Source organism: Caulobacter sp. UC70_42, assembly GCF_044056025.1.
Taxonomy (GTDB): domain Bacteria; phylum Pseudomonadota; class Alphaproteobacteria; order Caulobacterales; family Caulobacteraceae; genus Caulobacter.
In genome coordinates this window covers 5,455,476-5,544,056 of record NZ_CP171994.1, presented here as the reverse complement: position 1 = coordinate 5,544,056, position 88,581 = coordinate 5,455,476, and the positions used below count along the sequence as shown (strand labels likewise).

The window sequence follows — 88,581 nt, the reverse complement described above, 5'->3', positions numbered from 1 at the left end:
CGCACCCAAGGCCTAGACCGTAACGTCCACCCTGTCCGCGCGCGGTCAGGGCTTTTTTGTACCTTTACGTGCAATCCAGAGTGGCATTCGGGCAACGCTCGCAGCCCGAAGCGCAAATCTTTATGGCCTTGGCCGCCTTTACAGCCGATTTTCTCCGTTCAAAGCCCATAGCGCATGGCGCGGTTTTGCGTCATGACTTCCGTCGGAAGGACGCAGGCCGACTATCAGCCCGTCGATTGAGGTGTTTGAGGATAATATGGCGAACGGTGTCGTTAAGTGGTTCAACCCGGCCAAGGGCTTTGGTTTCATTCAGCCCGAGGACGGCGGCCAGGGACGTGTTCGTCCACATCGCCGCGGTTGAACGTTCGGGCCTGGCCGGTCTGAACGAAGGTGATCAAGTCGCGTACGGCTGGAAGAAGATCGTCGCTCGGGCGGGACCTCGGCCGGCAATCTGCGCGTCACGGGCCAAGGCGCCGTGCCGGCTGGCGGCGCCCGCAGCGGCGCCCGTCCGCCGCGCAGCTTCGACGCCCCGCGCGGCGGCGGCTATGGCGGCGGCGGCGGCACCGGCAAGTCCGGCACCGGCGTGGTGAAGTGGTTCAACACCACCAAGGGCTTCGGCTTCATCCAGCCGGACAATGGCGGTGGCGATGTCTTCGTGCACATCTCGGCCGTGGAACGCGCCGGCCTGCGCGGCCTGAACGAAGGCCAGCAAGTGGGTTACGAGCTTGAACAGGACCGCCGCTCGGGCAAGACCTCGGCCGGCAACCTGCGCATCCTCTAGGATCGCGAATTCGAAAAGGCCGCCCGGACGGACGGCCTTTTCAGAGACTTTGAGGGGCCCCGCCGACGCGCAAACGTCGGGACGGGGCCTTTTCCGCGTTTTGGCCAAGCTTCAGCAGGAGCCGTTGGCCGGCCCCGAGAGCCGGCCTGGACGGCCTTCTAAGCTTCCTGACGCGCCCGTTCCGAGGCGGCCTGATTCACGCTGAGCGCTGTCAGATTGACGATGCCGCGCGCCGTGACGCTGGGCGCCAGCACGTGCAACGGCTTGCTCATGCCCAGCAGGATCGGGCCGACCAGCAGGGATTCGGTGGCGGCGCTGAGCAGGGTCAGGGCGATATTGGCCGCGTCGAGCGTCGGCATGACCAGCAGGTTGGCCGAGCCCTTCAGCGGGCTGTCGGCGACCATGCGCTCGCGCAGGTGCTGGCTGAGCGCGGCGTCGGCGTGCATTTCGCCGTCGACCTCGAGCTCCGGCGCCTGCTCGCGCAGGATGGCCAGGGCCTCGCGCATCTTGCGGGCGGTCGGCGAGTTGCTGGCCCCGAACGAGGAATGCGAGAGCAGGGCGGCCTTGGGCGTCAGACCGAAACGCCGCACGGCCTCGGCGGCCAACTGGGTGCACTCGGCGACCTGCTCGGCCGTCGGATCTACATTGACGTGGGTGTCGCAGAAGAACAGCGTGCCGTTGTCGAGGATCAAGGTCGACAGGGCGTAGACCCGGCTGACGTTCTCGTGGCGCGGGATGATCGGCAGGGCGTAGGTCATGTGCTGCCACCAGTCGCCGCTGCCGCCGACCAGGGCGGCCTCGACATAGCCCGACGACAGCAGCATCGAGGCGGCCACGGTGCGGCGTCCCTGAACGCGGCGCTCGGCGGCCGTCGGCGGCACGCCGCGACGTCCGACCAGTTTCTGGTAGTCGGCGACCAGCGGGCCGAACAGGTCCTTGTCGGTATAGGGGTCGACGATCTCGACCTTGCCGCCCAGGTCCAGCCGCAGGCCCATTTCGGCGACCTTGGCCTTGATGACCTCGCGGCGGCCGACCAGCACCGGATGGGCCAGGCCTTCGTCGACGACGGTCTGGACGGCGCGCAGCACGCGTTCATCCTCGCCCTCGGCATAGGCGACCTTGACCGGCGCCTTGCGGGCCCGTTCGAACACCGGCCGCATCAGCTGGCCCGAGCGATAGACGAACAGCTCAAGCTCGGCCTGGTAGGCGTCGAAGTCGGTGATCGGCCGGGTGGCCACGCCGCTGTCCATGGCCGCCTTGGCGACGGCTGGCGCGATCTGCAGGATCAGGCGAGGGTCGAACGGCTTGGGAATGATGTATTGCGCGCCGAACACCGGGGCGACGCCGCCGTAGGCCGAGGCCACGACTTCCGAGGCTTCGGCGCGGGCCAGTTCGGCGATCGCCTCGAACGGCCGCGACCTTCATCGCCTCGTTGATCTCGCTGGCCCCGACGTCCAGGGCGCCGCGGAAGATGAACGGGAAGCACAGGACGTTGTTGACCTGGTTGGCGTAGTCGCTGCGGCCGGTGGCCATGATGGCGTCGGGGCGGGCGGCGTAGACCAGTTCGGGCAGGATCTCCGGCTCGGGATTGGCCATGGCCAGGATCAGCGGGTTCGGCGCCAGCAGCGGCAGCCACTCGGCCTTGAACACGCGCGGGGCCGACAGACCCAGGAAGATGTCGGCGCCGGCGATCACCTCGCCCAGGGTGCGAGCGTCGGTCTGGCGCGCGTAGCGGGCCATGTTGTCGAGCATGTCGTCGTCGCGACCCGCGTACACGACGCCCTTGATGTCGGTCAGGGTGACGTTCTCGACGGGCAGGCCCATCGAAACCAGCAGGTCGACGCAGGCCAGGGCGGCCGCGCCGGCGCCCCGAGGTGACCAGCTTGACGTCCTTGAGGCTCTTGCCCTGGACCAGCAGGGCGTTGCGGACGGCCGCGGCGCAGACGATGGCGGTGCCGTGCTGGTCGTCGTGGAAGACCGGGATGTTCATCCGCTCGCGCAGGGTGCGCTCGATGATGAAGCACTCGGGGGCCTTGATGTCCTCGAGATTGATGCCGCCGAAGGTGGGCTCCAGCGCCGCCACCACCTCGATGAAGCGGTCGGGGTCGTTGGCGTCGACCTCGATATCGAAGACGTCGATGCCGGCGAACTTCTTGAACAGGACGGCCTTGCCCTCCATCACCGGCTTGCTGGCCAGCGGGCCGATATTGCCCAGGCCCAGCACGGCGGTGCCGTTGGAGATCACGGCCACCAGGTTGCCGCGCGCGGTGTAGTCGCGGGCCTTGTCGGGATCGGCGGCGATGGCTTCGCAAGGCGCGGCGACGCCCGGGGAGTAGGCCAGGCCCAGGTCGCGCTGGGTGGCCATCCGCTTGGTGGCCTCGATGGCCAGTTTCCCGGCCACGGCAGACGGTGGTAATCCAGCGCCGCCTTACGGAAATCCTCGTCCATCGGTGTCCCTCTTGAACATCTGCGCGCACGCGGCGCGGCCCGTCTCTGTCGCGAGCCGTCACGGGTCGAGCTCTGGGGGTCTAGCTACCGGGGGATGGCCCGGTTTTCCAACCCTGCGCGCAGCTTTGGCGTCGCGTCCGATGATGGCGCCGGCGAAAAGGGGCGCGCCAAATTCCTGCGATAAGTAATAATTCTATTATATAGTGCCTCTGCTTCGGGCGCCCGCCGCCCCGTTCCTCGGCGCTCTTCCTTCCCGCGCCGCCTTGAGGGGCATGGCGCTGGACGGGCGCCCGGAGCGACCGAGCATCGGCGCGGCGATGAAATCCGAGGGCGGAGCATCGAGCGGACTGACGACACACATCCTCGAACCAGGCGGCCGGAAGGCCGGCGGCCGACGTGGCGGTGCGGGTGTCGCGGCGCGAGGGCTCGAACGCCTCATTGCTGGCGGAACTCCGCACGGACAGCGACGGCCGTGCGCGGCTTGTCGCCGGCGAGGATTTGCAGGTCGGCGCCTATCGCCTCGAGTTCGCGATCGGCGCGTATTTCGCGACGTCCGACCTGCCGGTCACCGACCCGCCGTTCCTGGACGTCGTGGTCATCGATTTCGCCGTCTCGAACGTGGAGCAGCACTGGCACGTGCCGCTGCTGGTCTCGCCGTACGGCTATTCCACCTACCGGGGCAGCTGATGGGCGAGACGATCCGCTTTCTGCTGGACGGCGAGGCGCACGAGGTTCGCGGGAGCGAACCCGACGACGACCCTGCTGGAGCATCTGCGCGGGCCGATGCGCCGCACGGGGACCAAGGAGGGCTGCGCCGAGGGCGACTGCGGGCTCCTGCACGGTGCTGGTCGGCGAGGCCGATGGCGAGGGCCCCGAGGGGAGCATCTCCTGGCGGGCGGTCAACGGCTGCATCCAGTTCCTGCCCATGCTGCACGGTAAGGCGCTGCTAACGGTCGAGAGCCTGGCCAAAGGCGGCGCGCTGCATCCGGTGCAGCAGGCCATGGTCGACAAGCACGGCTCGCAGTGCGGCTTCTGTACGCCGGGCATCGTCATGTCGCTGTACGGTCGCGCGATCGCGGCCGAGGGCGCGGCCGCGCCGGTCGGCGAGGTGTTGGCCGGGAACCTGTGCCGCTGCACCGGTTACGGTCCGATCCTCGAGGTGGCCAAGGGCGTGGCGGCCGAGGCGGGCGCCGGCGGTCGATCTGTCGGCCGTGCGCGACGAGACCATGCTGAGCCTCAGCTACGAGGACGAGATCCATGGCGTCACCCGCACGTGGCTGTCGCCGCGCACGGTGGACGAGTTGGCCAAGGCCTATCTGGACCATCCCGAGGCGACGATCGTGGCCGGGGCGACCGATGTCGGCCTGTGGGTCACCAAGCAGCGGCGGGCGTTGCCGGTCCTGATCAGCGTTTCCGAGGTGGCCGCACTGAAGCGCCTGGAGGAAACGGCGGAGGGCCTGCGCATCGGCGCGGGCGTCCGTTATGTCGACGCGATGGAGGCGGTGGCGAAGCTCTATCCGGACCTTGGCGCGATGATGCGACGGCTGGGCTCCACCCAGGTGCGCAACAGCGGCACCATCGGTGGCAACATCGCCAACGGCTCGCCGATCGGCGACATGCCGCCGGCGCTGATCGCGGCGGGGGCGACCCTGGTGCTGCGCCGGGGTGGCGAGCGGCGCGAGCTGGCGCTGGAAGATTTCTTCCTCGACTACGGCAAGCAGGACCGCCGACCCGGCGAATTCGTCGAGGCGGTGATCACGCCGAAACTGGACGCCGGCCGGATCTTCAAGGTCTTCAAGCTGTCGAAGCGCTTCGATCAGGACATCTCGGCGGTGTGCGGAGCCTTCTCGCTGGCGGTCGAGGGCGGCGTGGTCGTCGACGCCCGCATCGCCTTCGGTGGCATGGCCGGCACGCCGAAGCGGGCCAAGGCCTGCGAAGCGGCGCTGATCGGCCAGCCCTGGATCGAGGCGACGGTCGAGGCGGCGATGGCCGCGCTGGACGCCGACTACGCGCCGATGAGCGACATGCGCGCCTCCGCCGCCTACCGGTCGCTGACCGCCAGGAACATGCTGCGCAAGGTGTTCCTGGAGAGCCAGGACAGGGACGTTGAGACCCGCGTGGTTCCGGAGAGCGCCCATGGCTGACTCCGCCGCGACCGCTCCCGTTCCGAGCGCCGCCTTGCAGGGCGTGGCCGCGCCGCTGCCGCATGACAGCGCCGCCCGCCACGTGGCGGGCTCGGCGATCTATATCGACGACATGCCCGAGCCAGCCGGCCTGCTGCATGTGGCTTTCGGCGTGAGCGCCAAGGCGCACGCCAGGATCGTCCGGATGGACCTGTCGGCCGTCCGCGCCGCCCCGGGCGTGGTGCTGGTTCTCAGCGCCGAGGACATCCCCGGCGAGAACGACGTCAGTCCCGTGATCCACGACGACAAGCTGTTCGCTGATGGCGAAGTCTATTGCGTTGGCCAGAGCCTGTTCGCCGTCGCCGCCACCTCGATCGCCGCCGCCCGCGCCGCCGTCGGCAAGGCTGTCGTCGAATACGAGGACCTGCCGGCCGCCATTGACATCGCCGCCGCGCGCGGGATGGACCTGAAGATCGAGGCCAGCCAGCGCATGGCGCGGGGCGACGCCCAGGCTGCGCTGGCGACCGCGCCGCGCCGCGTCCAGGGCCGGTTCGCGATCGGTGGGCAGGACCACTTCTATCTCGAAGGCCAGGTGGCCTTGGCGACGCCGGGCGAAGACGGCGATGTCCACATCTGGTCCTCCACCCAGCACCCCAGCGAGGTGCAGCATCTGGTGGCGCGCGTGCTGGATCGCCCGCATACCGCCGTCACGGTCGAGGTGCGCCGCATGGGCGGCGGCTTCGGCGGCAAGGAGACGCAAGCCTCGCTGTTCGCCGCCGCCGCCGCCCTGGTCGCGGTGAAGACCGGCCGAGCCGCCAAGTGCCGGCCGGATCGCGACGAGGACATGGTCATGACCGGCAAGCGGCATGACTTCGAATGCGCCTACGACGTCGGCTTCGATGAAGAAGGACGGCTGACCGGTCTGGCGCTGGAGCTGGCTTCGCGCTGTGGCGCGACGACCGACCTGTCCATGGCGATCAACGACCGGGCGATGTTTCACGCCGACAACGCCTATTTCCTGCCGGCGATCGAGATCCTGTCGCATCGGTTCAAGACGCATACGGTCTCCAACACCGCCTTCCGGGGCTTTGGCGGACCGCAAGGGATGTTGGCCATCGAGCGGGTCATGGACGCCGTCGCCGCCGAGCTCGGGATCGACCCGCTGGAGGTGCGCCGCCGCAACCTCTATGGCGGCGAAGGCCGCAATCTCACGCCCTACCATCAGGTGGTGGAAGACAATGTCGCGCCGCAGCTGATCGACGAGCTGGTCGCCTCCTGCGCCTATGACGCCCGTCGTCGCGAGATCGAGGCGTTTAATCGGACCAGCCCGGTGCTGAAAAAGGGGATCGCCCTGACGCCGGTGAAGTTCGGCATCTCTTTCACGACCACCCACCTGAACCAGGCCGGGGCGCTGATCCACCTCTATGCCGACGGCTCGATCATGCTGAACCACGGCGGGACCGAGATGGGGCAGGGGCTGAACATCAAGGTCGCGCAGATCGTCGCCAACGCCTTCCAGGTCGAGATCGGCCGCGTGAAGATCACCTCGAACCGTCACCGACAAGGTGCCCAACACCTCGGCTACCGCCGCCTCGTCGGGCGCGGACCTGAACGGCATGGCCGCCCTCAACGCGGCCGAGACCATCAAGGCGCGCCTCGTGGCGTTCGCCGCGGAGAAGTCGGGGCGTGGACCCCGCCGAGGTGGCGTTCACGCCGGACGGCGTCCGAGTCGGCGCCGAGACCTTTGAGTTCGGCTGGTTCGCGCGCCAGGCCTATCTGGCGCGGGTGTCGCTGTCGGCGACCGGCTACTACGCCACGCCCAAGATCCACTACGACCGCGCCACCCACACGGGCCGGCCGTTCTACTACTTCGCCTATGGCGCGGCCTGCAGCGAGGTGCTGATCGACACCCTGACGGGAGAGATGAAGGTCACCCGGGCCGACATTCTGCACGACGTCGGCAAGTCGCTGAACCCGGCCATCGACCTGGGCCAGATCGAGGGCGGCTTCATCCAGGGCATGGGCTGGCTGACGACCGAGGAGCTAGTCTACGACGCGCAAGGTCGCCTGCGGACCCATGCGCCCTCAACCTACAAGATCCCGACCATCGGCGACCGCCCGGCGCATCTGGATGTCCGCCTGTGGAAGGCCGGCCGCAATGTCGAGGCCACGGTGCACCGCTCCAAGGCCGTGGGCGAGCCGCCGCTGATGCTGGCGATCTCGGTCTACAGCGCGATCAACCACGCGGTGGCCAGCGTCGGCGACTACAAGGTCCTGCCGCAACTGGACGCGCCGGCGACGCCGGAGGCCATCCTGATGGCCTGCGAAGACGTCCGGAGACGCGCCCGTGCGTAACTGGGCGCGCGCCGCGCTTGCTCGCCTCGAACGCCGACGACGAGGCCGCCCTGGTCACCGTGCTGGCCACCGAGGGCTCGGTCCCGCGCGAGGCCGGGACCAAGATGGTCGTCTGGCGCGGCGGCCAATCCGGCACGATCGGCGGCGGCAATCTGGAATACCGTGTCGCCGACCAGGCCCGGCGGATGCTGGACGGCGGACAGGCTCATTTCGCGATCCAGGACTACCCGTTCGGGCCCGCTGCTGGCCCAGTGCTGCGGCGGTCGGGTGCGCCTGTTCCTGGAGCGCTTGAACGACAACAGCCGCGACTGGCTGACCGAGGCCGCCAGGCGCATGGACGCGGCCCAGCCGTTCGAGGTCCGCACCCGCTTCGATCCCGGCCTGCTGACCAAGGTGGTCGCGCCGATCATGGCCACCGATGGCGCAGGCCCGGCGGTCTCGTTCGGCGAGGTCCCGGCGACCGCGCGCGGCGCGCGACCCGAACTGGGCGACGTGATGATCGAGCGGGCCGATGCGCCGCGTCCGCCGCTGCTGCTGTTCGGCGCCGGCCATGTCGGGCAGGCGATCGCCAAGGCCTTCGAGCCGCTGCCGTTTCGTCTGGCCTGGTACGACACCCGCCCCGAGACTGCCGACATCCCCGGCGTCACCGTGCTGACGCCCGCCGAGGTCGCCGCCAAGGCCATGGGGGCAAGTCCCCGACGCCTACGGCCTGGTCCTGACCCACGACCACGCGCTCGACTACGCGCTGGTCTCGGCCGGCCTGGCCGGCGGCGGATTTTGTTTCTTCGGCGTCATAGGTTCGAAGACCAAGCGCGCTAGGTTCATGAGCCGGCTGCGCGACGACGGGTTCTCGGAGGCGGTGCTGACCCGCCTGACCTGTCCAATCGGCCTGCCGCAGCTGAAGAGCAAGGCGCCGGAGGTGATCGCGGTCTCGGTGGCGGCCGACCTCCTGATGCGCCAGGAAGCGGCGCGCATTCGAAACGACGAGAGCGCCAGTGCAAGCTTATAGGGCGTCGATCCTCCACCTGCTGGACGATCCGACGAAGAACGCGGAGGCCGTGGCCTTCCACGAGGACGGCCTGTTGCTGGTCGAGGACGGCCGGGTGGCCGGCTGCGGCGCCTATGCCGAACTGTCGCCGTGGTTGGGCGACGCCGAGCTGCACGACCTGACCGGCCATCTGATCACGCCGGGCTTCATCGACACCCATATCCACTTCCCCCAGGTCGACGTCATCGCCGCCCACGGCAAGCAACTCCTGGACTGGCTGGAGCAGCATACCTTCCCGGCCGAGGCGGCCTTCGCCGATCCCGAGCACGCGGCCGACACGGCGGCGTTCTTCATCGACGAGCTGCTGCGCAACGGTACGACCACGGCGCTGGTGTTCGGCTCGGTGCACAAGGTCTCGGTCGACGCCCTGTTCGCCGAGGCCTATGAGCGCGACATGCGGCTGATCGCCGGCAAGGCGCTGATGGACCGCAATGCGCCGGACGGCCTGACCGACACGGTCGAGAGCAGTCGCGCAGACATGGAGCAGTTGATCGCCGACTGGCACGGCAAGGGCCGCCTTGGCTACGCCGTCACCCCGCGCTTCGCGATCAGCTGCAGCGACGCACAGCTGGCCATGGCCGGCGAAGTTCTCGCCGCGCATCCCGACGTCTGGATGCAGACCCACCTCTCGGAGAATATCCACGAGATCAAGGAAACCGCGCGCCTGTTCCCGGCGGCCAAGGACTATCTCGACGTCTATGACCGCTTCGGCCTGCTGCGCGAGCGCTCGGTCTTCGCCCATTGCGTCCACCTGAAGGGCGATGCGTTCCGGCGGCTGGCGGCCAAGGGCGGGGCGGTCGCCTTCTGTCCGACCTCGAACCTCTTCCTCGGCTCGGGCCTGTTTCCGCTGGAAGAGGCCTGTTCTCACGGGGTTAAGGTCGGCATGGGCACCGACGTCGGGGCCGGCACGACCTTCTCCATCCTCAATACGCTGGGCGAAGCCTACAAGGTCGGCCAGCTGCGCGGTGACGCGCTGGACCCGTTCCAGGCGCTTTACCTGGCCACGCTGGGCGGGGCGCGAGCGCTGGATCTCGGCGACAAGATCGGCAACCTAGCCCCTGGCAAGGAGGCCGACTTCGTGGTGCTTGACCTGGCCGCGACACCGCTGCTGAAGCGGCGTCTGGCCGGGGCGAGGAGCCTGGAGAACAAGCTCTTCGCGCTGACCGTGCTTGGGGATGACCGGGTCGTGGCCCGGACCTATCTGGCGGGCGTTGAGCGGTATCGGCGGAACTAGTTCCGGAACTCGCCCGCTCCGCGCTGCGCGCGCCTCCCCCGGAGGGGAAGAAGGTCGCCGCGTTCTTTCCGCCCGCCTTTTGGGGGCGGACGGCCCGTGAAGCGGGTCAGGTGAGGGGAGCTAGCCGTGCGCCGCCTTCATCGTCTCGGCATAGAGCTTCAGCAACCGATCTCCATCCACGGCCACGGTCGCCGCCTGGATCGGCTGGTCGTCCCAGGCTGAGGGACCGAACAGTTCGCCCTCTGGGCTCTGGCAGGTCTGGCCGAGCGTGATGCCCTCGGTCACCACGCGTACCGAGCCTCGGCGCACGGTGAACAGCGTCGGATCGATCACGAAGGCCACCGCCGCGGCGTCGTGCACGCAGCAGCCGACGATGCCGTCGCGGCCGCCGTAGAACGCGGCATAGGGCTTGGAGATCGCGTTCAGGAACTGGCCCGCGTCACTGCCCGTGGCCGCGAGGGTTTCCATATATTTCGGGCGACATCACCACCTGGGTCGTCACGTCCAGGCTGACGGCGGTCAGGTTCCAAGGGGCGGTGAACACCTGGTCGGCGGCTTCGGGGTCGTTCCAGATGTTGGCTTCGGCGACCGGCGTGACGTTACCGGGTTTGCCGGCCACGCCGAACGCGCCCCCCATGATCACCACGGACTTCAGCAAGGTCGCGACTTCCGGATCGGCCTTCAGCGCCAGGGCCAGGTTGGTCAGCGGGCCGACGGCGCACAGGACGACCTCGCCCGGATATTGGCGGGCCAGGTCGATGATCGCCTGGTGCGCCGGCTTGGCCTCGGGCTCGGCGGGAACCAGGCCGGTCAGTTCGATATCGCCGAGGCCATTCTCTCCATGCACGAAGGTCGGCGAGGGGTTGCGCGGCCGGGTCAGCGGCTTGTCGGTCCCCTTGTAGACCGGCGCCGCCAGGCCGAAGCGGTCCTTCAGGTACAGCGCGTTGCGCGTCGTGGTCTCGATGTCGGCGTTGCCGAAGACGGTCGTCACCGCGATCAGGTCGAGGGCGGGGCTCGCCTCGATGAACAGCAGCGCCATGGCGTCGTCGATGCCGGGATCGGTGTCGAAGATGATCTTGGTCGGGGTCGTCATTCGCGGGCTCTAGCGCTTTTCTTCGTTCGAGGCGAGGCGCTGGTCAGCCCCGCCCTGAATCAGGGACACGTGGGCCGAGGCGACCTTCCAGCCGTCGTCGGTGCGGATCCAGGTCTGGCTCTGGCGGCCGATCTTGCCGCTGTCGTCGCGGCGGAATTCGACGTGGGCGATCGCGAAGTCCGCGCCGAAGGTGGTGATCTCGGTGCGCAGCCGGGTGCGCGGCGGCGAACCGCCGGACCGGCCGACGCGGAAGGCGGCGATCTCGTCGAAGCTCCACAGGTTCTCGGCCACGCCCAGCCGCACCGTGTGGGGCGAGTTCCAGAACGCGCCGTCCAGGGCCTCCACGTCGTTACTCATCAGCGCCGCCTCGTAGGCGTCGACCAGGGCCGTCACCTCGGCCAGCGTGGTGGGATCGTTGACGATCATAGGGCGCCCTTCGGGGGATGGGCGGCCACGACACCTTCGCGCTGCAGCCTTACGGCGGCGGCGAAGGCTAGGTCCTCGCGCCAGGCCGGGGCGATGATCTGCACGCCGATCGGCAGCTGCCCGGGCCGGTTCACCGGCGCTGCCACCACCGGCAGGCCGATATAGCTGATCGGCTGGGTGAAGGCGCCGAGGTTCTTGCGCACCGAGACGGGGACGCCGTCCATCTCCATGGTCGCCTGGCCGATCGGCGGGGCGGGGCAGACCGACGATGGAGCCAGGAGGATGTCGTAACGCTGGAAGGCCTCGCGCACCTCGTCGCGGAAGATCGTGCGGAAGCGCCGGGCGGCTTCGTGGACGCCTTCCGGCAAAAGGGCGCCGGCCAGCAGGCGGTCGCGGACGGCCGGGTCGTAGTCCATGGCGCGCTTGGCTAGGTCGGCGTGATGCAACTCGCCGCCGTCGAAGGCGGTCAGGCAGAAGGCCGCGGCGCGGGCGGCGACCGCGTTCGGCAAGGTGACGAGGTCGTCGGCCTTCAGCGCCGAGGCGACGCGGCCGAGGGCTTCCAACACTTCGGGAAAGGCCCCTTGCTGAAACCAGCCGCCCAGCACGCCGACGCGCAAGGGACGCTCGGCCAGGGTGTCGAGGCGATCGGCCAAAGGCTCGGCGTCGCGCACGCAGATCGCGTCGCCTTGGGGATCGGGACCCTGCAGGACGTCGTACGCAAGGGCCAGGTCTTCGATCGACCGCGCGAACGGGCCGACATGGTCCAGGCTCTCGACGAACGGGAAAACGCCCTGGCGCGAGAGACGGCCATAGGTGGGCTTAAGGCCGAACACACCGCACAGGCTGGCCGGGATGCGGATCGAGCCATTGGTGTCCGAGCCCAGGGTCAGAGGAACCAGCCCCGCCGCCACGGCCGCCGCCGAGCCGCCCGACGAGCCGCCGGCGATCCGGCTGGGGGTCGTGCGGATTGTGGACCGGCCCGTCATGGGCGTTCTCGGTGACGAAGCCGTAGGCGAACTCGTCCATGTTCAACGCTCCGACCAGGATCGCCCCGGCGGCGGTCAGGCGCCTTACCAGCGTCGCGTCTTGGCCGGGCGGGGCGGCGGCGCGGCGGATCTTCGAGCCGGCCAGGGTGGGCAAGCCTTCCAGATCGAACAGGTTCTTCACCGCCACCGGCACGCCGGCCAGCGGCCCGACCGGACGGCCGGCGGCGAGGTCGGCGTCCACCGCGTCGGCGGCGGCCAGGGCGCGCTCGCCGGTGACGGCCGTGAAGGCGTTGATCCCGCCATCCAGGCGCTGGATTCGCGAGAGGGTCGCCTCGGTGACGGCCCGGGCGGTGACGCGGCCCGCGCGGACCTCGCTGGCGATCTCGACAACGCTGCAGAAGCTCACGGCTGGAACGTCTCCGGCGCTCCGTCCGCGTGATCGCCCCCAATCCGCTCTTGGAGCGCCGAGACGAACAGCGAGGCCTGGGCGCGCAGCAGGGCGACATTTTCGATCACGGTCGGCAGAACCTCCGGCGGCAAGGGCAGGTCGCGCGCGGCGGCCCGCGCGGCCGTCCACGGCGCGATCTCTTGGTCTTTCAGATCCAGAAAGACCTTCGTCTCCGCGTCCAGCGCCATGCGGTCTCCCCGAAACCCAGCAAGTAAGAAAAAACTTCATACACCTGTGTTCGCGGGAAATCGCCAGCCCCGCCGCCGCCGGAAGCGCCTAGCGCCCAAGCCCGCGCCATCCGCGGCCAGGATCGCCCGCGTCGCGGGCAGGCAAGGGCGATCGCGCCTCCCTCCGTTCGTCAGCCCTAGCGGCCCAGCCGCCACCTGCGCGAAGTGCTCTTGTAATAAGGGACTTACTTGATGGCGCATCACCGGCTGGCTTCCACACCCGACACCATCCGCTTCGGCATGTTCGACGCGGCCTTTGATCCCGTGCTGACGGTGAACTCGGGCGACAGCGTCACCTTCGAGTGCGTCTCGGGCGGTGTCGAGGTCATGCCGCCGCCGGGGTCGCCACTCGTCGTTCCACCCGCGCTTCAGGCGATCCACGACAGCAATCCGCCGAGGATCGGTCCGCACATTCTCACCGGCCCCGTCGCCATCGCCGGCGCCGAACCGGGCGACACCCTGGAGGTCCGGATCGAGGCGATCGAGCCGAACAACGACTGGGGTTACTGCGCCGTACGCCCCCTGGCCGGCACGCTGCCCGAGGACTTCCCCGAGCGCTATGTGAGCCACATCGCCGTCGACCGCGCGGCGGGGATCTGCAAGCCGGATTGGGGCCCCGAGCTGCCGCTGGCCCCGTTCTTCGGCACCATGGGCGTCGCCCCGCCGCCCCAGTACGGCCGCCTCTCCAGCCGCGAGCCCCGCGAGCATGGCGGCAACATGGACAACAGGGAACTGGTCGCCGGCGCGACCCTCTACCTGCCGGTCTGGGTCCCGGGCGCGAACTTCTCGGTCGGCGACGGCCATGGCCGCCAAGGCGACGGCGAGGTCTGCGTCAACGCGCTGGAGATGGGCCTGACCGGGACCTTCACCTTCGTGCTGCACAAGGGGGGCGAGCCCTTCAAGTGGCCCCGCGCCGAGACGCCGACCCACTACATCCTGATGGGTTTCAACGAGGATCTGGACTTGGCCATGAAGCAGGCCCTGCGCCAAACCATCGACTTCATCACCGCCCGTTCCAGCCTGACCCGCGTCCAGGCTTATCAATTCTGCTCCCTGGCCGTGGACTTCCGCGTGACCCAGACCGTCAACGGCGAGAAAGGCGTTCACGCGCTGCTGCAAAAGGGCTTGCTGTTCTGACGCGGTGCTGGGTTAACCTGGGGTTGCGTTTTCTCCTTATCTCGCATTAAGGGAAAAATTCACTTGAACTCGATCTTGGGTTGATCGCCCACTGCCGCCACCCCGATCCTGGGGCTGGAGGCTAGCGCATGTATCTGACGGGAACCGAAGGCGACGACATCCTGGTCGGCACGGCCGATGCGGACACCATCCTGGGCCTGGGCGGCGATGACACCCTGCAGGGCGGTGACGGCGATGACCTGCTGATGGGCGGGGCGGGACACAACACCCTGAACGGCGGGGCTGGCGACGACACGGTCAGCTATGCCGACCAGGCCCCGGTGCTGCCGTTGTTCAGCTTCCTGATGATCAACCTGCAAAGCCAGTCCACGTCGATCATCGGACCGAGCGGCTCGGCGGTGGACACCCTGGTCTCGATCGAGAACGCGACAGGCTCGGCGAGTGCGGACTGGCTGGTCGGCACGACCGGCGACAACGTGCTGATCGGCGGTGCGGGCGACGATCATATCGACAGTTGGGGCGGTACGGACGTGCTGGACGGCGGCGACGGCAATGACTCGCTCAACACCGTGTCCATGCTCCTTCCGACCCCCGTCGGTCCGGCGACCACCGGTTCGTTGATGATCGGCGGCGACGGCAATGACTCTCTCCAGAGCGGCTACTCCAACGACACCATGCTGGGCGGGGCAGGGGACGACGCTCTGACCCTCGGCGATTTCGCCACGACCCGTATCGTCGATGGCGGCGACGGGAATGACCTTCTGGCGTTCGGCGGCTCGCCCGACGGCTTCGCGAATGGCGTGTTCGTCGATCTCAACAAGACGAGCCAGACGGTCGCGGCTGGCGTTTTCATCACCCTGACGAACGTGGAGAACGTCAACGGCACACAGGCCGGAGACACCCTGATCGGAACTGCCGGCGCCAACGTCATGTACGGGCAAGACGGCGACGACTGGCTGTATGGTCGCGACGGGAACGACGCGATCAACGGCGGCGACGGCGCCGACCATATCAGTGGCGGCGCGGGTGTGGACAGCATGTACGGCGGGGCCGGGGCGGACACCTTCAGTTTCGCCGCGGGCGACACCGCCGCCGGTTCCGACACGATCCAGGACCTTACGGCAGAGGACCATATCCTGTTCGTGGACGGCCCAGCAGGCAGCAGCGCCAACTATGTCGAGCTGGAGAGTAGCGACTTCGCCGCTGTCAGCGCCGCCTTCGCCGGCGACGGCGTGCGTTACGTGGCTATGCAGTGGGGCGGCAACGTCCTCTTCTTCGCCGACGATGGCGACGAGGGCACATTCTACGATCAGGTGATCGTGCTGACCGGGACCAGCCTTTCCAGCCTCGACGCGGGCTCGATCCTGGGACTCTAGGACTACCTCCGCGCGTAGCGGATTTCGCGGGAAGCTCCGGGAACGTTGGGACCCGGAGCAACTCTCGGCCGCGCGGGCCGAAACGCCAGATCCCTTGTGAATAAGGCGTTTGTGTCTCGAAACGACACGCCCGCCCCGTTCCGGCACAGGATTTATCCTTAATATTCTCGCAAAAGCTGAAAGCCGTTCGGTCCACGTCTTGCACTCGCTAGGTCACGCTGAGGTTGCAGCATGTTGCGAGGGGTTGAGGCGATGGACATTCGGGGCACGGAAGCCGCTGACATATTGAACGGGACCAGCGGCGATGACGTCATCTATGGGTTCGGGGGCAACGACACCCTGAAGGGCGGCGCGGGCGACGACGTCCTGGCCGGCAACGACGGCGCCGACAATCTGCAAGGCGGCGCCGGTGACGACTACATCCTGGGCGGAGCCGGCAACGACACCATCGACGGTGGCGCGGGCAATGACTGGGCGGCCTACGAGGACGCCACGGCCGGCGTGAAGGTCGACCTGAACCTCGCCGGCGCGCAGAACACCGGCGGCTCCGGGACCGACAAGCTGACCGGGATCGAGAACGTTTACGGCTCGGCCTTCAACGACACCCTTACGGGTGACGCCAAGGACAACATGCTGGTGGGCGACGCCGGCAACGACACCGTCAACGGCGGCAAGGGCAACGACACCCTGTGGGGTGACGCAGGCAATGATGTCCTCGATGGCGGCGACGGCGACGACTACATCGTTGGCGGCGCGGGCGACGACATCATCAAGGGCGGCGCCGGCGACGACTGGAGCTCGTACGAGAACGCCACGGCCGGCGTGACGGTCGACCTGACCAAGACCACGGCTCAGGACACCGGCGGCGCCGGCAAGGACACCCTGACCGGCATCGAGCTGCTGTATGGCAGCAAGTTCGACGACGTCCTGACCGGCGACGCCAAGGACAACTACCTGTGGGGCAGCGACGGCGACGACAAGCTCTACGGCGGCGCGGGCGACGACCATCTGTCGGGCGGCAAGGGCGTCAACGTCCTCGACGGCGGCGACGGCTTCGACACCGTCGACTACGCGTTCAGCGACCGTGGGGTGGTGATCGAGCTGGACCTGAACCGCGCCTACAGCCGAGATGGGACGAACGCGATCAAAGACACGCTGGTCTCGATCGAAGCCGTCATGGGCTCGGCCTATGACGACATCATCTACGGCAACGCGGCCGAGAACTACCTGTTCGGCGACGCCGGCAACGACGTGCTGGTCGCCAGCGGCGGCAACGACACGCTGGACGGTGGCGACGGTGACGACCGGGTCGTCAGCAGCTTCAGCAGCAACGGCGAGATCCTGCTCGGCGGCGCTGGTAACGACCGTGTGGTTATGAACGGCTCCGGTACGGCCACCCTGAATGGCGACGACGGCGACGACCTCATCCTCGTGTCGGGCATGTTCAGCGACACCACGGTGCATGGCGGAGCAGGCTCCGACACGCTCGAACTGCTGAACGGCTACAACGAGAGCAACGGCCGGGGGGCGGAGATCGACCTGTCGATCACCACCCGCCAGCAGACCGGCTATCAGAACTACGTCACGGTCGGCGGCGTCGAGAACGTGATCGGCACCTTCCTCAACGACAAGATCAAGGGCGACGCCGGCAACAATGTCCTTGACGGCAATCTGGGCGACGACCTGATCGATGGCGGCGCGGGCTTCGATGTCGCCTCCTATGACTCGAACTTCGCGGCGGTGCGGGTCGATCTGTCGAAGGTTGGCGTGGCCCAGGACACGCTGGGCGCGGGCGTCGACACCCTGGTGAGCATCGAGGGCCTGAAGGGCTCTGCCTATGGCGACATCCTCATCGGGGCGCGCCAAGGACGACAGCTTCGAAGGCGGCAAGGGCGACGATATCATCGACGGCGGCGCTGGCGCGGACACGGCGATCTATCGCGGTGCGTCCAAAGACTACAGCTGGACCAAGAACGCTAACGGAACCTGGACCGTGCGCGGGGCCGAGGGCGTGGATACCTTGTTGAACGTCGAGAAGCTGCAGTTCACCGACAAGACGGTGGCGCTGGCGTCCTCGACGACGACCGTTACGGTCGACGACCTCGCCAAGACCAAGGTCATCGCGACGTCCGCGACCGGAGACTTCCGCGACACCGTGATCTCGGCCGACGGCGCCACCGTCTACGTCTCGGACAAGGATGGCTATGTCAGCGCGATCAACGTCCAGAGCGGCGAGGTGACGGCCCATATCAAGGTCGGTACGCAGCTGGGGGGGATCGACGTCTCGGCCGACGGCCAGTTCCTGGTGGCGGCCGAACGTCAGGTCACCAATGGAACGGGCGAACAGTGGGACTACTCGGCCACGGCGACGGTCCACGTCCTGAACCTGAAGACTGGCGTCGTGACAGACTACAAGACTACCGTGACGGGCTATGACCGCGGCTTCTCGGACGCGGCCTTCATGGCGGGCAATACGATCGTCCTGACCCAAGACTTCGCCGGTTCGGGGTGGACGTCTTTTACGTCCTTCAACCCGTATGTGGGCGTCTTCAGCCGCAGCACCGTAAACTACTATCAAAGCGGAACCTTGACGACGAGCCACGACGGCCTGTTCGCCCTCCTGGGTCCGGCGGGTCTCTCGGACGCGGAGCTGGCGTTGCTGAACGCCATGCCGCAGGAGATCGCTGAGCGTCAGACCTATGTAGGCGACGTGGTCGGGAGCAATACCGGCGTGTTCGCGGTCTCGAACAACGCGTTGGCGACCGCGCAGCTGGTGAACGGCGGCATCCAGATCTACGACAACAAGCTGAACTACATGTTCAATCTCACGTCGACGCACCCTGAGATCGCCAACATCTACGGCCTGGATTTCAGCGCCGACGGCCAGCATCTGTTCGTGGTCGACGGCGTCACGGACCGCATCTACGAGTTTTCGACCAAGACCTGGACCGTGGAGCAGGTCTACGCCGTCGGGGCTGATGTCGATCTGAGCGCTTCGGCTGGCGACTACTATAGCGGTGCTTTTGGCAATCGCGTCACGATCAGCGACGACGGTGGCCGGATGGTAATCTTCAGCAACGCCAGCGTTATCTCGGTCAACATGATGGACTTGAAGCCCATCGCGGGCGGCGTGGTCGACACGAGCGGCGCGGACACCCTGGTCGGTTGGGATACCTGGGACGTGCTGAACGGAGGCGCGGGCAACGACGTGCTGAACGGCGGTAAGGGCAATGACACCCTGATCGGCGGCTCGGGCGCGGACGTCTTCAAGTTTTGTGGCGGGCGACGGTTCGTTTAACACCCACCTGCAGAACTTCGACACAGTCCTGGACCTTGGCGCCGGCGACAAGCTGGCCTTCTCTGGCGCGCCGGCGGTGGTCAAGGAAAGCGACATCCTTCGCTTCACCGCAGACCTGAACAGCGCGGGCAAGATCAGCGACGCCTCGGCTTTGCAGATCGAAGCCTATAACAATCAGATCCAGATCGGCGCGCTCGCCCAGAAGTACCTGATCGTCGGCGCTGGCGCGGACACCTATGTCGTCGCCGACACCGACGGGGTCGCGGGCTACGACCAGGTCGTCCTGCTCAAGAACGTGTCCTCGTCCCTGGTGACGGCCGACATGTTCATGGCTGCCTAACCCCGTCCGCAACCTCTGTCGGGTTCCCTACGTTGACGTTTCGTCGGCGTAGGGGCCTGTCGCCTCGGCCTGACGCCCGGCGTGAAGATCGGGTCCTTGGAGGGAAGCGTATGAGATCGATCCTGCCCGTCATGGCGCTGCTCGCGCTGGCCGCCTGTTCGCCTCAGCCTGCGGCCGACAAGAAGGCCGACGCGCCGGTTGTCGCCGCGCCGCCGGCCGCCGCGCTGAAGCCGCCGAAAGCCGATATCCCGGCCGGCGACTATACGCTGGACAAGCATCACGCGACGCTGGTGTTCAGCGTCAGCCACCTGGGCTTCTCGAACTACACGGCCGCGTTCGCCGACTTCGATGCCAAGCTGCATTTCGACCAGAACAACCCCGCGGCCAGCACGCTGGAGGCGACGATCAATCCGATGTCGCTGACCATTCCCGCGCCGCCCGAGGGCTTCCTGGCCGAGCTGACCGGGGCGCAGTGGCTGAACACGGCCACCTATCCGACGATCACGTTCAAGTCGACCAAGGTCGAGACCACCGGTCCCGACACCGGCAAGGTCACCGGCGACCTGACCCTGCACGGCGTCACCAAGCCGGTCGTGCTGGATGTGACCTATAACGGCGGCTATCCGGGCCATCCGATGGACCCGCACGCCCGCGTCGGCTTCTCGGCCAAGGGCGCGTTCAACCGCTCGGACTTCGGCATCGCCTACGGCGTTCCGGCCCCGGGCACGACCATGGGCGTCGGCGACGAGGTCCAGGTGATGATCGAGGCCGAGTTCAGCGGGCCGCCGCTGGCGACCGCGCCGGCCGGCGCCGCCGCGCCCAAGCCCTAGGCGCCGGAAGCCTGCACGAAGCCCTGATGCGCGCGGGCGGTGGCGAGGCACGTTTCCAGGTCCGCGCGATCACGGACCAGCCGCTCGGCGCGCTCGTGGAAGTCCACCGCGTGTTCAAGGCGGCTGAAGGTGATCCGTAGGGGGCTCTGGTCGTCAAACTCAAGGCGCACGGTCACGTAGAGGCTCCGGGACGGCTCCAGCAGTGCGGCGACCAGGATCACCGCGCGCCGCGCGTCAGATAGCCTTCGAGCAGAGCCAGGGCGTGGTCCAGCCGCGCCTTGCGCCACTCGGGAGCGGTCATGTCGGTGTCCAGCGTCGCCGATAGCGAATAGCCGTTGGCCAGATGGAAGCGGCTCATGGCCGCGATGGTCACATAGATCTGCACCGGGTCGAGGTCTGGACCAAAGATCCCCTGGCGCTGGCCGCTCTCGATCAGTTTCTCGATCGTGCGGCGCAGCGGGAAGGCGGTCTCGGTGACAACGCGCGACTGGGCGGCGAACTTGCCGTGCTGCAGGTTCTCGTTGCGCAGCAGGCCCTCGAAGCGGGGGTTCTTCTCGAAATAGTCGAAGGTGAAGCGCTGCAGTTCGAGGAAGCCGTCGAGCGGCTTGTCGAAGTCGATCTTCAGCTCGGCCTCGCGGGTCCGCAGGTCCATATAGGCGCTTTCGAGGACGGCCATGTACAGGCCCTTCTTGTCCCCGAAGTAGTGGTACAGCATCCGGATGTTGCACTTGGCGGCCTTGACGATCCGCTCGATGCGCGCGCCGGCGAAGCCCGCCTGGGCGAATTCCTTCAAGGCCGCGGCGAGGATCGCCTTGCGCGTGCGCTCGGCGTTGCGCTTGCGCGGGGTGTTCTCGGTCTCGGTCTTGGTGGTCGCGTCCAGGACGGCGTCGGTCACGGGATCTTGGCTCCCTGATTGATCCAGGCGCCCAGCTGGGCGCGCTCCTCTACAGTCATGCTTGTCTCGTTGCCAAGGGGCATGCTGGTCGAGAGCACGGCGCGCTCGCGGATTTTCGGGGCGTAGGTCCGGATATGCTCAGGCGTGTCGAAGGTCGCGCCCAAAGGCGGCGCCGAGAAGCCTGCGTGCGTCGGCGTGGCGCTGTGGCACATGACGCAGTGCTTCTGGACGATCGCCTGGGCGGTGGCGAACGGGACCGGGGTTGAGATCTCGACCTTGTCCTTGGGCTTCATGCTGGCGACGACCGTGGCGGCGAAGATCAGCATCGCGCCGTAGAACAGGAAGTCGTGGCGGATCTTGCCGTGGTGCTTGAGCAGGAAGAACTGCCGGATCGAGATCCCGCCGGCGCTGATCATGGCCAGCAGCAGCCAGCTTAGCGGATGGCCGGTGACCATCGGATAGTGGTTGCTGATCATGATGAAGATGACCGGCAGGGTCATGTAGGTGTTGTGCACCGACCGCTGCTTACCCATCGCGCCCAGGCGGGGATCGACCGGACGGCCGGCCAGCATGTCGGCGACGATCTTGCGCTGGTTGGGGATGATCACCAGGAAGACGTTGGCGACCATGGCCGTGCCGATGATCGCGCCGACGTGGATGAAGGCGCCGCGGTCGCTGAACAGCTTGGACAGGAAGTAGGCCGCCGCCGTCAGCGCGCCGAACCACACAAGGCCGAACCACAGGCCGCGCTGGCCCAATGGCGAGCGGCACAGCGCCTCGTAGACGGCCAGTCCGCCGAAGATGAAGGCCAGGCCCGCGCCGATCGCGGCCGGCTGGCTGAAGGCGTGCTTGGCGGTGTCGATCAGATAGACCGGCGCCTGCCAGTAGTAGAGCACGATCAGCAGCGCGAAGCCCGACAGCCAGGTGGTGTAGGCCTCCCATTTGAACCAGTGCAGGTGGTCGGGCATGTGCGCCGGAGCCACCATGTATTTCTGCGAATGGTAGAAGCCACCGCCGTGCACGGCCCACAGCTCGCCCTTGACGCCGTCCTTGGGCGGATCGGGGTCACGCAGATTGTTGTCCAGCCAGACGAAGTAGAACGAGGCCCCGATCCAGGCCACGCCGGCGATCACGTGCAGCCAGCGGAGACCCAGGTTCAGCCATCCGGGAAGGTCGTAGTCCATCTTATGGCGCCACCGCGTCGAGCAGTCGGAGTTTGGAGATCAGGCCGATCTGCAGAATCGCCTCGGCGATCTCTTCGGCCTCGTCGTTGGCCAGGCGCGCCTGCATGGCGGCCAGGATCGAGCTCTTGTCGTTCAGCCGCACGGCGATGATGAACGGGAAGCCGAAGCGCTCGCCGTAGGCGGTGTTCAGCGCATGGAAGCGCGCGAACTCGTCCGGCGTCAGCCTGTCCAGTCCGGCGCTGGCCTGTTCGGCGTTGCTCTCGGCGGTCAGCTGCTTGGCGATGGCGGCCTTGCCGGCCAGTTCGGGGTGGGCGCGGATCAAGGCGAGTTTGTCGGCGGTGGTCGCGGCGTCGAGCACGGCCATCATCGCGCCGTGCAGCGCCTCGACGCTGGCGAACGGCCGCTCGTCGAAGGCGCGCTCGACCACCCAGGGGGAGAGCTCGAAAGCGAAGCCCAGGGCGGTGGTGAAACCGGTCCGGTTCATGCTGTTCAGCCGAGCCAGGGTCAGGGGCGGGGCGCCGCTCATGCCTTCACCTCATACGGATGCGTCGCGATCCAGTGGCGGGCGATGTCGATGCGCCTGGCCACCCAGACGCGGTCGTGCCGGGTGATATGCTCCAGGAAGCGCCGCAGGGCGCCGATGCGACCGGGCTTGCCGACCACCCGGCAATGCAGGCCGACGCTCATCATCTTCGGCGCGGCTTCGCCTTCCAGATAGAGGGCGTCGAAAGCGTCGCGCAGATAGGTGAAGAACTGCTCGCCGGTGTTGAAGCCCTGGGCCGCGGTGAAGCGCATGTCGTTGGCTTCCAGGGTGTACGGCACGATCAGCTGGGCGCGGCCGTGCTGATCGTCCCAGTAGGGCAGGTCGTCGGCATAGCTGTCGGCGTCGTAGACGAAGCCGCCTTCCTCGGCGACCAGACGGGCGGTGTTGGGACTGGTGCGGCCCTGGTACCATCCAAGGGGCCGCTCTCCAGTCAGCCGCTTCTGGATCTCGATGGCCCGATGAATGTGCTCGAGCTCCTGCTCGGGCGTGAAGTGCTGGTAGTCGATCCAGCGATAGCCGTGGCTGGCGATCTCCCAGCCGGACTTCATCATCGCCTCGACGGCGTCCGGGTGGCGCTCCATGGCCTGGGCGACGCCGAACACAGTGAGCGGCAGGCCGTACTCCTCGAACAGACGCCGGATGCGCCAGAAGCCGGCGCGCGAGCCGTATTCGTAGAGGCTCTCCATCGACATGTTGCGCATGCCTTCGATGGGCTGGGCGCCGATCATTTCGGACAGGAAGAACTCGCTGACCGGGTCGCCGTGCAGGATGGAGCGCTCGGCGCCTTCCTCGTAGTTCAGCACGAACTGCACGGCCACGCGGGCGCCATTGGGCCACTTCGCGTGCGGCGGATGCTCGCCGTAGCCGATCAGGTCGCGGGGGTAGGTCTTTGTCATGACTTCTGCCCCCTCCGGGGGCGGACGACCGCGCAAGGCGCGGTCAGGTGGGGGCAGGTAAAGGGCATGCGCTCTGACTCGCCCCCTCCGCGCTTCGCGCTCCTCCCCCGGAGGGGAAGACGGTGAAGACCGGCCAGCTCATCCGAACACCTTCGCCGCCGCGTCGACGCCGGCGCCGGCGGGAGCCTTGAAGCCTTCCCAGCGCAGCACCGCTTCCAGCGCCGCGAGCGTCTGCAGCACCGCGTGCTTCCGTGCGTTCACGCCCATGGTTCCGATGCGCCAGATCTGGCCAGCCAGAGGTCCGAAGGCCGCGCCGATCTCGATCTCGAACTCGGTGCGCATGCGAGTCTTCACCCGATCGTAGTCGACGCCGTCGGGCGCGATCACGCCGGTGACGTTGGTCATCTTGTGAGCCTGGTCGCCGTAGACCGTCAGGCCCAGCGCCTCGATCCCCGCGACCATCGCCGCGCCGGCCTGCTTGTGGCGGGCGAAGCGCGCGTTCGAGGCCTTCCTCCAGCACGATCCGCGCGCACTCCCGCGAGGCGAACAGCATGTTGGCCGCCTCGGTGTGGTGGTTCAGGCGCTTGTCAGACCAGTAGTCCATGATCATCGCCAGGTCGAAGTAGTTGGAGGCGATCCGGCGGCCCTGGCCCGAGGCGGCGCCCGCCGTGGCGATGCCGCGCTCGACATGTTTGCGACTGGCGATGTGCTCGGCGGCGCGGTCGCTGATGGTGATCGGGGCCGAGCCCGAGGGGCCGCCCAGGCACTTTTGCAGACCGGCGGTGACGATGTCGGCCTGCCAGACGTCCACCGGAACGTTCATGCCCGCGAGGGTCGCGGTCGCGTCGACATAGAGCAGGGCGTCGTGGCGGCGGCAGATCTCGCCGATGGCCTCGATCGGCTGGGCGATGGTCGTGGAAGTGTCGCCGTGGACGCAGGCGACCAGGCGCGGCTTGACGCGGGCCACGGCGTCCTCGACCGCCTGCGGGTCGACGATCGCGCCCCACGCGCCCTCGACGAAAGTGACCTTGGCGTCGCAGCGTTCGGCGATCTCGGCCAACAGCAGGCCGAAGCGTCCGGCGTTGACCACCACGACGTCGTCGCCGGGGCTGAGCGTCGAGACCAGGGCCGCCTCGATGCCGGCGCGAGAGGTGCCGTCGATCAGGAAGGTCCACTGGTTCGTGGTCTGGAAGACGCCGCGATACAGCGCCATGACCTCGTTCATATAGCCGGTGAACTCGGGGTCGAACTGGCCCAGAAGCTGTACCGACATGGCCCGCAGCACGCGCGGGTGCACGTTGATCGGGCCGGGCCCCATCAGCAGGCGGGCGGGGTGGTCGAGCTCTTTATAGGTATCGGTCATGCGCGTTCGCGTCGTTCTAGCTTGTCGATGAAGAGGAGCATGGCCTGGGCCGCCAGGGCGCAATCGGCCTCGGTGACGGCTTCGGCCGGGTTATGACTGACGCCGCCCTCGCAGCGGATGAACAGCATGGCGACCGGGCACAGGTCGGCCATCACCATGGCGTCGTGACCCGCGCCCGAGGGCAGCCGCCGCGCGGGCAGGGAAAGATCCGCCAGCGCTTCGTCCAGCAGGTTCATCAGCGACGGATCGCAGGGGCTTTCGGCGAGGGCCTGCATCAGGGTGACGGTCGCCGAAAGGCCGCGCTTGGCGGCGACGGCGTGGATCTCGGCGCCGATGGTCATCACCGCCTCGTCGCGCGTCGCCGAGGTCTCGGCGCGGATGTCCATCGAGAACTCGATCGCGCCGGGAATGACGTTGAAGGCGCCGGGCAGGGCGGTCATCCGGCCGACCGTGCCGACCAGACCGTCCGTTCCCGAGCGGCAGATCCGCTCCAGGGCCAGGATCGCCTCGGCGGCGGCCGGACCGGGATCCTTGCGCAGGTTCATCGGTGTCGTGCCGGCGTGGCCGGCGGTCCCCTCGATGCGCACCATCAGCCGCTTCTGGGCGGCGATGGCGGTGACGACGCCCAGGGCCAGGCCCTCGGCCTCCAGCACCGGACCCTGTTCAATGTGCGCTTCGAGGAAGGCCAGCACCTGCTCGGGCTTGCGCGCCGCGCTGGCGATGGCGTCCGGATCGCCGCCGAACGCCTTCAGCGCCTGCGCGACCGACACGCCGTCGGCGTCCTTCATGTCCAGCGCCGAGGCGTCCAGCGTCCCGGCGATGGCCCGGCTGCAGCTCATCGAGGCGGGGAAGCGTGAGCCTTCCTCGTCGCCGAACGCGACGACCTCGATCGCGAACGGTAAACGGCGGCCGGCGCGGTTCAGGGCCTCGACCACGTCGATCCCGAGCATGATCCCCAGCGGTCCGTCATAGCGCCCGCCATTGCGGACGCTGTCGATGTGCGAGCCGATGATCAGCGCCTTCGCGTCGGGAAGCTGGCCATCGTAGCGGCCGATCAGGTTGGCGGCGGCGTCGCGGCGCACGCTCATGCCGGCCTCCAGCATCCAGCCACCCACGGCGGCCAGGGCGGCCTCGTGCGCGGCGGTGAGGAACCGTCGCGTCAACTGGCCGTCGACCTCGCTGTAGGGCGCGACGCCCAACTGGTCGCAACGCGCCTTGGCCCTGGCCCCGATGTCGAACGCTTCCGCCACTCCCGATTCGACCCCGCTCTACTCGCCGTCGAGAGCCAGCGGTAGCAGGAGAGAGCCCGGAAGCCCCGCTCCGCGACCGCCCCGGCGTGCTCATCACGCGCGGGCGCCTCGAACACGCGCCATCCGCGGAGCGGCGGCGCCTGTTGCTAAGTCATAAACGACTTACTTAGCGGCGGCGAGAGGCGGCTATTCCGTCTGGGCCACGAACTTGCCCGCCGCGCGCACCTGACCGGTCGCGACGCCGGTGGGCGCGCCCCCGGGCGGTTCGTCCGTGATGGCCAGCAGGGCGGTATAGGTCCCCGCGCCGGTCAGGCCGGCGGGGAGGGCGATGGCCTTGGGCGCGTCGCCAGGGACGATGCCCAGCGAGATGGCCTTCTGCCCCTCGGGGATGATCCACAGTTCGGCCTCGCGGCCGGCCGGCATCTTCATCGAGACGGGCGTCAGGATCAGCTTGCCGGCGGCATGGTCGAGGGTCGCGACCAGGGCGGGCTGCTTGGTGGCCGGGTCGGTGATCAGCGCCACCTCGGCGACCGCCGGCGGCGGCTTGGCCGGGGCGACGGCCGGCGGCGGAGCCGGACGCGGTGTCACGACGAGGGCGACGATGCTGGCCGCAGCCAGCGCGAGGGCGCCGGCCGAAGCGCCTTGCCACAGGCGGACATTGTTCCAGGTCGAAGGCTTCTGCGTCGCGGCGCCGATCAGGTTGGCGATGCGCGGCCAGACCGCGGCCGGCGGCTCGATCGGGGGAATGCGCTCGGCGAGATGGGCCAGGCGACCTTCCCACCATTCGACGGCGCGGGCGAAAGCCGGTTCGGCGGCGATGCGGGCTTGCGCCTCGGCGCGCTCGTGAGCGTCCAAAACGCCCAGAACGTATTCGCCGGCCAGGGGGCGGTCTTCGCCGTCATGCGGGGGCAGGGTGTCGGTCATGCTTCGAGGCACGCGCGCAGGCTGATCAGGCTGCGCCGGATCCAGCTCTTCATCGTGCCCAGGGGCACGCTCAGCATGTTGGCCAGGGCCTCGTAGGTGACGCCGTCGAAGAAGGCGGTGCGCACCGCGCCGGCGTGCTTCGGGTCCAGTTGATCCAGGCAGCCTTCGAGGCGGCGGCGGTCGTCCTCGTCCTCGATCAGGGTCGAGGCCAGGGGGCGCGCCGTCGGGCAAGGCCTCGGCCTCCTCGACGCCGGCGGTCGCGGCGCTTCCGCCCCTGGCGCCGCGGGCGCGCAGGCGGTCGATCGCGCGGTTGCGGGCCAGACTGACCAGCCAGGTGATCGGGCTGGCCTTCTCGGCGTCGAACCTGTCGGCCTTGTTCCAGACGGTGAGGTACACATCCTGAAGCACGTCTTCCGCCTCCTCGCGGTCGTTCAAGATACGGAGGCAAACGCCGAACAGTTTCGCGGATGTGTGACGATAGACGTATTTCAACGCGTCTGAGTCGCGGTTGGCCACGCGCGCGATGGCGCGTGACAGCAAGGCGCGGCTGGTGTCGGCGTCCATCAAGCGTCCCCGCGAGCTCCCAAGAGCGGGGACGCTCGCACGGTCAATTCGGTCTGGCAACGTGACTATTTCCCAATCCAACGCATCACCGCGTAGCCTGCCGAGGCGGCGGCGGTGGTCACCAGGGTTCCCCAGGCCATGTCGACGAGCGTGATGGTGGTCGACCAGGTCTTCAGCGTCGCCTGGTTGGTCAGGTCATAGGTGGCGTAGGCGACGAGGCCGAAGACGACCGCGTGGGTCAGCAGGCGTCGCCAGCCGCCCTCGCGCAAGGCCGGCTGGATGGCCAGCACGACGATGGCCGCGACGTACAGAAAGTAGAAGACGACGGCCGGCGGCAGCGACGGCTTGTCGGCCAGCAACTCGCCGATGCGCGGCTTGTAGAGGCGAGGCGTGGCCACGGTCAGCCACACTCCATCCAGGACCAGCATGGTCAGGGCGGCGGTCGCGTAGCCGGCTGCGAGGCGGATCATCGGGCGGTCTCCTGAACCGGACGCATACGGTAATGGCTGACGCCCCATTCCTCGCCGCCGCGATGGCCGAAGAGGCCGGCGGTGGCCAGGAAGAACAGTCGCCAGCGCCGCCGCCAGACGGCCGCGTCCTTGCCATAGACCTCGGTCAGCACCGGATCGAGCTTGGCGCGGTTGGCGTCCATGTTGGCCAGCCACTGGCGGGCGGTGCGGGCATAGTGCTCGCCGCTCCAGCGCCAGTCGGCCTCGACGGTGAACAGGTCCGGGAACTGCCGCGCCAGGTCGTGGCTGGGCATGACGCCGCCGGCGAAGAAATACTGGGCGATCCAGTCGGCCGGGTCGTCGGTCTCGAACCGGTACGGCGTCGTGCGGTGGGTGAAGACGTGCAGGAACAGCAGGCCCTCGGGCTTGAGCCAGCCGCGCACCCGAGCCAGCAGCGCGCGCCAGTTGGACATGTGCTCGAACATCTCCACCGAGACCACGCGGTCGAAGCGGAGGTCCGTGCGGAAGTCGTTCATGTCGGCGGTGACGACGGTCAGGTTGGTCAGGCCGCGCGCGGCGGCGCGGCTTTCGATGAAGGTCCGCTGAGAGGTCGAGTTGGAGACGCTTACGATCCGGGAGTTCGGATAGCGCCGGGCCATCCACAGCGACAGCGAACCCCAGCCGCAGCCCAGCTCCAGCACGTCCTGGCCGTCGCGCAGATCGGCGTGGGCGGCGGTCTCGCGGAGAGCCTCGGCCTCGGCGTGTTCCAGCTTGGTCGCGCCGGGCGGATAGAGGCCGCTGGAATATTTCAGGTTCGGACCCAGCACGGTCTCGAAGAAGGCGGCGGGCAGTTCGTAGTGCTGGGCGTTGGCGTCGTCGGTGTGGGTGGCGATCGGATGGTGGTCCATGTCGCGGGCGAAGAGGGCGGTCGCGTCGTCCGGGGCGTAGGACAGGCGCCGGCGCACGTCTCCGACCAGCATGTCGATCGCCGCGCGCGACACCAGGTCGGGCATCGGCGCGTCCTCGAACGCGTGGATCGCCGCCTTCATCAAACTCATGGGCCGCTCCTTTCCCTATTCCGGGGACAGCTACGCGCGGAACGACGAATTGGATGCGTCCGTTTGCCGCGATAGTCCGTAGCTGCTCCCGAAGCGTCGCTCGGACGCCGTTGGGAGATCGCCTTGGCCACCGTCGTTCCTCGTCTGTCCGTCGCCGTGATCGGCGCCGGAATCTCGGGACTTTCCGCCGCCTGGCTGCTGTCGCGCGGCCATGACGTGACGCTGTACGAGGCCGACGACCGGCTCGGCGGTCACGCCCATACGGTTCGCGTGGACGGCACGGCGATCGACACCGGCTTTATCGTCTACAACGAGCCGAACTATCCGAACCTGACGGCGCTGTTCCAGCATCTGGGCGTCGAGACCGTGGCGACCGACATGTCGTTCGGCGTGTCGCTGGACGGCGGGGCGCTGGAATATTCCAGCACCAACCTCCTGGCCCAGAAGCGCAACGCGCTGAACCCGCGCTTCCTGAAGATGCTGCTGGACGTCATGCGGTTCTATCGCGAGGGGCGCGCCATCCCGCCGGAGCTCGAGACCGGGGGGCTCTGCCGGCTCGACGAATATCTGCGCCAGCAGGGTTTCGGGCGGGCGTTCCAGGAAGATCACCTGCTGCCGCAGGCGGCGGCGATCTGGTCGACCTCGATGAGCGATATCCGCGAGTTTCCGGCGGCCGCCCTCCTGCGGTTCTTCGACAATCACGGGCTGATGCTGCCGGTCGACAAGCGGCCGATCTGGCGCACGGTGGCGGGCGGCAGCGCCCGCTATGTCGAGAAGCTGGCCGCCGGGATCTCCGGCGACATCCTCACGGGGCGCTCGGTGAGGGCCATCCATCGGCAGCCGGACGGCGTCTCGATCGAGGACGCCGCCGGCCAGATGCGTACCTACGACCAGGTCGTCATCGCCGCCCACGCCGACCAGGCGCTGCGGATGCTGGCCTCGCCGACGGCGGAGGAGCGCGCGCTGCTGGGCGCCTTCCGTTACAGCCGCAACCGGGCGGTGCTGCACCGCGACGCCCGGCAGATGCCCCGCCGGCGGGCGGCCTGGGCCAGCTGGAACCATGTGGGGCGGCGCGGCGAGGACGGCGGCGTGACCTACTGGATGAATCGCCTGCAGCCGATCGGCGAGGCGCCGGTCTTCCTGTCCCTGAACCCGGACCAGACGCCGGGCGAGCTGCTTCACGATCAGGTCTATGAGCACCCGCTGTTCGACAGCCCGGCCATGCTGGCCCAACGCCGGCTGTGGTCGTTGCAAGGGCGTCGCCGGACCTGGTTCTGCGGAGCCTATTTCGGCTCGGGCTTCCACGAGGACGGCCTGCAGGCTGGCCTGGCCGTCGCCGAGCAGCTGGGCGGCGTTCATCGTCCGTGGCTGACGCCCGAGCCGTCGGGCAGGATCTTTCTTGAACCCCCCGCCGTCGAGGCCCAGCGGGAGCTGGTCGCGTGACCCTCCGCTCGGCGCTCTACAGCGGTCGTGTCGTTCACGAGAGGATGCGGCCCAAGCGCCATCGGCTGAGCTACCGCGTGTTCATGCTGCTGCTGGATCTCGACGAGATCGATACGCTCGACCGGTCGCTGAAGCGGTTTTCGCGCGGGCGCCTGAACCTGATCGGCTTCCATGATCGCGACCATCTGGACGACCCCGGGGCGTCGCTGAAGGACGTCGTGCTGGCTAAGCTGCGGGCGGAAGGGCTGGATGCCGCGCGGATCAGCGTGCTGGCCATGCCGCGCATCCTGGGCAAGGGCTTCAATCCGCTGAGCGTGTTCTTCTGCCATGATGCGGACGGCAGGCTGGTCGCCACGATCCACGCCGTTCGCAACACGTTCGGCCAGCGCCACGACTACGTGCTTCCGGCCACGCGGACGGTGGGCGGCTGGGTCGAGCAGAACGCGCGCAAGGCGTTCTATGTCTCGCCTTTCCTGCCGATGCACCTGCGTTATGGATTCGAGATCGCGCCGCCGGGCGAGGCCGTCCATATCGGCGTCGACGTGCTGGGCGAGGAGGGGCTGGTGCTGGCCGCGACCTTTTCGGGCGAGCGGCGAGACCTTACCGATCTCGCCATCTGGAAGGCGCTGGCGGGCCATCCCTGGCAGGTCGCCGGCATCCTGGCGGCGATCCATTGGGAAGCGCTGAAGCTGGTCGCGAAGGGCTTCAGGATCTTCCCGCAGGATCGCGCCACGCGCGGCCTCAGGCGGCCGGCGTCGCCGCTTGCGTCCACGCCTCCAGGTCCTTCAGCGCGCGCAGGCTCATCAGCCGCTTCTTGGCCCGGCCGCGCTCCTTGAGCGGGATCTTCTTGCCGTCCTCGTCGACCTTAGGGGCCTCCAGCGGCGGCAGCAGACCGTAATTGATGTTCATCGGCTGGAAACTGCTGGGGCCGTTGCCCGCTTCCAGGTGGCCGCCGGTGATGTGCTCGACCAGAGCCCCCAGGGCGGTGGTCGGCGGCGGGGCGTCGATCGGCGCGCCCTTGCGGTCGGCCGCGGCGAAGCGGCCTGTCAGCAAGCCCATGGCGGCGCTCTCGACATAGCCCTCGACACCGGTGACCTGGCCGGCGAAGCGCAGGTGCGGCCGAGCCTTCAGGCGCAGCGACTTGTCCAGAAGCTTGGGCGAGTTGATGAAGGTGTTGCGGTGCAGGCCGCCCAGCCGGGCGAACTGGGCGTTCTCCAGACCCGGGATCATCCGGAAGGTTTCGGCCTGGACGCTGTGTTTCAGCTTGGTCTGGAAACCGACCATGTTCCACAGCGTGCCCAGGGCGTTGTCCTGGCGCAGCTGGACGATCGCGTAGGACTTCACCGTCGGGTCGCGGGGATTGGTCAGGCCGACGGGCTTCATCGGGCCGTGTCGCAGGGTCTCGCGGCCGCGCTCGGCCATCACTTCGATCGGCAGGCAGCCGTCGAAATAGGGGACGTTCTCCCACTCCTTGAACTCGGACTTCGGACCCGCCAGCAGGGCGTCGATGAAGGCCTCGTACTGCGCCTTGTCCATGGGGCAGTTGATGTAGGCTGCCGCGTCGCCGCCGGGGCCTTCCTTGTCGTAGCGCGACTGGCGCCAGGCCTTGTCCATGTCGATCGAGTCGAAATGGATGATCGGGGCGATGGCGTCGAAGAAGCTGAGCTGGCCCTCTCCCGTCGCGTCCAGGATCGCCTGGGCCAGGGCGGGGGAGGTGAGGGGGGCCGGTGGCGACGATGACGTTGTCCCATTCCTCCGGCGGCAGGCCGGCGATCTCCTCGCGGACGATGTTGACGAGCGGGTGCTCGGACAGGCGCTTGGTGACCTCGGCCGAGAAGCCGTCGCGGTCGACGGCCAGAGCGCCGCCGGCCGGCACCTGGTGCTGGTCGGCGCAGGCCATGATCAGGCTGTCCAGCTTGCGCATCTCGGCGTGCAGCAGGCCGACGGCGTTGAACTGCCAGTCGTCCGAGCGGAACGAGTTTGAGCAGACCATCTCCGCCAGGCCGTCGGTATTGTGGGCGTCGGTCGTGACTTTGCCGGTGGCGTCGTCCTTGCGCATCTCGTGCAGGATGACCGGCACGCCGCTCTGGGCGATCTGCCAGGCGGCTTCGGAACCGGCGAGGCCGCCGCCGACGACGTGGACGGGTTTATAGGTCGAGTTCGTGGTCATGGGGCGGCCCTATACCCCCGGCTGTCGCTTGGCGAAACCTGCTGGTAGTGTCGCGTGACTGGGCGGGGCCCTTCGCGCCTGGCGAGCATGGGTGGGAACATGGCGAGCTTTTCCGTGGGCGAGGCCGCGACGGCCGGCTTTGGCTTGGTCGGTCGCAGGCCCCTGGCGGTGGTGGGATGGGCGGTCGCCTTGGTGGCGGCGCTGATCGTTCCGGCCATCCTGTGCGTGCTGGCGATGGGGCCGGCGTTCGCTCAGATCATTCAGTTGGCCATGAGCCAGAAGGGCGGCGAGCCCAGTCCCGAGATGATGCAGGGGATGCTCCAGGCGCAGTCGGGCATGACGGCCTTCAACCTGCTCTACTGGCTGTGGTCTTCGTTCGTCAGGGCGGTGTTCTGCGCGGCCGTGTTCCGCGCGGTGCTGACGCCTGAGCGCTCGGCCTGGGCCTATCTTCGGGTCGGCTCGCGCGAGCTGTGGCTGACCCTGCTGCTGCTGGTCGAGCAGGTGCTGGCGATGATCGCCATCTTTGTGATCGCCTTGGTCGTGGCGCTGATCGTGGCGATCGTCGCGGTTGGCGGCGGCGAGAGCGGCCATTTGGCGGCGATCGCTACCGCCGTCGGTGGCTGCGTCGTGGCGGGGGGCGTGATCCTCTGGGTGGCGCTGCGCCTGTCGATGGCCGCGCCGATGACCTTCGTCGACGATCAATTCCGACTGTTCGAGTCGTGGAGCCTGACCAAGGGCCAGGGTTGGCGGCTGCTGGGCGTGGCCCTGTTGCTGGTGATCTTCGTGCTGGGCCTTGAGATCCTGGTCGGCGGGGTGGTGGTGGGCCTGCTGCTCGCCGGCGGCGGCTCGCTGACGGCTTTGCATGGAACGGGCGCGATCGAGACCTTCATGGCTCGCCCGCCGCTGGAGATCCTGCGCGACGTCTGGCCGTGGCTGACGGCGTTAGGCGTCGTCGGCGCCCTGTTCAGCGCGATCGTCCAGGCGGTGTTCTTCGCCCCCTGGGCGGTCATCCACCGGGCGTTGACGCGCGAGACGTAGCGGCGATCGCGGCGAGGCCATAGATTGCGCGGATCGCTGCGACTCGGCGCGCAAGAGGGACTTGATCGGATGACGGACGGATCGGCGGCGATCGGCGCGACCCTGCGCGCGGGCCTTTCCGATGTGGCCAGCGCCGTGCGCGACTGCTGGGCGGCCCTGGCCGCCGCGGCGGTGGTCAGCGTCGCGGCCGATTTCCTGCCTCCAGGCCTGAAGATCATCGGCGCCCTGCTGCCCATCGTCATCGCCCAAGGCGCGCTGTTCCGGCGCGCTTTCGGTCGCGACATGGGCCTGAAGGGCCTGCGGTGGGGCCGCGACGAGTGGCGGCTGCTGGCCGCTCAGCTGATGATCCTGGCCCTGCTCTGCCTGATCGGCGCGATCCTGATGGTCATCGTCGGCGGCGTCGCCCTGGGCGTGGCTCGCACCGCCGCGCCTAACTTCGATCCCGGCACGATCGACGGGTGGAAGGGCGCCTTCGCCAGCGCCGGCCCCGCCGGCTTCGTGCTCAGCCTGGTCCCGTTGGCCAGCCTGGCGATCCTGATCTGGCTGAGCCTGCGCCTGTCGCTGTCGGCCCCCGCCACGGTCGAACAGTCTGGCGTTCGGGTGCTGAGCGCCTTTCCGCTGACCAAGGGCCGCGTGCCCACCCTGTTCGTCGTCGGCCTGGCCATCGCCGTCCCGCTGTTCGCGCTCAGCGCGCTGCTGGCCCTCGCGCCGGGCCAGGGGCTGGCGGCGGCGGCGATCCTGGCGGCGGGTTCCTATTTCTACGCCATGCCGGCCTGGGCCGGCGCGCTGGCCCATTTCTACCGCGCGAGCGCGGTCACGCAGGAAGCCTAGATGTCCGTCCGCCCCGTCGACGCCGCGCTTGAAGGCCTCCAGACCATGCGACGCAAGCCTCTGGCGGTGCTGGCCTGGGCGACCTTCTCGCTGGTCATGCTCCCGATCCTGGGCCTGTTCGCCAAGATCGTGCTGGGCGACGAAGGCCGGGCGGCCCTGGCCGGACGCGCCGGTTCGGCCGACCCGCGCGAGATCCTCGACCTGGTCACGCATCTGGGCGGGGTGATGGTGGTGCTGATCGCCGTGGCCCTGTTCCTGGCCTCGGTGCTGCAGGCGGCGGTCATCCGCTCGGTGGTGGACCCCGCCAACGATCGCTTCGCCTATCTGCGCCTGGGCAAGGAGGAGCTGCAGTTGTTGATCGTGTCGCTGATCACCTGGGCCGCGGCCCTGGGGGGGACGGTGATCCCGTCCGGGGCGGTGGTGCTGGGCGCGTCGCTGCTGTCGGGCGCGGCGGCGGGCTGGTTCGCGACCCTGGGCGCCCTGGCGGTGATCGGCCTGTCGCTATGGGTGGCCGTGCGCCTGTCGCTGCTGGGCCCGCACGCCTTTTCGCATCACCACATCGACATCCGCGAGGCCTGGGTCCAGACCCACGGCCAGTTCCTGCGCCTGCTGGGCATGTACGTCCTGGCCATCGTCCTGGCGGCCCTGGTCTCGATCGTCGGCACGACGGTGTCGTCGATCATCGGCAACGTGCTGAGCGGCGGGGTCGACACCGGCGCGGGCGACGTGGTGGCCAGCCACCCGCGCCTGATCCTGATGCTGCTGGCCAACCTGCTGCTGGCGCCGATCTTCCTGACCCTGCAGACCGTGATCCTGGTCGCCGCGCCGGCCCGGGCCTTCGCCCAGCTGAACCAGGACGAGATCGACGCGGGCCTGCACGACTAGAACCTTTCGCGGGGCTGAAACCTCGTCGAAGGACGCGGATCAAGCGCCCGCGCTGGGCCTTGCCGCCATCCGCTCGCGCCAGGCCAGGACGTGCTTGGCCTCGGCCGGCGTCGACAGGCCCGTGAAGTCGGCGAAATCCAAGGTCGTCTGCGCCGCGATGTCGGCGATCGTGTAGGTGTCGCCGGTCAGGTAGGGACGGCCATCGGCGATCTCGCGGTCCAGCCACAGCTGGATGTTCTCGACGACCTCGCGGTTCGACTCGCCGAACTCCCTGTTCTGTTTCAACAGATGCGCCGTGAACGGATGGGCGTGGCGCCAGAACATGCCGACCGGCACGGTCAGGCGCAGCTCGATGCGCCGGGTCCACATCTCGACCATCGCCTGCTCCAGCGCCGAGACGCCGAACAGCGGCGGGTCCGGGTGCAGCACCTCGAAATAGCGGCAGATGGCGACGGTCTCGCTGATCGTCGTTCCGTCGTCGAGCTCCAGAACCGGCACCTGGCCCAGGCTGTTGCGCGCCAGGTGCTCGGGGCTGCGGTGGCCGCCCTGGCGCAGGCCGATCTGGATTTCCGGGACCTCGACGCCCTTCTCGGCCAGGAAGATCCGCACGCGCCGCGGATTGGGCGCGGGCATGGCCTCGCCGTAGAGCTTCATGGTGTCCTCCCATATTTAAACGGATGCTAGAGCCGCCTGTCGACGAGCCGCAAGCCCGCGCGAATAAAGCCGGCCTCGGCCCTGTCGAAGCGGCGCGAACCTGTTTAGCCTTGGGGCGTCCATCCTTCGAAGAGCACGACATGTCCAAGTTCTCCGCCTCCGACGCGGCCTTCTCCGGTTTCCGGCTCGTGCGGGAGAACCTGAAGACCGTGGCCATCTGGGCCGTGGGCATGACGGTGCTGTCGTTGATCTCCAACGTGCTCGCGATCCGGTTCTTCGGCGTGCAGATGCAGGCCTTCGCGGACTACCTGGCCGACACGAGCACGCCGGACCCGGAAACCTTCGCACGCCACCTGTCGAGCCTGGCGCCGCTGACGCTATGGTCGCTGCCTTACAGCCTGATCCTGAACGGAGTGATCTTCGCGGCCCTGAACCGGCTGGTGCTGCGCCACAACGACAGCGCAGCGGCCTATATTCGCCTGGGCGCACAGGAACTGCGCCAGAGCGCCGTGTGGCTGCTGCTGAGCCTGGTCCTTATGGGCGTGATGTTCTTCGGCTCGCTGCTGGCCGGCTTCCTCGGCGCGATGGGCGGGCCCACGGGCGCGTTCCTGGGCGTGCTGAGCTTCGTCGGCGCGTTCTGCGCCATGGTCTATCTGGCGGTGCGCCTGTCGTTCGCCTCGTCGGTCACCTTCGACACCGGCAAGATCACCCTGTTCCGGTCGCTGCCCGAGACCAAGGGTCTCTTCTGGCCGCTGCTGGGCGCCTATCTGCTGGCGGCGGTTATGAGCGTGATCGTGGTGCTGTTGATCTGGACCATAGTCTCGGCCGTTGGCCTGATCGCCTCTGGCGACCTGGCCGCCACCGGCAAGATGCTGCGCGCCGACACCACCTCGCTGAAGGCCTATTTCACCCCGGCCGGGATCGTCCAGACGCTGTTCGCTGGCCTGATCACCGTCCTGACCACCCTGATCGTCTTCGGCCCAGCGCCGAGCATCTATCGCGAACTCAAGGATCGCCGGACCGGCGCCGACACCAACGGCGGCTGGTAAAAAAGAAAGGCCCCGGAGAGCGATCTCCGGGGCCTTCTGTCTTCTTACGCCCGCTTGGCCTTCTTCAATTCGGCCACCCGAGCCTTGCGGCGCTCCTCGTGGCGGTCCAGCAGCTCTTTGAGGTAGCGGCCGGTCCAGCTGGCCTCGACCTTGGCCACGTCCTGGGGCGAGCCGGTGGCGACGATCTCGCCGCCGCCGTCGCCGCCCTCGGGACCGAAGTCGATCAGCCAGTCGGCGGTCTTCACCACGTCCAGATTATGCTCGATGACCACCACGGTGTTGCCCTGGTCGGCCAGCTCATGAAGCACCTCGAGCAGCTTCTTGGTGTCCTCGAAGTGCAGGCCGGTGGTCGGCTCGTCGAGAATGTACAGCGTCCGACCGGTGGCCCGGCGCGACAGCTCCTTGGACAGCTTCACCCGCTGGGCCTCGCCGCCCGACAGGGTCGTGGCCTGCTGGCCGACCTTGATGTAGCTGAGACCGACGCGCTTCAGGGTCTCCATCTTGTCGCGGATCGGCGGCACGGCCTTGAAGAAGTCGGCGGCCTCCTCGACGGTCATGTCCAGCACGTCGGCGATGGTCTTGCCCTTGAACAGCACGTCCAGGGTCTCGCGGTTGTAGCGCTTGCCCTTGCAGATATCGCAGGTGACGTAGACGTCCGGCAGGAAGTGCATCTCGATCTTGATGACGCCGTCGCCTTGGCAGGCCTCGCAGCGGCCGCCCTTGACGTTGAAGCTGAAGCGACCGGGGCCATACCCACGGGCCTTGCTCTCGGGCAGGCCGGCGAACCAGTCGCGGATCGGACCGAAGGCGCCGGTATAGGTCGCCGGGTTCGAACGCGGGGTGCGGCCGATCGGGCTCTGGTCGATGTCGATGACCTTGTCGAACTGCTCCAGGCCCTCGATCCGTTCGTGCGGAGCGGGGGCGTCCGACGCATTGTTCAGGCGGCGCGCGGCGGCCTTGTAGAGCGTCTCGATCGTGAAGGTCGACTTGCCGCCGCCCGACACGCCGGTGATGCAGGTGAAGGTCCCGACCGGGATCTCCGCCGTGACGTTCTTCAGGTTGTTGCCGGTGGCGCCGACGACCTTCAGCACCTTCTTCTTGCTGATCGGCCGGCGCTGTTCGGGCACCTCGATCTCGCGCGCGCCGGTCAGGTACATGCCGGTGACGCTCTTGGGATTGTCCATGATCTGCTGGGGCGTGCCCTCGGCGACAATCTCGCCCCCATGGACGCCCGCCGCCGGACCCATGTCGATCACGTAGTCGGCGGTGAGGATGGCCTCCTCGTCGTGCTCGACGACCAGCACGGAGTTGCCCAGGTCCCGCAGACCCTGCAGCGAGGTCAGCAGACGGGTATTGTCGCGCTGGTGCAGGCCGATCGACGGCTCGTCCAGCACATACAGCACGCCGGTCAGGCCCGAGCCGATCTGGCTGGCCAGACGGATGCGCTGGCTCTCGCCGCCCGACAGGGTGCCCGAGCCGCGCGAGAGATTCAGATAGTCCAGGCCGACATCGACCAGGAACCGCAGGCGGTCGTTGATCTCCTTCAGGATCCGCCGGGCGATCTCCATCTGCTTGTCGGTCAGCTTGCCGTCCAGGCTGGCGAACCAGTCGCGGGCCGGACGGATGGCCAGCATCGACACCTCGGCGATGTCCATGGCGTCGATCTTGACGGCCAGGGCCTCGGGCTTCAGGCGCTTGCCGTGGCAGGTCTCGCACGGGGTGTCGGACTGGTAGCGGCCCAGCTCCTCGCGCACCCAGCTGCTGTCGGTCTCACGCCAGCGGCGCTCCAGGTTCGGCAGGACGCCCTCGAAGGGCTTCTCGACCTCGTACTTGCGGGCGTTGTCGTCGTAGACGAACTTGATCTTGGTCCCCTTGGACCCGTTCAGCACCACGTCGCGCGCGTCGGGCGACAGCTTATGCCACGGCTCGTCCATCGAGAACCCGTAGTGGCGCGCCAGAGCCTGGAGGGTCTGGGTGTAGAGCGGGGAAGGGCCCTTGGCCCAAGGCGCGACGGCGCCCTTGTGCAGGCTCTTGTCCTTGTCGGGGATGACGAGGTCGGCGTCGAAGGCCAGCTTGGCGCCCAGGCCGTCGCAGACCGGGCAGGCGCCCGCCGGGTTGTTGAACGAGAACAGGCGCGGCTCGATCTCGGCGATCGTGAAGCCGCTGACCGGACAGGCGAAGCGTTCCGAGAACAGGATACGCCGCGGCTCCTTCTCGCCTTCCTCGATATTGGCGAACTCGGCGACGGCCAGGCCGTCGGCGAGGCGCAGGGCCTGCTCGATGGAATCGGCCAGGCGCTGCTCCATGTCGGGCTTGGTGACCACGCGGTCCACGACCACGTCGATGTCGTGCTTGAACTTCTTGTCGAGGACCGGGGCGTCCTCGATCGGGGTAGTATTCGCCGTCGATCTTCAGCCGCTGGAAGCCGGCCTTCTGCCACTCGGCGATCTCCTTGCGGTATTCGCCCTTGCGGTCGCGGACGACGGGGGCCAGCAGGTAGAGGCGCGTGCCTTCGGGCAGGTCGGTGATCTTGTCGACCATCTGGCTGATGGTCTGGCTCTCGATCGGCAGGCCGGTGGCGGGCGAGTAGGGCACCCCAACCCGCGCCCACAGCAGGCGCATGTAGTCGTGGATCTCGGTCACGGTGCCGACGGTCGAGCGCGGGTTGCGGCTGGTGGTCTTCTGCTCGATCGAGATCGCGGGCGACAGGCCCTCGATCAGGTCGACGTCGGGCTTGCTCATCAGTTCCAGGAACTGACGCGCATAGGCCGAAAGGCTCTCCACATAGCGGCGCTGGCCCTCGGCATAGATCGTGTCGAAGGCCAGGGACGACTTGCCCGAGCCGGACAGGCCGGTCAGCACGACCAGCTCGCCGCGCGGGATGTCGACGCTGACGTCCTTGAGATTGTGCTCACGGGCGCCGCGAACGCGGATGAAGTTCAGTTGCTCAGCCATGTTTTCCGGAACGTTGGACCGCGACATTGGTCGCGGCGCAGCGGCTATATGTAGGGCTCGACGCGCGAATTAACACAAGAACAACATGCGAACAAATGTCGCGCACGCGCCGCGGCGCTGCTGCTGACAATGAATGTCAGCAGGCTGACACGGGAAGCGCGCTGAAGCGGCAACCTCTCCTCAACCCTGTTTGGAAGCGGGTTCTTCAGTCCACGCATGATTAAAAGCGCAGGTTCGGGCCGAAGCTCGACCATGTGAAGGAAAGAGCGATGGCCAAGAAAGAGGCCGGGAACGCCAAGCTGGACGCCAAGCAGGAGGCGTTCGACGCCCTTAAGGCGCCCAAGCCGCGCTCGATCATCATCGACATGATGGTGTTCTGCGCCGGGATCGGCTCGCTGGTCTGGGTCCTGCGCGAGATGGCGCCAACCTAGAACCTGGCCTCAGGCGCGGTCTATCCGCGCCGCGTAGCAACCCCACTTGGCGTAGTGGGCGTGCAGATAGGCGATCCGCGGATCCTCGAAAAGCCTTTCGATCGGCGATCGAGCCTGACTGCCTTCGACAATATCGGCGGCGAGCATCATGCCATCCGTGTCGAACGCCCGCAGGGACAGCATCCGGCGGCGCAGGGCGGGCGGCATTTCGTCGACCATGACGACGGGCTCGACCCCCTCGCGCACGAAGATCGCGTGGCTGGCGCGGAAGGGCGTCGGCGCGCTCTGGTGCTCGTAGTTGACCAGGATCAGGGTCTCGCCGGGCCGGGCGTCGTCCAGGCTGATCCGGCAGGGAAAGCCCAGGGGCGCGTCGGCGATGACGCGACGGCCGCCCCGCGCGGCCAAGGCCTCGTCGCCCAGGAGGAACAGCGCGGCGAACGGTTCGGGGGACAGGCTGGTGACGGCGTAGGCCATGGTGATCTCCTCGTGATGGCGGCGTTGTCGCGCCAATCGCGAAGGGGGCGACACCCGATCCTTGCGGCGCCCGTCACGCTTGCCCACCGGCGTTCCGGGGCGTAGAAACCGGTCCTTCCCAGTCGATGGAGGCTCCCATGATCAGCAAGACGGAAGACCGCTTCGTCCTTCCCGTTTCCCTGACCGTGGGTTCGCATGTCCTTCGTCACTCTGGACGCCGTTTCCGCCGCCACGCCTGACGGCCGGCTTCTCTTCGAAAATCTGAGCCTTTCCATCGGGACCGAGCGGATCGGTCTCGTCGGGCGCAACGGCGTCGGCAAGAGCTGCTTGCTGGCGTTGGTCGCCGGGACGCGCGCGCCGCTGACCGGGACGGTCACGCGGGCCGGCGCGGTCGCGATCCTCGAACAGACGCCGGACGTCTCGCACCGGGCGCGACTGGCCGACCTGCTGGGCGTCGGCGCGGACTGGGATCGCCTGTCGCGCATCGGGCGCGGGGAGGGCGACGAGACCGATCTGGCCGAAGCGGACTGGGAACTGCCAGCGCGGCTGGATCAGGCCCTGGCCGATGTCGGCCTGACGGGCTTCGACCCCGAGCGACCGGCGGCGGCGTTGTCGGGCGGTCAGGCGACGCGGGCGGGGCTGGCGCGGCTGCTGGTGGCCCAGCCCGACGTTCTGCTGCTGGACGAGCCGACCAACAATCTCGACGCTGAGGCCCGAGCCCTTGTCGCCAAGGTGCTGGCCCGTTGGCGCGGCGGGGCCGTTGTGGTCAGCCACGACCGGGCCCTGCTGCGCGGCATGGATCGGATCGTCGAGCTGTCCTCGCTGGGCGCGCGGTCCTATGGCGGCGGCTGGGACCTCTATGCCGAGCGCAGGGCGGCCGAGGCGGACGCCGCCCAGCGCGACCTTGATCACGCCGAGAAGGAGGTTCGCCGCGTCGCCCGCGAGGCGCAGGTGGCCCGCGAGCGCAAGGAGCGCCGGGACGCCGCCGGCCGCAAGTTCGCGGACCGGGGCGGGACCCCGAAAATCGTGCTGGGCATGATGGCCGAGCGGGCCGAGATGAGCGGAGCGCGAGAAGGCAAGCTGGCTGAGAAGCTGGCGGCGGAGGCGGCCCAGGCCAAGGCTTCGGCGGAGGTGCGGGTCGAGCGCGCCCGGACCCTCGGCTTCGACCTGCCGTCGTCCGGGCTTTCGGAAGGACGCGGCGTGCTGGCCTTCGACGCGGTGACCTTCGCCTGGCCCGACGGAACGCCGGTGATCGACGGATTGTCGTTCCGCATCGCCGGGCCCGAGCGGGTGGCGATCTCCGGGCCGAACGGAACGGGCAAGACGACCCTGATCCGTCTGGCCACCGGCGCGCTGGCCCCGACGGCGGGCGAGGTGAAGCTGTCGGTCCCGGTCGCCCTGCTGGACCAGAGGGCGGCGCTGCTGAACGATGACGAGACCATTCTGGAGAATTTCCGCCGCTTGAACCCGACCGCGAGTCAGAACGACGCCCACGCATTCCTGGCGCGGTTCCTGTTCCGCAACGCCGCGGCGCATCAGGTCGCCGGAACCCTCAGTGGCGGCGAGCGGCTCCGCGCGGCCCTGGCCTGCGTGCTCTGCGCCGTCACGCCGCCGCAACTGCTGATCCTAGACGAGCCGACCAACCATCTCGACCTCGCCTCGATCGAGGCCGTCGAGACGGCGCTGTCCGGCTATGACGGAGCCTTGCTGGTGGTCAGCCACGACGCCGATTTTATCGAGGCGATCGGCGTCGAAAGGACGATTAAGGTGGACCGCGAGCCATGACGAGCGACCTTGAGGCCTTCATCCATGACCGCCTGCCGCTGGAAGCCGTCCCGGGCGTGCCGGAGGTCCGTCTGCACCGGGCGGGACCCAGAAGCGGCCTGGTGCGCCTGGCCGAGGCCGATCCGGACTTCGGTTCGCCCTACTGGGCGCGGCCATGGGGCGGTGGCTTGGCTTTGGCGCGACACGTCCTCGACCATCCAGAGATCGTCGCTGGCCAGAGCGTGCTGGACCTGGGCGCGGGCTCGGGCCTCGTCGCCATCGCCGCCGCCCTGGCTGGCGCGGCCGAGGTGAGGGCGGTCGATATCGACCCCTACGCCGTGACCGCCACGCGCCTGAACGCCGCCGCCAACGGCGTGGCGGTCGAGGTCGCGCGGTCCGATATCACCGGCGGCGATCCGCCGGAGGTCGACCTGATGCTGGTGGGAGACCTGTTCTACGATCCGGACCTGGCCGAACGGGTCGAGCGCTTCCTTCAGCGGTGCCTGACTGCGGGGATCGTGGTCCTGATCGGCGATCCGTTCCGGACCTTCCTGCCGACCGAACGCCTGCGCGTCGTGGCGGAATATCCGGTGGCCGACTACGGCGACCCGCATGGCGCCGCGCGGGCCGCTGGGGTGTTCGCGTTCTTCTAGGCCTTGCGGTTCAGGGTGATGGCCGCGCCGTGCTGCGGGCGGTCATTGACCATGCCGCCGGCGCCGTAGGTGGTGGCCGGGGCGGCGCGTTGGCTGGCGATCTCCTGGGCCACGGCGTGGACCAGGCCCTCGGTCACCGTCTTGGCCGCATTCACGGCGCGCGCCTGGCGGGCGAGCACCGCGTCGAAGGCCTCGGTGGCGCGGATCAGGCGCTGACGCAGCTCGGCGCGAGCGCTTTCGAGCAGGGCCGGGTTGTGGCGCACCCGCATCGATTCATGCCGATAGACATTGGCCAGCTTGGCCGTCTCTTCGACATATCGCGCCGCCTCGTGCGGGCGGTGGCTTTCGAAGGCCGAGGCCTCGAGGGCGATCAGGTCCGTGAGGCGTTCGGTCAGCAGGGTCAGTTGGTGGACGCGATCGTCGGCGTCTACGGCGGCGATGGCCATGGCTACTCCTTCAGACCTTGCATCTTCAGCATTTCGCGCTGGATCGTGGCGGCCAGGCCGATGCCGCCGGCCTTGGTCACTTCCTTCGACATCGCGTCGGTCAGGACCGACTTGAACATCTCCTCGCCGTTGCCGCCGCCGAACGGTTCCGAGGTTTTCACGCCCTCGAACATCTGCTGCATCATCACGGACATGAAGGACGCCTCGAAGGTCTTGGCCGTATCGGCGATCTTGGCGCGCTGGGCGGCTTCCTTGGTCGCGCTGGCGGCGTCCTGAACCGCGCCCTGGGCCGTGGTCGCGGCGGCCTTCACCGCCTTGGCGGCCGTCTTGAGGGTGGCGGCGGTCGCGCCGAACTGCGGAACGTAGGTGGAGATCGTCGACAGCGTGCTCATCACATCACCTCGATGTCGGCTTGCAAGGCGCCCGCGGCCTTCACGGCCTGCAGGATCGAGATCATGTCGCGGGGCGTCACGCCCAGCGCGTTGAGGCCGCCGACCAGGCTCTTGAGCGACGGCGAGCCGCCCAGGGTGAGCAGTTTCTTGCCCTTTTCCTCCTCAACGTTAACCGTCGATTGCGGAACCACGGCCGTCTGGCCTTGGCTGAAGGGCGCCGGCTGGCTGACGGCGGGGTTTTCCTGGACCGAGATGGTCAGGTTGCCCTGGGCGATCGCCACCTTGCTGATGCGGACGTCGTCGCCCATGACGATGACGCCGGCCACCTCGTCGATCACCACCTTGGCGGGACCGTCGGGCTCGACCTCCATGTTCTCGATGGCGGTCATGAAGCTGATCATGTCCATGCCGGCCGGCGCGCGGGTGGCGATGATCGTGGGGTTCTGGGCCTGGGCGCAGCCGGGGAACCTGGCGTTGATGGCGTCGGCGACGCGGCGCGCGGTGGTGAAGTCCGGATTGCGCAGGGTCAGGCGCATGATGTCCATGCTGACCATCTGGAAATTGATTTCGCGTTCGATGACGCCGCCGCCGGCGATGCGGCCGGCGGTCGGCACGCCCTTGGTGACCGAACTGCCCGAAGCGCCGCCGGCCGAGACCGAACCGGTCTGGACCGTGCCTTGCGCCACGGCGTAGGTCTGGCCGTCCGCGCCTTGCAGGCTGGTGACCAGCAGGGTGCCGCCCAGCAGGCTCTTGGCGTCGCCCAGGGTCGACACGGTCACGTCCAGCTTCGAGCCGGCGGCCGAGAACGGCGGCAGGTTGCCCGTGACCATGACGGCGGCGGTGTTCTTGGTGTTGAGATTGCCGTCGCGGACGTTGACGCCCTGGCGCTCCAGCATCGCTTCCAGGCTCTGCTTGGTCATCGGCGCGTTGCGCAGGCTGTCGCCCGTGCCGTTCAGGCCGACGACGATGCCATAGCCGACCAGCGGGTTGTCGCGGACGCCTTCGAAAGCGACGATATCCTTGATCCGCGACTTGGCGAACGCCGGCGCGGCCACGAGGGCCGAGACGGCGGCCAGGGCGATCAGCAGGGTGCGAAAGAATGAACGCGGCATGGCAATCTCGTCGTGGGGAACCGTCCCCGCGCCGCCCCATGCCAGAAGCGGGCCAATTCCTCGCCGCCGCCTAGATCGTTGTGACTCAAGGGATTCCGGATTCGACGATGGTCCGCCCCGGCGCCTCGCGGCAAAATCTGCCCGGCATTAACCATACTTCAAGCGCGCCGTTGGATATTGGGGTCACCGCGGGATAAGTGACTCGCGCGCATGAGCTTTTTGGAGCTGTCGGATGAAGGTTTCCAGCACGGGGGGCGTAGGTGCGAGCGGCGCGTCGCGGGCCAAGCCGGCCGGCGGGTCGACGGGCTTTTCGCTTCCGTCTGTGAACGCCGCCAGCGGGGCCGCAAGCACCGCCTCGGTCGGCGGTCTGTCCGGCGTCGGGTCGGTCGACGCCCTCCTGGCCCTGCAGGCGATGAGCGCGGTCGGCAATCCTCTGGAGCGCAAGCGCCGCGCGGTGCGCCGCGCCGAGCATATCCTCGACCTGCTGGGCGATGTGCGGGTCGGACTGATCGACGGCGATATCTCGTCGGACACCCTCGACCGCCTGACGCGGGCCATCCGCGAACAGCGGGACAATACCGACGATCCCAACCTGGAGGGGATCCTCAATGAAATCGAAACCCGGGCCGCCGTCGAGCTGGCCAAGCTTCAGGCGCGTAGCTGACATGGCCAGGGCGGGAGCCTTGAATTTGGCTCCTGCCTGCCACGCTTGGCTTTCTCGCGCGTTTTACACTCGTCGTCGCCGTGTTCACGGCCCTCTGACGGGAGGCGCGCGACCTGAACGCGCCGCTCACGCGAGGTTCATTGAACCCGGCTCACCTTTTGCTATAAGCACGCAGCCCTTAAGGGCTGAGTTCATTGGGGCGTGAGGCGTTGATGCAAACGGCCACTGTTCTTGTCGAGAAGTCTGACTATCGTCCTTCCGAGGACGAGCCTTTTATGAATGAACGGCAGCTTGAGTATTTCAAGAATAAGCTGCTGGCCTGGAAAGAGGAGATCCTTCGCGAATCTCGCGAAACGGTCGCCCATCTCCAGAAAGAAACCGAGAATCACGCCGATCTCGCTGATCGCGCGTCCTCGGAAACCGACCGGGCTCTTGAGCTCCGTACCCGCGATCGTCAACGGAAGCTGATTTCCAAGATCGACCAGGCCCTGCGCCGCGTCGAGGATGGCTCCTACGGCTATTGCGAGGAGACGGGCGAGCCGATCGGCCTGGCTCGACTGGATGCTCGCCCTACGGCGACCATGAGCGTCGAAGCCCAGGAACGCCACGAGCGCCGCGAACGCGTCCACCGCGACGACTAAGCATCGTTCTCCAAGGCGACTTGGGGCGACTCAATGTGTTTCAAGCGGCCTTGGGTGGGGAGCCCAGGGCCGCTTTTGTTTTGAGATCAGCCGCGTAAGCTCGCGCGTCGATCCCGGAGACGCCGCGCTTGAGGTTTTTCGAGAGCCTGCTGGTCCTGCTGGCCGCCGCGGTCCTGCTGCTGCAGGTCTCGCGTCGGCTGAAGGTGCCCTATCCGACCATGCTGGCCGCCGCCGGCGTGTGCTTCGCCCTGGTTCCCGGGGCGCCGAAGATCTCGATCGAGCCGCATACGGCGCTCGCCTTGTTTCTGGCCCCGGTGCTGGTCGATGCAGGCTTCGACTTTCCGATCGGCGATGCGCGCAAGCTCTGGCGGCCCCTGTTCGCCCTGGCCATCGTGGCGGTGATCCTCAGCGCTGGCGCGGTGGCGTGGCTGGGCGTGACCATGGCGGGCCTGCCGATCGCCGCGGCCCTGGTCCTGGGCGCGATCGTCGCCCCGCCAGACGCCGCCGCCGCCACCGCCATCCTCACCAGCGTAAGCCTGCCACGCGGCTCCGTCGCGGTGCTGAAGGGCGAGAGCCTGCTGAACGACGCCTCGGCCCTGCTGCTGTTCTCGGCGGCGCTGGCGTTCCAGGCCCAGGGCGGCATCGACGCCGCCCTGGCCGTGAAGCTGACCCTGGCCGCGCCCGGCGGGGTGATCCTGGGGATCGTCCTGGCGCGCGTGCTGCGGCTGGTGAATCCCTTCGTCACCGGCACGCTGGGCGGCACCATGGCCGAGTTCGTCACCTGCTTCGGGGCCTGGATCATCGCCGAGCGACTGGGCCTGTCGGCGGTGCTGTGCCTGGTGGCTTTCGCCATGACCGTGGCCCGCACCGCGGGGCTGCGGACCCCGCCGCGCATGCGGATCCACACCTTCGCGGTCTGGACGTCGTCGGTGTTCCTCCTGAACGTCCTGGCCTTCCTGCTGATGGGGCTGCAGGCGCGGACCATCGTCGCCGGCATGCCGCGCGAGCGCCTGATGGAAGCGGCGGCTTTCGCCGCGGCCGTGGTGGTTTGCCTGATCGTGGTGCGGATGGTCTGGGTGCTGACCTATATCCGGCTGTCCCAGCTCTTTCCCGGTCTGCGCGGCGACGCCTATCCGACGCCCAGCCTGCGCCACGGCGTCCTGGTTGGCTGGTGCGGCATGCGGGGCCTCGTCACCCTGGCGACCGCCTTCGCCCTGCCGGGCGACTTCCCGCAGCGCGACCTGATCGTGCTGACCGCATTCGCCGTCGTGCTGGCCACCCTGGTAGTGCAGGGCCTGACCCTGTCGCCGCTGGTCCATCTGCTGGGCCTGGATGGCGAGAACGGCCTCGACGAGGAGTTGGCTCGCATCCGCGCCGACATGGCCAGCGTCGCCCTCGAGGCGCTGCAGGGCAAGACGGGCGCGGCCGCCGATCACTGGCGCTACCGTTTCGCCGCCGTCCCGACCCGAGACTCCGCCGCGGGCCGGCGAGATGGAGATCCGACGAACCTTGGGCCTCAAGGCCATCCGTCGCCAGCGAGAGCGGCTGGAGGCGCTGCGCGACACCCAGTCCGTCGGCGCCGACGCCTTCCTGATCCTGCAGGAGGAGCTGGACTTCGAGGAGGTCTCGATCAGCCGAGAGGACGAACGCCAGATCGAGGAGAGCTGAAGCTCACCACATCGTCTTGGCCGCGCGGTCCGGCCATTCGCGGTCGTAGGTCTCGCCGCCGACATCCCCGGCCGTGACGCCGGCGAGCATGGCGCCGGGCGTGGGCAGGGACTTCGGGTCGACCTGGCTTTCCGGCTTCCAGAGGCCCGAGCGGACGATGGCGCGGGCGCATTGGAAGTAGGCTTCCACGACCGTGACCACCATGGCCGTGCGCGGCGGCTTTCCGTCGACGGCGAAGCTGGCCATCAGGTCGGGATCGACGCTCAGCACCGCCCGGCCATTGACGCGGAAGGTCGTGCCCGAGCCCGGGATCAAAAACAGCAGCGCCACGCGCGGGTCGCGGACGACATTGCGCAACGAATCGATGCGGTTGTTGCCGCGCCGGTCGGGCAGGATCAGCGTCCTGGGATCAGCGATGCGGACAAAGCCTGGCAGGTCGCCGCGCGGGCTGCAGTCCAGGCCCTCGGGCCCGACGGTGGCCAGGGCCGCGAACGGCGAGGCCTGGATCAAGGCCGCGTAGTGCGGGGTGATGTGGTCCGTGACCTTGACGGTCGAGGCGGGCGCGGGCTGGGGCTGATACAGCGCCTCGAGAGCTTCGAGGGTGGTGATCTGGTGCATCGCGTCCTCCCGGAGCCGTGAGCCTAGGGCCTCGACCGGCGGGGGACAATCTCAGGACGCGGCGGCGCGGACGCAGGCTTCGCGCAGGCGGCGCGCCGAGATCGGCTTGTCGACGATGGGCGTGAGGCGACCTTGAAGCTGGTCGGCGTTGCCGGTGACATAGACGACCGGGATGCGGCCAAGCTGACGCTGGATGGCCTCGACCGCCTCCACGCCGGTGCCGCCGACGATTCGATAGTCGGCGGTGATCAGATCTGGCGGATTGGCCATGGCCATGGCCAAGGCGTCCGACAGGCTGTCGGCGATATCGAAACTCGTGAAGCCCTGCTCCGCCAGGAGGGCTTCGACCTCGAACGCGACGAGGATTTCATCCTCGATAATCAACACGTGTCGGGCCTTCCCGTGCTCGGTCATTCACCGCAGCCTTCGTGATCGTCCCTTAGCCTAGTCAATGTCGACGCGCGCCAGCGCGCCAGTCGCGTTTTCGTGATCGGTGTGAACGCACTGGTTGTACGATCCAGTTCGGCTGCACGGCGAAGGAAAGCAGGCTATGGAAAGGAAAAATCAGAATTCGCAGGAGCGTCCACCTTGTCCCTGATCCTCACCGAGAAGCGCGGCCACGTCGCCATCCTCACCCTGAACCGCCCCGAGGCGATGAACGCCCTGGGCGCCCCGGGCGACGGCGACCAGGTGGCGGCCGCCTGCGAGGCGATCAATGATGACCAGGACATCCGCTGCGTGATCCTGACCGGCGCGGGCAAGGCCTTCTCGGCCGGTGGCGACGTCAAGGCGATGAAGGCCCGCGAGGGAGCGTTCGCCGGCAACGGCGTGGCGATCCGCGACGGCTATCGCAAGAACATCCACCGCGTGGTGCGGGCCATCTACGGCCTGGAGGTTCCGTCGATCGCGGCGGTGAACGGGGCGGCGATCGGCCTGGGCTGCGACGTGGCCTGCATGACCGATATCCGCATCGCCGCCGACACCGCCAAGTTCGGCGTGACCTTCCTCAAGCTGGGTCTGATCCCCGGCGACGGCGGCGCCTGGCTGATGCCGCGCACGATCGGCATGAGCCGCGCCGCCGAACTGCTGTTCACCGGCGACGTGATCGACGCGGCCAAGGCCGCCGAATGGGGGCTGATCAGCAAGGCCGTGCCCGCCGAAACCCTGATGGACGAGGCGATGGCCCTAGCCAACCGAATCGCCCAGCAGCCGCCGCACGCCCTGCGCATGGCCAAGAGCCTGCTCAAGCACGGCCAGACCGCCAGCTACGACACCTTGATGGAGATGAGCGCGGCCGCCCAGGCCATCGCCCACCACACCGAGGACCACATGGAAGGCGTCGACGCGATCCTCGAAAAGCGCGCGCCCGTGTTCAAGGGCGCTTGAGGTCATGGGCAAGGAAGCGAGTGGCGTCTGGGGGCAGCTGTCGGACGGCGAGAGCGAGGGCAAGCTGCTGTGGGAGCCGCCGAAGCTGATCTTCCGCGGGGCCTATCGCGGCATCTACCAGGGCCACGCCCTGAAGAACCTGCGGACCGAGGGCGATGACCTGGTGCTGAGCGACGGCACGCGCTTCACGCTGGAGCCGGGTCAGGCCGATAAGTGGCTGCACGCCATCCAGAACCCGCCCTCGCGCCTGGACAAGCTGGGCGTCAAGCCGGGCATGACCGTGGTTGTCGACGGCGTCGAGGACGAGGCGTTCCTGGCCGAGCTGGCGACCCGCGTCGAGCCCGTCGACGCCGATGAGGCCGAGGGTGTCGACATCCTGTTCCTGGCCGCCGACGACCTGGCCGATCTCGACCGGCTGGAGAACCTGATGTGGACCCTGGCCGACAAGGGCGCGATCTGGATCGTCTCCCAGAAGGGCAAGGGCGCGCCTTTGAAGGACACCGACGTGCTGACCGCCGCGCGCGGCTTTGGCCTGTCCGACACCAAGGTCTGCGCCTTCTCCAAGACCCACACCGCCCTGCGGTTCGTGAAGCGCAAGACGCCGAAGGCCTCACCGGTGACGGCTCCGACGGCGGACGACGATGGGTTCGACGACGAGGCATAGCTTTATCCCCGATACCGCCCATTCCGCGAAGGCGGGGAGGGGGATGGCGATAGGGAGGCCCCGTCAGGCCGCTTCCGTCGCCTTCGCGGGCTGGGCCTTGACGCCGGTCTTGCGCCCGAATTGCATCACCCCGTCCTCGACCTTGCCTAGGCGCAGGGCGGCCAGGTCCAGGGCGTAGTTCTGGTGCACCTTCCACGGCTTGCGCAGGCCCTGCTTGGGGAACTGGCCGATCGCGCGGGTGACGTAGCCGGACGAGAAGTCGAGCCATGGCGCGACCTCCATCTCGCCGTCGACGCGCGGCACGCAGAAGTCGGTGCGCGTGCGGGTCATGTGGTTCAGCAGGCGGCAGACATATTCGCTGGTCAGGTCGGCCTTCAGGGTCCAGCTGGCGTTGGTGTAGCCGAACGCCGAGGCCAGGTTCGGCACGTCGCTGAACATCATGCCCTTGTAGCTCATCGACTGGGACAGGTCGGCGACCTTGCCGTCGACCACGACCTCCATGCCGCTGAGCAGCTGCATCTGCAGGCCCGTGGCGGTGACGATGACGTCTGCGTCCAGGGTCTTGCCGGACTTCAGGCGGAGGCCGGTCTCGGTGAAGGTCTCGATGTGGTCGGTTACCACCGAGCTGGCGCCCGACTTGATCGAGTTCGAACAGGTCGGCGTCCGGCACCAGGCACAGGCGCTGGTCCCACGGATTGTAGCGCGGCGTGAAGTGGGTCTCGATGTCGTAGTCCGGACCCAGGTGCTCGCGGACCATGCCCAGCAGGCGTTCCTTGACCTTCTCCGGCTTCCTGCGGGCCATGTTGAAGAACAGCATCTGGAAGAGGACGTTCTTCCAGCGGGTGAGGCCATAGGCGGTCATGGCCGGCAGCTTGGAGCGTAGCCAGTTGGCGATCCCGTCCTCGGCCGGGCGCGAGACCACATAGGTCGGCGAGCGCTGCAGCATGACGACGTGGCTGGCCGTCTTGGCCATCTCGGGCACCAGGGTCACGGCGGTGGCGCCGCTGCCGATGACCACGACCTTCTTGCCCGTGTAGTCGAGGCCTTCGGGCCAGTGCTGCGGGTGGACGATCGTTCCCCTGAAGCGCTCGGTCCCCGCGAACTCGGGCGTATAGCCGGCCGAATAGCGGTAATAGCCCGCGCACATGTAGAGGAAGCCGCAGCTGAAGGTGACCGTCTGGCCGTCGTGCTCGGCCTCGATCGTCCAGGTCGCGGTTTCGGTCGACCAACTGGCGCGCTTGACCATGTGCTTGAAGCGGATGTGGCGGTCGATGTCGTGCTCACGCGCCGTTTCGCGGACATAGCTCAGGATCGAGGGGCCGTCGGCGATGGCCTTGGCGGCCTTCCAAGGCTTAAAGCTGTAGCCCAGGGTGTACATGTCGCTGTCGGAGCGGATGCCCGGATAGCGGAACAGGTCCCAGGTGCCGCCGATCGCCTCGCGCCCTTCCAGGATCGCGTAGGTCTTGCCGGGACAATGCTTCTTCAGGTGATAGGCCGCGCCGATCCCCGAAAGCCCCGCGCCCACGATCAGGACGTCGACATGTTCGATGGTCATTCCGTTTCCCGCCCGGTCTTCACGCCCGCCGGTTGACCCGGCGTGGTCGTATGTGAACAGTGTTCACTAACAAACGACCGTTTTGACCGAACGTCAACCGCGGCCTATCGGATACTTCATGTCCCTTCGCGACTTCGGCCTTCTCGTCCTGATCTGTCTGGTTTGGGCGGGCAACAACATCATTTCCAAGATCGTGGTCGCCCACTGGGGCGTGCCGCCGCTGTTCTACGCGGCGGTGCGTTTCTCCCTGGTGGCCTTGGTGACCTTGCCCTGGCTGCTGCCCGCGCCCCGGCCGACCTGGCGGATCGTGGTGGTGGCGCTGCTGATGGGGGCGGGGAACTTCGCCCTGCTGTTCATGGGCTTCAAGACCGCCTCGCCGTCGGCCGCTTCGGTGGTCATCCAGCTTGGGGTGCCGTTCACGACCCTGCTGTCGATGGTGATGCTGGGCGAGACAATCCGCTGGCGGCGGGGGCTTGGCATCGCCCTGACCTTGGCCGGGGCGGTGACGGTGATGTGGAGCCCGCACGGTTTCGTGCTGTCGCCCGGGCTCTGGCTGATCGTCGCCGCCGCCTTCGCCGGCTCGCTGGGCGCGGTGATGATGAAGCAGGTCGAGGGCGTGAAGCCCTTGCAGTTCCAGGCCTGGGTCGGCTTCTCGTCGATCTGGCCGCTGGCGGCGATGAGCGCGGCGATCGAGCCTGGACAGGTTACGGCGGGGATCGCCGCCGGCTGGCCGTTCGTGGCGGCGGTTGTGTTCTCGGCCCTGGTGGTTTCGGTCGTGGCCCATACGGCCTATTACGGGCTGATCCAGCGCTACGAGGCCAATCTGATCGCTCCGCTCACCCTGCTGACGCCGCTCTTCACCATCCTGCTGGGCGTGCTGGTCACCCACGATCATTTCGACCTGCGGATGGGCGTGGGGGCCGGCTTGGCCCTGATCGGCGTCTTGATCATCGCGCTTCGGCGGAATCAGGTCATGCCGTTGCTGATGTCGATCCGGAACCGCGCCCAATGAGTCTCAACCTTATCGAGGCCCCATCGCCCAATTTCGACGCCCGCAAGGCCGTGCCCGACACGATCGTGCTGCACTACACGGGCATGGAGACCGGCGAGGCGGCGATCGAGCGCCTGCGCGATCCCGAGGCCAAGGTCTCGGCGCACTACTGCGTCGAGGAAGACGGCCGCATCTTTCGCCTCGTGCCCGAGGAGCGCCGCGCGTGGCACGCGGGCGCCGCCTTCTGGAAGGGTGTCAAGGACATCAACTCGGCCTCGGTCGGCATCGAGATCGTCAATCCCGGCCACGAGTTCGGCTATCGCCCGTTCCCCGAGGCGCAGATCGCCTCGGTGATCAACCTGCTGGCCGACGTGCGCTCGCGCTGGATGATCCCCGATAGCCGCATCCTGGGTCATTCCGACGTCGCTCCCGCGCGCAAGGTCGATCCGGGCGAGCTCTTCCCCTGGAAGCGTCTCGCCGAAAGCGGCCACGGTCTCTGGATCGAACCGCCGCCGTCGCCCGGCGCACCGCTGGGCCCGGGCGAGGAGGGGACCGGCGTCTTCGCGCTGCAGGCCGGCCTGACCCGCCTGGGCTTCGACTGCGCCCCGACCGGCAAGTACGACGAGTGGACCACGACGGTGATCTCGGCCTTCCAGCGTCACTGGCTGCAGAGTCGCTTCGACGGCGTCGCCGACGGCGAAACCCGGGCGCGTCTGGTGGGCCTGCTGCGCGCGGCGGCCGACTGATGCATCCGGACGGCCGTTTTCGCGTCGAGGACCGCGAGGTCCTGCTGGACTTTCTGCGGGCGCATCCGTTCGTGACGATCGCCGCCAGCGTCGGCGGGCGACCGTTCGTGGCTCAGTCGCCCGTCGTGATCCGCGACCTGGACGGCGAGATCGCCCTCGACTTCCACCTGTCGCGCGGCAACGTCCTTACCCCACACCTGACCCAGGGCTTCCGGGCGGTGGTGCTGGCCGCGGGGCTCGACGCCTATATCAGCCCCGACTGGTACGAGAGCGCCGACCAGGTGCCGACCTGGAACTACCAGTCCGTCGAGGCCGAAGGTTCGGTCGCGCCGCTGAACGACGCCGAACTGATCGCTCTGCTCGACGACCTCTCGGCCCAGGAGGAGGCGCGGCTGCTGCCCAAGCCGCCCTGGACCCGCGACAAGATGAAGCCCGGCAAGTTCGAGGCCTTGCTGCGCGGGATCATGGGCGGGCGGCTGTTCGTCGAGCGGCTGGACGGGACCTTCAAGCTCTCGCAGAACAAGAACGACGCCGATCGGTTGGGTGCGGCTCGGGGGCTGGGCGAGCATCCGATCGCGCGCCTGATGCGAGACCTCTGACGCTGAAGCGTTGACGTTTGGCCTCCACCCCGTCAAACACCGTCCCGGACCAGATGATCGGGCGGTCGCGTCGTCTTCGGACGCCGAGGAAAGTCCGGGCTCCACGGTGACAAGGCGGTGGGTAACGCCCACCGGGAGTGATCCCAGGGATAGCGCCACAGAAAGCAAACCTCCTCCCTACGGGGCGGGAAGGGTGAAAGGGTGGGGTAAGAGCCCACCGCGGACCTGGCGACAGGGACGGCATGGCAAGCCCCGCCTGGAGCAAGACCGAATAGGGACCCCGCGCCGGCCTCGCGTCGGATAGGCCGTCACTGGCCGAGAGGGTCCGGGTAGGTCGCGAGAGCCGTCCAGCAATGGCCGGCCTAGAGGAATGATCGTCGCCGCTTCTTCGGGAGCGGAACAGAACCCGGCTTACAGATCATCTGGTCCCCATCCTCGCCTGTTTAGTGGGGAGGCGACAGAGCGCGTCTAGGTGCGGCCTGTTCGAGTCTTCCCGCGAGCAGGGGAGGGCCGCGGCGCCTGAAATTCACATCCAATGGGAAGAACTGGGACGGGTTAAGGCGTTTGCGTCATCAGTTCTGTGTATGTTCTGTGGATTAACTTCCACACTTAGTGAAGAAGGGGTGCGACATCTTTGAATTGTCGATGAAACGCGTTCCGGTGTCATTGTCTCCCAGTTCATCCCATGTTAACCCAATTTGCGTCGGGGCGAGGCATGGCAGCTCGCCGACCGGCTTGGGCTTGGGCGGGGTTGGCTTCAGTGTTTCTCTCGACGTTCGAGAAACAGCTCGACAGCAAGCGGCGCATCGTTGTGCCGCAGGAATTCCGCGCGGCCGTCTCCGGCATGTTCGACGGCATTTTCTGCTTCCCCTCGATCGAGGCCGATTGCCTTGAGGCTGGCGGAAAAGCTTTGTTCGACCGTTACCTGACCGTGATCGACGAGATGCCGTTCGGCGATCCAACTCGCACGGCCCTGGAAACCAGCGTCCTGGGTGGCATGGCCAAGCTGTCGTTTGATACAGCTGGTCGCATTACGCTTCCCGACCAGCTGTGCGAAATGTGCGGCCTCACGGATTGGGTAGCCGTCGTCGGTATGGGTGAGCGTTTTCAGATCTGGTCGCGCGAGGCCTTCCAGGCCCATCGCGCGGCGCAGCGTGACCTGGCCCGGGAAGGCCTGGCGGCTCTGCGCGCGCAGCAGCGCATGGCCAGGCTGGGGAGCGCCTCGTGAGCGAAGCCCCGCATATCTCGGTTCTGCTGGATGAGGTCGTGGACGCCTTGGGCGCGGGGCCGGGCGAGACCATCATCGACGGCACCTTTGGGGCGGGCGGTTATACTCGCGCCATCCTGGCCACTGGCGCGACCGTCGTGGGCTTCGATCGCGATCCGACCGTCCAGAAGTTCACCGAAGGTCTGCCGGCGGATCGTTTCCGCCTGATCCAGGACCGCTTCTCCCGGATGGCCGAGCACTTCGAGCCGCAGTCGGTCGACGGTGTGGTGCTCGATATCGGCGTGTCGTCCATGCAGCTGGACGAGGCCGAGCGTGGCTTTTCGTTCATGCGTGACGGCCCGCTGGACATGCGGATGAGCGACACCGGTCCGACCGCCGCCGACCTCGTCAACGAGCTCGACCACACCGAGCTGGCCCGCATCCTCTATGTCTATGGCGAGGAGCACGCCTCGCGCCGCATCGCCAGCTTCATCGTCAAGCGCCGCGAGGAGCGCCCGTTCGAGCGCACCCTGGATCTGGCCCACGTCATCGAGCGCGCCCTGGGCGGCCGCAAGGGCGCCAAGGTCCATCCCGCCACGCGCTCGTTCCAAGGGCTGCGGATCGCGGTCAACGAGGAACTGGCCGAACTGGAGGCGGGTCTCGCCGCCGCCGAGCGCATCCTGAAGCCGGGCGGCCGGCTGGCGGTCGTGACCTTCCACTCGCTGGAAGATCGCATCGTCAAGACTTACCTGGCCGAGCGGGCCGGGCGCACGCCGGGAGGCTCGCGCCACCTGCCCCAGGCGCCGACCGGCGCGCCGGCCAGCTTCCAGCTGATCGCCAACAAGGCCATCGCGCCGGGCGAGGCCGAGCTGGCCGTCAATCCGCGCGCGCGCTCGTCGAAGCTCCGCGCCGCCGTGCGCACGGCGGCGCCTGTGTGGGAGGCCGGCGCATGACCAGCGTCGGCCTGTTCGATCGCCGCATCCGGGGTTTCCGCGTCGTCGAGGTCGCGGGCATGGGCGTCCTGCTGACCCTGGTGACCAGCGTCTATCTGGCCAAGACCTTCGCGGGGCGCGAGCGCCAGGAGATCGGCCGCATCGAACAGGAAATCGGCGACGAGGCCGTCCGCAAGCGTTTGCTGGAAGCCGAGGTCGCCCACCTGGAACAGCCGCGTCGCATCGAACAGCTGGCGCAGATGATGCAGCTGAAGCCGATCGCGCCGGACCATGAGATCACCGAGGACGCCCTGATCGACGTCGCGCGCCGCCGCGAACTGCCGCGCGTCCCGATCTCGGCCGCGCCCGTCGCGCCCGAGGCCCTGGCCGCCGATGCGCCCGAGGCCTTGCCTGACGACGTCCCGCCGCCGGCTCCGCCGGAGGCTCAGCGATGAGCCTCTCGAACCTGGGTCCCGGCGGCTTCCAGTCGCCGCTTTGGCGGTGGTTGATCGAACGCGTCTGGCGGCTGGAGCACGCGTTCGAGCGCTCGCGCGCCGCCGCCAAGCCCGAGGATGACACGCGCATCCGCATCTTCCTGGTCATGGGCTTCTTCAGTCTGTGCTTCGTCGGCGTCGGCCTGGGCGCGGGGTGGGCGGCGCTCTTCTCGCACGCGGGACAGGGCAATGGTTACGCCCAGGGCGCCGACGGCGCGCGGGGCGACGTGGTCGACCGCAACGGCAAGCTGCTGGCCGTCGACCTGGCCCACTACGCGCTCTATGTCGATCCGCGCGAGGTCTGGGACGCCAAGGAAGTGCGGCGCGCCCTGGGCAAGGCCCTGCCGCAGGTTCCGGCCAAGCGCCTGGACAAGGCCGTGTTCGGCGACCACCGCGCCTTTGTCCTGGGCGGGCTGACGCCCGACGAGAAGGACGCCATCTTCAATCTGGGCCTGCCCGGCATCTCGTTCGAGGAGCAGGAGCGGCGGATGTACCCGCTGGGTCCGACGGCCGCGCACCTGATCGGCTTTGTCGACAGCGGCGGCAAGGGCCTGGCCGGCGCCGAGCGCGCCCTGGACGATCCGATCCGCAAGGCCGCCGGCGGCGAGGGCGGTCCCACCCAGCTGTCGATCGACATCCGCGTCCAGGCCGCGCTCGAGGACGAGTTGCGCAAGGCCGCCGCCGAATTCACGCCCAAGGGCGCGGTGGGCCTGGTGACCAATGTCCACACGGGCGAGATCCTGGGTCTGGCCAGCCTGCCCGACTTCGACCCCAACAAGCCGGGCGAGGCGACCGACGAGCAGCGCCTGAATCGGGCCGCAGCCTCGGTCTACGAGATGGGCTCGACCTTCAAGGCGTTCACCGTCGCCATCGGTCTGGATACGGGCGTGGCGACGCCCGCCTCGACCTTCGACGCACGCGAGCCCTACAAGCTGGGCTATCGCACCATCCACGACTACCACGCCGCCAAGGCGATCCTGACCCTGGTCGAAGTGTTCAAGCACTCGTCGAACATCGGCACCGCCATGCTGGCCGAGCGGATCGGCGGTGAGCGGCTCAGCCAGTATTTCACCAACCTGGGCCTCACCAAGCCGGCCAAGGTCGAGCTGATGGAGTCGGCCAGGCCGCTGACGCCGCGCAAGTGGGACATGGACGCGGTGGCGTCCACATCGTTCGGCCACGGCATGAACGTTAGCCCGCTGGCCCTGGCCCAGGCGATGAACGCCCTGCTGAACGGCGGCGAGATGAGGCCACTGACCATCCGCAAGCTGCCGCTGGGCGTGCGCCCGGAAGGCAAGCGGGTGATCTCGGAAAGCACCTCGGCCGAGATGCTGAAGATCATGCGGGCGAACGTCCTGCCCGGCGGCAGCGGCGGCAAGGCCGACGTGCCTGGCCTGTCCGTCGGCGGCAAGACCGGCACCGGCGAGAAATACGACCCTTCGATCCGCGGCTACAACCACCAGCGCCAGGTCTCGTCGTTCGCGGCGGTGTTCCCGACCGACGGCCCGTTGGAGGCCGACCGCTACTTCGTGTTGATCCTGATGGACGAGCCGCATGGCAACGCGAAGTCGTTCGGCTTCTCGACCGGCGGCTGGGTCGGCGCGCCGCCCGCGGGCAAGGTGATCGAACGCATCGCGCCGTTCCTGGGCGTGCAACGCAAGACCGAGCTGGTGACCATCGCCAGCCCGGAGAAGAACGCCACACCGGAGGCGGGGCTATGACCAGACATCTGTCGGAACTCTTCAACCGTCCGTTCGCCAGCGATCCGGTGATCGCCGGCGTCACCGCCGACAGCCGCAAGGTCACGGCCGGCTGGCTGTTCGCCGCCCTGCCGGGGACCAAGGTCGACGGCCGCGACTTCGCGCCGGGCGCGGTGTCCAAGGGCGCCGCGGCGATCCTGGCCCCTGAGGGCGGACTGGAGGGGCTGGGCGTGCCGGTGGTTCGCTCGGAGGACGCCCGGCGGGCCTACGCCCTGGCTTCGTCCGCCTTCTGGGGCAAGCAGCCGGCCATGTGCGTGGCCGTCACCGGCACCAACGGCAAGACGTCGGTCGCGGGCTTCTGTCGCCAGATCTTCGCCAGGCTGGGCCACAAGGCCGCCAGCATGGGCACTCTCGGCGTCGTCGTCAGCGAAGCGGGCAAGCCCGACCAGCAGTTGACCCCGCCCGGCCTGACCACGCCGGACGCCGGCGACGTGGCCGAGATGGTCGCGCGCCTGGCCGAGATGGGCGTCACCCACCTGGCCCTGGAGGCCAGCTCGCACGGCGTCGACCAGCGCCGCGTCGACGGCGTCAAGCTGCGCGCCGCCGGCTTCACCAACTTCACCCAGGACCACCTCGACTATCACGGCTCGATGGAGTCCTATCGCGCCGCCAAGCTGCGCCTGTTCGACACCCTGACGCCGGGCGGCGCGACGGCGGTGCTGAACGCCGACAGCGAGGCCTTTCCGAACTTCGCCGCCGCCGCCATCACCTCGGGTCAAAGTGTTTTCTCGGTGGGCGAAGACGGCCAGGGCCTGCGCCTGATCTCGCGCACGCCCACCCCGGCCGGCCAGGACCTGGTCATCGAGGCCGACGACGTCGTCCATCATATCAAGCTGCCGCTGGCGGGGGCCTTCCAGGCCTCGAACGTGCTGGTCGCCGCCGGTCTGTGCGTCGCCGCCGGGGAAGGCGTCGCCAAGGTGCTGAAGGCGCTCGAAACCCTCGAAGGCGCGGCCGGTCGCCTGCAACGCGTCGGTCGCGGCCCCAAGGGCGGCGAGGCCTATGTCGACTACGCCCACACGCCGGACGGCTTGCAGACGGTGCTGGAAGCGTTGCGCCCCCATACCCGCGGCAAGCTGATCGCCGTGTTCGGCGCTGGCGGCGACCGCGATCGCGGCAAGCGTCCCCTGATGGGCGCCATCGCCGCGCGGCTGGCCGACATCGCCATCGTCACCGACGACAATCCGCGCTCGGAAGACCCGGCCTCGATCCGCGCCGCCATCCTGGAGGCCGCGCCGGGCGCGCGCGAGATCGGTGACCGTCGCGCCGCCATCCGCGCCGCCGTGGACCTGATGGGCGAGGGTGACGTGTTGGTCATCGCCGGCAAGGGTCACGAGCAGGGCCAGATCGTCGCCGGCGTCGTCCACCCGTTCGACGACGTGGCCGAGGCGCTTGAAGCTCTGGAGGGCGTGGATGCTTGACGCGCCCGAAAACGCTCTTTGGACGGCTGACGAGATCGCGAAGGCTACCGGCGGCGCGGTTGTCGGCGACTTCGCCGTGACCGGCGTCTCGATCGACACGCGGACGGTGGAGAAGGGCGACCTCTTCGTGCCGCTGGTCGGCGTCCGGGATGGTCACGACTTCGTCCCGCAGGCCGTCGCCAACGGCGCGACCGGCGTCCTGGCCGCCAAGGCGGTCGACGCCCCGGCCGTGATGGTCGAAGACACCTTCAAGGCCCTGGAGCGGTTGGGCGTCGCCGCCCGTGAGCGCGCCCCCCAGTGCAAGCGCGGGGCCGTGACCGGCTCGGTCGGCAAGACCAGCGTCACCCGCGCCGTCGAGGCCGGCCTGCGCCTGGCGGGCAAGGCCCACGCCTCGGTGAAGTCGTACAACAACCATATCGGCGTGCCGCTGACCCTGGCCCGGATGCCGCGCGACACCGAGCGCGCCGTGTTCGAGATCGGCATGAACCACGCCGACGAGATCATTCCGCTGTCGGGCTTCGTCCAGCCGCACGCGGTGGCGATCACCACGGTCGGCCCCGTCCACCTGGAGAACTTCCCCGACGGCGAACAGGGCGTCGCGCGGGCGAAAGCCGAGATCTTCGCCGGCCTGCAGCCGGGCGGGATCGCGGTTCTGAACGCCGACAACCGCTGGTTCGACTTCCTGAAGGGCGAAGCCGAGAAGGCCGGCGTGACCGTCTGGAGCTTCGGCGAGGCCGAGGGCGCGACCGCCCGCCTGACCGGATTCGCCGTCGACGGCGAGGGCGCGATCGTTTCGCTCAACCTTCGCGGCGAGCCCCTGAGTTTCCCGATCCGCCAGACCGGCGTCCATTGGGGCCCCAACAGCCTGTGCGTCCTGCTGATGCTGGAAGCGCTGGACGTGCCGCGCGAAACGGCGCTGGCGGCGCTGGCGGCTTTCGCGCCGATCGAGGGCCGGGGGGCGGAGAAGACCATCCGCATCGACGGCGGGACCTTCACCCTGGTCGACGAGAGCTACAACGCCAATCCGGTCTCGATGCAGGCCGCGCTGAAGACCCTGGGCGCGCGCAAGGTCGCTGGTCGCCGGGTCGTGGCCCTGACCGACATGCTCGAACTGGGCGAGGACAGCGACCGGTTTCACGCCGAGCTTGCAGAGCCGATCGACCGTGCAAACGTTGACGTCGTTTTTGTCGCAGGCGTCCACATGAAATCACTGTGGGAGGCGCTTCCGCCGACTCGGCGAGGCGGCTACGCGGAAGTTACTGAAAAGTTAACGGCGCAGCTGGCGGGGGCGATCCGTCCGGGCGACGTGGTGATGGTGAAGGGGTCGAACGGCTCCAAGGCCGGGGTTCTCGCCCGGGCCCTGGCCGAGCTCGACCTTGGGGAACAGGGCTGATGCTGTACTTCCTGTACGAATGGCTGGCGCGCTCGCAAGAGCATGTCCCGGCGCTGAACCTCTTGAAGTACCTGACCTTCCGGTCCGGCATGGCGATGCTGACCGCCTATATCGTCGCCGTGGCCATGGGCTCGCGCTTCATCCGCTGGATGAAGGCCAAGCAGGGCAAGGGCCAGCCGATCCGCACCGACGGCATCGCCCGTCACGTCACCGAGAAGGCCGGCACGCCCACCATGGGCGGCTTCATGATCCTGGCCGGCCTGTTCGTGGGCGCCCTGCTGTGGGCCGACCTGCGCAACATCCACGTCTGGGGTCGTGCTGCTGATCACCGGCAGCTACGGCCTGCTGGGCTTCATGGACGACTATGCCAAGGTCACCAAGCAGACCACGGCCGGCCTCTCCAGCGTCCAGAAGCTGGTCGCCCAGTTCGCCGTCGCCATCGTCGCCGCCGTGATCCTGATCCTGTGGGCGCCCAAGTCGCCGATGACGCCGGGGATGGAGACCAGCGTGGTCTTCCCGATCTTCAAGGCGCTGGTGATCAATCTGGGCTGGTTCTACGTGGTGTTCGCCGCGGTCACGATCGCCGGCTTCTCCAACGCCGTGAACCTGACCGATGGTCTGGACGGTCTGGCCATCGTGCCGGTGATGTTCGCCGCCTCGACCTTCGGCCTAATCGCCTACCTCGTGGGCAACTACAAGTTCGCCGACTATCTGAACCTGCACTTCGCGCCGGGCGTCGGCGAGCTGGCGGTGCTGTGCGGCGCGATCATCGGCGGGGGCATGGGCTTCCTCTGGTACAACGCCCCGCCGGCCAAGATCTTCATGGGCGACACCGGTTCGCTGGCCCTGGGCGGGGCGCTGGGCGCGATCGCCGTCTGCGCCAAGCACGAGCTCGTTCTAGGCATCGTCGGCGGCCTGTTCGTGGCCGAGGCGCTGAGCGTCATGATCCAGGTCGCCTACTTCAAGAAGACGGGCAAGCGCGTCTTCCTGATGGCGCCGATCCACCACCATTTCGAGAAGCTGGGCTGGGCAAAATCCACCGTCGTGATCCGGTTCTGGATCGTGGCGATGATGCTGTCCTTCGTCGGCCTCGCCACGCTGAAACTGCGTTAGGGAGCCCGAGTATGATCCCCGTCCGCGGATTCGAGGACAAGACCGTCGCGGTGTTCGGCCTGGGCCGAACCGGACTGACGGCCGCGCGCGCCTTGATCGCGGGTGGGGCGAAGGTGGCCCTCTGGGACGAGAAGCCGGAGAGCCGCGAAGCCGCGGCCGCCGAAGGCTTCCCCGTCGTAGACCTGCAAGCCGCCGACTGGAGCCAGTTCGCCGCCCTGATGTTGTCGCCGGGGGTGCCGCTGACCCATCCCAAGCCGCATTGGACGGTCGACAAGGCCAAGGCCGCCGGCGTCGAGATCCTGGGCGACGTCGAGCTCTTCGCGCGCACGGTCAACGCCGCGCCGGTCCACAAGCGGCCCAAGATCATCGCCATCACCGGCACCAACGGCAAGTCGACCACGACCGCCCTGATCGGCCACCTCTGCGCCTCGGCCGGCCGCGACACGCGGGTCGGCGGCAATATCGGCCTGGGGGTCCTGGGTCTCGAGGACATGCACGGCGGCGCGGTCTATGTGCTGGAGCTGTCGTCGTATCAGCTGGATCTGACCTCCAGCCTGAAGGCCGACGCCACGGTGCTGCTGAACATCTCGCCCGATCACCTGGACCGCCACGGCGGCATGGACGGCTATATCGCCGCCAAGCGCCGGATCTTCCTCAACCAGGGCAAGGGCGACACGGCCATCATCGGCGTCGACGATCCCTGGTGCCAGCAGATCTGCACCGAGATCACCGCCGCCAACCGCCGGACCATCTGGCCGATCAGCGCCGGCAAGGCCATGGGCCGGGGTGTCTACGCCCTGCAGGGCGTGCTCTATGACGCCACGGGCGAGCGCGTCGTCGAGATGGCCGACCTGCTTCGCGCCCGCAGCCTGCCGGGCCGCCACAACTGGCAGAACGCCGCCGCCGCCTACGCCGCCGCCCGCGCCATCGGCATCCCGGCCCACGACGCGGTCGAGGGCCTGATGACCTTCCCGGGCCTGGCGCACCGGATGGAGACGGTCGGCAAGATCGGCAAGGTCCGCTTCGTCAACGACAGCAAGGCCACCAACGCCGACGCCGCCCGCCAGGCGATGTCCAGCTATCCGAAGTTCTACTGGATCGCCGGCGGCGTCGCGAAGGCCGGCGGTATCGACGACCTGAAGGACCTCTTCCCGCGAATCGCCAAGGCCTATCTGATCGGCGAGGCGGCCAACGTCTTCGCCACGACCCTGGCCGGCAAGGCCGATGTGAAGATGAGCGGCACGCTGGAGAAGGCGGTTCAGCAAGCCTATGCCGACGCCGCGGCGAGCGGGAGGACGCCGTCGTCCTGCTCTCGCCGGCCTGCGCCTCGTTCGACCAGTTCAGCGACTTCGAGGCTCGGGGCGAAGCGTTCCGCGCCGCGGTCAATGGCCTGACGGCGAGCGGCGGCAAGTCGGCGGTGGCCTGAAGACCATCTGGCCCCAAGGCCGCGACTGACGCTCCACGATTTTCACGCGCCGCTCCCAATTCCATCGAGCTTGCTCGCCAACGACCTTCGCCGCCGTCCGCGTATCGGGCACGCGCGCTGAACTTAGCCGTGCCTTCGGCGTTTGAACCGTTAGTACGCCGCTAAAGGGGGCGACGCGTCGTCCACGGAGCGAGCATGTCTGAAGCCAAGGTCGAGACAGAAGGCGCCCGTGTCAGCACAGGGGTGTCCGGGCTCGACGATATCCTGGGCGGCGGTCTGACGCGCGATCGGATCTACCTGGTCGAGGGCACGCCCGGTTCCGGCAAGACCACCCTGGCGCTGCAGTTCCTGTTGAAGGGGCGCGCGCTGGGGGAGAGCGGCCTCTACATCACCCTTTCGGAAACCGAGCAGGAACTCAGGGCGGCCGCCGCCAGCCATGGCTGGTCGCTGGACGGAATAGACCTGTTCGAGCTGGTCAGCGAAGAGGGACTGGACCCCGACAGCGAGCAGTCGGTGCTGCATCCCTCCGATGTCGAGCTTGGCGAGACCACGCGCGGGGTTATGAAGCAGGTCGAGCAGACCAAGCCGCTCCGCGTGGTCTTCGACAGCCTGTCGGAGATGCGGCTGCTGGCCCAGAATCCGCTGCGCCATCGCCGGCAGATCCTGGCGCTGAAGCACTTCTTCGCCACCCGTCGGTGCACGGTCCTGCTGCTGGACGACCAGACCGCCGAGGATGGCGACCTGCAACTGCACAGTATCGCCCACGGAGTGATCAGCCTGCGGCGGATGACCCAGGAATACGGGGCGCAGCGTCGACAGCTCGAGGTCGTCAAGATGCGGGGCATCAAGTTCCGCGGCGGCTTTCACGACTTCTCGCTCGACACCGGCGGCATTCAGGTCTTCGAGCGCCTGGTCGCCGCCGACCATCCCGCCACCTTCGTCCAGGAGATGGTGTCCACGGGCTCGCCGGGCCTCGACGCGCTGATGGGCGGCGGGCTGACGCGCGGCGCCAACACCCTGATCAGCGGTCCCTCGGGCGTGGGCAAGACCACCACCTCGGTGCGCTGCGCCCTGACCGCGCTCGAGCGGGGCGAGACGGTCGCCTACTACCTGTTCGACGAGGGGCTGCCGACCCTGCTAACGCGCTCGAAGGCGCTCGGCATGGATCTGAAGCCCTATATCGACAACAAGCAACTGCTCGTCCGCGCCATCGACCCGGCCGAACTCTCGCCCGGAGAGTTCGCGTTCCTCGTCCGTGACGCGGTGGAGCGGCTGGGCGCGCGGACCGTCGTCATCGACAGTCTGAACGCCTACCTGCAGGCCATGCCGGGGCAGAAGTTCCTGCTGCTGCAGATGCACGAACTGCTGACCTATCTCAACCAGCAGGGCGTGGTGACCCTGCTGATCCTGGGGCAGCACGGCTTCATCGGCGAGGTCCGCAGCGACATCGATCTCAGCTACCTCAGTGACGGTATCCTGCTATTCCGCTTCTTCGAAGCCGCCGGTTCGGTGCTGACGGCGGTTTCGGCGGTCAAGAGCCGCACGGCCGAGCACGAAAAGACCATCCGCGAAATCCGTCTGACGGCGCGTGGCATCGAGGTGGGCGAGGCGCTGACCGACTTCCAGGGCGTGATGTCAGGCCTGCCTTCGTACCAGGGCAAGATCCATCTGCTCGGCGAGGAGAAAAGTCGGCCGGCGGATGCCTAAGCCGATCCTCATCCTGGCGCCGCGAGGGCGGGACGCGGCGGTTATCGCCGAAACCCTGGGTCATGTCGGTCACGCCTCCCAGATCTGCGGCGACCTCGGCGAACTGACCCAGGCGCTGGGCGACGAGGCCGGCGCGGCGATCCTGACCGAGGAGGCGCTGGCCCAAGGGGCCTCCGACGCTCTCACGGACTGGCTGGCCCATCAGCCCACCTGGTCGGATTTTCCGTTCATCGTGCTGGTCACCAAGCAGCCCGGCAAACGGACACAGGTGGACGCCGAGCGCCTCAAGGGCATCGGCAACATCGTGATGCTGGAACGGCCCATCAACGCCGAGACGCTGATCAGCGCGGCCCATTCGGCGATCCGCGCCCGCCATCGCCAGTATCTCGCCCGCGATCATCTGCACGCCCAGACCAAGGCCGAGGAGCAGCTTCGCTTCGCGCTGGAGGCCGGCAAGCTGGGCGCCTGGGACCTGGATCTCGACAGCGGCGCTCTGACCACGTCGGCCGCGACGCGCGCGCACTTCGGTCACGCGGCCGACCAGCCCCTGACGCTGGCCGGCATCGAGGCGGCCGTCCATCCGAAGGACATGGCCCGCCGCGCCGCCGCGCTGAACGCCTCGATCGCGCGCGCCGAGGACTACGACGTCGAGTACCGGATCTTCTGGCCGGATGGCTCATCGCACTGGGTGCAGGTGCGGGGGCGGCTCAATCGGATTCAGCCTGGCGAGCCAAGACGGATGTCGGGCATCAGCCTGGACATTACCGCCCGCAAGACGGTCGAGGCCGAGTTGCGCCTGCTCAACGAGACGCTTGAACAGCGCATCGCCGAAAGCGTCGGCGAGTTGCAGCGCGCCAACGAACGCCTGCTGGCCGAGATCAGCGAGCGCGAGCAGGCTCAGGCCGCCCTGGTCCAGGCCCAGAAGATGGACGCCATCGGCCAGCTTACCGGGGGCATCGCCCACGACTTCAACAACCTGCTAACCGCCATTGTCGGCAATATCGACATGATCGAGCGGCGCAGCGACGACGAGCGCGTCAAACGTATGGCCGCCAACGCCCGCGAGGGCGTAGAGCGGGCCACCAAGCTCACCGCGCAGCTCCTGGCCTTCTCGCGCAGCCAGCAACTGGATCTGCAGCCTGTGGAGGTCGACGCGCTAATCACCGGCATGGACGATCTGCTGACCCGGACCCTGGGCCATACCGTCGAGGTCCGGATGGCGCTGGCCGCCGGGGGCGCGCGGGCGAAGGCCGACGCCAACCAGCTGGAACTGGCGGTGCTGAACCTGGCCATCAACGCCCGCGACGCCATGGGCGACGGCGGCGCGGTGACCATCTCAAGCCGGACTTCCGACGAGTGGCACGAAGGCCTGCAGCCGGGCGACCACATCGTGATCGCGGTCAGCGATACCGGTCACGGGATTCCCAAGGACTTGCTGCAAAAGGTGTTCGATCCCTTTTTCACGACCAAGAGCGTGGGCAAGGGGACGGGCCTCGGTCTCAGCCAGGTCTATGGCATCGCCACCCAGTCGGGCGGTACGGTGCGGATCCATAGCACCGTCGGCGTCGGGACGACGATCGAGATCTGGCTGCCCATCACCGAGGCCGGTGATCGCATCCGGCCCAGCGACATTCCGCCGAACGAGACACCGCTCAGCGAAGGCGAACGCGTCCTGGTGATCGACGACGATCCGAGCGTCCGTCGGTTTCTGGTCCAATGCCTGCGCTCGCTGGGCTACCGCGTCACCGAGGCATCGGGAGGGCAGGAAGGGCTGTCGCGCCTGGCCGAGGACCGTCCCGATCTGATGGTCGTCGACTTCGCCATGCCGGGCATGGATGGCGCCCAGGTCGCCAGGCGCGCGCGGCAGGTCATCCCGACCCTGGGCATGTTGCTGATCACCGGCTACGCCGACGCCAGCGCGATCCGGGAACTGGTCAATTCCGAAGCCGTCCTGCGTAAGCCGTTCAAGGTCAGCGACTTGGCCGTCGCCGTGCGCAAAGCGTTGGGCGAGCGCGCCCCTGTCGTGGAATAGTGATGCGCCGCCGCTCATCCCAGCGGCATGAAGGCGTCCACCTTGTCCAGGGCCATCAGCGGCGAGCGGATCGAGCACCGTAGGCCGTCGGCGCGGTAGTCCAGCGCCACCGCGCCGCCTAATTCGTTGGGCAAGGCCGTTTCGACGATACGCGAGCCGAAGCCCCGCCGCTCGGGCGGGCGCACGGCGGGGCCGCCGCGCTCGGCCCGATTCGATGACCAACTGGTCGTCCGGATCGATCGACCAGCGAACGTCCACATGGCCGTCGGGGGAGGAGAGGGCGCCGTACTTCAGGGCGTTGATCGCCAGTTCGTGGAAGGCCAGGGCCATGACGACGGCGGGCTTGGGCGAAACCTTCAGATCCTGGCCGGTGATGGTCAGCTGGCCGGGCTTGGTGCTGTAGGGGGCCACCGAGCCGTCGACGATCTGGCGCAGGCTGGCCGCCGACCAGTTCTGGTCCGTCAGCACGTTGTGGGTGGCGGCGATGGCCATCAGCCTGCCCTCCAGGGCGTCGCGCACCGAAGGCTCGACCCCGGCGTTGCGTAGAGACTGCTTGGCGATCGATTGAATCGTGGCGAGGGTGTTCTTCACCCGATGGTTCAGCTCGTTGACCAGCAACTGGCGGTGCGCCTCGGCGGTCCGCTCGCTGGTGACGTCGCGCGAGGTGGCTAGCACCCGGATCACCCGGCCGTGCTCCATGATCGGCGAGACAGTGGTGTCCCACCAGCGCGGCGCGCCCCGCGCCGTGGGACAGAAGGCGCGGAAGGCCACGGCGTGACCGCCCAGGGCGGCGCGCAGAGACTGTTCGACGGTTTCACGGCTTTCCGGCGGCCACAGGTCGGGCCAATAGCGCTGGCGGTTGCGGCCGTCGAAATCGTCGATCTCGAACAGCGATTGGCCCTGGGCGTTCATGTACTCGACATGGCCGTTGGCGCTGATCACGCGGATACAGTCCTGGCTGGCCTCGACCACGCTGAGGAAATAGGCTCCAACCCCCTCCAGAACGGCCTTGTCGGATCCTTCGTCGGCCACGCGTCGCCCCTACCGCACGGCCCATGATCACCGCCTGGTGGGCGAATTCAAGCAAAGCCTGCGCGACCCACCGGACCTTCGCGCGTCTTGCGCATAGCGGAGCGCCCAACCATCTGGATTGACTTGAGTGCGCCCGGGTGGAACGGCCCGCTTTTCGTGGCTGTTCCGAGGTCTGGGCTTGAAGGAGTTTCGATGTCTCAGGTTGTCTGCGTCGCCTGCGGAGCCGGCAATCGCCTTCCGGAGGATCGCGATCCGCTCTCGGCCAAGTGCGGCCGCTGCAAGTCGTTGTTGTTCACCGGCGGCCCGACGGCCGTGACCGGCGCGGAACTGGATCGTCATCGGCGCATGACGAAAGGGACGGCCCTGCTGCTGGACGTCTGGGCGCCTTGGTGCGGACCGTGCCGGAGCATGGCGCCGGCCTTCGCGGCAGCCGCGCGCCAACTGGAGCCGGCCGTAAGGCTGCTGAAGCTCGATTCCGAAGCCGAACCCGCCGCCGCGGGCGCGCTGAGCGTCAGCAGCATCCCGACCCTGGTGCTTTACAGGGACGGTCAGGTCGTCGCCCGCCAGGCCGGAGCCATGACCGCGCCGCAGATCGTCGACTGGACGCGGCGCGCGTTGGCCTAGGCTTCGCCCGACGGTGACTGGTCGTCGGAAGCAGGGCGCTTGGCGGCGGCCTTTTCGGCGGCCTTGGCCGCTTTCTGACGCTCGCGTTCCTTGCGCTCGAAGTCGTAGTTGGGTTTGCGGGCCACCGGTCTAGTTCCGGGCCTTGCGGGCCGCGTAGCGCTGGTCGCGCTTGGCCTTGGCGTCCGCGGCGGATAGCGCCTTGCGTTCCTTGCGCTCGCCACGCTTGGCGGTCAGCGCCTCGGCCTCCAGAGCGGCCTGCGCCTCGATCCGTGCGGTTTCGGCGTCGGCGGCGGCTTGCTTGATGGCGGCCTTGGCGTCGGCGCGCAGCTTGCGAACCTGAGCCAGTTCTTCGGCGCGGAGCGTCGCGCGCTCGGCGAACAGCGGGTCGACGCTAGCGGCGCGCGGCTTGAACTTGGCCAGCAGCGCGGCCTTGGCGTCGGCGGCCGTCTTGAGGCGGTCCGAGTGGCGGATGTCTAATGGATTCATGGTCGCTTTCGTATCCGGACGCGAAATCGCGAGCCGGCGGGGAGATGAACGGACGACAGGCCCGGATGATGCATCCGGGCCTGTCTGATCCTTAGGCGGCGGTCAGTTGACCGGCGGACATCTTGCCGCTGCGCTGGTCGCGCTCGAGTTCGAAGTTGACCTTCTGGCCTTCGTCGAGCGAGCCGAGACCCGAGCGTTCGACGGCCGAGATGTGCACGAACACGTCAGCGCCGCCGTCGTTGGGTTGAATGAAGCCAAAGCCCTTGGTGGAGTTGAACCACTTCACGGTGCCGGTAGTCATGGATGTATTCCTTGCATGACAGGGAGACGCGCGACTCGAGACGAGCCATGCGATCAAATTTTCGGAGAGGATTTGGAGAGGCTCGGGGCTCGATCCGAAGAGCAAGCATGGAGAGCGGCCGAACCAGTTCGATATTCGATGAAATACACCATGCGCCGATGCGAGAAATTCCGCAAGCGGTTTCTGAATATTATTCTACATCAGCCGATTTCGTTCTGTAATAATGAGGCATGTTTTTCAGTCTCATGCTTCGTATTCGATGCCGGTAACCAAGCTCCAGAAGGTTCCTCGCACCGGAAACGGCGCGCTGACGGTCTCCCGCCAGGACAGCGCCGTGGTCTTCTCCCTGCTGGTCGCCAGCGCCCCCGGAGGGCGTAAGAGCGGCAAGGGCAGCCTCACGGGCGACCCCGACAGCCTGCGGCGGGCGTTCCGAGCGGGCGAGTGCCGCCTCACCCTCGATGACGGCGAGTCGCTGAACATCGCCGTGGTCGCCCATACCCGAGGGCGGGCAGGTGGCCTATTTCGAACTGCGCTGATCGAGAGGGCTTGCGCGCGCTTTTCGACGCATGTCCACCGGCGTAGAACCGCGCGGCAAGATTTGATTAACCCTGCGGTCCGACTCTCCGGCCATGGCTTCCAACGCGACACATGCCTTCGCCCGCACCGACCGCACCGCGCTCGGCATCTGGTGGTGGACGACCGACCGCTGGCTGCTCGGCGCGACGGCCCTGCTGGCCACGCTGGGCATGCTGCTGTCGTTCGCGTCCAGCCCGGCCGCCGCCCAGCGGATCGGCATAGACGACCAGTTCCATTTCGCCATCCGCATGTGCTTTTTCGCCAGCGCCTCGTCGGTATTGATGCTGGCCGTGTCGATGCTATCGCCCAAGGGCATCCGGCGGACGGCCTTCTTCATCTATATCGGCGCGATCGCGATCATGATCGCCCTGCCGTTCATCGGCCACAACGCCAAGGGCGCCACGCGCTGGCTGCAGTTCGGCGGCTTCACGCTCCAACCCTCCGAGTTCATGAAGCCGGCCCTGATCGTGCTGGTCTCGTGGATGTTCGCCGAGGGCCAGAAGGGCGAGGGTGTGCCGGGCGTCTCGATCGCCTTCCTGCTGTATTTCATCGCCGTGGCCCTTTTGCTGGTGCAGCCCGACGTCGGCCAGACGGTGCTGATCACCATCGCCTTCGGGGCCGCCTTCTGGATGGCCGGGGTGCCGATCTCGTGGATCATGGGCCTAGGCGCGGTCGCCTTGGCGGGCCTGTGCTCGACCTACTTCCTGTTCGACCACGTGCACGCCCGGGTGCAGAAGTTCCTCAGCCCAGACCAAGCCGACACCCATCAGATCACCCGCGCCGCCGAGGCGATCCGCGCCGGCGGCTTCTTCGGACGCGGCCCGGGCGAGGGCGTGATGAAGCGCCACGTGCCCGACCTGCACACCGACTTCATCTATTCGGTGGCCGCCGAGGAGTACGGGCTGATCTTCTCCTGGGCGCTGATCGCGATCTTCGCCTTCCTGGTGGTGCGCGGTCTCTACAAGGCGATGAAGCTGAACGACCCGTTCGAGCAGGTCGCGGCCGCCGGTTTGTTCGTGCTGGTGGGGCAACAGGCCATCATCAATATCGCCGTGAACTTGAACATGATCCCGACCAAGGGCATGACGCTTCCGTTCATCAGTTACGGGGGCTCCTCGATGCTCGCGATGGGTTTGACGCTGGGCATGGCCCTGGCCTTGGTGCGCAAGCGCCCCGGCGCCTATGGCGCTTCCGGCGAGTTCAGTCTCGACGGCGCTTTCGCCTGAGATGAGCAAGCTGGCTGTCGTCGCCGCCGGGGGAACCGGCGGCCACATGTTCCCCGCCCAGGCCCTCGCTGAGGCCCTGACCGCGCGCGGCTGGCGTGTCGTGCTCGCCACGGACGATCGCGGCGCGCTCTACGCCGACAAGTTCCCGGCCGAAGAGCGGCTCGCCCTGTCGGCCGCCACGGCCAAGTCCAACGACCCGCTGGGCATGATCAGGGCCGGCTTCACGGTCCTGCAGGGCGTGCTGGAGGCCCGCGCGGCCTTTAAGCGCCTGGACCCCGCCGTGGTCGTCGGCTTTGGCGGCTATCCCGCCCTGCCGGCGCTGCTGGGCGCGCTCAGCCAGAAGCGCCCCACCGTGATCCATGAGCAGAACGCGGTTCTGGGCCGCGTGAACCGCTTCCTGGCGCCGCGCGTCGACGAGGTCGCCTGCGCCTTCCCGACGCTGCAGATGGCCAAGCCCGCCGTGAAGGCTCGCGCCCACGTCGTCGGCAATCCCGTGCGCCCGCCGGTGCGCGCGCTCTATGACGTGCCGTATATCGCGCCGGAAGTGCAGTTGCGGATCCTGGTGACCGGCGGCAGCCAGGGCGCGCGCCTGCTGTCCGAACTGATCCCCGAGGCGGTGGCCAAGCTGCCCGAGGACATGCGCTCGCGCCTCAAGGTCTTCCAGCAGGCCCGCGCCGAGAGCATGGAAAACGCCCGCAAGATCTATCGCAACGCCATGGTGGACTGCGAGGTCGCGCCGTTCTTCCGCGACATGGCCGGCTATCTGCGCCAGGCGCACCTCGTGATCGGCCGCTCGGGCGCCTCGACCTGCACCGAGCTGGCGGTCGCCGGCCGGCCGTCGATCCTGATCCCGCTGAAGATCGCCGCCGACGACCATCAGCGCTTCAACGCCAAGCTCCTGGAAGAGGCGGGCGGCGCGGCCGTGTGCCTCGAGGATGAGCTGACCGTCGACGCCATGGCCGGGGCCCTCAACGCCCTGCTTAAGAACCCCGAGCGCCTGGCGCGGATGGCCGAGGGCGCGCGCTCGGTGGCCAAGCCGAACGCGGCGGAAGAGCTGGCGGATCTTGTGGAGCGCACGGCGCGGCGCTGACTTGAGCTTGCGCAAAGCTGTCCCGCGCGGACCGGCCTAAGGCGAACGCGCAGCGGCTGTGACCGCTCGCGCAGAGAAGGTTCGCCCATGTTCAGGACGTTGATTTTCGCCGGCGCCGTCGCGGTCGTCGCGCATGCTGGCTTCGCCTCGGCCGCCGAGCTCACGGTGAAGATGCGCAACCAGGGCGCCGAGGGGCCGATGGTGTTCGAACCCTCGACCGCCAGGCTGAAGGTGGGTGACACCATCCGCTTCATTCCCACCGATCCGGGCCACAACGCCGAGTCGATCCCGGAGCTGCTGCCGGCCGGCGTCGCGCCGGTGAAGGGCGTGATGGGCAAGGAAGTGGTGCTCAAGCTCACCAAGCCGGGGGTTTACGGCGTCAAATGCCTGCCGCACTGGAGCATGGGCATGGTGTTCGTCGCCAAGGTGGGCGACGCCAAGCTCGATCCAGCGACATCGAACAAGGTTCTGGCCTCCGCGCCGCCGCTGACCAAGCGCCGTCTCACCGCGGCGTTCAACGCGATCCGGTAGAGGCCGCCGGCCCTATGGCTCGGCCCCCGTCTCGATCAAGGGGCGGCCTATCGCGACGGCCGCCTCGAACGCTGCTCGCCACAGGAACCTTGGCGAAGGGTTTCCAGCCGTCGCAGACAACCTTGGCCACCGCCTCGTCCGTGCTACCCGCTGGCAAAGGGGAGGCCGAGCGCAGATCGCCGGTCACCGGACCCTCGCGGCCCCCCGCCCGGATGCTGCCGAACCCGGCGTGGGCGATGGTCCGCGCCGTGCAGTCGATGACCTCGTGACGCCAGCCGCCCCAGAACTCTTCCGCGCCGGCCTTGAAGCCGCCCTCGGTGACCTGCAGCACGCGCAGCTTCGCCGTGCGGCCGCTCCACTGGACGCCGCCCATGTCGACGAAGCTCGCGAACCGACCGACATCGGCCAGGCGCAGTTCAAGCAGAGCGGGCGAGGGCGGCCGAGCGAGCGCGGGCGCTGTCCACACCAAGAGGATCAGGAGGGCGTTTCGCGGCGCGCGGAATTGGTCTAATCGGCTTTTCATGATCCAGCGTCGACGCCCCGTCCCCTTCGAACTCGGCCCCGTGCACTTCATCGGCATCGGCGGCATTGGCATGTCCGGCATCGCCGAGATCATGCTGCGTATCGGCTACACCGTTCAGGGCAGCGACGCCAAGGCCAGCGCCAACACCGAGCGGCTCGAGAAGCTGGGCGCGCGCATCTTCATCGGCCACGAGGCCAGCCACGTCGAAGGCGCCTCGGCCATCGTCTATTCCACGGCCGTGAAGGCCGACAACCCCGAGATGGTCGCCGGTCGCGACAAGCGCCTGCCGCTGGTTCGCCGCGCCGAGATGCTGGCCGAGCTGATGCGCCTGCAGTTCTCGGTGGCCGTCGGCGGCACGCACGGCAAGACCACGACGACTTCCATGGTCGCGGCCCTGCTGGACGCCGGCGGTCTGGACCCGACCGTGGTCAACGGCGGCATCATCAACGCCTACGGCACCAACGCCAAGGTCGGCGAGGGCGACTGGATCGTCGTCGAGGCCGACGAGAGCGACGGCTCGTTCCTGCGCCTGAAAGTCCACCGTGGCCATCGTCACCAATATCGACGCCGAGCACCTGGATCACTGGGGCGACTTCGAGGCGGTGAAGAAGGGCTTCCAGGACTTCATTCAGAACATCCCGTTCTACGGCTTCGCCGCCGTCTGCACCGACCATCCGGAAGTCCAGGCCCTGACCTCGCGGATCGAGAACCGCCGCCTGGTCACCTACGGAACCAACCCGCAGGCCGAGGTCCGGGTCTCCAACATCGAGATGGGCCCGGAAGGCGCGACCTTCGACATCGTGGTGTCGCCGCGCGACGGCGAGGTCGTCCGCTATGACGGCCTGAAAATGCCGATGGCCGGCCACCACAACGTGCTGAACGCCGCCGCCGCCGTGGCCGTGGCCCGCGAGCTTTCGGTCGACGCCGAGGCGATTCGCAAGGGCCTGGCCGCCTTCGGCGGGGTCAAGCGCCGCTTCACGACCACGGGCGTCGCCAACGGCATCCGCGTGGTCGACGATTACGGCCACCACCCGGTCGAGATCGCCGCCGTGCTCAAGGCCGCCCGGGCGGTCTCGACGGGCAAGGTCATCGCCGTGGTCCAGCCGCACCGCTACACCCGTCTGCGCGATCTGATGACCGAGTTCAGCAGCTGCTTCAACGACGCCGACACGGTGATCGTCGCCGATGTCTATTCGGCCGGCGAGCAGCCTATCGAGGGCGTCGACCGCGACCACCTGGTCGAGGGGCTCAAGAAGTTCGGCCACCGCCGCGCCCTGCCGCTGGAGAGCCCGGTGGCCCTGCCGGCCCTGATCGCGGCCGAGGCGACCAGCGGCGATCTCGTCGTCCTGCTGGGCGCCGGCGACATCACCAGCTGGTCCTACGCCTTGCCGGGTCAGCTGGAAGCCCTCGCCAAATGAAACTGAACCGCTGGCTCGCGACCAAGGCCGCGATCGTCGTCGCGGTGATCGCGTACCTGGCGGGAAGCTGGTGGTTCACCAGGCTGCTGACGACCCAGCGCCCCAAGGCGCCCGACGGCCCGTTCGTCGTGGCGCTGAAGCAGCCCGGCGGCGTCACCTATGTCACGCCGTTCGAGCACGGGGCGCATATCGCCCTGATCGTCGCCGGCATCCTGCTGGTTCTCGCCTGGTGGACGGTCGAGCACTTTGAGAAACGGTCCAGGACGCGCTAGAGCCCCCGCATGAGCTGGAAAACCAATCTCCCGACCGTCCGCGGCAAGCTGTTGATCGACGAGCCTCTGGCGCCATTTACCTGGTTCCGGGTCGGCGGTCCTGCCGACGTGGTGTTCCTGCCGGCCGACGAGCAGGACCTGTCCGATTTCCTGAAGGCGCTGGACCCGGCCGTACCGGTCCTGGCCATAGGCGTCGGCTCGAACCTGCTGGTCCGCGACGGCGGCGTCGAGGGCGTGATCATCCGGCTGGGCAAGGGCTTCAACGGCGTCGAGCCGCTGGGCGGCAACCGCATCAAGGCCGGCTCGGCCGTGCCGGACGCCATCCTGGCCCGCAAGGCGGCCGAGACCGGTATCGCGGGGCTGGAGTTCTATGCTGGCATCCCCGGCACGATCGGCGGCGCGGTGATCATGAACGCCGGCTGTTACGGTTCCGAGACCGTCAATGTCGTCAAGTCCGTCCGGGTCATGGACCGCGCCGGCGTCGTGCGCGAACTGACGGTGGAAGGCCTTCACTACACCTACCGCCACAGCGCCCTGCAGGACGGCGAGACCGTGATCGTGCTGGACGCCGTGTTCGAAGGGACCGCCGACGAACCGGAGGCGATCAAGGCGCGCATGGCCGAGATCACCAGCCGCCGCGAGACCACCCCAGCCGATCCGCGAAAAGACCGGCGGCTCGACCTTCAAGAACCCGCCGGGCCACTCGTCCTGGAAGCTGGTCGACGAGGCCGGCTGGCGCGGGAAACTCTTCGGCGGCGCGATGTTCTCGCCGCTGCACAGCAACTTCCTGATCAACACCGGCGAGGCGACCGCCGCCGACCTGGAAGGCCTGGGCGAGGCCGTCCGCGCGGACGTCAAGGCAAAGACCGACGTGCAGCTGGACTGGGAGATCAAGCGCATCGGGGCCCGGCCTAGCGGCGCCCGTCGGCGGTGTGACAGTTCAGCGTAATGCTGACTCCCCCTCGCGTGGAGCGGTGCTATGACTCCCGCGCCATTGGGGAGAATCCTTGCTCATGTACCGTCGCTTACTGGCCGCCACCGCAGCGCTCGCCCTGCTCTCGGGCGCCGCCCATGCTCAGACCGCCAAATCCAAGCCCAAGGCGGACGCCACGCTGACCGCCGCCCAGAAGCAGGGCATCAAGGACTACTTCGCCGACAACCCCGTCGCCACGGCTGAAGCCCTGCGCGACAAGGCGTTGCTGGACCGCACCGCCTGGGACATCACCGAGGACCTGACCACCACCATCGGCCCGCGCCTTGTCGGCTCGCCGGCCATGGAGCGCGCCAAGGACTGGGGCGTGGCCAAGCTGAAAGCCCTGGGCTTCACCGACGTGAAGGTCGAGCCGTTCGCCAAGTCGTCATGGACGCGCGGCGAAGAGAGCGCCGAGCTGGTCGGCCCGTATCCGATGAAGCTGTCGATCGTCGGCCTGGGCCGCACGGTCCCGACCCCGCCCGAGGGCATCGAGGCCGACGTCGCCCTGTTCCGCACCTATGCCGAGATGATCGCTGCCCCCGAAGGCGCGCTGAAGGGCAAGATCGCCGTCATCACCCAGCCGATGGTCAAGGCCCAGGATGGCTCGGGCTATGGCGTGGCCGGCATCTCGCGCCGCTCGGGTCCGGTGGAAGCCGCCAAGCGCGGCGCCGTGGCCCTGTTGATCCGCTCGATCTCGACCTCGGACTCGACCGTGCCGCACACCGGCGTGACGGCTTTCGGAGACGGGGTCGCCTCGATCCCTTCGGCCGCCATGGGCGTGCCGGAAGCCGAGCAGCTGGAGCGCCTGGCCAAAGAGGGCAAGCCGCTGCGCATCAAGCTGAAGCTGGCCTCGACCACCGACGCCAATGACGTGGCCTGGAATATCTCGGGCGAGATCAAGGGGCGGAAAAGCCGGGACGAGGTGATCGTCATTGGCGGTCACCTGGACAGCTGGGACGTCGGCACGGGCGCCCTGGACGACGCCACGGGCATCGCCATCACCACGGCCGCGGCCAAGCTGATCGGCGACCTGCCGAAGCATCCCAAGCGCACCATCCGTGTCGTGATGTGGGGCTCGGAGGAGAGCGGCGGCTCGTCGGAAGCCTATATCGCCGCTCACAAGGACGAGGTCGCCAAGATTGTCCTGGCCGGTGAAAGCGACAGCGGCGCCGACCGCATCTATGCGCTGAAGCTGCCGGCCGGCGCGGCGACCCATCCGTTCGCCACCACGGCCGCTAACGTCTTGGCGCCGTTGAAGATCTATGTGAACCGCGCGCCCGCCAGCCACGGCGGCGCCGACATCGAGGGTCTGGAACAGGCCGGCGTGCCGTCGATCGAGCTCGAGCAGGATGCTTCGCGCTACTTCGACTATCACCACACCGCCGACGACACCCTGAACAAGGTGCGTCCGGACGAACTGGCGCAGAACGTCGCCGCCTGGGTCAGCCTCATCTATCTGGTGGCCGAGACGGGCGTGGACTTCCGCGCGATCAAGGCGGCGGCGCCGGCGACGGCGGCGCATTAACGACGACAAACACTGTGTCATCCCGGGCGGCCGTAGGCCGAGCCGGGACCCAGGGGCCGGCGCTTCGCGGTTGCCCTGGGTCCCGGCTCTCCGCTTCGCTGCGGCCGGGATGACACGCTTTGTTTGATGATTGGACAGTTGGCAGCGTCATCGGCGCTGACTAGGAGTGGCTCAACGTCGTAGCTCCTAAGAGTGTCCGCCCCAATGACCAACCAGCCTCTGCTTGGCCGCCATATCGCCGTCCTGCTCGGCGGCCCATCGTCGGAACGCGAGGTCAGCCTGGTGTCGGGCCGCGCGTGCGCCGATGCGCTGGAACGGCTGGGGGCCAAGGTCTCGCGCATTGATCCGGGCGTCGATGTCGCCCAGGTGCTGACAGCCACAAAGCCCGACATGGTCTTCAACGCCCTGCACGGCGAATGGGGCGAGGACGGCTGCGTCCAGGGGGTGCTGGAAACCCTGAAGCTGCCCTACACCCATTCGGGCGTGCTGGCGTCCGCGCTGGCCATGGACAAGGCCAAGACCAAGGCCGTTCTGGCGGCCGCCGGCGTGATCGTTCCGGGCGGCGGGCTCTACAACCGACACGATGTCGCGCGCGACCATGTGTTGCAGCCCCCCTATGTCGTTAAGCCCAATGCCGAGGGCTCGTCGGTCGGCGTGTTCCTGGTGTTCGAGGGCGCCAACCGTCCGCCGGAAGAACTTGCCTCTCCTGCGTGGAGTTTCGGCGAGGAAGTCATGGTCGAACCCTACATCCAGGGGTTGGAATTGGCTGTCGCGGTGCTCGGTGAGTCAAAAGGTCCCAGGGCGCTGGCGGTGACGGATATCCGTGCATCCACAGGTTTCTACGACTACGAGGCCAAGTACTCCGAAGGCGGTTCAATTCACGTTCTACCGGCCCCAATCCCTGATGGCGTAAGGGATCGCGCGATGCGGATGGCCGAGCTGGCCCATACCGCTCTTGGTTGCCAAGGGGTGACCCGGTCCGACTTCCGTTATGACGACATTAACGACATTCTGGTCCTTCTAGAGGTCAACACGCAGCCCGGCATGACGCCGACCTCGCTCGCTCCCGAGCAGGCCGCTCACGTCGGGATCCCGTTTGATCAGTTAGTTCTATGGATCGTGGAGGACGCTTATGCCCGCTGTAGTGCGGGGGGACCGCCTAAGCCTAGGCGACCCCGGGCCGAAGCGCCCGCAAGTCCGAGCAAAGGCAAGCCGGCGCCCGGGGGGCGCAGCCGGCCGCGAAGTTGCACGCCGCCAAGGGCGTGGGTTTGTCGCCCACGGTGGCCCTGAGCGTGGCGGGCGCGGCCTTGGGCCTCGGCCTTGTGATCATGTTGGCGACCGGTCATCGGGCCGAGCGCATCGGCGCGTCCATGGTTCATGGCGTCGACAACAGCTTCGCTTCGGCCGGCTTCCGGCTGAAGACGGTTCACATCCGCGGCGCCTCGGCGACCGCGCAAGGCGATATTCTGGCGGCCTCGGGCCTGTATCTGAACCAGCCGACGCTGGGCATGGACCTGAACGATGTCCGCGCGCGCGTGCAGGGCGTGGGCTGGGTCAAGGACGCCAAGGTCGTGCGCATGCTGCCCGACACCGTGCTGATCGCGGTGGAAGAACGGCCGGCGCTCGCCGTCTGGCAGAACCAGGGCCGCATGAAGGTGATCGACGGCGAGGGCCGGGTGATCAGCGAGGCCGATCCGGCCCGCTTCCCCGCCCTGCCGCTGGTGGTGGGGCAGGGCGCCGACCAGGCCGCCGGCCTGATCCTGCCGGCCGTGGCCTCGCGCCCGCGCCTGCGGGATCGTCTCGAAGCGCTGGTGCGCGTCGACGATCGTCGCTGGGACTTGAGACTGAAGGACGGTTCGCTGATCCAGCTGCCGGCCATTGACGAAGAATCCGCGCTGATTCAATTGGATCAGCTCGACCAACGACAGCGAAATCCTCGACATGGGTTTCGCGCGGATCGATCTGCGCGACCCCGAAATGGTGGCTGTGAGACCTCGCGACGCGACGCTGCCCGGGCAGCCCGTGGCCGGCGGGGCGTAACGAGTGATGACCGAGGTGACGATAGCGATGTCGCGATTGGAGGAACGGAAACAGGCCCGCGAGGGCCTGAAGGCCACGCTCGTGCGCCAGCCCGCCATCGCGGCCGTCGACCTGGGCGCGTCCAAGGTCACGTGCTTCATCATGAAGGCCGACGGCGTCCATCGCGACAACCGCACCCTGACGACCGCCGGCGTAGGCTACGTCCAGTCGCGCGGCGTGCGCGGCGGCGCGATCGTCAATCTGGACGAGGCCGCCCAGGCCATCGCCCAGGCCGTCGAGCGCGCCGAGACCGTGGCCGGCGTCAACGTCCAGGGCGTGTCGGTCTGCACGGCCGGCGGCCAGCTGGCCTCCAACCGCGTCCACACCCAGGTCTCGCTGGGCGCCCGCCCGATCGGCGACGGCGACCTGTCGCGCGCCATCGCCGCGGCCCTGGCCCAGGTCCGCATTCCGGGCCGCAAGCCGATCCACCTGCTGCCGATCGCCTGGTCGGTCGACGGTCAGCGCGGCATCCGCGATCCGCGCGCCATGTTCGGCCGCTCGCTGGGGCTGGAGCTGCTGGTGGTCTCGGTCAACGAGAACATCTTCCACACCCTGGCCCACTGCGTCGAACGCGCTCACCTGTCCTTCGAAGGCGTGGTCGCCGCGCCGTTCGCCTCGGCCCTGGCGGCCCTGGAAGAGGACGAGATGGACCTGGGCGCGGTCTGCATCGACATGGGCGGCGGCTCGACGTCGGTGGCCGTGTTCAACAACGGCGCGCTGTGCCACGTCGACAGCCTGGCCGTCGGCGGCGGCCACGTGACCCAGGATATCGCCCGCGGCCTGCAGGCCTCGGTGGTCGGCGCCGAGCGCATCAAGACCCTGCACGGTTCGGCCATCGCCTCGGCCAACGAAGACCGCGAGATGATCGAGGCCCCGCCGCGCGGCGACGATCCGGGCGCCGGTCCCGTGATCGCCCCCGCGCTCGCTGCTCAAAGGCATCATCCAGCCGCGCGTCGAAGAGACCCTGGAACTGCTGCGCGAGCGCCTGAAGGCCTCGGGCGCGCCGGTCGAGCCGGGCGCGGGCATCGTCCTGACGGGCGGCGCCAGCCAACTGGCCGGCGTTCGCGAAGTCGCCGTGCGCGTGTTCGATCGTCCTGTCCGCCTGGGGCGTCCGCGCCGGGTGCCGCACCTGGCCGACGCCGCCTCGGGCCCCGCCTTCTGCGCCGCGGCCGGCACCCTGCACCGCACCGCTTTCGGCCCGCGCGAAGCGGTGTCGAGCAAGGCCCTGGCCGGCAACGTGTCGCGAAAACGGCCCCTGGATCCCAACGCCAGCCCGATGGCCAAGGCGGCCGCCTGGCTGAGGGACAACCTCTAAAAGCGCCCCTGAACGGCGCTATAAGTTTAAAGCGTGAGTAACTCTACAGTTTAACACCTTGGGCCCGGTCGATTGTCTCGACCGGGCCTTTTGCTGCCCGAGTCAGCCTATAGTCTCCAGAATTGGCGTTCAGCGTCGTTCGGTCGCACGCGTCTGTGGATCCCCAGCGGAACCCTTGGTTCGCTTGGAGATTCTGTTGATAGACCACAATTTATCCCACGGTCGCGCTCGACCGGATCACGACTCAGATTATGCAGTTAACTGCCGATTAACGATGGTGGTTGTTCTGTTAACACGATCGTCGAGGCAATCCTGGGCGATCGGGTGTCGCCGAGGTCTAGTTCGACGATTTCGGCGTTAAGGACGCGAGGGTCCCATGGCTATTTCTCTTTCCGCGCCGCGTACGACTGAGCTGAAGCCGCGTATCGTGGTGTTTGGCGTCGGCGGCGCTGGCGGCAACGCTGTGAACAACATGATCGAGGCGGGCCTCGAAGGTGTCGAGTTCGTGGTGGCCAACACCGACGCGCAGCAGCTGCAGTTCGCCAAGACGGACCGTCGCATCCAGCTGGGCGTGCAGATCACCCAGGGCCTGGGTGCCGGCGCGCATCCTGAAGTCGGCATGAGCGCCGCCGAAGAGAGCTTCCCGGAGATCGGCGAGCACCTCGATGGTGCGCACATGGTGTTCATCACCGCCGGCATGGGCGGCGGCACCGGCACCGGCGCGGCGCCGATCATCGCCAAGTGCGCCCGTGAGCGCGGCATCCTGACCGTCGGCGTCGTAACCAAGCCCTTCCACTTCGAAGGCCGTCACCGCATGCGTCTGGCCGACAGCGGCATCCAGGAGCTGCAGCGCTACGTCGACACCCTGATCGTCATTCCGAACCAGAACCTGTTCCGCGTCGCCAATGAGCGGACGACCTTCGCCGAGGCCTTCGGCATGGCCGACCAGGTGCTGCACTCGGGCGTTCGCTCGATCACCGACCTGATGGTCCTGCCGGGCCTGATCAACCTCGACTTCGCCGACGTCCGTACGGTCATGACCGAGATGGGCAAGGCGATGATGGGCACCGGCGAGGGCGCCGGCGAAGACCGCGCGCTGATGGCGGCCCAGAACGCCATCGCCAACCCGCTGCTGGACGAAGTCTCCCTGAAGGGCGCCAAGGCCGTGTTGGTCAACGTGACCGGCGGCATGGACATGACCCTGCTGGAAGTCGACGAGGCGGCCAACGCCATCTCGGACCAGGTCGATCCGGAAGCCAACATCATCTTTGGCGCGGCCTTCGACCCGTCGCTGGAAGGCGTGATCCGCGTGTCGGTGGTCGCCACCGGCATGGACGGCGCCTCGATCGCCCAGATCGAGCCCAAGCCGGTCTCGCGCAACACCACGACCCAGCCGCTGATCGCCGACACCGCGCGCGCCCCGGCGCCGCAGCCAGAACCGGCTCGTCCGACCGCGCGCTACGAAGCTGCTCGTCCGGTCGAGCGTCCGTCGTCGGCCTTTGCGCCCGAGCCCATGCCGGCTCCGGAACCCGAGATCGTCATGTCCGCTTCGCAGGAGCAGGAAGCCGAACTCTACTACGACGAACCCAGTGTCGCTGAAGAACCGCGTATGGCCGCCCCTGCGTCCCGGACGGTGACCCGCATCGTCGACCCGATGGTCGATGATGGCGCCGCTGAAGAGCCGCTGTTCCCGGAGAACAACTATTACGAAGAGCGTCGCCCCCAGAAGCAGGGTGGCGGTTTCTTCTCGATGTTCGGCGGTGGGCGTCAGCGCTACGAGCAACAGGCTTCGTCGGCGCCCCAGCCGCAGGCCCGCTCCGCCCAGAGCGCCCGCCCGCAGCTGCAGCCGATCGAGGCGCCGCAGGCCGACGACGGCGAAGACCTGGAAATCCCCTCGTTCCTGCGTCGTCTGGCGAATTGAAAGGAAGACCCCAAGCGGGATCCTTCCAAACGGCCCAAGTGACCTGAAACGGACTCGAAGCGCCCCGAGAGAAATCTCGGGGCGTTTTGCGTCGCGGGCTTGCTTGCGAACTCCAGGTCCGCTTGGCCAAAGTGCCGCCTTCGATCGCGAGGTTCGCGACGGGGGAGAGCGCATGCGGAAGTTCCTGTACGGCCTGTCTGGCCTGGCGTTGTTGGCGGCCTCGGCTTCGGCCGCACCGGCTGTGGACAGGGATCCGGGCGCCGACGCGCCAGTGCAGTACGAGGTCTCGTTCGAGAACGCCCGCCACCACGAGGCCCAGGTCGTCGCCACCTTCCGCAACGTGCCCAACGGCCCGCTGAAGGTGCGCATGTCGCGCTCATCGCCGGGCCGCTACGCGATCCACGAGTTCGCCAAGAACGTCTACCAGGTCAGCGCCGTCGACGGCGCGGGCAAGCCGCTGAAGCTCGAGCGCGGCGAGCCCTACGGCTGGACCGTGGCTGGCCACGACGGCACGGTGAAGGTGACCTACACGCTTTACGCCGATCGCGGCGACGGCACCTATTCGCAAGTCGATCCGACCCACGCGCACCTGAACATGCCGGCCACCTTCCTGTGGGCCCAGGGCTATGACGACAAGGCGATCCGCGTGCGCTTCAAGCGCGCCGACCCTAGCTGGAAGATCGCCACCCAGTTGCCGGCCGTCGCCGGCGAGGCGGATACGTTCTGGGCCCCGAACCTGCAGTACTTCATGGACAGCCCGACGGAGATCAGCGCCCTGACGGTGCGCGAGTGGCGGGTGACCGACCACGGCCGCGCCTACACCTTCCGCCTGGCGCTGCATAACCCCGGCACGGACGAGGACGCCGACAAGTTCGTCGAGAAGCTGAAGGCCATCGTGCCCGAGCACATCAAGGTGTTCGGCGAGCTGCCGAAGTTCGACCATGGCGAATACACCTTCATCGCCGACTACATGCCGCAGATCACCGGCGACGGCATGGAGCACCGCAACTCGACCTTCATCAGCCAGCCGCGCTCGCTGTTCCGGGGCAATTTTAGCCAGCTGGGCACGGCCAGCCACGAGTTTTTCCACGCCTGGAACGTCGAACGCATCCGCCCGGCCGAACTGGAGCCGTTCGACTTCACCAGGGCCAACCCGACCCCGTCGCTTTGGCTGGCCGAGGGCTTCACCCAATACTACGGCCCGCTGCTGATCCGCCGCGCGGGCCAGTCGACGGTGGACGAGTTCCTCACTGGCCTGTCGGGCACGCTGAACGGCGTGGTCAACGGCCCCGGACGCCTCTACGGCTCGCCGCAGGAGATGAGTCTGCGCGCGCCTTTCGTCGACGCCGCCGCCGCGCTGGATCCGACCAACCCGAACATCTTCACCTCGTACTATCCTTACGGCGCCGTGATCGGCCTGGCCCTGGACCTTCAGCTGCGTGGGCGCGAGAAACCGCTGAGCCTGGACGACTTCATGAAGCAGATGTGGCGGACGCACGGCGTCACCGAGAAGGCCTACAAGCCCGCCGACGCCCGCGCGGCTCTCGCCAGGACGACCGGCGACCAGGACTTCGCCGACGGCTTCTTCAAGGCCAGCATCGAGGGCTCGGCCCTGCCGGACTTCGGCCCGCTGCTGGACCGGGCCGGCCTGAAGCTCCGCCCGAAATCGCCGAAGAAGGCCTGGCTGGGCGCGTCGCGCGTGAAGGTCAGTGGAACCGACCTGATCCTCGAACGCCGCGCCGGTCCCGAACAGTCCGCTCTACGCCGCTGGCGTCGAGGTCGGCGACCGTATCGTCAGCATCGGCCGCTTCGAATTCGCCAACGAGGGCGACTGGACCGACGCCCTGGAGCGTCTAAAGCCTGATGACGCCACCACGGTGAAGTTCGTCCAGCGCGGTCAGGCCCGCGAAGCGCCGCTGAAGGTCGCCGCCGACCCGACTCTGGAAGTCGTCCGCTACGAGAAGGCGGACCTGAAGCCCTCCGAGGCTCAGCTGGCCTTCCGCAAGGCGTGGCTGGGCGAGGACACGCCGGCGGCGAAATAGCGGCCCCGTCGCGCCTAGTCGATCTTCACGAAGGGCGTCGAGCCGCCGGTGACCTTCGGCAGCTCGCCGTTCCACTTCTCGATGGCTAGTTGCTGGAGCACCTGCGGGTTGGCGCGCAGGGCCTCGCCTTTGATGCGGATCGACTCGGCCTCGCCCCGCGCCTTGGCGATGGCGGCGTTGGCCAGGGCCGTTTCCTTGGCTTCCAGCGCCTTGGCGGCCAGGGCCTCCTGCTCCAGCTGGGTCTTGGCCTGCATCTGCTGAATGATGGCCGCCGGGTAGCGGATCGATCCGATCCAGTCGAGCTGCGAGACGGTCACGCCATGGCGCGCCCACTTGGTCGCCACGCGGGCATAGGCGCGCTGGATCACCTGCTGGCGACCGCCGCTGTACAGCGTCTCGACCCCGACCTTCTCGGCCTCGGCGGCGACGGCCGAGCGGACGTCGTTGCGGATGGGGCCGTCCAGCAACTGGTCGAAAGACAGGCGATAGGTCTGATAGAGATTTGGGGCCGAGGCCGGATTGACCTGCAGGGTCACCGAAATGTCGGCCGTCATCGGCAGGCCGGTGTTGTCCGAGAAGGTGATCTCCTCGTTCTCGTTGCCGCGCTCGTCCTTCTCGCGGGTGTAGCTGTAAGTGCGCTGGATCACCGGGTACTGGATGATCCGCTCGCCGATCCCGCGGAAGTACCAGCGGGCGGGCAGGGGCTCGGGCGCGACGCCGGCCGACGAGCCCAGGGTGCGGATCTTCACCCCGACATTGCCCGGCTCGACCGTCGTGCTGTGTGACAGCACGCTGCACGAGCCCAGGAGCAGGATCAGCACCGCGACGACGCCGATCAGGATCATCTGACCCTGCTTCTGGAACGGCGACTTGAGCTTGCGCGAGGGTGAGGCGAACGGGCTGTCGGTCATTCGGAGTCCTTCGGCGAGGTCGTCATAGTCTTGGAGAGGTCGCGGAGCAGAAGACGGGCCAGCCAGCCCAGCGCCAGGACGCCGACGGCGAACGCGGCCGGAGCGGCGATCAGGCCAAGATCCGTGCCAGAGCCCCACAGCGGTCCGACGACCACCCGCATCAGCACGATGGCCAGGAACATCCAGCCGACCAGATAGGCGGCGGCCTTGGCGTAGATCACGGCGGCCCTCCCTGCGATCTTCGTCTCGCTCCATGGTAGAGCCTCAACCGGCGCCGCTTGCAAGGCTCGTCTCCTCTTGGACCGGAAAGCGCGCTAGACTGTCACGATATGCCAACCGGTAGCCTGAAACGGTCACGATGAAGCTCACCCGCGCCGATCGGAAGATTCTCCAGATTCTGCAGGAGGACGGCAAAATCTCGAATGTCGACCTGGCTGAGCGGGTCGGCTTGTCGCCCAGCCCATGCCTGCGCCGGGTCAAGCAGCTTGAGGCGTCGGGCCTGATCAGCGGCTATGTCGCGCTACTGGACCGGCGCAAGGCTCAGCTGGGCGTGCTGGCCTATGTCGAGGTGCAGGTCGACCACACCGAAGGCGCGGCCGAAGCGTTCAAGCAGGCGGTGCTGCGCGAGCCTGAGGTGGTGGGCTGCTATGTGATGACGGGCAGCTACGACTATCTGCTGCGGGTGGTGGCGCCGGACCTCGACGCCTATGGCGATCTGATGATGCAACGCCTGCTGAAGATGCCGGCCGTGAAGGACGTGCGCTCGGCCTTCGTGCTGGACACGGTCAAGGATTCCACGGCCCTGCCGCTGGACTATCTGGCCTGATGATGTCTGGCCCAATTGAGCGATTGGTTCGCATGATGTGACCAAATTGATGTTTATCAAGGTCATCATCGCCACGTTCTGACTTCGGCTCCGCGATAAGCTGCTTTCCGTCGTTCATCCGGAAAGCGCCATGACCTCCTCCGTATTCACGGGCCTGACGCCTCAGGCCCCGGAACTCCCTGCTGTCGCTGATCGGCCTCTATCGCCGCGATCCGCGCCCGGGGAAGATCGACTTGGGCGTCGGCGTGTTCCGCGACGACCATGGCGCGACGCCGGTGCTGGAGGCGGTGAAGGCCGCCGAGCGGATCCTGTTGGATACGCA

The 88,581-nt window shown here is 67.9% G+C and carries 65 protein-coding genes, 1 other RNA gene and 27 pseudogenes (1 of these 93 cut by a window edge); 58 read left to right on the top strand and 35 right to left on the bottom strand.

The features are described from left to right. Window positions 1–256: 256 nt before the first annotated feature. A pseudogene (locus ACHMW8_RS28005) lies at window positions 257–460 on the top strand (cold-shock protein); the annotation flags it as partial. A 123-nt stretch (window positions 461–583) separates the two neighbouring features. After that, entirely contained in the window at window positions 584–781 is a 198-nt protein-coding gene (locus ACHMW8_RS28000) for a cold-shock protein (RefSeq protein ID WP_047412958.1), read from the top strand. A gap of 158 nt (window positions 782–939) precedes the next feature. Here the strand turns inward: ACHMW8_RS28000 and ACHMW8_RS27995 are convergent. Continuing rightward, window positions 940–3,229, bottom strand: a pseudogene (locus tag ACHMW8_RS27995) (NADP-dependent malic enzyme). Window positions 3,230–3,546: 317 nt separating this feature from the next. Between ACHMW8_RS27995 and uraH the strand changes: the two are divergent. The 5 genes and pseudogenes from uraH (at window position 3,547) to guaD (ending at window position 9,989) form a co-directional block, all read left to right on the top strand. Next, window positions 3,547–3,916: pseudogene (uraH, locus tag ACHMW8_RS27990) on the top strand (hydroxyisourate hydrolase). Continuing rightward, a pseudogene (gene xdhA, locus ACHMW8_RS27985) lies at window positions 3,916–5,373 on the top strand (xanthine dehydrogenase small subunit). Before uraH ends, xdhA begins: the two co-directional pseudogenes overlap by 1 nt. Further along, window positions 5,366–7,707, top strand: a pseudogene (gene xdhB, locus ACHMW8_RS27980) (xanthine dehydrogenase molybdopterin binding subunit). The pseudogenes xdhA and xdhB overlap by 8 nt, the downstream one beginning before the upstream one ends. Next, window positions 7,700–8,716: pseudogene (xdhC, locus tag ACHMW8_RS27975) on the top strand (xanthine dehydrogenase accessory protein XdhC). The pseudogenes xdhB and xdhC overlap by 8 nt, the downstream one beginning before the upstream one ends. Then, window positions 8,703–9,989 (top strand): guanine deaminase, encoded by a 1,287-nt coding sequence (guaD, locus tag ACHMW8_RS27970; protein WP_395444455.1) that lies wholly within the window; start codon window positions 8,703–8,705, stop codon window positions 9,987–9,989. The pseudogene xdhC and the gene guaD overlap by 14 nt, the downstream one beginning before the upstream one ends. A gap of 120 nt (window positions 9,990–10,109) precedes the next feature. Here guaD and ACHMW8_RS27965 read toward each other — a convergent pair. The 4 genes and pseudogenes from ACHMW8_RS27965 to ACHMW8_RS27950 form a co-directional block, all read right to left on the bottom strand. Beyond that, window positions 10,110–11,082, bottom strand: a pseudogene (locus tag ACHMW8_RS27965) (nucleoside hydrolase). Window positions 11,083–11,091: 9 nt separating this feature from the next. Beyond that, window positions 11,092–11,508, bottom strand: coding sequence for an oxalurate catabolism protein HpxZ (gene hpxZ, locus ACHMW8_RS27960; RefSeq protein WP_395444454.1), 417 nt, complete (start codon window positions 11,506–11,508; stop codon window positions 11,092–11,094). Next, a pseudogene (locus ACHMW8_RS27955) lies at window positions 11,505–12,900 on the bottom strand (AtzE family amidohydrolase). The gene hpxZ and the pseudogene ACHMW8_RS27955 overlap by 4 nt, the downstream one beginning before the upstream one ends. Then, window positions 12,897–13,130, bottom strand: a complete 234-nt coding sequence (locus tag ACHMW8_RS27950) for a hypothetical protein (protein WP_395444453.1) — start codon at window positions 13,128–13,130, stop codon at window positions 12,897–12,899. The pseudogene ACHMW8_RS27955 and the gene ACHMW8_RS27950 overlap by 4 nt, the downstream one beginning before the upstream one ends. Window positions 13,131–13,358: 228 nt before the next feature. Between ACHMW8_RS27950 and ACHMW8_RS27945 the strand changes: the two genes are divergently transcribed. From ACHMW8_RS27945 to ACHMW8_RS27920, 6 genes and pseudogenes are all read left to right on the top strand, one after another. After that, window positions 13,359–14,306, top strand: a complete 948-nt coding sequence (locus ACHMW8_RS27945) for an acetamidase/formamidase family protein (protein ID WP_199743606.1) — start codon at window positions 13,359–13,361, stop codon at window positions 14,304–14,306. A 128-nt stretch (window positions 14,307–14,434) separates the two neighbouring features. After that, entirely contained in the window at window positions 14,435–15,682 is a 1,248-nt protein-coding gene (locus tag ACHMW8_RS27940; protein WP_125159502.1) for a calcium-binding protein, read from the top strand. Between the two features lie 231 nt (window positions 15,683–15,913). Beyond that, window positions 15,914–17,347 (top strand): annotated as a pseudogene (locus ACHMW8_RS27935) (calcium-binding protein); the annotation flags it as partial. Between the two features lie 172 nt (window positions 17,348–17,519). Then, window positions 17,520–18,980: a hypothetical protein gene (locus ACHMW8_RS27930; RefSeq protein WP_395444452.1), complete on the top strand. Its 1,461-nt coding sequence runs from the start codon at window positions 17,520–17,522 to the stop codon at window positions 18,978–18,980. Further along, the gene (locus ACHMW8_RS27925) at window positions 18,958–19,320 is read left to right on the top strand and encodes a hypothetical protein (protein WP_395444451.1); all 363 of its coding nucleotides are present in this window, start codon (window positions 18,958–18,960) and stop codon (window positions 19,318–19,320) included. The genes ACHMW8_RS27930 and ACHMW8_RS27925 overlap by 23 nt, the downstream gene beginning before the upstream one ends. Before the next feature lie 110 nt (window positions 19,321–19,430). After that, a complete protein-coding gene (locus tag ACHMW8_RS27920) occupies window positions 19,431–20,150 on the top strand; it encodes a YceI family protein (RefSeq protein ID WP_125159501.1) in 720 nt (239 codons plus the stop codon). Here the strand turns inward: ACHMW8_RS27920 and ACHMW8_RS27915 are convergent. From ACHMW8_RS27915 to ACHMW8_RS27860, 12 genes and pseudogenes are all read right to left on the bottom strand, one after another. Beyond that, on the bottom strand, window positions 20,147–20,371 hold the full coding sequence (locus tag ACHMW8_RS27915; RefSeq protein WP_125159500.1) for a hypothetical protein: 225 nt from the start codon (window positions 20,369–20,371) through the stop codon (window positions 20,147–20,149). The genes ACHMW8_RS27920 and ACHMW8_RS27915 overlap by 4 nt on opposite strands. Next, the gene (locus tag ACHMW8_RS27910) at window positions 20,368–21,045 is read right to left on the bottom strand and encodes a TetR/AcrR family transcriptional regulator (protein WP_395444450.1); all 678 of its coding nucleotides are present in this window, start codon (window positions 21,043–21,045) and stop codon (window positions 20,368–20,370) included. The genes ACHMW8_RS27915 and ACHMW8_RS27910 overlap by 4 nt, the downstream gene beginning before the upstream one ends. Then, window positions 21,042–22,229 (bottom strand): urate hydroxylase PuuD, encoded by a 1,188-nt coding sequence (locus ACHMW8_RS27905; RefSeq protein ID WP_395444449.1) that lies wholly within the window; start codon window positions 22,227–22,229, stop codon window positions 21,042–21,044. The genes ACHMW8_RS27910 and ACHMW8_RS27905 overlap by 4 nt, the downstream gene beginning before the upstream one ends. A 1-nt stretch (window position 22,230) precedes the next feature. Then, window positions 22,231–22,755, bottom strand: a complete 525-nt coding sequence (gene uraD, locus ACHMW8_RS27900) for a 2-oxo-4-hydroxy-4-carboxy-5-ureidoimidazoline decarboxylase (protein WP_125159497.1) — start codon at window positions 22,753–22,755, stop codon at window positions 22,231–22,233. Beyond that, entirely contained in the window at window positions 22,752–23,669 is a 918-nt protein-coding gene (puuE, locus tag ACHMW8_RS27895; RefSeq protein ID WP_395444448.1) for an allantoinase PuuE, read from the bottom strand. The genes uraD and puuE overlap by 4 nt, the downstream gene beginning before the upstream one ends. Before the next feature lie 138 nt (window positions 23,670–23,807). Then, window positions 23,808–25,032, bottom strand: a pseudogene (locus tag ACHMW8_RS27890) (pyridoxal-phosphate-dependent aminotransferase family protein). After that, window positions 25,029–26,282: an allantoate amidohydrolase gene (locus ACHMW8_RS27885; RefSeq protein ID WP_395444447.1), complete on the bottom strand. Its 1,254-nt coding sequence runs from the start codon at window positions 26,280–26,282 to the stop codon at window positions 25,029–25,031. Before ACHMW8_RS27885 ends, ACHMW8_RS27890 begins: the two are co-directional and overlap by 4 nt. A 186-nt stretch (window positions 26,283–26,468) precedes the next feature. After that, window positions 26,469–27,368 carry an anti-sigma factor domain-containing protein gene (locus tag ACHMW8_RS27880; protein ID WP_395446074.1) on the bottom strand — a complete coding sequence of 300 codons (900 nt, stop codon included), beginning with the start codon at window positions 27,366–27,368 and terminating at the stop codon, window positions 26,469–26,471. Then, window positions 27,281–27,604 (bottom strand): annotated as a pseudogene (locus ACHMW8_RS27875) (hypothetical protein); the annotation flags it as partial. The pseudogene ACHMW8_RS27875 and the gene ACHMW8_RS27880, both read right to left, overlap by 88 nt. Further along, a pseudogene (locus ACHMW8_RS27870) lies at window positions 27,543–27,770 on the bottom strand (sigma factor); the annotation flags it as partial. The pseudogenes ACHMW8_RS27870 and ACHMW8_RS27875, both read right to left, overlap by 62 nt. 65 nt (window positions 27,771–27,835) lie before the next feature. Further along, window positions 27,836–28,240 carry a DUF2177 family protein gene (locus ACHMW8_RS27865; protein WP_395444446.1) on the bottom strand — a complete coding sequence of 135 codons (405 nt, stop codon included), beginning with the start codon at window positions 28,238–28,240 and terminating at the stop codon, window positions 27,836–27,838. Next, on the bottom strand, window positions 28,237–29,277 hold the full coding sequence (locus tag ACHMW8_RS27860; protein ID WP_395444445.1) for an SAM-dependent methyltransferase: 1,041 nt from the start codon (window positions 29,275–29,277) through the stop codon (window positions 28,237–28,239). The genes ACHMW8_RS27865 and ACHMW8_RS27860 overlap by 4 nt, the downstream gene beginning before the upstream one ends. A gap of 123 nt (window positions 29,278–29,400) precedes the next feature. On the opposite strand from ACHMW8_RS27860, the gene ACHMW8_RS27855 reads away from it, so the two are divergent. After that, complete coding sequence (locus tag ACHMW8_RS27855; RefSeq protein ID WP_395444444.1) at window positions 29,401–30,720, top strand: NAD(P)/FAD-dependent oxidoreductase; 1,320 nt, start codon at window positions 29,401–29,403, stop codon at window positions 30,718–30,720. After that, window positions 30,717–31,556 carry a DUF1365 domain-containing protein gene (locus tag ACHMW8_RS27850; protein WP_395444443.1) on the top strand — a complete coding sequence of 280 codons (840 nt, stop codon included), beginning with the start codon at window positions 30,717–30,719 and terminating at the stop codon, window positions 31,554–31,556. The genes ACHMW8_RS27855 and ACHMW8_RS27850 overlap by 4 nt, the downstream gene beginning before the upstream one ends. Here the strand turns inward: ACHMW8_RS27850 and trmFO are convergent. Then, window positions 31,462–32,890: pseudogene (trmFO, locus tag ACHMW8_RS27845) on the bottom strand (methylenetetrahydrofolate--tRNA-(uracil(54)-C(5))-methyltransferase (FADH(2)-oxidizing) TrmFO). The gene ACHMW8_RS27850 and the pseudogene trmFO sit on opposite strands and share 95 nt — an antisense overlap. 99 nt (window positions 32,891–32,989) lie before the next feature. On the opposite strand from trmFO, the gene ACHMW8_RS27840 reads away from it, so the two are divergent. The 3 genes from ACHMW8_RS27840 (at window position 32,990) to ACHMW8_RS27830 (ending at window position 35,644) form a co-directional block, all read left to right on the top strand. Then, the gene (locus ACHMW8_RS27840; protein ID WP_395444442.1) at window positions 32,990–33,928 is read left to right on the top strand and encodes a hypothetical protein; all 939 of its coding nucleotides are present in this window, start codon (window positions 32,990–32,992) and stop codon (window positions 33,926–33,928) included. A gap of 69 nt (window positions 33,929–33,997) precedes the next feature. Further along, entirely contained in the window at window positions 33,998–34,759 is a 762-nt protein-coding gene (locus tag ACHMW8_RS27835) for a hypothetical protein (protein WP_125159486.1), read from the top strand. Further along, window positions 34,760–35,644: a hypothetical protein gene (locus ACHMW8_RS27830; RefSeq protein ID WP_395444441.1), complete on the top strand. Its 885-nt coding sequence runs from the start codon at window positions 34,760–34,762 to the stop codon at window positions 35,642–35,644. It begins immediately after the preceding gene. A gap of 39 nt (window positions 35,645–35,683) precedes the next feature. Here the strand turns inward: ACHMW8_RS27830 and ACHMW8_RS27825 are convergent, their stop codons facing one another. Beyond that, window positions 35,684–36,298 carry a glutathione S-transferase family protein gene (locus ACHMW8_RS27825; RefSeq protein WP_395444440.1) on the bottom strand — a complete coding sequence of 205 codons (615 nt, stop codon included), beginning with the start codon at window positions 36,296–36,298 and terminating at the stop codon, window positions 35,684–35,686. 140 nt (window positions 36,299–36,438) lie between these two features. Between ACHMW8_RS27825 and ACHMW8_RS27820 the strand changes: the two genes are divergently transcribed. Beyond that, on the top strand, window positions 36,439–37,347 hold the full coding sequence (locus ACHMW8_RS27820; protein WP_125159483.1) for a hypothetical protein: 909 nt from the start codon (window positions 36,439–36,441) through the stop codon (window positions 37,345–37,347). 44 nt (window positions 37,348–37,391) lie between these two features. On the opposite strand, the pseudogene uvrA reads toward ACHMW8_RS27820, so the two are convergent. Further along, window positions 37,392–40,302, bottom strand: a pseudogene (uvrA, locus tag ACHMW8_RS27815) (excinuclease ABC subunit UvrA). A 269-nt stretch (window positions 40,303–40,571) separates the two neighbouring features. Here uvrA and ACHMW8_RS27810 point away from each other — a divergent pair. Beyond that, window positions 40,572–40,733: a hypothetical protein gene (locus tag ACHMW8_RS27810; protein ID WP_395444439.1), complete on the top strand. Its 162-nt coding sequence runs from the start codon at window positions 40,572–40,574 to the stop codon at window positions 40,731–40,733. A 9-nt stretch (window positions 40,734–40,742) separates the two neighbouring features. Here the strand turns inward: ACHMW8_RS27810 and ACHMW8_RS27805 are convergent, their stop codons facing one another. Next, on the bottom strand, window positions 40,743–41,207 hold the full coding sequence (locus ACHMW8_RS27805; RefSeq protein WP_395444438.1) for a DUF1203 domain-containing protein: 465 nt from the start codon (window positions 41,205–41,207) through the stop codon (window positions 40,743–40,745). A gap of 125 nt (window positions 41,208–41,332) precedes the next feature. Here ACHMW8_RS27805 and ACHMW8_RS27800 point away from each other — a divergent pair, with 125 nt between their 5' ends. Genes ACHMW8_RS27800 through ACHMW8_RS27790 form a run of 3 tightly spaced genes read left to right on the top strand, consistent with a single transcriptional unit; the run spans window position 41,333 to window position 43,624 of the window. Beyond that, on the top strand, window positions 41,333–41,446 hold the full coding sequence (locus ACHMW8_RS27800; protein ID WP_395444437.1) for a hypothetical protein: 114 nt from the start codon (window positions 41,333–41,335) through the stop codon (window positions 41,444–41,446). Beyond that, the gene (locus ACHMW8_RS27795; RefSeq protein WP_395444436.1) at window positions 41,403–42,992 is read left to right on the top strand and encodes an ABC-F family ATP-binding cassette domain-containing protein; all 1,590 of its coding nucleotides are present in this window, start codon (window positions 41,403–41,405) and stop codon (window positions 42,990–42,992) included. The genes ACHMW8_RS27800 and ACHMW8_RS27795 overlap by 44 nt, the downstream gene beginning before the upstream one ends. Then, on the top strand, window positions 42,989–43,624 hold the full coding sequence (locus tag ACHMW8_RS27790; protein ID WP_395444435.1) for a class I SAM-dependent methyltransferase: 636 nt from the start codon (window positions 42,989–42,991) through the stop codon (window positions 43,622–43,624). The genes ACHMW8_RS27795 and ACHMW8_RS27790 overlap by 4 nt, the downstream gene beginning before the upstream one ends. Here the strand turns inward: ACHMW8_RS27790 and ACHMW8_RS27785 are convergent. The 3 genes from ACHMW8_RS27785 to ACHMW8_RS27775 are packed head-to-tail and all read right to left on the bottom strand — an operon-like array spanning window position 43,621 to window position 45,574. Further along, window positions 43,621–44,070 carry a flagellar basal body protein gene (locus ACHMW8_RS27785; protein ID WP_125159477.1) on the bottom strand — a complete coding sequence of 150 codons (450 nt, stop codon included), beginning with the start codon at window positions 44,068–44,070 and terminating at the stop codon, window positions 43,621–43,623. The genes ACHMW8_RS27790 and ACHMW8_RS27785 overlap by 4 nt on opposite strands. Window positions 44,071–44,072: 2 nt before the next feature. Then, the gene (locus ACHMW8_RS27780; RefSeq protein ID WP_125159476.1) at window positions 44,073–44,462 is read right to left on the bottom strand and encodes a rod-binding protein; all 390 of its coding nucleotides are present in this window, start codon (window positions 44,460–44,462) and stop codon (window positions 44,073–44,075) included. Beyond that, the gene (locus tag ACHMW8_RS27775; RefSeq protein WP_395444434.1) at window positions 44,462–45,574 is read right to left on the bottom strand and encodes a flagellar basal body P-ring protein FlgI; all 1,113 of its coding nucleotides are present in this window, start codon (window positions 45,572–45,574) and stop codon (window positions 44,462–44,464) included. The genes ACHMW8_RS27780 and ACHMW8_RS27775 overlap by 1 nt, the downstream gene beginning before the upstream one ends. Before the next feature lie 232 nt (window positions 45,575–45,806). Here ACHMW8_RS27775 and ACHMW8_RS27770 point away from each other — a divergent pair, with 232 nt between their 5' ends. The 3 genes from ACHMW8_RS27770 to ACHMW8_RS27760 all read left to right on the top strand — a co-directional run bounded on the left by ACHMW8_RS27770 (window position 45,807) and on the right by ACHMW8_RS27760 (window position 48,624). After that, on the top strand, window positions 45,807–46,238 hold the full coding sequence (locus ACHMW8_RS27770) for a flagellar assembly protein FliX (RefSeq protein WP_125159474.1): 432 nt from the start codon (window positions 45,807–45,809) through the stop codon (window positions 46,236–46,238). 212 nt (window positions 46,239–46,450) lie between these two features. Then, window positions 46,451–46,879: an RNA polymerase-binding protein DksA gene (gene dksA / locus ACHMW8_RS27765; RefSeq protein ID WP_125159473.1), complete on the top strand. Its 429-nt coding sequence runs from the start codon at window positions 46,451–46,453 to the stop codon at window positions 46,877–46,879. Window positions 46,880–47,007: 128 nt separating this feature from the next. Beyond that, window positions 47,008–48,624 carry a cation:proton antiporter gene (locus ACHMW8_RS27760; RefSeq protein WP_395444433.1) on the top strand — a complete coding sequence of 539 codons (1,617 nt, stop codon included), beginning with the start codon at window positions 47,008–47,010 and terminating at the stop codon, window positions 48,622–48,624. Here ACHMW8_RS27760 and ACHMW8_RS27755 read toward each other — a convergent pair. Beyond that, complete coding sequence (locus ACHMW8_RS27755) at window positions 48,551–49,165, bottom strand: pyridoxamine 5'-phosphate oxidase family protein (RefSeq protein WP_395444432.1); 615 nt, start codon at window positions 49,163–49,165, stop codon at window positions 48,551–48,553. The two genes, ACHMW8_RS27760 and ACHMW8_RS27755, sit on opposite strands and share 74 nt — an antisense overlap. 51 nt (window positions 49,166–49,216) lie before the next feature. Beyond that, window positions 49,217–49,579 carry a response regulator gene (locus tag ACHMW8_RS27750; protein ID WP_125159470.1) on the bottom strand — a complete coding sequence of 121 codons (363 nt, stop codon included), beginning with the start codon at window positions 49,577–49,579 and terminating at the stop codon, window positions 49,217–49,219. Window positions 49,580–49,753: 174 nt separating this feature from the next. Between ACHMW8_RS27750 and ACHMW8_RS27745 the strand changes: the two genes are divergently transcribed. Beyond that, the gene (locus ACHMW8_RS27745) at window positions 49,754–50,551 is read left to right on the top strand and encodes a crotonase/enoyl-CoA hydratase family protein (protein WP_395444431.1); all 798 of its coding nucleotides are present in this window, start codon (window positions 49,754–49,756) and stop codon (window positions 50,549–50,551) included. A 4-nt stretch (window positions 50,552–50,555) separates the two neighbouring features. After that, window positions 50,556–51,215 (top strand): DUF3052 family protein, encoded by a 660-nt coding sequence (locus ACHMW8_RS27740; RefSeq protein ID WP_395444430.1) that lies wholly within the window; start codon window positions 50,556–50,558, stop codon window positions 51,213–51,215. Between the two features lie 63 nt (window positions 51,216–51,278). On the opposite strand, the pseudogene ACHMW8_RS27735 reads toward ACHMW8_RS27740, so the two are convergent. Then, a pseudogene (locus ACHMW8_RS27735) lies at window positions 51,279–52,770 on the bottom strand (flavin-containing monooxygenase). 118 nt (window positions 52,771–52,888) lie between these two features. Between ACHMW8_RS27735 and ACHMW8_RS27730 the strand changes: the two are divergent. The 14 genes and pseudogenes from ACHMW8_RS27730 to ACHMW8_RS27665 all read left to right on the top strand — a co-directional run bounded on the left by ACHMW8_RS27730 (window position 52,889) and on the right by ACHMW8_RS27665 (window position 68,588). Next, window positions 52,889–53,782, top strand: a complete 894-nt coding sequence (locus ACHMW8_RS27730; protein WP_395444429.1) for a DMT family transporter — start codon at window positions 52,889–52,891, stop codon at window positions 53,780–53,782. Continuing rightward, the gene (locus ACHMW8_RS27725; RefSeq protein WP_395444428.1) at window positions 53,779–54,507 is read left to right on the top strand and encodes an N-acetylmuramoyl-L-alanine amidase; all 729 of its coding nucleotides are present in this window, start codon (window positions 53,779–53,781) and stop codon (window positions 54,505–54,507) included. Before ACHMW8_RS27730 ends, ACHMW8_RS27725 begins: the two co-directional genes overlap by 4 nt. Next, on the top strand, window positions 54,507–55,106 hold the full coding sequence (locus ACHMW8_RS27720) for an FMN-binding negative transcriptional regulator (protein ID WP_395444427.1): 600 nt from the start codon (window positions 54,507–54,509) through the stop codon (window positions 55,104–55,106). Before ACHMW8_RS27725 ends, ACHMW8_RS27720 begins: the two co-directional genes overlap by 1 nt. A gap of 49 nt (window positions 55,107–55,155) precedes the next feature. Beyond that, window positions 55,156–55,536, top strand: an RNA gene (rnpB, locus tag ACHMW8_RS27715) — RNase P RNA component class A. A 330-nt stretch (window positions 55,537–55,866) separates the two neighbouring features. Then, window positions 55,867–56,334 carry a division/cell wall cluster transcriptional repressor MraZ gene (locus tag ACHMW8_RS27710; protein WP_395444426.1) on the top strand — a complete coding sequence of 156 codons (468 nt, stop codon included), beginning with the start codon at window positions 55,867–55,869 and terminating at the stop codon, window positions 56,332–56,334. Then, window positions 56,331–57,266, top strand: coding sequence for a 16S rRNA (cytosine(1402)-N(4))-methyltransferase RsmH (gene rsmH, locus ACHMW8_RS27705; RefSeq protein ID WP_395444425.1), 936 nt, complete (start codon window positions 56,331–56,333; stop codon window positions 57,264–57,266). The genes ACHMW8_RS27710 and rsmH overlap by 4 nt, the downstream gene beginning before the upstream one ends. Next, entirely contained in the window at window positions 57,263–57,700 is a 438-nt protein-coding gene (locus tag ACHMW8_RS27700) for a cell division protein (RefSeq protein ID WP_395444424.1), read from the top strand. The genes rsmH and ACHMW8_RS27700 overlap by 4 nt, the downstream gene beginning before the upstream one ends. Next, window positions 57,697–59,460 (top strand): peptidoglycan D,D-transpeptidase FtsI family protein, encoded by a 1,764-nt coding sequence (locus ACHMW8_RS27695; RefSeq protein ID WP_395444423.1) that lies wholly within the window; start codon window positions 57,697–57,699, stop codon window positions 59,458–59,460. The genes ACHMW8_RS27700 and ACHMW8_RS27695 overlap by 4 nt, the downstream gene beginning before the upstream one ends. After that, a complete protein-coding gene (locus tag ACHMW8_RS27690; RefSeq protein ID WP_125159457.1) occupies window positions 59,457–60,917 on the top strand; it encodes a UDP-N-acetylmuramoyl-L-alanyl-D-glutamate--2,6-diaminopimelate ligase in 1,461 nt (486 codons plus the stop codon). Before ACHMW8_RS27695 ends, ACHMW8_RS27690 begins: the two co-directional genes overlap by 4 nt. Next, the gene (gene murF / locus ACHMW8_RS27685) at window positions 60,910–62,310 is read left to right on the top strand and encodes a UDP-N-acetylmuramoyl-tripeptide--D-alanyl-D-alanine ligase (RefSeq protein WP_395444422.1); all 1,401 of its coding nucleotides are present in this window, start codon (window positions 60,910–60,912) and stop codon (window positions 62,308–62,310) included. The genes ACHMW8_RS27690 and murF overlap by 8 nt, the downstream gene beginning before the upstream one ends. After that, a pseudogene (gene mraY, locus ACHMW8_RS27680) lies at window positions 62,310–63,423 on the top strand (phospho-N-acetylmuramoyl-pentapeptide-transferase). The gene murF and the pseudogene mraY overlap by 1 nt, the downstream one beginning before the upstream one ends. Window positions 63,424–63,434: 11 nt before the next feature. Next, window positions 63,435–64,849 (top strand): annotated as a pseudogene (gene murD / locus ACHMW8_RS27675) (UDP-N-acetylmuramoyl-L-alanine--D-glutamate ligase). A 195-nt stretch (window positions 64,850–65,044) separates the two neighbouring features. Then, window positions 65,045–66,556, top strand: a complete 1,512-nt coding sequence (locus tag ACHMW8_RS27670; protein WP_125159453.1) for an ATPase domain-containing protein — start codon at window positions 65,045–65,047, stop codon at window positions 66,554–66,556. Next, complete coding sequence (locus tag ACHMW8_RS27665) at window positions 66,549–68,588, top strand: ATP-binding protein (protein ID WP_395444421.1); 2,040 nt, start codon at window positions 66,549–66,551, stop codon at window positions 68,586–68,588. The genes ACHMW8_RS27670 and ACHMW8_RS27665 overlap by 8 nt, the downstream gene beginning before the upstream one ends. Window positions 68,589–68,602: 14 nt before the next feature. Here the strand turns inward: ACHMW8_RS27665 and ACHMW8_RS27660 are convergent. Continuing rightward, window positions 68,603–69,620, bottom strand: a pseudogene (locus tag ACHMW8_RS27660) (sensor histidine kinase). A 192-nt stretch (window positions 69,621–69,812) separates the two neighbouring features. Between ACHMW8_RS27660 and ACHMW8_RS27655 the strand changes: the two are divergent. Continuing rightward, window positions 69,813–70,244, top strand: coding sequence for a thioredoxin domain-containing protein (locus ACHMW8_RS27655; protein ID WP_125159450.1), 432 nt, complete (start codon window positions 69,813–69,815; stop codon window positions 70,242–70,244). Here the strand turns inward: ACHMW8_RS27655 and ACHMW8_RS27650 are convergent. From ACHMW8_RS27650 to ACHMW8_RS27640, 3 genes are all read right to left on the bottom strand, one after another. Next, entirely contained in the window at window positions 70,241–70,369 is a 129-nt protein-coding gene (locus tag ACHMW8_RS27650) for a hypothetical protein (RefSeq protein WP_255414611.1), read from the bottom strand. The genes ACHMW8_RS27655 and ACHMW8_RS27650 overlap by 4 nt on opposite strands. Before the next feature lie 4 nt (window positions 70,370–70,373). Beyond that, window positions 70,374–70,730 carry a DUF6481 family protein gene (locus tag ACHMW8_RS27645; RefSeq protein WP_125159449.1) on the bottom strand — a complete coding sequence of 119 codons (357 nt, stop codon included), beginning with the start codon at window positions 70,728–70,730 and terminating at the stop codon, window positions 70,374–70,376. 91 nt (window positions 70,731–70,821) lie between these two features. Continuing rightward, window positions 70,822–71,031, bottom strand: a complete 210-nt coding sequence (locus ACHMW8_RS27640) for a cold-shock protein (protein ID WP_125159448.1) — start codon at window positions 71,029–71,031, stop codon at window positions 70,822–70,824. Between the two features lie 629 nt (window positions 71,032–71,660). Between ACHMW8_RS27640 and ftsW the strand changes: the two genes are divergently transcribed. The 3 genes from ftsW (at window position 71,661) to ACHMW8_RS27625 (ending at window position 74,454) form a co-directional block, all read left to right on the top strand. Beyond that, window positions 71,661–72,833: a putative lipid II flippase FtsW gene (gene ftsW / locus ACHMW8_RS27635; RefSeq protein WP_125159446.1), complete on the top strand. Its 1,173-nt coding sequence runs from the start codon at window positions 71,661–71,663 to the stop codon at window positions 72,831–72,833. Window position 72,834: 1 nt separating this feature from the next. Further along, complete coding sequence (gene murG, locus ACHMW8_RS27630) at window positions 72,835–73,923, top strand: undecaprenyldiphospho-muramoylpentapeptide beta-N-acetylglucosaminyltransferase (protein ID WP_395444420.1); 1,089 nt, start codon at window positions 72,835–72,837, stop codon at window positions 73,921–73,923. Window positions 73,924–74,010: 87 nt separating this feature from the next. Further along, window positions 74,011–74,454, top strand: a complete 444-nt coding sequence (locus ACHMW8_RS27625; protein ID WP_395444419.1) for a pseudoazurin — start codon at window positions 74,011–74,013, stop codon at window positions 74,452–74,454. Window positions 74,455–74,466: 12 nt separating this feature from the next. Here ACHMW8_RS27625 and ACHMW8_RS27620 read toward each other — a convergent pair. After that, window positions 74,467–74,977: pseudogene (locus ACHMW8_RS27620) on the bottom strand (hypothetical protein). Between ACHMW8_RS27620 and murC the strand changes: the two are divergent. The 4 genes and pseudogenes from murC to ACHMW8_RS27600 all read left to right on the top strand — a co-directional run bounded on the left by murC (window position 74,976) and on the right by ACHMW8_RS27600 (window position 79,165). Next, window positions 74,976–76,395, top strand: a pseudogene (gene murC / locus ACHMW8_RS27615) (UDP-N-acetylmuramate--L-alanine ligase). The pseudogenes ACHMW8_RS27620 and murC sit on opposite strands and share 2 nt — an antisense overlap. Next, a complete protein-coding gene (locus ACHMW8_RS27610) occupies window positions 76,392–76,667 on the top strand; it encodes a hypothetical protein (protein ID WP_125159441.1) in 276 nt (91 codons plus the stop codon). The pseudogene murC and the gene ACHMW8_RS27610 overlap by 4 nt, the downstream one beginning before the upstream one ends. Before the next feature lie 9 nt (window positions 76,668–76,676). Next, a pseudogene (murB, locus tag ACHMW8_RS27605) lies at window positions 76,677–77,616 on the top strand (UDP-N-acetylmuramate dehydrogenase). Between the two features lie 58 nt (window positions 77,617–77,674). Continuing rightward, complete coding sequence (locus tag ACHMW8_RS27600) at window positions 77,675–79,165, top strand: M20/M25/M40 family metallo-hydrolase (protein ID WP_395444418.1); 1,491 nt, start codon at window positions 77,675–77,677, stop codon at window positions 79,163–79,165. On the opposite strand, the pseudogene ACHMW8_RS27595 reads toward ACHMW8_RS27600, so the two are convergent. Further along, window positions 79,131–79,316 (bottom strand): annotated as a pseudogene (locus tag ACHMW8_RS27595) (hypothetical protein). The gene ACHMW8_RS27600 and the pseudogene ACHMW8_RS27595 overlap by 35 nt on opposite strands. Before the next feature lie 53 nt (window positions 79,317–79,369). On the opposite strand from ACHMW8_RS27595, the pseudogene ACHMW8_RS27590 reads away from it, so the two are divergent. From ACHMW8_RS27590 to ACHMW8_RS27565, 6 genes and pseudogenes are all read left to right on the top strand, one after another. Next, window positions 79,370–80,320 (top strand): annotated as a pseudogene (locus ACHMW8_RS27590) (D-alanine--D-alanine ligase); the annotation flags it as partial. A 173-nt stretch (window positions 80,321–80,493) separates the two neighbouring features. Next, a pseudogene (gene ftsQ / locus ACHMW8_RS27585) lies at window positions 80,494–81,033 on the top strand (cell division protein FtsQ); the annotation flags it as partial. A 199-nt stretch (window positions 81,034–81,232) separates the two neighbouring features. Continuing rightward, a pseudogene (ftsA, locus tag ACHMW8_RS27580) lies at window positions 81,233–82,559 on the top strand (cell division protein FtsA). 274 nt (window positions 82,560–82,833) lie between these two features. After that, window positions 82,834–82,900: pseudogene (locus ACHMW8_RS27575) on the top strand (hypothetical protein). A gap of 35 nt (window positions 82,901–82,935) precedes the next feature. Next, on the top strand, window positions 82,936–84,480 hold the full coding sequence (gene ftsZ, locus ACHMW8_RS27570; protein WP_395444417.1) for a cell division protein FtsZ: 1,545 nt from the start codon (window positions 82,936–82,938) through the stop codon (window positions 84,478–84,480). A 172-nt stretch (window positions 84,481–84,652) separates the two neighbouring features. Then, window positions 84,653–86,522 (top strand): annotated as a pseudogene (locus ACHMW8_RS27565) (M61 family metallopeptidase). Window positions 86,523–86,536: 14 nt separating this feature from the next. Here ACHMW8_RS27565 and ACHMW8_RS27560 read toward each other — a convergent pair. Next, complete coding sequence (locus ACHMW8_RS27560; RefSeq protein WP_125159433.1) at window positions 86,537–87,433, bottom strand: SPFH domain-containing protein; 897 nt, start codon at window positions 87,431–87,433, stop codon at window positions 86,537–86,539. Then, entirely contained in the window at window positions 87,430–87,654 is a 225-nt protein-coding gene (locus tag ACHMW8_RS27555) for a hypothetical protein (RefSeq protein WP_125159432.1), read from the bottom strand. Before ACHMW8_RS27555 ends, ACHMW8_RS27560 begins: the two co-directional genes overlap by 4 nt. A 137-nt stretch (window positions 87,655–87,791) precedes the next feature. On the opposite strand from ACHMW8_RS27555, the gene ACHMW8_RS27550 reads away from it, so the two are divergent. Both ACHMW8_RS27550 and ACHMW8_RS27545 read left to right on the top strand, forming a co-directional pair. Further along, a complete protein-coding gene (locus ACHMW8_RS27550; protein WP_125159431.1) occupies window positions 87,792–88,259 on the top strand; it encodes an Lrp/AsnC family transcriptional regulator in 468 nt (155 codons plus the stop codon). 179 nt (window positions 88,260–88,438) lie between these two features. Beyond that, a protein-coding gene (locus tag ACHMW8_RS27545; protein ID WP_395446073.1) for an aromatic amino acid transaminase crosses the window boundary here: on the top strand, window positions 88,439–88,581 show its start. 997 nt of this gene lie beyond the right edge of the window; only the first 143 of its 1,140 coding nucleotides appear in the window; its start codon is at window positions 88,439–88,441; the stop codon falls past the right edge of the window.

Excerpts from the sequence above, each read along its gene's own strand:
- ACHMW8_RS27750 (WP_125159470.1), bottom strand. The coding sequence starts at position 49,579 with ATGACCGAGCACGGGAAGGCCCGACACGTGTTGATTATCGAGGATGAA.
- ACHMW8_RS27805 (WP_395444438.1), bottom strand. The coding sequence starts at position 41,207 with ATGGCCTACGCCGTCACCAGCCTGTCCCCCGAACCGTTCGCCGCGCTG.
- dksA (WP_125159473.1), top strand. The coding sequence starts at position 46,451 with ATGCAAACGGCCACTGTTCTTGTCGAGAAGTCTGACTATCGTCCTTCC.
- ACHMW8_RS27560 (WP_125159433.1), bottom strand. The coding sequence starts at position 87,433 with ATGACCGACAGCCCGTTCGCCTCACCCTCGCGCAAGCTCAAGTCGCCG.
- ACHMW8_RS27695 (WP_395444423.1), top strand. The coding sequence starts at position 57,697 with ATGAGCCTCTCGAACCTGGGTCCCGGCGGCTTCCAGTCGCCGCTTTGG.
- ACHMW8_RS27730 (WP_395444429.1), top strand. The coding sequence starts at position 52,889 with ATGTCCCTTCGCGACTTCGGCCTTCTCGTCCTGATCTGTCTGGTTTGG.
- uraD (WP_125159497.1), bottom strand. The coding sequence starts at position 22,755 with ATGAGCGGCGCCCCGCCCCTGACCCTGGCTCGGCTGAACAGCATGAAC.
- ACHMW8_RS27665 (WP_395444421.1), top strand. The coding sequence starts at position 66,549 with ATGCCTAAGCCGATCCTCATCCTGGCGCCGCGAGGGCGGGACGCGGCG.
- ACHMW8_RS27625 (WP_395444419.1), top strand. The coding sequence starts at position 74,011 with ATGTTCAGGACGTTGATTTTCGCCGGCGCCGTCGCGGTCGTCGCGCAT.
- ACHMW8_RS27670 (WP_125159453.1), top strand. The coding sequence starts at position 65,045 with ATGTCTGAAGCCAAGGTCGAGACAGAAGGCGCCCGTGTCAGCACAGGG.
- murF (WP_395444422.1), top strand. The coding sequence starts at position 60,910 with ATGCTTGACGCGCCCGAAAACGCTCTTTGGACGGCTGACGAGATCGCG.
- ACHMW8_RS27790 (WP_395444435.1), top strand. The coding sequence starts at position 42,989 with ATGACGAGCGACCTTGAGGCCTTCATCCATGACCGCCTGCCGCTGGAA.
- ftsW (WP_125159446.1), top strand. The coding sequence starts at position 71,661 with ATGGCTTCCAACGCGACACATGCCTTCGCCCGCACCGACCGCACCGCG.
- ACHMW8_RS27780 (WP_125159476.1), bottom strand. The coding sequence starts at position 44,462 with ATGAGCACGCTGTCGACGATCTCCACCTACGTTCCGCAGTTCGGCGCG.
- ACHMW8_RS27785 (WP_125159477.1), bottom strand. The coding sequence starts at position 44,070 with ATGGCCATCGCCGCCGTAGACGCCGACGATCGCGTCCACCAACTGACC.
- ACHMW8_RS27610 (WP_125159441.1), top strand. The coding sequence starts at position 76,392 with ATGAAACTGAACCGCTGGCTCGCGACCAAGGCCGCGATCGTCGTCGCG.
- ACHMW8_RS27725 (WP_395444428.1), top strand. The coding sequence starts at position 53,779 with ATGAGTCTCAACCTTATCGAGGCCCCATCGCCCAATTTCGACGCCCGC.
- ACHMW8_RS27700 (WP_395444424.1), top strand. The coding sequence starts at position 57,263 with ATGACCAGCGTCGGCCTGTTCGATCGCCGCATCCGGGGTTTCCGCGTC.
- ACHMW8_RS27645 (WP_125159449.1), bottom strand. The coding sequence starts at position 70,730 with ATGAATCCATTAGACATCCGCCACTCGGACCGCCTCAAGACGGCCGCC.
- ACHMW8_RS27795 (WP_395444436.1), top strand. The coding sequence starts at position 41,403 with ATGTCCTTCGTCACTCTGGACGCCGTTTCCGCCGCCACGCCTGACGGC.
- ACHMW8_RS27820 (WP_125159483.1), top strand. The coding sequence starts at position 36,439 with ATGTCCAAGTTCTCCGCCTCCGACGCGGCCTTCTCCGGTTTCCGGCTC.
- ACHMW8_RS27905 (WP_395444449.1), bottom strand. The coding sequence starts at position 22,229 with ATGGACTACGACCTTCCCGGATGGCTGAACCTGGGTCTCCGCTGGCTG.
- hpxZ (WP_395444454.1), bottom strand. The coding sequence starts at position 11,508 with ATGATCGTCAACGATCCCACCACGCTGGCCGAGGTGACGGCCCTGGTC.
- ACHMW8_RS27950 (WP_395444453.1), bottom strand. The coding sequence starts at position 13,130 with ATGGCGCTGGACGCGGAGACGAAGGTCTTTCTGGATCTGAAAGACCAA.
- ACHMW8_RS27825 (WP_395444440.1), bottom strand. The coding sequence starts at position 36,298 with ATGAAGCTCTACGGCGAGGCCATGCCCGCGCCCAATCCGCGGCGCGTG.
- ACHMW8_RS27550 (WP_125159431.1), top strand. The coding sequence starts at position 87,792 with ATGAAGCTCACCCGCGCCGATCGGAAGATTCTCCAGATTCTGCAGGAG.
- ACHMW8_RS27865 (WP_395444446.1), bottom strand. The coding sequence starts at position 28,240 with ATGATCCGCCTCGCAGCCGGCTACGCGACCGCCGCCCTGACCATGCTG.
- puuE (WP_395444448.1), bottom strand. The coding sequence starts at position 23,669 with ATGACAAAGACCTACCCCCGCGACCTGATCGGCTACGGCGAGCATCCG.
- ACHMW8_RS27800 (WP_395444437.1), top strand. The coding sequence starts at position 41,333 with ATGGAGGCTCCCATGATCAGCAAGACGGAAGACCGCTTCGTCCTTCCC.
- ACHMW8_RS27740 (WP_395444430.1), top strand. The coding sequence starts at position 50,556 with ATGGGCAAGGAAGCGAGTGGCGTCTGGGGGCAGCTGTCGGACGGCGAG.
- ACHMW8_RS27860 (WP_395444445.1), bottom strand. The coding sequence starts at position 29,277 with ATGAGTTTGATGAAGGCGGCGATCCACGCGTTCGAGGACGCGCCGATG.
- ACHMW8_RS27770 (WP_125159474.1), top strand. The coding sequence starts at position 45,807 with ATGAAGGTTTCCAGCACGGGGGGCGTAGGTGCGAGCGGCGCGTCGCGG.
- ACHMW8_RS27810 (WP_395444439.1), top strand. The coding sequence starts at position 40,572 with ATGGCCAAGAAAGAGGCCGGGAACGCCAAGCTGGACGCCAAGCAGGAG.
- ACHMW8_RS27840 (WP_395444442.1), top strand. The coding sequence starts at position 32,990 with ATGGCGAGCTTTTCCGTGGGCGAGGCCGCGACGGCCGGCTTTGGCTTG.
- ACHMW8_RS27655 (WP_125159450.1), top strand. The coding sequence starts at position 69,813 with ATGTCTCAGGTTGTCTGCGTCGCCTGCGGAGCCGGCAATCGCCTTCCG.
- ACHMW8_RS27690 (WP_125159457.1), top strand. The coding sequence starts at position 59,457 with ATGACCAGACATCTGTCGGAACTCTTCAACCGTCCGTTCGCCAGCGAT.
- ftsZ (WP_395444417.1), top strand. The coding sequence starts at position 82,936 with ATGGCTATTTCTCTTTCCGCGCCGCGTACGACTGAGCTGAAGCCGCGT.
- ACHMW8_RS27920 (WP_125159501.1), top strand. The coding sequence starts at position 19,431 with ATGAGATCGATCCTGCCCGTCATGGCGCTGCTCGCGCTGGCCGCCTGT.
- ACHMW8_RS27835 (WP_125159486.1), top strand. The coding sequence starts at position 33,998 with ATGACGGACGGATCGGCGGCGATCGGCGCGACCCTGCGCGCGGGCCTT.
- murG (WP_395444420.1), top strand. The coding sequence starts at position 72,835 with ATGAGCAAGCTGGCTGTCGTCGCCGCCGGGGGAACCGGCGGCCACATG.
- ACHMW8_RS27830 (WP_395444441.1), top strand. The coding sequence starts at position 34,760 with ATGTCCGTCCGCCCCGTCGACGCCGCGCTTGAAGGCCTCCAGACCATG.
- ACHMW8_RS27940 (WP_125159502.1), top strand. The coding sequence starts at position 14,435 with ATGTATCTGACGGGAACCGAAGGCGACGACATCCTGGTCGGCACGGCC.
- ACHMW8_RS27640 (WP_125159448.1), bottom strand. The coding sequence starts at position 71,031 with ATGACTACCGGCACCGTGAAGTGGTTCAACTCCACCAAGGGCTTTGGC.
- ACHMW8_RS27930 (WP_395444452.1), top strand. The coding sequence starts at position 17,520 with ATGGCGACATCCTCATCGGGGCGCGCCAAGGACGACAGCTTCGAAGGC.
- ACHMW8_RS27775 (WP_395444434.1), bottom strand. The coding sequence starts at position 45,574 with ATGCCGCGTTCATTCTTTCGCACCCTGCTGATCGCCCTGGCCGCCGTC.
- ACHMW8_RS27720 (WP_395444427.1), top strand. The coding sequence starts at position 54,507 with ATGCATCCGGACGGCCGTTTTCGCGTCGAGGACCGCGAGGTCCTGCTG.
- ACHMW8_RS27755 (WP_395444432.1), bottom strand. The coding sequence starts at position 49,165 with ATGCACCAGATCACCACCCTCGAAGCTCTCGAGGCGCTGTATCAGCCC.